Origin of the sequence: Flavilitoribacter nigricans DSM 23189 = NBRC 102662, from assembly GCF_002646595.1 — a bacterium.
GTDB classification, from domain to species: Bacteria; Bacteroidota; Bacteroidia; order Chitinophagales; family Saprospiraceae; genus Flavilitoribacter; species Flavilitoribacter nigricans.
Window position 1 is genome coordinate 1 of sequence record NZ_PDUD01000001.1, and the last position, 115343, is coordinate 115343.

The 115343-nt window shown below is 51.3% G+C and carries 88 protein-coding genes, 1 tRNA gene and 1 riboswitch (1 of these 90 running past the window's edge); of the genes, 40 read left to right on the plus strand and 49 right to left on the minus strand.

Annotated features, from left to right (window positions below; genetic code table 11):
* Positions 1-613 precede the first annotated feature (613 nt).
* The 5 genes from CRP01_RS00010 to CRP01_RS00030 all read right to left on the minus strand — a co-directional run bounded on the left by CRP01_RS00010 (position 614) and on the right by CRP01_RS00030 (position 5188).
* Positions 614-688 (minus strand) — tRNA-Pro (locus tag CRP01_RS00010).
* 230 nt (positions 689-918) lie between these two features.
* Positions 919-2115 carry a hypothetical protein gene (locus tag CRP01_RS00015; protein ID WP_143473210.1) on the minus strand — a complete coding sequence of 399 codons (1197 nt, stop codon included), beginning with the start codon at positions 2113-2115 and terminating at the stop codon, positions 919-921.
* Positions 2116-2271: 156 nt separating this feature from the next.
* On the minus strand, positions 2272-3048 hold the full coding sequence (locus CRP01_RS00020; protein ID WP_170110156.1) for a hypothetical protein: 777 nt from the start codon (positions 3046-3048) through the stop codon (positions 2272-2274).
* A 211-nt stretch (positions 3049-3259) separates the two neighbouring features.
* Positions 3260-4246 carry a helix-hairpin-helix domain-containing protein gene (locus tag CRP01_RS42940; protein WP_233752598.1) on the minus strand — a complete coding sequence of 329 codons (987 nt, stop codon included), beginning with the start codon at positions 4244-4246 and terminating at the stop codon, positions 3260-3262.
* Between the two features lie 72 nt (positions 4247-4318).
* Entirely contained in the window at positions 4319-5188 is an 870-nt protein-coding gene (locus CRP01_RS00030) for an OmpA family protein (protein ID WP_099147929.1), read from the minus strand.
* Between the two features lie 335 nt (positions 5189-5523).
* Here CRP01_RS00030 and ffh point away from each other — a divergent pair, with 335 nt between their 5' ends.
* Positions 5524-6873 carry a signal recognition particle protein gene (ffh, locus tag CRP01_RS00035; RefSeq protein ID WP_099147930.1) on the plus strand — a complete coding sequence of 450 codons (1350 nt, stop codon included), beginning with the start codon at positions 5524-5526 and terminating at the stop codon, positions 6871-6873.
* A 91-nt stretch (positions 6874-6964) separates the two neighbouring features.
* On the opposite strand, the gene CRP01_RS00040 is transcribed toward ffh, so the two are convergent.
* From CRP01_RS00040 to CRP01_RS00050, 3 genes are all read right to left on the minus strand, one after another.
* Entirely contained in the window at positions 6965-7429 is a 465-nt protein-coding gene (locus tag CRP01_RS00040) for a sporulation protein (protein ID WP_099147931.1), read from the minus strand.
* Between the two features lie 104 nt (positions 7430-7533).
* Positions 7534-8013 (minus strand): hypothetical protein, encoded by a 480-nt coding sequence (locus CRP01_RS00045; protein WP_099147932.1) that lies wholly within the window; start codon positions 8011-8013, stop codon positions 7534-7536.
* A 76-nt stretch (positions 8014-8089) separates the two neighbouring features.
* Positions 8090-8509: a hypothetical protein gene (locus CRP01_RS00050; protein ID WP_099147933.1), complete on the minus strand. Its 420-nt coding sequence runs from the start codon at positions 8507-8509 to the stop codon at positions 8090-8092.
* A 436-nt stretch (positions 8510-8945) separates the two neighbouring features.
* Between CRP01_RS00050 and CRP01_RS00055 the strand changes: the two genes are divergently transcribed.
* From CRP01_RS00055 to CRP01_RS00065, 3 genes are all read left to right on the plus strand, one after another.
* Positions 8946-10667, plus strand: coding sequence for an IlvD/Edd family dehydratase (locus tag CRP01_RS00055; RefSeq protein WP_099147934.1), 1722 nt, complete (start codon positions 8946-8948; stop codon positions 10665-10667).
* 52 nt (positions 10668-10719) lie between these two features.
* A complete protein-coding gene (locus CRP01_RS00060; RefSeq protein ID WP_099147935.1) occupies positions 10720-11559 on the plus strand; it encodes a fumarylacetoacetate hydrolase family protein in 840 nt (279 codons plus the stop codon).
* Between the two features lie 157 nt (positions 11560-11716).
* A complete protein-coding gene (locus CRP01_RS00065) occupies positions 11717-12940 on the plus strand; it encodes a BaiN/RdsA family NAD(P)/FAD-dependent oxidoreductase (protein WP_099147936.1) in 1224 nt (407 codons plus the stop codon).
* 102 nt (positions 12941-13042) lie between these two features.
* Here CRP01_RS00065 and CRP01_RS00070 read toward each other — a convergent pair whose 3' ends face one another.
* The 8 genes from CRP01_RS00070 to CRP01_RS00105 form a co-directional block, all read right to left on the minus strand.
* The gene (locus CRP01_RS00070) at positions 13043-14098 is read right to left on the minus strand and encodes an SMP-30/gluconolactonase/LRE family protein (protein ID WP_099147937.1); all 1056 of its coding nucleotides are present in this window, start codon (positions 14096-14098) and stop codon (positions 13043-13045) included.
* Between the two features lie 36 nt (positions 14099-14134).
* Positions 14135-15070 (minus strand): phosphoribosylaminoimidazolesuccinocarboxamide synthase, encoded by a 936-nt coding sequence (locus CRP01_RS00075; protein WP_099147938.1) that lies wholly within the window; start codon positions 15068-15070, stop codon positions 14135-14137.
* 24 nt (positions 15071-15094) lie between these two features.
* Positions 15095-16198 (minus strand): AAA family ATPase, encoded by a 1104-nt coding sequence (locus CRP01_RS00080; protein ID WP_099147939.1) that lies wholly within the window; start codon positions 16196-16198, stop codon positions 15095-15097.
* An 83-nt stretch (positions 16199-16281) separates the two neighbouring features.
* Positions 16282-16587, minus strand: coding sequence for a rhodanese-like domain-containing protein (locus CRP01_RS00085; RefSeq protein WP_099147940.1), 306 nt, complete (start codon positions 16585-16587; stop codon positions 16282-16284).
* A gap of 11 nt (positions 16588-16598) precedes the next feature.
* On the minus strand, positions 16599-18569 hold the full coding sequence (gene dnaG / locus CRP01_RS00090) for a DNA primase (RefSeq protein WP_099147941.1): 1971 nt from the start codon (positions 18567-18569) through the stop codon (positions 16599-16601).
* A gap of 261 nt (positions 18570-18830) precedes the next feature.
* On the minus strand, positions 18831-19829 hold the full coding sequence (locus tag CRP01_RS00095; protein WP_099147942.1) for a YbbR-like domain-containing protein: 999 nt from the start codon (positions 19827-19829) through the stop codon (positions 18831-18833).
* On the minus strand, positions 19795-20118 hold the full coding sequence (gene yajC / locus CRP01_RS00100; protein ID WP_099147943.1) for a preprotein translocase subunit YajC: 324 nt from the start codon (positions 20116-20118) through the stop codon (positions 19795-19797). The genes CRP01_RS00095 and yajC overlap by 35 nt, the downstream gene beginning before the upstream one ends.
* A gap of 103 nt (positions 20119-20221) precedes the next feature.
* Positions 20222-20725, minus strand: a complete 504-nt coding sequence (locus CRP01_RS00105) for a DUF1573 domain-containing protein (protein WP_233752599.1) — start codon at positions 20723-20725, stop codon at positions 20222-20224.
* A gap of 323 nt (positions 20726-21048) precedes the next feature.
* On the opposite strand from CRP01_RS00105, the gene CRP01_RS00110 reads away from it, so the two are divergent.
* The 4 genes from CRP01_RS00110 to CRP01_RS00125 all read left to right on the plus strand — a co-directional run bounded on the left by CRP01_RS00110 (position 21049) and on the right by CRP01_RS00125 (position 26192).
* Positions 21049-22830 carry a glycoside hydrolase family 15 protein gene (locus tag CRP01_RS00110; protein WP_099147944.1) on the plus strand — a complete coding sequence of 594 codons (1782 nt, stop codon included), beginning with the start codon at positions 21049-21051 and terminating at the stop codon, positions 22828-22830.
* A 58-nt stretch (positions 22831-22888) separates the two neighbouring features.
* Complete coding sequence (locus CRP01_RS00115; RefSeq protein WP_222845632.1) at positions 22889-23410, plus strand: shikimate kinase; 522 nt, start codon at positions 22889-22891, stop codon at positions 23408-23410.
* Positions 23391-24320 carry a methionyl-tRNA formyltransferase gene (gene fmt, locus CRP01_RS00120; protein WP_233752600.1) on the plus strand — a complete coding sequence of 310 codons (930 nt, stop codon included), beginning with the start codon at positions 23391-23393 and terminating at the stop codon, positions 24318-24320. Before CRP01_RS00115 ends, fmt begins: the two co-directional genes overlap by 20 nt.
* Positions 24321-24392: 72 nt before the next feature.
* Complete coding sequence (locus CRP01_RS00125; RefSeq protein ID WP_099147946.1) at positions 24393-26192, plus strand: acyl-CoA dehydrogenase; 1800 nt, start codon at positions 24393-24395, stop codon at positions 26190-26192.
* Positions 26193-26253: 61 nt separating this feature from the next.
* Here the strand turns inward: CRP01_RS00125 and CRP01_RS00130 are convergent, their stop codons facing one another.
* The 3 genes from CRP01_RS00130 to CRP01_RS00140 form a co-directional block, all read right to left on the minus strand.
* The gene (locus CRP01_RS00130; protein WP_099147947.1) at positions 26254-27279 is read right to left on the minus strand and encodes an LLM class flavin-dependent oxidoreductase; all 1026 of its coding nucleotides are present in this window, start codon (positions 27277-27279) and stop codon (positions 26254-26256) included.
* 116 nt (positions 27280-27395) lie between these two features.
* Complete coding sequence (locus CRP01_RS00135) at positions 27396-30296, minus strand: 3-coathanger stack domain-containing protein (protein ID WP_170110157.1); 2901 nt, start codon at positions 30294-30296, stop codon at positions 27396-27398.
* 230 nt (positions 30297-30526) lie between these two features.
* A complete protein-coding gene (locus CRP01_RS00140; protein WP_099147949.1) occupies positions 30527-33415 on the minus strand; it encodes a TonB-dependent receptor domain-containing protein in 2889 nt (962 codons plus the stop codon).
* A gap of 397 nt (positions 33416-33812) precedes the next feature.
* Here CRP01_RS00140 and CRP01_RS00150 point away from each other — a divergent pair, with 397 nt between their 5' ends.
* From CRP01_RS00150 to CRP01_RS00175, 6 genes are all read left to right on the plus strand, one after another.
* On the plus strand, positions 33813-34853 hold the full coding sequence (locus CRP01_RS00150) for a sensor histidine kinase (RefSeq protein ID WP_099147951.1): 1041 nt from the start codon (positions 33813-33815) through the stop codon (positions 34851-34853).
* Positions 34850-35605 (plus strand): LytR/AlgR family response regulator transcription factor, encoded by a 756-nt coding sequence (locus CRP01_RS00155; RefSeq protein ID WP_099147952.1) that lies wholly within the window; start codon positions 34850-34852, stop codon positions 35603-35605. Before CRP01_RS00150 ends, CRP01_RS00155 begins: the two co-directional genes overlap by 4 nt.
* 160 nt (positions 35606-35765) lie before the next feature.
* Positions 35766-36968: a cytochrome-c peroxidase gene (locus CRP01_RS00160; protein ID WP_233752601.1), complete on the plus strand. Its 1203-nt coding sequence runs from the start codon at positions 35766-35768 to the stop codon at positions 36966-36968.
* An 83-nt stretch (positions 36969-37051) separates the two neighbouring features.
* A complete protein-coding gene (locus tag CRP01_RS00165) occupies positions 37052-37489 on the plus strand; it encodes an RrF2 family transcriptional regulator (RefSeq protein ID WP_099147953.1) in 438 nt (145 codons plus the stop codon).
* A 132-nt stretch (positions 37490-37621) separates the two neighbouring features.
* The gene (locus CRP01_RS00170) at positions 37622-38011 is read left to right on the plus strand and encodes a group III truncated hemoglobin (protein WP_099147954.1); all 390 of its coding nucleotides are present in this window, start codon (positions 37622-37624) and stop codon (positions 38009-38011) included.
* Positions 38012-38059: 48 nt separating this feature from the next.
* Complete coding sequence (locus CRP01_RS00175) at positions 38060-38446, plus strand: hypothetical protein (protein ID WP_170110158.1); 387 nt, start codon at positions 38060-38062, stop codon at positions 38444-38446.
* 6 nt (positions 38447-38452) lie between these two features.
* On the opposite strand, the gene CRP01_RS00180 is transcribed toward CRP01_RS00175, so the two are convergent.
* A complete protein-coding gene (locus CRP01_RS00180; protein ID WP_099147956.1) occupies positions 38453-39154 on the minus strand; it encodes a LytR/AlgR family response regulator transcription factor in 702 nt (233 codons plus the stop codon).
* Complete coding sequence (locus CRP01_RS00185) at positions 39151-39972, minus strand: sensor histidine kinase (RefSeq protein WP_099147957.1); 822 nt, start codon at positions 39970-39972, stop codon at positions 39151-39153. The genes CRP01_RS00180 and CRP01_RS00185 overlap by 4 nt, the downstream gene beginning before the upstream one ends.
* Positions 39973-40171: 199 nt before the next feature.
* On the opposite strand from CRP01_RS00185, the gene CRP01_RS00190 reads away from it, so the two are divergent.
* Positions 40172-41344 carry a metallophosphoesterase gene (locus CRP01_RS00190; RefSeq protein ID WP_099147958.1) on the plus strand — a complete coding sequence of 391 codons (1173 nt, stop codon included), beginning with the start codon at positions 40172-40174 and terminating at the stop codon, positions 41342-41344.
* 68 nt (positions 41345-41412) lie between these two features.
* Here the strand turns inward: CRP01_RS00190 and CRP01_RS00195 are convergent, their stop codons facing one another.
* From CRP01_RS00195 to CRP01_RS00205, 3 genes are all read right to left on the minus strand, one after another.
* Positions 41413-44391 (minus strand): PVC-type heme-binding CxxCH protein, encoded by a 2979-nt coding sequence (locus CRP01_RS00195; protein WP_099147959.1) that lies wholly within the window; start codon positions 44389-44391, stop codon positions 41413-41415.
* Positions 44392-44578: 187 nt separating this feature from the next.
* Positions 44579-45331, minus strand: coding sequence for an anti-sigma factor (locus CRP01_RS00200; RefSeq protein WP_099147960.1), 753 nt, complete (start codon positions 45329-45331; stop codon positions 44579-44581).
* A gap of 80 nt (positions 45332-45411) precedes the next feature.
* Entirely contained in the window at positions 45412-46023 is a 612-nt protein-coding gene (locus tag CRP01_RS00205; RefSeq protein ID WP_233752602.1) for an RNA polymerase sigma factor, read from the minus strand.
* A gap of 781 nt (positions 46024-46804) precedes the next feature.
* Here CRP01_RS00205 and CRP01_RS00210 point away from each other — a divergent pair.
* From CRP01_RS00210 to CRP01_RS00230, 5 genes are all read left to right on the plus strand, one after another.
* Entirely contained in the window at positions 46805-48631 is a 1827-nt protein-coding gene (locus tag CRP01_RS00210; RefSeq protein WP_099147962.1) for a UbiD family decarboxylase, read from the plus strand.
* A gap of 55 nt (positions 48632-48686) precedes the next feature.
* Positions 48687-49775 carry a GNAT family N-acetyltransferase gene (locus CRP01_RS00215; RefSeq protein ID WP_233752603.1) on the plus strand — a complete coding sequence of 363 codons (1089 nt, stop codon included), beginning with the start codon at positions 48687-48689 and terminating at the stop codon, positions 49773-49775.
* Positions 49776-49976: 201 nt separating this feature from the next.
* Positions 49977-51365 carry a c-type cytochrome gene (locus CRP01_RS00220; protein ID WP_099147963.1) on the plus strand — a complete coding sequence of 463 codons (1389 nt, stop codon included), beginning with the start codon at positions 49977-49979 and terminating at the stop codon, positions 51363-51365.
* Positions 51366-51406: 41 nt separating this feature from the next.
* Positions 51407-51817: a heme-binding domain-containing protein gene (locus tag CRP01_RS00225; RefSeq protein ID WP_099147964.1), complete on the plus strand. Its 411-nt coding sequence runs from the start codon at positions 51407-51409 to the stop codon at positions 51815-51817.
* On the plus strand, positions 51817-52278 hold the full coding sequence (locus CRP01_RS00230; RefSeq protein WP_099147965.1) for a heme-binding domain-containing protein: 462 nt from the start codon (positions 51817-51819) through the stop codon (positions 52276-52278). Before CRP01_RS00225 ends, CRP01_RS00230 begins: the two co-directional genes overlap by 1 nt.
* Before the next feature lie 61 nt (positions 52279-52339).
* Here the strand turns inward: CRP01_RS00230 and CRP01_RS00235 are convergent, their stop codons facing one another.
* On the minus strand, positions 52340-53335 hold the full coding sequence (locus CRP01_RS00235; RefSeq protein WP_099147966.1) for a Kelch repeat-containing protein: 996 nt from the start codon (positions 53333-53335) through the stop codon (positions 52340-52342).
* Positions 53336-53424: 89 nt separating this feature from the next.
* Complete coding sequence (locus CRP01_RS00240) at positions 53425-54426, minus strand: Kelch repeat-containing protein (RefSeq protein ID WP_099147967.1); 1002 nt, start codon at positions 54424-54426, stop codon at positions 53425-53427.
* 88 nt (positions 54427-54514) lie between these two features.
* Between CRP01_RS00240 and CRP01_RS00245 the strand changes: the two genes are divergently transcribed.
* A complete protein-coding gene (locus CRP01_RS00245; RefSeq protein WP_099147968.1) occupies positions 54515-55207 on the plus strand; it encodes an NUDIX hydrolase in 693 nt (230 codons plus the stop codon).
* Between the two features lie 110 nt (positions 55208-55317).
* Here the strand turns inward: CRP01_RS00245 and CRP01_RS00250 are convergent, their stop codons facing one another.
* Both CRP01_RS00250 and CRP01_RS00255 read right to left on the minus strand, forming a co-directional pair.
* Positions 55318-56121: an ABC transporter ATP-binding protein gene (locus CRP01_RS00250; protein WP_099147969.1), complete on the minus strand. Its 804-nt coding sequence runs from the start codon at positions 56119-56121 to the stop codon at positions 55318-55320.
* 9 nt (positions 56122-56130) lie between these two features.
* Positions 56131-57150 (minus strand): ABC transporter permease, encoded by a 1020-nt coding sequence (locus CRP01_RS00255; protein ID WP_170110159.1) that lies wholly within the window; start codon positions 57148-57150, stop codon positions 56131-56133.
* Between the two features lie 216 nt (positions 57151-57366).
* On the opposite strand from CRP01_RS00255, the gene CRP01_RS00260 reads away from it, so the two are divergent.
* Positions 57367-58203, plus strand: a complete 837-nt coding sequence (locus tag CRP01_RS00260) for an O-methyltransferase (protein ID WP_099147971.1) — start codon at positions 57367-57369, stop codon at positions 58201-58203.
* Positions 58204-58283: 80 nt separating this feature from the next.
* Here CRP01_RS00260 and CRP01_RS00265 read toward each other — a convergent pair whose 3' ends face one another.
* Both CRP01_RS00265 and CRP01_RS00270 read right to left on the minus strand, forming a co-directional pair.
* Positions 58284-61736: a pyruvate carboxylase gene (locus tag CRP01_RS00265; protein WP_099147972.1), complete on the minus strand. Its 3453-nt coding sequence runs from the start codon at positions 61734-61736 to the stop codon at positions 58284-58286.
* Positions 61737-62322: 586 nt separating this feature from the next.
* Complete coding sequence (locus CRP01_RS00270; protein ID WP_170110160.1) at positions 62323-63531, minus strand: M43 family zinc metalloprotease; 1209 nt, start codon at positions 63529-63531, stop codon at positions 62323-62325.
* 436 nt (positions 63532-63967) lie between these two features.
* Here CRP01_RS00270 and CRP01_RS00275 point away from each other — a divergent pair, with 436 nt between their 5' ends.
* Entirely contained in the window at positions 63968-65128 is a 1161-nt protein-coding gene (locus CRP01_RS00275; RefSeq protein WP_099147974.1) for a PQQ-dependent sugar dehydrogenase, read from the plus strand.
* Between the two features lie 79 nt (positions 65129-65207).
* Here the strand turns inward: CRP01_RS00275 and CRP01_RS43290 are convergent, their stop codons facing one another.
* Positions 65208-67010, minus strand: coding sequence for a M43 family zinc metalloprotease (locus tag CRP01_RS43290; protein WP_099147975.1), 1803 nt, complete (start codon positions 67008-67010; stop codon positions 65208-65210).
* Positions 67011-67801: 791 nt separating this feature from the next.
* Here CRP01_RS43290 and ilvC point away from each other — a divergent pair.
* Together ilvC and ilvA are read left to right on the plus strand one after the other, a co-directional pair.
* Positions 67802-68863: a ketol-acid reductoisomerase gene (ilvC, locus tag CRP01_RS00285; protein ID WP_099147976.1), complete on the plus strand. Its 1062-nt coding sequence runs from the start codon at positions 67802-67804 to the stop codon at positions 68861-68863.
* 348 nt (positions 68864-69211) lie between these two features.
* Positions 69212-70459, plus strand: coding sequence for a threonine ammonia-lyase (gene ilvA, locus CRP01_RS00290; protein ID WP_394337753.1), 1248 nt, complete (start codon positions 69212-69214; stop codon positions 70457-70459).
* Positions 70460-70466: 7 nt separating this feature from the next.
* Here ilvA and metX read toward each other — a convergent pair whose 3' ends face one another.
* Together metX and CRP01_RS00300 are read right to left on the minus strand one after the other, a co-directional pair.
* Positions 70467-71570, minus strand: a complete 1104-nt coding sequence (gene metX / locus CRP01_RS00295) for a homoserine O-acetyltransferase MetX (protein WP_099148288.1) — start codon at positions 71568-71570, stop codon at positions 70467-70469.
* 118 nt (positions 71571-71688) lie between these two features.
* Positions 71689-73011: an O-acetylhomoserine aminocarboxypropyltransferase/cysteine synthase family protein gene (locus CRP01_RS00300; RefSeq protein WP_099147978.1), complete on the minus strand. Its 1323-nt coding sequence runs from the start codon at positions 73009-73011 to the stop codon at positions 71689-71691.
* A gap of 223 nt (positions 73012-73234) precedes the next feature.
* Positions 73235-73353, minus strand: a riboswitch (SAM riboswitch).
* Between the two features lie 224 nt (positions 73354-73577).
* Here CRP01_RS00300 and CRP01_RS00305 point away from each other — a divergent pair.
* From CRP01_RS00305 to CRP01_RS00315, 3 genes are all read left to right on the plus strand, one after another.
* Entirely contained in the window at positions 73578-74000 is a 423-nt protein-coding gene (locus CRP01_RS00305; RefSeq protein ID WP_099147979.1) for an OsmC family protein, read from the plus strand.
* Between the two features lie 83 nt (positions 74001-74083).
* Positions 74084-75265 carry a trans-sulfuration enzyme family protein gene (locus tag CRP01_RS00310; protein WP_099147980.1) on the plus strand — a complete coding sequence of 394 codons (1182 nt, stop codon included), beginning with the start codon at positions 74084-74086 and terminating at the stop codon, positions 75263-75265.
* A 157-nt stretch (positions 75266-75422) separates the two neighbouring features.
* Positions 75423-76229 carry a hypothetical protein gene (locus tag CRP01_RS00315; protein WP_099147981.1) on the plus strand — a complete coding sequence of 269 codons (807 nt, stop codon included), beginning with the start codon at positions 75423-75425 and terminating at the stop codon, positions 76227-76229.
* 74 nt (positions 76230-76303) lie between these two features.
* Here the strand turns inward: CRP01_RS00315 and CRP01_RS00320 are convergent, their stop codons facing one another.
* Positions 76304-77050, minus strand: coding sequence for an MBL fold metallo-hydrolase (locus CRP01_RS00320; RefSeq protein ID WP_099147982.1), 747 nt, complete (start codon positions 77048-77050; stop codon positions 76304-76306).
* A 107-nt stretch (positions 77051-77157) separates the two neighbouring features.
* Between CRP01_RS00320 and CRP01_RS00325 the strand changes: the two genes are divergently transcribed.
* Positions 77158-78579 carry a serine hydrolase domain-containing protein gene (locus CRP01_RS00325; protein ID WP_099147983.1) on the plus strand — a complete coding sequence of 474 codons (1422 nt, stop codon included), beginning with the start codon at positions 77158-77160 and terminating at the stop codon, positions 78577-78579.
* Positions 78580-78856: 277 nt separating this feature from the next.
* On the opposite strand, the gene CRP01_RS00330 is transcribed toward CRP01_RS00325, so the two are convergent.
* Positions 78857-80788, minus strand: a complete 1932-nt coding sequence (locus tag CRP01_RS00330) for a T9SS type A sorting domain-containing protein (RefSeq protein WP_143473212.1) — start codon at positions 80786-80788, stop codon at positions 78857-78859.
* 223 nt (positions 80789-81011) lie between these two features.
* Between CRP01_RS00330 and CRP01_RS00335 the strand changes: the two genes are divergently transcribed.
* From CRP01_RS00335 to CRP01_RS00345, 3 genes are all read left to right on the plus strand, one after another.
* Complete coding sequence (locus CRP01_RS00335; RefSeq protein WP_099147985.1) at positions 81012-82061, plus strand: NAD(P)H-dependent glycerol-3-phosphate dehydrogenase; 1050 nt, start codon at positions 81012-81014, stop codon at positions 82059-82061.
* 54 nt (positions 82062-82115) lie between these two features.
* Positions 82116-84623: a YfhO family protein gene (locus tag CRP01_RS00340; protein WP_099147986.1), complete on the plus strand. Its 2508-nt coding sequence runs from the start codon at positions 82116-82118 to the stop codon at positions 84621-84623.
* 309 nt (positions 84624-84932) lie between these two features.
* On the plus strand, positions 84933-85940 hold the full coding sequence (locus CRP01_RS00345) for an arabinan endo-1,5-alpha-L-arabinosidase (RefSeq protein ID WP_099147987.1): 1008 nt from the start codon (positions 84933-84935) through the stop codon (positions 85938-85940).
* A gap of 33 nt (positions 85941-85973) precedes the next feature.
* Here the strand turns inward: CRP01_RS00345 and murB are convergent, their stop codons facing one another.
* The 9 genes from murB to CRP01_RS00390 all read right to left on the minus strand — a co-directional run bounded on the left by murB (position 85974) and on the right by CRP01_RS00390 (position 97367).
* Complete coding sequence (murB, locus tag CRP01_RS00350; protein ID WP_099147988.1) at positions 85974-86978, minus strand: UDP-N-acetylmuramate dehydrogenase; 1005 nt, start codon at positions 86976-86978, stop codon at positions 85974-85976.
* Positions 86979-87005: 27 nt separating this feature from the next.
* Positions 87006-87566: a hypothetical protein gene (locus CRP01_RS00355; RefSeq protein WP_099147989.1), complete on the minus strand. Its 561-nt coding sequence runs from the start codon at positions 87564-87566 to the stop codon at positions 87006-87008.
* 6 nt (positions 87567-87572) lie between these two features.
* A complete protein-coding gene (locus CRP01_RS00360; RefSeq protein WP_143473213.1) occupies positions 87573-88136 on the minus strand; it encodes a DUF6794 domain-containing protein in 564 nt (187 codons plus the stop codon).
* A gap of 96 nt (positions 88137-88232) precedes the next feature.
* Positions 88233-88943, minus strand: a complete 711-nt coding sequence (locus CRP01_RS00365) for a TolC family protein (RefSeq protein ID WP_099147991.1) — start codon at positions 88941-88943, stop codon at positions 88233-88235.
* Between the two features lie 2 nt (positions 88944-88945).
* Positions 88946-90439 carry an O-antigen ligase family protein gene (locus CRP01_RS00370; RefSeq protein ID WP_099147992.1) on the minus strand — a complete coding sequence of 498 codons (1494 nt, stop codon included), beginning with the start codon at positions 90437-90439 and terminating at the stop codon, positions 88946-88948.
* Between the two features lie 126 nt (positions 90440-90565).
* Complete coding sequence (locus CRP01_RS00375) at positions 90566-91819, minus strand: glycosyltransferase (RefSeq protein ID WP_099147993.1); 1254 nt, start codon at positions 91817-91819, stop codon at positions 90566-90568.
* Positions 91820-91850: 31 nt separating this feature from the next.
* Positions 91851-93185, minus strand: coding sequence for a flippase (locus CRP01_RS00380; protein ID WP_099147994.1), 1335 nt, complete (start codon positions 93183-93185; stop codon positions 91851-91853).
* Between the two features lie 21 nt (positions 93186-93206).
* Positions 93207-95423 carry a GumC family protein gene (locus CRP01_RS00385; protein ID WP_170110161.1) on the minus strand — a complete coding sequence of 739 codons (2217 nt, stop codon included), beginning with the start codon at positions 95421-95423 and terminating at the stop codon, positions 93207-93209.
* A gap of 381 nt (positions 95424-95804) precedes the next feature.
* The gene (locus CRP01_RS00390) at positions 95805-97367 is read right to left on the minus strand and encodes an alanine/glycine:cation symporter family protein (protein ID WP_099147996.1); all 1563 of its coding nucleotides are present in this window, start codon (positions 97365-97367) and stop codon (positions 95805-95807) included.
* Positions 97368-97553: 186 nt separating this feature from the next.
* Here CRP01_RS00390 and CRP01_RS00395 point away from each other — a divergent pair, with 186 nt between their 5' ends.
* Together CRP01_RS00395 and CRP01_RS00400 are read left to right on the plus strand one after the other, a co-directional pair.
* Positions 97554-98144, plus strand: a complete 591-nt coding sequence (locus CRP01_RS00395) for an RNA polymerase sigma-70 factor (RefSeq protein ID WP_099147997.1) — start codon at positions 97554-97556, stop codon at positions 98142-98144.
* A 76-nt stretch (positions 98145-98220) separates the two neighbouring features.
* Complete coding sequence (locus CRP01_RS00400) at positions 98221-99210, plus strand: FecR domain-containing protein (protein WP_170110162.1); 990 nt, start codon at positions 98221-98223, stop codon at positions 99208-99210.
* Positions 99211-99428: 218 nt separating this feature from the next.
* On the opposite strand, the gene CRP01_RS00405 is transcribed toward CRP01_RS00400, so the two are convergent.
* Entirely contained in the window at positions 99429-100259 is an 831-nt protein-coding gene (locus tag CRP01_RS00405; RefSeq protein ID WP_143473214.1) for a DUF6089 family protein, read from the minus strand.
* Positions 100260-100402: 143 nt separating this feature from the next.
* Here CRP01_RS00405 and CRP01_RS00410 point away from each other — a divergent pair, with 143 nt between their 5' ends.
* Positions 100403-102202 carry an ABC transporter ATP-binding protein gene (locus CRP01_RS00410; protein WP_099148000.1) on the plus strand — a complete coding sequence of 600 codons (1800 nt, stop codon included), beginning with the start codon at positions 100403-100405 and terminating at the stop codon, positions 102200-102202.
* A 34-nt stretch (positions 102203-102236) separates the two neighbouring features.
* Here the strand turns inward: CRP01_RS00410 and CRP01_RS00415 are convergent, their stop codons facing one another.
* From CRP01_RS00415 to CRP01_RS00425, 3 genes are all read right to left on the minus strand, one after another.
* Positions 102237-102476, minus strand: coding sequence for a hypothetical protein (locus CRP01_RS00415; protein ID WP_143473215.1), 240 nt, complete (start codon positions 102474-102476; stop codon positions 102237-102239).
* 278 nt (positions 102477-102754) lie between these two features.
* Positions 102755-104296, minus strand: a complete 1542-nt coding sequence (locus CRP01_RS00420; RefSeq protein WP_099148002.1) for a helicase HerA-like domain-containing protein — start codon at positions 104294-104296, stop codon at positions 102755-102757.
* A 99-nt stretch (positions 104297-104395) separates the two neighbouring features.
* Positions 104396-105286: a DNA/RNA non-specific endonuclease gene (locus CRP01_RS00425; protein ID WP_099148003.1), complete on the minus strand. Its 891-nt coding sequence runs from the start codon at positions 105284-105286 to the stop codon at positions 104396-104398.
* A gap of 441 nt (positions 105287-105727) precedes the next feature.
* Between CRP01_RS00425 and coaE the strand changes: the two genes are divergently transcribed.
* Positions 105728-106333: a dephospho-CoA kinase gene (gene coaE / locus CRP01_RS00430; protein ID WP_099148004.1), complete on the plus strand. Its 606-nt coding sequence runs from the start codon at positions 105728-105730 to the stop codon at positions 106331-106333.
* Positions 106334-106372: 39 nt separating this feature from the next.
* On the opposite strand, the gene CRP01_RS00435 is transcribed toward coaE, so the two are convergent.
* Positions 106373-107737 carry a cryptochrome/photolyase family protein gene (locus CRP01_RS00435; RefSeq protein ID WP_099148005.1) on the minus strand — a complete coding sequence of 455 codons (1365 nt, stop codon included), beginning with the start codon at positions 107735-107737 and terminating at the stop codon, positions 106373-106375.
* 274 nt (positions 107738-108011) lie between these two features.
* Between CRP01_RS00435 and CRP01_RS00440 the strand changes: the two genes are divergently transcribed.
* From CRP01_RS00440 to CRP01_RS00455, 4 genes are all read left to right on the plus strand, one after another.
* Positions 108012-108929, plus strand: coding sequence for a tetratricopeptide repeat protein (locus tag CRP01_RS00440; protein ID WP_170110163.1), 918 nt, complete (start codon positions 108012-108014; stop codon positions 108927-108929).
* Positions 108930-108934: 5 nt separating this feature from the next.
* Positions 108935-109987, plus strand: coding sequence for a YihY/virulence factor BrkB family protein (locus CRP01_RS00445; RefSeq protein WP_099148007.1), 1053 nt, complete (start codon positions 108935-108937; stop codon positions 109985-109987).
* Positions 109988-110099: 112 nt separating this feature from the next.
* Entirely contained in the window at positions 110100-111194 is a 1095-nt protein-coding gene (locus CRP01_RS00450) for a putative type IX sorting system protein PorV2 (RefSeq protein ID WP_449401857.1), read from the plus strand.
* Positions 111195-111647: 453 nt separating this feature from the next.
* Positions 111648-115343, plus strand: the 5' portion of a protein-coding gene (locus CRP01_RS00455; protein ID WP_099148009.1) for a hypothetical protein. 1497 nt of this gene lie beyond the right edge of the window; the window shows 3696 of its 5193 coding nt (coding positions 1-3696); its start codon is at positions 111648-111650; its stop codon lies off the right edge, out of view.

Here is a 115343-nt window from a genome sequence, read left to right on the forward strand (position 1 = left end):
CATCCCGAACGGCTTTTTGAAGCAGGTGACTCATCGGCCTTATCTCGCTCTTCCTACTCTTATTCTAATATTCTTTCACTATTTTGGGTTCAATCGCAATGTACGATGACTCATGTTTAAGTTGCTGTGTCACGTACCATGGCCTCCTAATTTCAATATTATGGGACAGCAACTTAAAGAAAAATCCGACGGATCATCCGACACTATCGCTCCAGCGATTGCCTTTTTAGAAGAGCACCACCAAATCCTCACCGGTGCTATTGATCACCTTTTGTACCGTATACTGTTTAATCCGGATCTGATGCGATCGGTCCGAACCATCGTAGGTATTTCTGTTTCATTTCCGCCGGGAACGGTAGTTTGGTAATAGAAAAAGGGAAAACACCAGATCCGGGTGGAGTACTTTGAGGCGTCCGATTCCGAACTTCTGAGTGCGGGTACAGTGGATACGGCGATGGGCAAAATGCCGTTCGGACCGATGAAACTAAGCCATTGAGGGATAGCACTTTAGACTTTCTAAGTTTTCGAAACTTAGAAAGTCTGTTGTTCACCACCACCAAAACAAAAAGCCTTTGTAATCGATTGACTACAAAGGCTTTTGATCTTAAGCTAGTCGGGGTGAGAGGATTCGAACCTCCGGCCTCGTCGTCCCGAACGACGCGCGCTAACCGGGCTGCGCTACACCCCGTTTTTAGTGTTCAATGCAAAAACCAAAATTCGACTTTAAAAGTTCCACCGTCGTGGGTTTTGGCTTAAGCGGATGCAAATATATTTTTTCCGGATAGGAATAACAAGTCTTTTGCAAAAAAAAGGCCGATCGGATAAGATCGGCCGGCAAAATGGTTGTTTGGAGTTACACAGACATTTAATATTTCGACAGAGGTGAATGGATGGACCATTCTCTCTTTTTTCTTAGAGTTATATCAGGTTTCTGGTGCGGGAGATCTTGTCTTTTACGACCGGTTTCATCTGTTCGGCGGCCGTCAGGATCAAATCCTCGTCCGTAGGAAAAGGCAAGGGCTGGTTCCCGATCCGACGCCGGGTTTCTTTACTCAGGGCCCGCTCATCTCCTCTGAAGGTAGAAGCGTAGTTTTCGAAAACGGCATCCACTCCGATGGCCTGACTATCGATTAGTTCCCGGCTTCTGAGGTCAACCAGATCTACGCGACCACTGAGGGTGGCTACTTTACTCTGATAGACTTCCAGCACTTTAGCCCGTATCAGCACTTTGCGCGGTATTTTGATGTCATTGCCCAGCGTATCCTTGGTCACGTTTCCGTTCGCATCCAGTACATAATCAAACCCATCTTCGATTTCGCGTACATCCTCGTACTGACGTTCTTTAACAACCTCGGGGCTCAACTGAATATTGGTAAGGCGCATGATCGCCTCGTAATCGTATTCGATATTCGGATCCTGGCGATTGTGGTACACACTCCATTTGCTATCCAGGTCACGAACGCCGAAACGGGTTACTTCGGCTTCAAATCCGGCGGGCAATACAACGGGTGCACGGTTTTCGACACTGACGAGGATATAGGTGGTCCCCAGATCCTGAGCGACCTGCATCAATTCTTCCCGGTCCCGGTAAGTGCGGTAGTATTTGCTGATCTTTTCCAGTTGGGAATAGGCCAGGCGTGCCGCCTGACGGTCACCGTTGCGACCCCGATCCAGCAATTCCTGCGCCTCATCGTAAAGGAAAGCGGCTGCTTTTTCCCGACTATCTTTTTCCAGGCCCTCTACCCGAACAAACTGAAAATCAGCTTTGATACCTTCTTTATCGATCAGGGGCAACAAGGGGCGAATGGCTTCCTGCCGGCGGCTGATCCGACGGTAGATGTCATTGATTTTTTCCCAGTTGGCGTTCTTGCCATCGGCTTTCAGGTGTTCGGCCGTGCGCATATCCCGATCGGTAACCTGGGCAAAAGCTTCTTCCAGGGCCTGAACGTATTTTACCTTTTTATTCTTCTTGCCGGCGAGTTTCCGGATTGCCAGTTCGATGGCCTGATCGTAATTTCCGGTTTCCACCAGTTTCTCGGCCGAAGCACAGGAGCTCAGCAAAAATATGGCTGAGCAGCAAGCGATGATGAATGTTTTTACAGTGGGAGCAGTCATAACCTTTTCGTTTTAAATCCTTGTATTAGGTGTATAACTGCTAAATTATAGGGTATAGCAATGGCCGGCCACTAAGGAGACGTTAATCCGTTTTGCAGCTTGGTTAAAGAATCCTGAAATATGTTAAGGGAGTTCGTTTATGTTAACATTTGGGACCTAATCCCCCATTTTTAAAGGCTCCAAACTGGTAAATGCACCTTCCGGAACGCTTTCATAAACGGCAATATTGCTGAGTTTCCGATTGCCGCGATCTCCGGATAACAGGATCGAACCGTATTCCTTATAATCGGCCCAGGGCGTCGAGAAACGCGGAGCTTCGTCGCCGGCATTGGTAAAGAAATCCCATTGAGTTACCAGATGGCTGTCCGGATCTACGTACACCAGGTATTTGTTGTTGGGTGTATTACCGACTGCTTCGAAGGTGAGTTGGAGAACATCGGCCATTTTCCCGGCCTGCGTGGTGTCCTGGCCAACGTATTTGAGCGTTACACCGGAATCCTTCAATTTATAGGGCATGACGAGCCAGTAAGAGTCATTGATCCACATGCCTTCTCCGCGTTTGGTGTACATGGCGATGGAATCAGGCGCGGTCTGTTCTTCACCGTTTCTTTTGACCATTCCGCCGCCATTTTTTAGATCTACAATGTAAATGGAACTGTCCCGGTGCGATTCTACGCGGGCCTTTTGCTCCAGCTTATCCCAAAGCAAGGTGCGGGCGCCGAAAAAATTCCAGTGGATGTACCGGGTGTTATCCCAGTTTTGCCGGCCTCCCATTGCCGCCATGACGGAATCGGCGATAGCGATGGCTTTTTCATCCGAGCCTTCCAGGTTAAAACCCTCGGCCGGTGGATTGCCGGTCATTTCGGAAGCTTCGTTTCCACAGGAGAATAAAATTAAGGACAGACAAAACAAGAGTAAATTTCTGATCATCATAGTTAATAGCGATTAAGGTAGTGAGCGATTGGTGGTTGATAAGGACGTAGTGAGCAATTACCGGCCTGTTCCCAGGCACGGTTTACCGTATAAAGGTAGAAAGCCCGGACATTGTTTTCAGATATTCAGTTGATTTTTCATTACAGAAAAAAAAATAGCCCGCCACGATCAGAACTGACCGAAGCGGGCACGATGTTTAAATATCTTCTATTTAAGACGGATCTTTTCCTCCGCTTAAGAAGTCCTGATATTCTTTCAGTTCATCCCAGTTGCCACTGGCGGCCAGCTCAGCCTGCTTGGGCCAACTGGTCGGATCCGCCAGGCGGTAACGCTCTCCAGCCTCAGCCAGGATCTCCCGCAGACGATCTACACTCGTAGCGGCGAGGTCCGACCAGGTCTGTATGCCGGCCCCGTGCAACAGGCCTTCGATCTTGGGTCCGATGCCTTCCACGATCTTAAGATCGTTTGGATTAGTAGAATAGCCCATTTTTTTGGCGATCAGTTTTTCCAGTTTGGAATCACTTTCAAAATCACCGGTATTCTCCCGTCCGGCATCCAGGAATTTCTGATATTGGATCAATTCGTCCCATTTGCCTTCCGCCGCCAAACGGGCCTGCTCCGGCCAGGACTTGGGATCGTGGATCCGGTATCTCGGTCCGGCATCCTCCAGCACCTTTTTCAGATCATCGTACTCAGCAGCAGCCAGGGCACCCCAACTCGTGTAGCCGGAATTCTTCAGCAGCTGTTCGATCTTGGGACCTATACCTTCAATGATCTGCAGATTGTCCAGTCCGATCAGAGCGATATAGTCAGCACCACCGCCGCCGGAGCCGGTATCCGCAAAGGCCAGAGCACCGGGATCAACGCTTCGACTGCGGCTCTCCGTGGTGAGTATTTTGGCGTTGAGTGCGGCTTTATCGGCTTCACACTGGTTGAGCGAGGCTCGCAGGGCCGTATTGTCTTTATCGAGTTCATCCCGACGGTACTGTAGCTCCCGGTATTTTGCTTCCCAATCGGTAATGCCTGCATGCAGTCTCCGGGCTTCTTCCTCCACCTCTTCTACTTTGTCACAACAAGGTTTATACTGCGCCCAGCCGATCAAATACCCCAGCAGTCCGGAAAGCAGGGAAGCTAACAACCAAAGCAACCAGCAGGGCAATCCCAAAAAAGTATCCAGAAAAATTATATCGAATTGCATTTTTTGAATATTTATAATTTAACAAAGGGTGCAGACGCGGTACCGGCGTGCGATACCATGTCAACTTCCATTTTATTCATCGGCTTTGTTCAGGAAGATCTCCACCCGACGATTATCGTAGCGACCGGCCTCGGTCTCATTGCTCGCTACCGGTTGGGATTCTCCTTTTGCCTCGGTAGTGATCTGATCCGCAGCAACTCCTTTATTCCTCAGGATATCCCGAATGACTTTTGCCCGCCGATCCGAAAGCACCATGTTGGCCTCATCACCACCGACATTATCCGTATGACCTACCAAACGCACGGTCTCTCCCGTCTCCTTCAGGCGTTCGGCCAGTTTGTCCAGGTATTCATCCACACTGGGATCGTATTCTTTTTCGGTAGAATTAAAAGGAAAGCGAATAATGCGGCGATCGGGTAGTTCTTCAACGGTTGCCGCTATTTTTTCTTCCGCTTCGAGCCAGCGGAATTCTACGGCGTCAAAGAATCCGTCCCGTACACCGGCTCTTTCGTCTACGAGGCGAGAGCGCAAATTCACCCGTTCATCGGGCAGATCGGAAGCGATCAGATCGCGCGTCAGAGAAGCCCGGGCAAGGCCCATATTCTCGTACCCGTCCGGGGCAGTTTCTTCCTCAAAATAGAGGCCGACGATCTCGAGAATATTGTCGTCCGTCCGGCTGTCCAGTACATCCCGGCTGTACTGATCGTATCCTTCGTTCGTGTTAGGTCTGGCGACACTCCATGCAAAATCAATGGGTTCGCGGGCAGTTGGTGTATCAGTAACCGCCTCTTCTTCTTCCGGACCCTCTTCTTCCACCATACCGATCGTATCCTCAACTGCCCCATCTTCCGAGCAACAGTTTTTCAGACAGGTCGGATAGGCCAGGATGGTCCAAAGCAACCATAACACCAACCATAATATTGGGTTGCGTGTTGCAGACATATATCCGTTTTGTTTGTTATGATGAAAAGTGAATATTCTATATCAGTGCCTTGTCAAGACACTTCGAAAGTCTGATAATTGCTGAATCAGGTCGGGTAGTTCATTTTTTCAGTTGCGCGAGAGGATATGTTCTTAGGAATTAACCAAAATGAAGGGCTCTGAAATCACAAAATTCCTAAGGAAACAACTTAAAAATCAACAAGAAAGTAGAATTTGTGGAAACTCAGCTTGGTCTTGAGCAAACAAAGTAGCATTTCCGCCATTTATATCTATATTTGCGACTGTATCAAACTGCTGCGGAGTGGCAGCAATATAGAAAAAAATTTTGATTTTCCATGTTTGAAAGTTTAAGTGATCGTTTGGAAGGAGCCTTTAAAACACTTAAAGGCGAAAGCAAGCTTACTGAGATCAATATCGCTCAATCTGTTAAAGAGATCCGAAGAGCACTCGTAGCCGCCGATGTTAACTATAAAATCGCCAAAGAGTTCACCGACAAGGTGAAAGACAAAGCCCTCGGGCAGGAAAACGTGCTGAAAGCAGTTAGGCCGGGGGAACTGATGGTAAAGATCGTCATGGACGAACTGGTGGAGTTGATGGGTGGTCAGGCCGCCGGTATCAACCTGAACGGCAGTCCCACGGTCATTCTGATCGCCGGTCTGCAGGGTTCCGGTAAAACGACTTTCTCCGGAAAACTCTCCCTTTTCCTGAAAGAAAAACGCAAGAAAAAACCATTGTTGGTAGCCTGTGACGTCTACCGTCCGGCGGCTATCAATCAGATCAATGTGCTCGGTGAGCAGGTTGGGGTTCCCGTATATACCGAACCGGAGAATAAAAATCCGGTAGAGATCGCACTCAAAGCCATTGCCCACGCTCAGGAAACCAACCGCGACGTAGTGATCGTCGATACAGCGGGACGGCTTTCCATCGACGAGGCGATGATGAAAGAGATCGCCAATATAAAGGAGGCGATCCAACCCAACGAAACGCTTTTTGTAGTGGATTCCATGACCGGTCAGGATGCGGTAAATACCGCCAAGGCCTTCAACGATGTGATCAACTACGACGGTGTGGTTTTGACCAAACTGGACGGTGATACCCGCGGTGGTGCGGCCCTGTCGGTAAAATATACGGTCGGTAAGCCGATCAAATTTGTCAGTACCGGTGAGCAAATGGATACGCTCGACGTGTTCTATCCGGACCGGATGGCCCAGCGGATCCTGGGTATGGGGGACATCGTTTCCTTCGTAGAAAAAGCACAGGAGCAGTTCGATGAGGAGGAGGCTAAACGGCTGGAGAAGAAGATCAAACGCAACAAGCTGGATTTCAATGACTTCTTAAGTCAGATCTACCAGATCCGTAAAATGGGTGACCTGAAGAGTTTGATGAAAATGATCCCGGGTATGAATAAGATGACCCGTGATCTGGACATCGACGATAAGGCGCTCAACCGGGTGGAAGCGATCATCCAGTCCATGACTCCCCAGGAAAGAGAAAATCCGGAGGTACTCAACATGAGCCGGAAAAAGCGGATCGCCATGGGCTGTGGTCAGACGATGGACGATATCAACCGCTTCATCAAGCAGTTTGATCAGATGCGTAAGTTCATGCATAAAATGTCTAAAACGCCGGGAATGGGAGGAATGCCGGGTGCAGGAATGCCCAAGAAAGGCTTTAGACGGAAGTAATAAAGAAGTGCAGTTTGGTATTCGGTACGGATCCGGTAAGCCGGTATTTTCAGGTACCGAATACCAAATTATTATAGAAGAAGATCAGTTCTTAAACCAGATTGATCGGCTTTTTATCAAATGGATTCAAAGCCACTCCCTTCACGGAAGCTTCCGCTTCGATCCGAAACTCGGATTTGGCGCCGCGCATCATGCGGGCCGCCCGGGCAATACCACCAAATAGAAAATTTTTAGCGCCGAATTCGTCCACATCGGATTGGACCAGTTCAAAGGGCAGGGTGAAATCAACCTCTAGGATCTCTTCCGGTGGCACGTTGAATTCAATCTCCATTTCCCGTTTTCCCAGTTCGTACTCGTCGACCAGTTTTTCCTTTCCCCGTCCGCGGGTGTAGCGTTCGATCAGCGCCACTTTAATGCTGCTGACCGTTTGTTCGTTCAGTGATTGAAATCGGAGTTTACCCTCAATAATTCCATCCTTGGAGTTGACCTCCTCGGGCAGCACCAGTTCCAGCTTAACCCCTTCGATCCCCAACCACTTTTTTACTTTACCTATCATAATGTATTGAATTAAGGGTTCTAATATAGGACCTCTTCGGTCGAAAAGCCTAATTATCTGACTAATGGGAGCAAATAGGAGATAGACACGGCCGACGGAGCTATTTAGACCATCCGGCGATGCCAGCTATTCTTCAGCGGTTTCATCCAGTTCTCTTCCAGGTCCTTCTTGTTGTTCACGAGGGTATCGAAAACGAGCGTCTCATCATCAATCTTGCCCTCTGCGTACCAACGGGCGAACGCATCGCGATCCAAACTGATCACTTCGTCGCCCTTTTTGAAGCTGAATACCATGCGATCAAAAAGATCTACACCGTATTCGGCCTGCAGGCGTTTGAGGAAATGGACGGAAGAATCGATGGAACAACCACTGGCTCCCGCCTGACTTTCATCGACCATCAGTACAACGAAACGATTGTGTAAGAGGTCCCCGTGGGATCTGAGGGCGCGATTGTGGCTCACCCAGTTACGGACAAAGGATTGTATTTTATCCCGTACTTCGGGTACTTTTTCTTCGGCAATCGGCTGGTTGGTCTGGTAGATCCAGACGCGGGTAGAATCAGGTAGTACTTCCGGCAAGGTCATGCGCTTCTTGGTATTTTTATTTAAAGTACACTTTTAGCGCGAATATTGTTGAGCAGATTAAATGCAATTTTTAATTCTACTGCAGGATCTCGATCTGGTTTCTGAAATTATCGGTGGTGATTTCAACCTGATCTACAAAATCCAGGATCTCCCGTTCTTCGATCAGACCTTTGTGGCGGTTGATCAGGGTTTCCAGACTGTCAAATTCAGCCCGGAGCAGGGATTCAAAACGAGCGTTCAGGGCACGATCACGGGCCGGGATCAGAGAAACGATCGCTTTGCGCTGTTCCTCAGAAACTTCTCTCTTGGCCGGGATATCACGATCGATGATGAGGCGGCAAAGCTCCCGGTTCTGCTGCTGAAAATTATCGGCGATCTTCAGGGCCAGCTGGGAATGGATGTGATTGTCCAACCGCTCGGCGGCAGTAGCCGACAGATCAACCAGATACTGGAATTCGTCGGTCAGGCGGTCCAACAGGTCTGCGGAAGCGGGCATTGGGTTTTCTTCGGTTTGATTATCGGACACAGCAAATGCCGTTACACCTAAAAAGACTAAGAGGAGTACGATTATGGCAGGAAAGTTTTTCATGGCTTTAGCTAGATAATTTAGGGTCAATGATGTGGTTTAAGGGGGCGATCTTGTTGTTTGTGATCTCATACTTGAAACCCGAAAATTATCGGCTGTGTTCGTTTCAGGATTTTAATAGCTGCTCCATTTTTCCTTATCTTAAAGCCCGAAAGTGATTTGAACTTATTGACTGCCGGAGTGCTCAGGACATTGATCTTGCCGCTGTACGGACCAGCCTTTCAATCCTCAGGAAATTGCGGGACAAAAGAAGGCTGACGTCTGAACTTGTCAGGATCCCGGATCGCTGTCGGAGTCATGGATTCAGATCATTTCCCAGATTAAAAACGATAAACAACCAACTTTAATGGAAGAAAAAAAGCAACTACGCAGCCAGGAATGGTTTGGCCGGGGCGGAAAGATGGGTTTCATTTACCGGTCCTGGTTGCGCAACCAGGGTTACCCCAATGACTATTTTGATGGACGCCCGGTGATCGGCATTTGTAACACCTGGTCCGAACTCACGCCCTGCAACGGTCATTTCCGCGATTTTGCCGAGCAGGTAAAAAAAGGTGTGCTCGAAGCGGGCGGATTCCCCGTCGAGTTTCCGGTAATGTCTCTGGGCGAGATCCTCATCCGGCCGACGGCCATGATCTACCGGAACCTGGCCAGTATGGACACCGAAGAAACCATCCGCGCCAACCCGATAGACGGCGTGGTGCTACTCACCGGCTGTGATAAGACCACCCCGTCTACCGTTATGGGAGCCGCCAGTGTGGACCTCCCCACCATTGTCGTACCAGGCGGACCGATGCTCAACGGTCGCTTCCGGGATGAGACCATCGGCTCCGGGACTTTCGTCTGGCGGATCAAGGAAAACGTACACCATAAGGTGTATTCCGACCTCGACCTGCAGGAAGCGGAGATCTGCTCTTCGCGCAGTGCCGGCCACTGTATGACCATGGGTACGGCTTCCACTATGGCCTGTATGGTGGAATCGCTGGGGCTCACGCTGCCCGGAGCTGCGGCCATCCCCGCCGTGGACTCCCGCAAGCGTACACTCGCCCAGCTTTCCGGTCGCCGGATCGTCGAAATGGTCAAAGAAGACCTGCGGATGTCCAAGATCCTGACCCGCGAAGCTTTTGAAAATTCGATCGTGGTCAATGCGGGTATCGGTGGTTCTACCAACTTCATACTGCACCTGCTCGCCATTGCCGGCCGCATGGGTGTACCTCTGGAACTGGAAGACTTCGACCGTATCGGAAGTCGCATCCCACTACTGCTGAACCTGATGCCTTCCGGCAAATATCTGATGGAGGATTTCTTTTACTCCGGCGGTTTGCCCGTAATTATCAATGAACTGAAGGAATACCTGCACCTCGATCGCATCACTGCCAACGGAAAATCCATTGGAGAAAATACCGCCAAAGCGGTATGTCACGACCGCAAGGTGATCTACTCCGTCGATCAGCCGCTGAAACCGGAAGCCGGTATCGCTATCCTGCGGGGCAACCTCTGCGAACAGGGAGCGGTGATCAAACCTTCCGCCGCCACCGAAGACCTGCTGGTACACCGCGGCAGAGCCGTAGTTTTTACCAGCGTGGAAGACTACCACGAGCGCATTGACGATCCGGATCTGGAAATAGATGCCAATTCCGTAATGGTGCTTCAGGGTGGCGGACCGAAAGGATATCCCGGTATGCCGGAGGTAGGCAACCTGGAACTGCCCCGCAAGCTGATCGAAGAAGGGGTCACGGATATGGTCCGGATCTCAGACGGTCGGATGAGTGGTACGGCTTTCGGTACCGTTGTACTGCACGTCGCGCCGGAATCGGCCGTAGGTGGCACCCTGGCCCTCGTGCAAAACGGGGATTACATCGAACTGGATGTAGCCAACCGTAAATTGCATCTCGACGTATCAGACGAAGAACTTGCTCAACGCCGGGCTGCCTGGACGCCGCCCGAAAAGCCGACCGAGCGGGGCTACGTAAGTCTGTACATCAATCACGTACAGCAGGCCGACCGGGGAGCCGATCTCGATTTTCTCGTCGGTGGTTCGGGCGATTACGTTCCGAAGGACAATCACTAATGCAGGAGCATAACACAATGCTGTAAGATCCATTCAAAAGAAAAACTGATAAATGAAAATATACCATACCAGATCGGGCTTACTCCTGGAGGAGCAGGGTCAGTATTATTTGCACGAAGCAGAATGGGATGAGTTTATCAATGACGATGAACTGGGCCAGAAATGCGCCCGATTGTGCCAGGAGCTCAAACCTGTTGAGAACGGAGAAGATCTATTGGGGGAACAACTACTGGCTCCCATCGGCCACCAGGAAGTCTGGGCTTCCGGAGTAACCTACTACCAAAGCAAGATCGGCCGCGAGGAAGAAGCCAAGGCCGCCGGTGGTAGTGATTTTTACGCGCGGGTCTACCTCGCCGACCGGCCGGAATTATTTTTCAAAGCAACCGCTGCCCGGGTTTCCGGTCCCGGTGATCCGATCCGCATCCGGAAAGATTCCACCTGGGATGTTCCCGAACCGGAACTTACCCTGGTGGTGACTTCCAACGCCAAGATCGTTGGCTACACCATCGGGAACGATATGAGCTCGCGGAGTATTGAAGGAGAAAATCCTTTGTATCTGCCGCAGGCCAAAACCTACGATGCCAGTGCTGCCCTGGGGCCCTGTATCCTGGTCAGTGAGGCTCCCCTCCCCGACTCTACCGGGATCCATCTGGAGATCAAGCGTCAGCGGGAACTGGTCTTTACGGGGCAAACAGACCTTTCCCAGTTGAAAAGAAAACCGGATGACCTCGTCGAATACCTTTGTCGGGAAACCAGCTTTCCCTACGGTGTATTCCTGATGACCGGAACGGGCATTGTGCCCGGTAGCGATTTCACCCTGCAGCCCGGAGATGAAGTCACTATCGCCATTGACGGTATCGGAAGTCTGACCAATACCGTTGAAAAGCGTTAGGCAGCTTCGCCGTGCGCTATTCCAGGTACCTTTGGGTTTGGGTCAAGACCAAGTCCGAAGGTACCCATCGCCATATTTTCCTCTTTTATGCAGCCGGAAAAAATGTTTTTGCCGTAAGTTTGCGGCAAAACTGGAAAGCAGATTATCCCACTGAGTTATGCAGAAAAAAGTGTTGGTCATTGGCGGAGGAGCCGCCGGCTTTTTTGCGGCCATTCGTTGCGCTGAATTGTATCCGGAATGTGAGGTCATTATTTTGGAACGTGGAAAAGAAGCCCTCGGCAAAGTCCGCATTTCCGGAGGCGGGCGATGTAACCTCACCCACGCCTGCTGGACACCCCGGGAACTCATCAAACACTATCCCCGGGGCAGTCGGGAATTGTTGGGCCCCTTTACCCGCTTTGCCTGTGGAGATACCGTCGACTGGTTTGAGCAGAGAGGAGTGGAAAGTAAAATTGAGGAGGACGGACGTATGTTCCCCGTGACGGATGACTCACAGACGATAGTCGATTGCCTGCTGGGCAGTGCCCGCCGGGCGGGTGTACAGGTGCATTATCAGACCCGGGTCGATCAGCTTATCCCACCGGGAGCAGACCAAACCTCCTGGCAGGTAGAGACCAGTAAAGGCACCTATACTGCCGACCGGATCATGCTGACTACCGGCAGTAATCCCCGTATTTGGGATGCACTGGCCGCGATGGGCCACCAGATCGTGCCTCCGGTCCCCTCCCTGTTCACCTTCAACATCAAGGATCCGCGTCTCAAGGACCTGCCGGGACTTTCGGTACCCATGGCTGAGCTACGGATCCCGGAATATAAACTTCAGGCCTCCGGTCCATTGCTGATCACCCACTGGGGGCTAAGCGGTCCGGGAGTGCTTCGGCTATCCGCCTGGGGTGCCCGCGAGCTGGCCGAAGCCAATCACCGCTTTGAATTGAAGGTCAATTGGGTGAACAGATCCTACGATGAGCTGCGGGAGATGCTGCAGGGATTCCGTGAAGACCTGGCCCAAAAAAGTATAGCCACCCGTTCTCCCCGGGAATTCGATATGCCCAACCGTCTCTGGCAGCGCCTTGTGGAAGCTGCGGGAATTGGTCCGGCAGTGCGCTGGGCAGATCTAAGCAAAAAGCAAGTGCACCGGCTAAGCGAGCAGCTTACCCAGGGCTCGTACACCGTATGTGGGAAAAGCACTTTTAAAGATGAGTTTGTCACCGCCGGCGGAGTCGATCTACGGGAAGTAGATTTCAAACGTTTTGAAAGCAAACATTTCCCCGGTTTATTTATGGCCGGAGAAGTGCTCAATATCGATGCCATTACCGGAGGTTTCAATTTCCAGGCCGCCTGGACGGGCGGATGGATCGCCGGTGAAAGTATGGGCGAATGAACCAGACTTCATACTACAAAAGATGAAATACGTAAACAACCGACCGAAACATCCCAGACACCTCGTCCCTGAAACCTGCCACCTCTCCCCCTCACCACTCACTCACTCCAACTCCACCCGCAGCAAATACATATCCGCGGTCATATAAAGCGTTTTTTCATCAGTATCAAAAGCACAATTCGCGGTGGCCTCCCCGGTGCGGATCAGGCCCAACTTTTCCCCTTCCGGAGAGAAGATATAGACCCCGCCCGGGCCGGTAGCAAAGATATGGCCGTTGCTATGAACTTTCAGCCCATCCGGCAGACCAGGAGCCTGACCAACCTGATCGGTAACATCGTAAAAGATCCGGCCATTCTCAAAATCACCGGCATCATTCACATCAAAAGCCATCCAGATCGCTTTGTCGGGATCCGAGCTGGCCACGTACGCCGTTTTACCGTCCGGAGAGAAGCCGATCCCGTTCGGGCGGGTGATCTCATCGGTGAGGAGGTGTAACTTACCGGAAGGATCAATGCGATAGACGCCCTGAAAATCAATTTCTTTACCCGGATCGTCCATTCTCTTTTCCAATCCGTAGGGAGGATCCGTAAAATACAATGAGCCATTGGCGTGGTAGGCGGCATCGTTCGGACTGTTCAGTTTCTTGCCCTGCCAGTTGTCCGCCAGGGTGGTGAATTCCGATTTGGGCGCATCCAGCAGCGCGTCCATCCGGGCAATACGGCGGTCACCGTGCTGACAAAGAACGAGTTTCCCTTCCGGATCGAGCAGTAAGCCATTACACCCAAGCTCTCCCCCGCGTCCAGTTTCGCCGGTATAGCCCGAAGGTTCCAGATAGACGGCTGCCTGCTGATCTCCCGGTTTCCAGGAATTGATGCGGTTATTGGGTATGTCCGAAAAGATCACCATTTGTTGGTCCTCCAGCCAGAGCGGCCCCTCACTCCACTCAAAACCTTCGGCCAGGATCTCGATCCTGGCATCCGTTGGGAGGATTGCATCCAGTTTCGGGCTCAGTCGTTCAATGGAGCCGGTAGTAGCGTAGGTTGCGGTAGTATCCATTGTTTCGGTATCCGCCGGATCCCCGCTTTGTCCGTTATCGGTATTTTGACACGCCGCCAGTAAACCGATCAGCAGCAGGGGGAAAAGTTGTTGGGTTCTCATATTGTTTTGTTTTAGGTGTACCGTTTTACCTGGTTGCTATCCCAGCGCTCCGACCACGTGTTTGTAGATGCGGTCTTCGATATCCCCGGTTTTAGCTTTCTCGAAAGCCTGCCCGGTGATGCGTTCGTACAGTTCGATATAACGCTGGGTCACCTTGTTCACCATTTCATCCGGCATCTCCGGCATTTGCTGTCCTTCTTTTCCCTGAAAGCCATTGGCCATCAGCCATTCCCGCACAAATTCTTTGGACAACTGCTTTTGCCGCTCTCCCCTCTCCTGTCTTTCCTCGTAACCATCCGCGTAAAAATACCGGGAACTATCCGGCGTATGAATTTCGTCTATGACGTAGATCTTGCCGTCTTTTTTACCGAATTCGTATTTGGTATCCACCAGGATCAGTCCCTGTTTGGCCGCCATTTCCGTTCCGCGCTTAAATAAGGCCCGGGTATATTTTTCCAGGATCAGATAATCTTCCTCGCTAACGATCCCCTGCCGAAGTATTTCCTCGCGGGAAATATCTTCATCGTGCCCTTCTTCGGCCTTGGTTGCGGGCGTAATAATGGGTTCGGGAAAGGGATCGTTTTCCCGCAGCCCATCCGGCATGCTCACTCCGCAAAGTGTCCGTTTGCCGGCGGCGTATTCCCGCCAGGCGTGCCCCACCAGATAGGCGCGGATCACCATTTCCACCCGGTAGGGTTTGCAGGCCATACCGATGGCAACATTAGGATCCGGGGTACTTTCCAGCCAATTGGGAGCGATGTCTTTGGTCGCATTTAAAAAATAAGTAGCCACCTGATTGAGTACCTGCCCTTTGTAGGGTATCGGCCGCGGCAGGATGTGGTCGAAGGCGGAGATGCGATCCGATGCCACCATCACCAGCCGGTCGCCAATAGTATATACGTCTCTAACTTTTCCCCGGTAAAAAGCAGTTTGTCCGGGAAATTCAAACTTGGTTTCGTGAATTGCTTTCATGGTCGTGTATCTTTTCCCCGGCTTTTACAGCAAAGGATCTAAATTGATGTGTTTACGGATGAGTTCGTTTGCCTGGGCAACTTTCCAGGGCGTCCGGGTGTTAATCTTCACTTCAATACCGCTGATCTTGACGGCCGAGCCGTAGGTATCCAGCGCCGTGGTGATCACGGGGATTCGGTGCTCGTTGACGTAATCCGTACAGTTGATCGCATCGTAGCTTTGATTGCTCATTTTACCGTCACCGGTAATGATGATCCCCGCCAACGGGCATTCGTCCGAACGATTTACCTTCACCATACTTTCCCGGATGGCGTCGATGGCCTCGCAAACCCGGCGCCCGCTGGACACCAGCAGGAGGTCTTTTTCCGTACGGAAATCATGGGTTTCTACCAACGAACCGGCAATGATGCCTTCGATGCGGTTGTCGAGGTATTCGCCATTGTGCAGCACCTGACCGTTAACCGTCTCTATGATCGTTTCCATGATCGGATTGGAGAGACTCTTCTGGTAAGGCAATACCCCCAGCAGGGGCAGATTTCTTTTCTCCAGCCAACGCCCGACGTATTTTCTGACCTTCGACATCTTATCGGGCAGCACCTTGTTGATGATCACTCCGATAATGGGAACCTGAGCTTTGTGGAATAGGGCCACCGAGAGGTTCAGCCGGTCGATCGTACTGCCGATACCGCCTTCCACTACCATCACCACCGATGCATTCAGCATTTTGGCCACTTTTGCGTTGGATAGGTTGACAACACTACCGACCCCGGGGTGGCCCGTCCCTTCGTAGATCACCAGATCGTGATCCCGTTCCAGCACAGCAGCCGCTTCGTAGATCCGGCTCGGATAATCAAACTGTTCGGGTGCATCGAGAAAATCGGTAGTCGCTCCCTTGCCCAGGATCACCGGACTGTGAATAGCCGGTACCAGGTCGAAATTCATGGTCTTGGCAAAAAGCAGGGCGTCCTTGTCCACCCTCAGATCTCCCAGATCCACAAACTGCTGTCCTACCGGTTTGCAGTAACCGACGTTGATGCCTTTTTGTTGCAGTACGGCTACCAGGCCCAGCGTAGAGGTCGTTTTACCGACGTGCTGACTGGTGGCGGCAACGTAGATATTCTTTGCCATATGGAATTATAAGTTGTAAGCATTTCCCAATACCGGAATACCGGGAAGATCTCGATCACATTAAATGACGGTGCCGGCCCTAATTATAAATACCGCTGAACCCGTTGCCAGGGGCCGCCGTTATACGCCTCAATCCCTTCCTCCTGCATGCGCCTGGCCGCAATACCACTGCGCCGACCCGAAGCACAACAGGTCACTACCGGGACCTTTTTACTGGTCAGTTCTTTGAGCTTCTTATCCACTTCGTTCAAGGGGATGTTGATGGCGCCGTCCGGATGGCCGCGACGGTATTCTTCCGGCGTACGGACATCTACCACCAAAGCATCGCGGGAGATCACCTCGGCGAGATCAACGCCTCCACCGAATAGTTTTTTGAAAAAGTTTATCATTTACCCTACTTTTAAAATCGTCCGGTTGAGCCCAGCATTCCCACTTCCCGGGAAAGAGTGCCGTGCAATTCCTGCAGTTTAAGTTTCAATTTGATCTGTACAATGATCTTCGGGTCATTCATATCCTGCTCCTGCAAACTCCGGATCTTCTGATCGACCTTACTGATCATGCGTTGTATTTTCCGCAATCGAAACCGCTTTAGTTTTTCGATGGTGTCCTTCGTAAAGTTCTCTTCGGGCATCGGCTGGGTCGTCAGCGTAATATCGTGCATTTTCTCCCAGTTTGGACTGTATTCATGGGGTGAAATTGCAAAATCCAGGGCCATTTTCCGAATATTATCGTCTTCGTGTTGAGCGTAGTACTTGGGAGTGATCGGATGATGGTCCAGTAAGCGCTGGATCCCTTCGGAAAAAATGGTTTTGTAGAGCGGATTGTCGATCACCGCCAACAGATCTTCCAAACTACTCAGGATATATTCCGCAACGGTCAGATTCTCTTCCTTATCAAAGATCTGATCACAAAATAGCATTAAGTTTCGAACGATCTCCTTTTCCTGAAATTCATCGCCGACCGCTTTGGCCGTTTTTTCCTGTTTGGCCAGCGGTTTTTCCAGATGCCTGGCCAGTTGATCGCCTTCCTCTTTCCAGACGCCCTGCTGTTTTGCCTCTTCGTTCCGCTGTTTGGTCACCTGTTTGGCGAGAATGCGGTTGGACTCATTGACCAACAGCTGTTCTTCCACATTTACCAGACGGGCACACTCCTTGATGTAGATCGAACGTTTAATCGGATCCGGGATCAGACCAATACTGTTGACGATGTCCTTGATGACATGGGTCTTTTTCACCGGATCGTTGCCGATCTCTTTCAGTAGCAGATTGGTTTTGAACAGGATAAAGTCCTTGGCTTCTTCGTCGATGTATTTCTTAAAGGCCGACGCGCCAACCGACTGCAGGTAAGAATCCGGATCTTCTCCTTCCGGCAGGGTAACCACTTTGACGTTGAGGTCCTGCTCCAGCAACAGATCCAATCCCCTGAGTGCCGCTTTCACCCCGGCGATATCGCCGTCGTAAATGATCTTCACATTGGGCGTATACCGCTTGATCAGGCGGATCTGTTCTTTGGTCAAGGAAGTTCCCGACGAGGCTACCACATTTTCGATACCGGCCTGATGCAGGGAGATCACATCCGTATACCCTTCCACCAGGATGCATTCATCCTCTTTCCGTATGCTCTGTTTGGCAAAATAAATGCCGTAGAGCACCTTGCTCTTATTGTAGATCTCCGTTTCCGGCGTATTGATGTACTTCGGAGCTTTAATGTCTTTCTGCAGGATCCTTCCCCCGAATCCGATCACCTTCCCGGAGACGTTGTGAATGGAGAACATCACCCGGTTCCGAAAGAAATCCTGATCGAATTTGCTGGTCAGTCCCGCATCCCGCAGAGTATCTATCTTGTGTCCTTCGGAGATCGCTTTCGCCGTCAGGGCATCTTTTTTGGCCGGTGCAAATCCCAGGCCGAATTTTCGGATAGTAGCTTCCCGAAATCCCCGATTCTTGAAATAACTGAGTCCAACTCCCTTGCCGATGTCGGTATTGAAAAGCTGATCTTCGTAGTATTTCTTGGCGTAATCATTGACGATGTACAGACTGTCCGCTACCTGCTGCTGGGCCAGGGCTTCCGGCGTGGGAGCCGTTTCCTCGATATCGATATTGTATTTGCGAGCGATATGGCGCAGGGCTTCGGGAAAGGTGAGCTGTTCGTGCTCCATTAAAAACTTAACGGCATCGCCGGCCTGCCCGCAGCCAAAACACTTAAAGATATTCTTAGCCGGGGAAACCGTGAAGGATGGCGTTTTTTCGCTGTGGAAGGGGCACAAGCCGATCATGTTTACTCCTCTCCTCTTCAGGCTGACGTAATCCTGAATGATGTCTTCCACTTTGACGGTCTCCAGTATTTCCTGAACACTTTTTTGAGTAATCACAATCCTTTATTTAGGGCCGACGGCCAGTCTTAAAATTTTTAACACCCCAATTTAGGCTCAATCTAAAACACTGACTTACAGCAAAATAGTTTAATTTAAAACAAAAACGTTAAAAACTATAACAGGCACTACTATAACTTTTAGAAAAATTCGGCGTCTTTACTATTGAACGCAGGCGCGATAGTCCTGCAAAGAAATAATGGGTGTTCTCATAGTGTGTGTGTAGTTACCCCGTCATCGGAGATGTTCGGGGTAATTTTTTTACTGGGGCTTGTCCGTTTTATTTTCCTCCGGTTTTAGAATGAAAAATTCCACAGACTTTCTCGACAACACCACGTTCTTCACCGCTTTGGGTTGGGCGGTAATCTCCACCGGTACGGTGTTTTTCCCTTTTTCCAGTGAAGTGGCCTTCAGGTCCGCCATCAGTTGAAAATCCGTATAATGCACGGAATCGTATTGACTCAGTCCAACCGCAAAACTCACCTTGATCTTATCGGGAAATACCTTGAGACTATCCGAAGGCGGATTTTTTAAAGTTACCGGCACAAAAAACGACTTTTCCGTGTAGGACTCCACCGGTATCGTCAGCTCCGTTTCCCGGGCGCTCAACTGGATCTCTGGTGGCGGCTTTTGCACCGGGATGGCCAGCGTAACCGTATTGGTCAGATCGAGAAATTCGAGGGTATCTGTCGGCCAGCTGGTAAAATTGTTAAGTACCGAGTAGGCCCCCGTCAGCGTAACGCTGTCCGGATCGATGCGTAAAGGCGCCGACAAGTGGTGTTCGGGCGCAAACTCCAGGCGCAGACGAAAGCGAAGGGGAACGCGCTTGGTCGACTTTTCCTCCGCCCGGAGATTAATCTCATCGTAATTGATCTCCGTAATGTCCAGTTCCTTGGAGGCCAGAGCGGCCAGTAACTCCGCCCGGAGTTGGGCGCGGTTTAGATTGAACTCTCCAACTTCCCCGATATTGAAATGCACAGGGATGGTCGAATTGGCAAGGTATTCAAACATCAGGTTCCAGCCGGTCCCTTTCAGGGTGGCGTAAACATCATCAGGTGGGATGTTGGTCAGAGCCAGATCCTCGGGTGCCAGGTAAGTAAAAGACACCTGTTTTTGGCTCGTATATTCCTGCGATAACTTAACGAGTATCCAGAAAACCAGAGCTATTCCAATGCAACTCAATAGAATAGCCCGGTCTTCCTGCAATTTGAACTGCCGGATATTATCAAGTTGTTTTTTTATCTTCTCCGTAAATTGCATCCGTCATTTCTTTGGAAATAGCATTCTTCGTCACTCGAATATACGACTTGCTGGCCACTTCCAAAGTTACAATATCATCTTCGATCTTGCTGATGCGTCCCAGTATGCCGCTGGCGGTTACCACCTGATCATTTTGGCCCAAACTCTCCATAAAGGTTTTCTGTTCGCGCTGCTTTTTAGCCTGCGGACGGATCAGGAACAACCAGAAGATCAGGATCATTGCTCCCAAAAAAAGTAAATTCATAGAACCGGCTCCTCCGGCCTGTAAAAACAAAATTTCCATATTCATTTAACGTTGGTTTATATTATCGTAGCGCCGATCTTTGATCAGCGATGGTTATCCGACCGGGGTGCTGCCGATCGGGAATTTATCCGATCGGAGGTCGGATTTACTAATTTGTTTCTTCTTCCGGATGCACAAATCCTTCCAGATGCACGGTGGTGCGGGCCGGATAGGTATTGGCCGTAACGATGATCGGCTTTTTCTGTTCCCGGTGCTTGTTCGTGGTATTGAACTCGACCGAGATCTCTCCGCCGGCGCCCGGTTCGATCGGCTCCTTCGGCCAGGTCGGTACCGTACAGCCGCAGGTAGAACTCGCATTGGAAATGATCAAAGGCACATTACCGGTATTGGTAAACTTGTAGGTGTGTCTAACGATGTCGCCTTCCTTAACCTCTCCAAAATTAAAGGTCTCTTCCGTAAAGGCCATTTTGGCAACGTTGACGGTATCCATCGGACCGTCGGCGCTTACCGGGTTTCGGATAATATCCGCGTTGGAGATCGGACCTTCGGCCTTGATCTCTTCCACACTTTTTTCGGAACCGGAAAAGCGATTTTGCTGACAAGCCCCGAGGCTGATCACCAAAACAATAAACAGGACATTCTTCATGCTCATAATTCTGCCTTTTTCAGTAACCGCAAAAGTACTAAAATTGTCCATATCCGGCAGCAGTAAAAATCTTTGCCGCAATCTAAAACCAAAGATTCAAAAACTTACTCCAAACCGGGAATGAAAAGGTGGGTAAAACTACCGCTTTTATCCTTACTTTTCTATTTTCGCCTTCAAGTGCTTTGCCAAATTAAGTAATCGACCAATTTTGTCCGGGCACCCATTGTACGCATCCCCCACTACCTTTTCAACCAAACAAGTAGGTTTAGCTGGCTAACTTATTAACGATAGGTCCGGTCCGGCACCGGCTTTTTTAAACAATCTATTTTATGCAAAAACACAAGTACAATTACGGCATTATTGGTAATTGCGCTTACATCGCACTGGTGGACACCAACGCCAATATCGGTTTTATGTGCTGGCCCCGCTTCGACAGCAGTTTCATTTTTGGTGGATTACTGGATGAGGAAAAAGGGGGACGATTCTCGATCAGTCCCGCTACAGCGAATTACAGCAGTACCCAGCAGTATCTCCCCAATACCAATATCCTGGAAACTACCTTTCACTGCGAAGACGGGACCTTCAAGGTAGTGGATTTTGCGCCTCGTTTTTTCCAATACGAAAGGGCCTATAAACCCCTGATGCTGTTGAGAAAAGTTGTGCCGATCGAGGGCCGGCCGCGGATCAGGGTCTGCTGTCGTCCGGTCGGCGCCTACGGATCGAGGCAACCCAATCCGGTAATGGGCAGCAGTCACATTCGCTACGAAGGTCTCGATGCCCAGGTACGTCTGACCACCAATGTATCGCTCAACCATATCCTCGAAGAGGAACCCTTTGCCCTCAGCCAGACCCAGCACTTTATCCTTACCTGGGGCGTCCCACTGGAAGCTGCCCTGGAAACTACCGCCGAAAGCTTTCTGGTCAAGACCCGGAAATACTGGCATCTCTGGGTACAGAATACGTCTACAGAGCGTTTCCGACAGGAGTCGGTTATCCGCTCGGCGCTTACGCTCAAACTCCATCAGTATCAGGACACCGGAGCCATTATCGCCGCAACGACCACCAGCCTGCCCGAATCTCCCGGTAGTACCCGGAACTGGGATTACCGTTTCTGCTGGTTCCGGGACGCACACTATACGCTGAAGGCCCTGAATGATCTCAGTCACTTCAATATTCTGAAAGACTACGCCCGTTTCATCGAAAACGTGGTACTGAGTGAAGACCGGCGTTACCATCCACTGGTGCCCATCGCCTCGCATACCATTCCGGAGGAGCAGATCCTGGACCTGGACGGGTATCTCGGAGAAAAACCCGTTCGCATCGGCAACCAGGCCCACGAGCATATCCAGAATGATGTTTACGGGCAGGTGATGGTTACCCTGCTGCCCTTTTTCACGGATCAGCGACTACTGGGCAAAACCGGTAAAGACCTCGAAGAGATCGCCTGGCACAGTCTGGAAATGATCGAAAACACGATGGAAGAACCGGATAATGGTCTCTGGGAATTCCGGGGCACTTCTCAATTGCACAGCTATACCTTCCTGTTCCACTGGGCGGGCAGCCTGGCCGGGAAAAAGATCGCTTCGGTGATCGGTGATAAAAAAATGGGGCGCTACGCCAGCAAACTCGTGAAGGAGTCGGCAGCCATGATCGAACGCTGCTACGACGCTGAGCGCGGGGTGTACACCCAGGCCGTCGGGAATCCCAATCTGGATGCCAGCCTGCTGCAACTCATCAATATGGGATATCTGAATCCCCGTTCGGCGAAAGCCAAAAGACATATGAAGGTGCTGGAAGACGAACTCAAAACCCCTTCCGGTCTGTTCTACCGCTACAAACACGCCGACGATTTCGGCGTCCCGGAATCCACCTTCCTGATCTGTGCGTTCTGGTACGTGGAAGCGCTCGCGCGGATGAACCGATTGGACGAGGCCGTCAAAACGTTCGACATGCTGGTCACCCACGGCAATCACCTGGGCTTATTCAGCGAAGATGTCCACGAGGAATCGGGCAGCCAGTGGGGCAACTTCCCCCAGACGTACAGCCATGTCGGACTGATCAACGCGGCCTTCGCCATTAGCCGGAAGCAGGATTATCCGATCTATTTTTAAAATAACGGCGTGGCCGGAAGCGTGTCAGTCTCTTCCGGCCCTGCCTCATGCCTACATTATGCGCATCTATCTCATCGGTTTTATGGGAAGCGGTAAAACCCACACGGGTAAAGCACTGGCCCGGCAGCTGGGATATATTTTCACGGACCTGGACGACCTGATCGAAAAGGAAGCCGGAATGGACATCCCCGCGATCTTCCGGAAAATGGGAGAAGAAGAATTCCGGAGGATCGAGCAAAAGGTATTACACGATACCAGTACGATCGAGCGCGTGGTGATCAGCACCGGCGGTGGGGTCCCCTGTTTCTTTGATAATATCGACTGGATGAATGCTCACGGCTTGACCGTTTTCCTGGATACCCCTCCGGAGATCCTGGCCCAGCGGCTGATGCCCGAGCGGGCCCACCGGCCGCTGCTGCAGGCGTATAATGAAGATACATTACTGGGTTTCATCCGGGCTAAATTGTCAGAAAGAATGTACTTTTACCGGCAAGCCGAAATTATTTATCAACAACAGGAACTCGCCGGAGACGTAGCCAGTGATCTATTAAAAGTTATTGATGGGAAAAGAAAAACGTGATCTGAGAATTGTATTTATGGGAACGCCGGAATTTGCGGTCCCCGCTTTGGATATTTTAGTGAGTAATGGTTACCAGGTAGTGGGGGTAATTACCGCCACCGATAAGTACGGCGGCCGGGGCAACAAGCAACTGCTGGAATCTGCGGTGAAAAAATACGCCGTGAAGGCGGGAATCCCCGTATTACAGCCGGAAAAACTGCGCAACCCGGAATTCATCGAACAACTCCGTACCCTTAAAGCCAATCTGCAGGTCGTAGTCGCCTTCCGGATGCTGCCGGAAATCGTATGGGATATGCCGGAATACGGTACTTTTAATCTCCACGGTTCTCTCCTGCCTAAATACCGAGGAGCAGCCCCCATCAACTGGGCGGTCATTCAGGGCGAAAAAGAGACCGGCGTCACTACCTTTTTTATACAACATAAGATCGACACCGGAGACGTCATGTTTCAGGAAACGCTCCCGATCGGACCGGATGAGACGGCCGGCGAAGTGCACGACCGCATGATGGAACTCGGTGCCCAGACCGTGCTCAAAACGGTACAGGCTATCGAACGGAATGATTACGAACTAAAACCGCAGGACGATAGCCTGGCAACCAAGGCACCGAAAATCTTCCACGAAACCTGTGAGATCGACTTCCGGCAAAACACCGGCACGGTGCATGATTTCATTCGGGGACTAAGCCCCTACCCTGCCGCCTGGACCATGCTGGAGGATAAGAAGCTGAAGATACTGCGCAGTGAAAAGGAAATGTCTCCCCCTAAGCAGGCCCCCGGGACTTTCGTTTCGGATAACAAGACTTTTGTAAAGGTCGCCACCAATGATGGCTATATCCAATTGTTAGAGCTGCAACTGCAGGGTCGAAAACGCATGGAAGTCAAAGATTTTTTAAACGGATATAGTTTTTAGCTCAATCGGATGGCATATTCCGAACCGGATAAACCATTCCAATACCTTCTACCCGTTACCAAATAAAAGATTATGGAAACTTACGCCAGTCTGAGAAACCTGAAATTTTTACTGCACGAGGTCCTGAACTTCAGTCAGCTGCAGCAGTACGAACGCTTTGCTGATTACGATGACGAAGCGGCCGACATGGCCCTCGATGCGGCCCGGCAGATTGCCGATACTTATCTCTACCCCTTCTACCGGGAGATGGATAAAGACAAGGCTTACTACGCCGAAGGGACCGTACACACGCATCCGGCTCTCAAGGAAGGGATCAAGGCGCTGGCGGACGGAGGCTGGATCGCGGCCATCGATGATTACGATGCGGGCGGTCAGCAAATGCCGGCCACACTGCTGCACGCCGGTCTTTTCCAGTTTTATGCAGCTAATGCAAATCTGGCGGCTTATGCATTTCTCACCCAGGCGGCAGCTAATCTGATCCGCACCTTCGGGGATGAAAAACTGCACGAGGCTTTTGTTCCCGATATGTACAGCGGTGCCTGGCAGGGAACGATGGCGCTCACCGAGCCCCAGGCCGGCAGTTCTCTTTCCGATATCACAACCAGCGCCGAACTCACCGACGAAGGCCATTATCTGATCCGGGGTCAGAAGATCTATATCTCCGGTGGCGACCACACGGCAGTAGACAATGTCGTGCATTTGCTGCTGGCCCGGATCAAAGGCGCGCCGGCCGGTACGCGGGGGATCTCTTTATTCGTCGTTCCTAAATTCCGCCTTGAAGATGGCGAACTGGTAGACAACGATGTCACTACCGCCGGTATCTTCGGCAAAATGGGACAAAAGGGCTACGTTGCCGCCCACCTGATGCTGGGCGAACAGCGCGAAGACTGTCACGGCTACCTGGTCGGCTCACCACATCAGGGACTGAAATTCATGTTCCAGATGATGAACGAAGCCCGTATCGGTACCGGTCTGGTCGCAGCGGGCACCGCATCGGCAGCCTACTACGCTGCCCTGAAATACGCGAAAGAACGCCCCCAGGGAAGACATCCTTCCAACAAAGATGTGAATCAGGAACAGGTGCTCATTATTGAGCACGCCGATGTAAAGCGCATGTTGCTGTTCCAGAAAGCGGTAGTGGAAGGAAGTCTGGCGCTGTTGCTCCAATGCTCCAAACTCTCGGATATTGCCCACGTCGCTGAGGGGGAAGAAAAAGAAAACGCTCATTTGCTTCTCGAACTGCTGACCCCAATCGCCAAATCCTACCCTTCGGAAATGGGCACCTTGGCGGTCAGTACGGGTATGCAGTGCCTCGGAGGTGCCGGTTATACCGATGATTTCCCGCTGGAACAATACTACCGGGACATCCGGGTGAACGCGATCTACGAAGGCACCACCGGCATCCACGGTATGGACCTGCTCGGCCGGAAAGTGACCATGGCCAAGGGGAAAGCGGTGAAACTGCTCATGCAGGAGATCCAGGCCACGATTGAAATGGCGGCCAAACATTCCCAGCTGGCGGATATGGCGACTCAGCTCGGCCAGGTAACCCGGCAATTGCACAAGGTAACGCTCAGCCTTCTGGAATTGGCCAGTAAAGAAAAACCGGAGGTATTCCTGGCCGACGCCACACTTTATCTGGAATACTTCGGCACCGTGACCATTGCCTGGCAGTGGTTAAAGCAGGCAGCGATCTCCAACGCAGCGCTGGAAAAGGATCTGTCAACGGACGAATACGAGTTTTACCAGGGTAAGGTATTCACCTGTCGCTACTTTTTTGAATACGAACTTCCCAAAACCAGCGGTTTGGCCTATCGCCTGTCCAGTGAAGACCGGCTGACCCTGGAGATCGAAGAAAGTTTCATCAATTAGATTAAAAACCTACATACAGGCCGGGTATTAATCCGCCCGGATGGTATCGGAAATGGTCTGATCAGGCCTGATTCACCAAAGGTTTCACCTTAGTGCCGATCAGTTCGATCGAGCGTTTTAACTGCTCGTGGGACAGATCCGCATTGTCCATCTGGAAAGTAAGGCGGTCGATACCTCCGAGCGCTTCACTGTGGCGCAAGATCTTTTCGGCTACTTCTTCCGGGTCGCCGATCAACATAAATCCGAGCGGGCTACGGCTCTGATTAAACCGATCCATAGTCATCGGTGGCCAGCCTCTTTCCCGGCCGATCCGGTTCATATTGCGGGCGTGACCGGGATAATAGTCAGCCACTGCCTGATCCATTGATTCCGCCAGGTAACCGAACGAATGCAATCCGACCTGCATCTGATCTTCCGGGTGACCACTTTTCAGCCAGGCTTCCCGGTAAAGGTCAACCAGCGGCCGAAACCGGTGCGTTTCGCCACCGATCACCGCGATCATCAGAGGGAGCCCCAGCATACCGGCGCGGGCAAAAGAATTAGGCGTACCACCCACACCGAGCCAGATCGGGATCTTCGGTTGGACCGGCCGGGGATAGATCGGCAGGTTTTGGATGGCCGGCCGGAATTTCCCGGACCAACTCACCACCTCGTTTTCCCGGATGTGCAGTAATAGTCCCAACTTTTCGGCAAATAGTGCATCGTAATCGTTTAGTTCAAAACCGAATAACGGAAAGGCTTCGATAGATGAGCCGCGTCCGACGACCATTTCCGCCCGTCCCTGGGAGATCAGGTCCAGCGCCGCGAAACTTTGAAAAACACGGACCGGATCGGCGGCACTCAACACGGTAACGGCACTGGTCAGTTTGATATTCCGGGTTCGGGCCGCCGCCGCCGCCAGGATCGTCACCGGAGCGGCGTCCAGGTATTCTTCCCGGTGGTGTTCTCCGATCCCGAATACATCCAGCCCACAGGCATCCGCGTGTTCCATGCGCTCCAGCAGTTCGGCCATGGCCTGCATGGGGTCCATCCGTGTACCGGTCTCATTGGACCGGGTATAAGCAAAACTATCAATTCCGATTTCCATATTACGATTGGTATGAATAGCAGATAAAATGAAGCCCCGGCCGACCGATCTTTGAACCAGCCGCCGGACCTATTCGTTTGAAAACATTCTGGTCCGGCTAAAGTTTTACAGGCTACTCAATCCAATACGACCAGGCGCTGTTGCGCTCTACCCTGATCCGTGAATAGTTGTACCTGATACATACCGGAGGGCAATCCCTGCAGATCAATCGGCCGACGATAAGTACCGGCTTCCTGCCAAACATCATTTGCCGCTACTACCAACCGGCGACCGGTAAGGTCGGTGATCACGATCCGAACCCGGGAATTTTCCTGCAGCTTATATTCTACATAGATCGCTCCCCGGCCCGGGTTGGGGTATACCTTCAGCTTTAGCTCAGGGCTACTTTTAAGGGCGGAAACCGATTTGGGGAGCTCCTGAGTACTTTCGGCTACGGCCTGGCAATCATCAATGTAGGCCAAAAATTCTGACTCCGCTTGGGCGTGAAAGCCCGGTAAAAGCCGGACGGACTCCCCGGCCACAAAAGTTACCGCAGTAAAAGCCGCAATACTGCCCGCAGATTCCACAGTACTAAAGGCCCGATAAGTATCTGCCGGTACGGGATCCTGATCGAGGGTAAGCATATCGTCATCGCAATCGGGCAGGATCACCTCTTCCACCTGCAGGGTGATCACCCGGCTCATCAGGCTGAGGTCCGGCAGATTCGGGTTGGTGATCAGGCAGACATAATCACCCGAATCCCCTAATTGCAGCGTATTGAATGAAAGCTCATTGCTTCCCGTCACTTCCTGGTAGAACTCGCCTGCTTTATACCATTGATAGACATTACTGGAAACCGTATCATCCACCATGAGGTCAATAACCAGCGAGGTCCCGGCGTCAGCTTCAATGAGAGTATCGGCAAATATTTTCTGTTGTGGAGCGTAGGTGTAAACAGCAAGATCCAGGTCCGAAAAATGAGGGAGCAGGTCCTCAAAGGTAAATTGATTTCCCTGCAGGTACAGATCCGTAAATTGGGGTTTGCCTCCGAAAGCCGGCACGGTACAACTCAAATTATTCCCCTGAACGAGGATCCTGCGAATAAGCGGAGAATTGCTGAGTGGAGGCAGGCAGCCCGTTAGATCATTATTGGCCAGGTACATTCGCTCCAATGCCGGTAAATTGGTAAAATCAGGGATCGTCCCGATCAGCCGATTATCACTGAATTCTATCCATTTCAGGGTGGCACTCTGGCTAAAATCAGGGATCGTTCCTTCCAGGTAATTATGGTCCAGGTAGATCTCTTCGATCATATCCATGCCGGTGAAATCCGGAATGATCCCACTCAGGGCATTAAAGTCTAACCATAACTTGGTCAATTTCGGCAAACTAAAATCCGGCACCTGCCCGCTTAGGTAATTGCCGGAAAAACGCAGGATCAGGACTTCCTGCAAATTGGAAAGATCGGGCAGGGGGCCCGTTAGCTGATTACCGCCGAGCTCCAGATAATCCAGCTTAGGCGTATAGCTAAAGGGAGGCAGCGGACTCATGATGTCATTCACATTCAGCCCCAGCTTAATTAAATTGGGCAGGTTGAGGTCGGGCAATATTCCCTTCAGTTTATTGCTTCTCAAATACAGCCATTTTACACATTCATTGTCGTCCAGCGTCACGCCGTACCAGGTGTGGATCGGCTGGGTCAGATCCCAGCTATTCACCCAGTTGGGGCCATCCGTCGCCTGGTATAGCGAAACGAGAGCCAGGGAATCGAGCATCCGGCAGGATTCGCTACCGTCTCCGACAAACAAATTAATGTCATTGGTATATAAGATGAGGTTGGGAACCAGGTCATTGGTGATCTCGCAGGAGTAGGTTCCGGCGTCGGCACCCGTCAGACCGGAGATGGTCAGTTCATTGGCACCATCGATCTCCTCCAAAAGCATGCCGTCCTTGTACCACACGTAATGATTGGAACTCACCGTATCATCTTCGATCAGATCGATGGTAATCGATCCGCCCAGAGTACCCGCCAGCATCGCCGGAACGCTGATCGGTTGCTGGGGAAAATACTTGAAATGACCTCCCGAGTTATACACGCGATTTATAGAATTCAGATTCGGCAGCAATTCTTCGAACGTAAAGCGATTGTGTTCGATCTCCAGAAATAATAAAGACGGCAGGTTCAGATATTCCGGCACCGTACACTGTAGCTGGTTGTTCTTTACAAAAATAACCTGCAGCGCCGGAGTATGGGAAAATGCCGGAAGGCAACCAACCAATTGATTGTTGGAAAGTACCAGGGATCTTAGGACCGGCAGGCCCGAGAAGTTGGGAATGATCCCCGACAGCTGATTATCCGAAAGGATCAGGTCCAGCAAGACGGGTAAATTAGAAAGATCCGGAATAGTGCCGGTAAGCATATTGTCATGCAAATTCAGATACGTCAGCATCGGGCAGGCAGAAAAATCGGGGACTTCTCCGGTCAGTTGGTTTTCGGCCAGAAAAAGCTCTTCCAATACCGGTAGGCCCGAAAAGTCCGGCACCGATTGCTCCAGTTGATTTCCCCCCAGATCCAGCACCTGTAGTTGAGGCATACCCAGAAAATCGGGAATCGGGCCGGTCAGCTGGTTGTTGGATAATAGCAATTGGGTGAGATCCGGCAGATTGAGATCCGTAAGGTCACCCGAAAGGTTGTTACCGGAACTATTGCGATCGGAAACACAATTATCCTGGCCGTCGAGGTCCAGACAAATTACCCGGCCATTTCCGTCCAAATGAACGCCGTACCAGGTGGACATCGGTTCACTCAGATCCCAGGTGACGGTCCAGTTCGATCCGTCGGTGGCCAGGTAGAAAGCAGCCAGGGCCAGTGAGTCCTCCGTTGTATTCTCATAATAGATGGATCTCAGGCCCGAATGAATAGTCGTACTGGTAGGCTTTGGATGACTGGGTACTGATCTTTCGGGAACAGTTGCTGCAATTGTCGTGGAATACATAAGCGCGAATGCGCTTAGCAGGTAGTAAAGAGAGCGGTTCATACAATCTGATTTGTTATTCTGCGCGTAGAGAGCACGCATTAAAAATATTCGCCCTTAAATTTAATTTTTTTGGTCGTCAACGCCCGGTCGATTGGAAGAAAACTATAAAAATAGATAGGCGGCCGGAAAGGTATGCACCCCAAGGGGTAAAACAGAAGCGCCCACACGATACCGTATGGGCGCTTCCTCTACCGGTTTTAGCTACCGGTTGAGTCATTTTTATGAATGGCTTATTGCACGCGGTCCAGAGTCATTTCCATTCTTTCATTCTTTAGCATCAGCTTGTTTTCCTCCAGCACTACACCATTGTAGGAAATATTGAAATTTCGGAAAGTGACTTCGAAGGAGAATTGTCCACCCTCTACTTTGCCGTTTTTGATGTCCTGTTTACCCATTCTGGTTTCAATGGTACCGGTAAGTTGTTCGCCGTCGATAGAGAACACGAAGGTTTGCTCCATTTCTCCCATCGGTCCCTGCGCTACCCCTTTCCAGGTTCCGCTGAAATCCAGGGCTTTTCCTTCCGGCATGGGCGTACTGGTTCCGGAAGTCGCCGGCTTGGCCGCCTGGTTGTTTCTTCTGGCAGCCCGGTTATTTCTAGCGGGTGCAGCGCTCTCGTTACCACCCTGCATACCGCCACCCTGCATGTCGCCGCCACCGTCACCCATCAGGTCATCGTTTCTAACCGAACGGGTTTTCCGGGTATTGCGGAAATCCATCTGACCGAACTTATAGGTAAAGTTGATCTTCACACTGCGGTTGAGCAGGTACATGTTGCTGACCTGACTAAAAGCTACAGCATCCAGTTCGGATCTGACATTCCAGCCTCTGGAAGCGAAGTTCTCCAGCGCTATGCCGTAGCTACCTCTATCGTTCTTGAAATCTTTGTTCACGCCCAGCGCGTACATACCGAATCCACCGCGATTCCCCTGCAACTCTACTCTTCTTCCCCGCATGAAGGTAAACGCCTGCATACTCCAGCCGCCGTCCAGTTTGAGCTGTGACATCAGCCGGCCGCCGTAGTTGAACCCGGAGTTTTCGGCGGTGATGGAGGTACCGTCCAGGCCGGTTACCTGTCCGTTCAGTCTGGCGTAATCGATATCTACACCGCCATTGACCGACCACTTATCCGAAATGTTGATGTTGGCGAAGAGGTTCATCCCAATAGCCTGTTCCCGGCCGATGTTCTCGTAGGTGCTCAGGATAGCGCCGGGGATCGAATCGATCGGAAAGCGGATCTGGTTGATCGCATTGTCCGTAAGGCGGCCGAATACGGAGATATTGAGGTAGGTCTTTTTGACCATTGTGCTCAGGGCCAGTTCGATATTATCGGTCAGCTCAGGTCGCAGGTTCGGATTACCGACCTCGATGTTCTGGCTGTTCTGAATGTTGACGTTGGGGTTAAGCTGTCTCAGCCAGGGTCTCTGGATGCGGCGGTTGTAGCCCAGTTTCAGGGTCGTCAGACCGCCCAGTTTTTTCGATGCGTTGATACTCGGTACGAGATTGCTGTAATCCGGGATCTGGATATTTTCGTTATCCTGGGTAGCTTCGATGGCTGTGCGTTCCCAGCGAAGGCCGGCTTTGAAAGTATATTTGCTCGGCGTTGAATAGGTATAGGACGTATACGCAGCCGCTACGTTCTGGCTGTAGTCCAAAGTACCGGCGGGCCGGTTAAAATCCTGGGTAAAGGAATTGGGCGTTTCGGCAAACAGGTAGGAATAATCACTGTTGACCATCCGCAGGATCCCCTTGGCGCCTACTTCAAAGATCTGATTATCTCCAAAGGGTGTGATGAAATCCGCCTGCAGGGTAATTTCCTCGTTGAGGTTATCATCCAGGTTTTTCAGGCTGTTCAGGAAAGATTGATTGGCATCGAGGTTATCGGAAACAAAATTGCTGTTTTCGTTTGTACGGCTATACAGGGTGGAAATACTCAGTTCCTGCTGCGGTTTGAAACTTTTCAGGTAATCCAGGTTCAGGTCGATCGTACCGGAATACCGAAGACTATTGATATCCCGCAGATTGGTCGAGAACAGCTCATCGTTGCGGTAGATCTCGGTCGTCTGCAACTGATCGCGCGAAAAACGCCGGACGCCGTAACGGATCCCTCCGGAAAGGAACTGCGTTTTATCCAGATCGTAGTCAAAACCGAGGTTGTAGCGCCCAAAAATACCGTTATCCGAAGCATCGGAAAACTGCTTGGTGAGGTTAACCATGTCGTTTAAGGTGGTCGCCTGGGTGATATCGGTTTCCGCCTTATTGTAGAAAGCGCGTCCGAAACCGCCGAGGGTCAGGCCAAACCGGCCGCGGCGGTAGCTACCGTTCAGTCCCAGGTTCGAACCCCGCAGGCCGACGCCGGTATTGAGGTTCAGATAATAACCTTCCAGGTCATTTTTCTTGGTAATGATATTGATGATCCCTCCGGAACCTTCCGCATCGTATTTGGCAGAAGGCGAAGTGATCACCTCCACCGATTTGATCATGTCCGCCGGCAGCATCTTGAGCGCATCTGCGATGCTGGCCGCAACGATGGTAGAGGGTTTGTTATTGATCAGCACCCGGATATTGGAGCTTCCCCGGATGGATACGTTCCCCTCCAGGTCTACCTGCAGTAAGGGCACTTTCCGCAGCACATCTGCGGCATCTCCTCCTTTGGCCAGGTTGTCTTTCTCTGCATTGTACACCATCCGATCCACCTTTTCTTCGATCAGGGAGCGGTCACTGGTTACCGTTACTTCGTCCAGAACATTGGCACCCTGGGAGAGCGCAACGGCTTCCAGGTCAACGTTTCGCTCTTTTTCGATGACGATGTTTTCCAGTACTTTTTTCTCGAAACCCAGATAGGAAATTTCGATGTAGTAATTGCCGTCGATCAGATCGTTAAGGGAAAATTTGCCCTTATCATCGGTGATCGTTCCGTCGATCAGTTCGTTCTTATCGGTGAGGAAAAGGGAAATGGTTGCAAATTCGACGCCGCTACCGCCCTCCGAATCGAGTACCGTGCCGGCGATACGGGCAATGCCCTTGGTGCGCAGAGACGTACCGGAAGATTGACCGGGGAACTGTGCGTAACTAAATACCAGGGTAAACAGGAGTGATAAAGAGAGGAGAAGTTTTTTCATTTCAATCTATTTGACCATTGCCTCCGGGAGGTGCTGGTTTGCAGGTGATTCAAAATAATGCGATTAACGACGCTAAGGTCTATCTTTTACCTGGTATGATTTTGATGCATATACCATTGCCGGAAATAAGTCGGCACTTTGCCCAAATGAATCGATCTAATGGAATTGCCGAAAATTTCACCCCAGGTATCGATCGAAAAGGCCGGATGGTCGAAGATTACTCCAAAACCAATATTAGAAAGGATATTTGCAGAGAATTTTTGCCGGCAAACCCGGCTTCGGACGGCGATATCCATTGTGAGAAAACCGGCCGCGAATTACGAAACCGGGTAAAAAGGCAGGCAATCGGGCGGACATTATTATTTTGTGCGCATCACCGGGAGTACCATCGCAAAAAATGGAATCATTTGCACAAAAACATAAAAAGGTCCTGTTCCATATCGCATTCTGGTGCGTTTATGCCTCCTTTTTCTTTTACCAGATCACATTTACCCGCGCGGGAGAAGAACTGAACTGGTCGCGGATCTTCAAAGACTTCACCTTTCACATGGCCGCGATGATGGCCATCAGTTATCTAAACTATTTTTACTTCCTGCCAAGGTTGTTGAAACACAAGAACTTCGGACGCTATGCCCTGGAGTTTATCCCCGTTTTCCTGGTGCTGGCCTATCTGGTAGTGCTGATCAAACAATCCATTTTGAGTCAGCATTTTTTTTCCAAACACATCTATTCCACCCGCTTTACCGTCAATGTAATGATCAGTGCGCTGTTTCTGGTCGTTTTTGTCGGACTGCTGAAATTTGTAGAAGACTGGTTTGAACTGGAAGCGCGAAAAAAGGAACTGGAAAACGAAAGCCTGACTTCAGAACTGCGCTTTCTCAAAGCGCAGATCAATCCCCACTTTCTCTTCAATACCCTCAACAACCTGTATTATCTGGCCTATACCAAATCCCAGAATACGACCGAAGTGATCTCCAAGCTGTCGCAAATGATGCGCTATATGCTTTACGACAGCAATCACCCGGAAGTGCCGCTGAGTAAGGAGATCGAATACATGCAGAATTACATCAGCCTGGAACAACTGCGCCTGGGGAATCACGTGCCTATTGAATTTGCAATTCAAGGTGATGTATCCGGCGTAAAAATTGCGCCGCTGGTACTGATCACCTTCCTGGAAAATGCCTTTAAACACGGCGTGAGTAATTCCGATGCCGATTCCTGGATCAATATTACCATTCAGGTCAGGGACCGCCAGTGTTATTACCGGGTGGAGAATAGCAAGATCCCGGAATCGGGCAAGACCGTCAAGGAAAAATCGGGCATCGGATTGTCGAATGTAAAACGTCGACTGCAGCTGAGCTATCCGGATAACTACCGGCTGGAAATTCAGGATCTGGAGGATCGCTATGCCGTTGAACTAAAAATTGATCTGGCATGAACTTAACGTGTATCATCATCGAGGACGAACCCCTGGCGCGCAATCTGCTCACTGAATACATCGCCATGATCAGCACGCTGGAACTGCTCGAATCTTTCTCCAACCCGGTAAAAGCCCTTGACTTTCTCCGCACCCGGGAACCCGATATTCTTTTCCTGGATGTGCAGATGCCGGAGATCACCGGTATTTCGCTGCTCAAGATCCTTAAAACCAAACCGATCGTCATTTTAACCACCGCTTATTCGGAATACGCGATCGAAGGCTACGAACTCGACGTAACGGATTACCTGCTCAAGCCCATCACTTTTGAACGATTCCTGAAGGCAGTGGAGAAAGCCACAGATCGCCTGGCGGATCCGGGAAACAGCTCCGCAAAGGGAACCACCATCCGGGAAGAGGCGCCGGCTACTCTCCAGCCGATTGACTACCTTTTCGTTAAGGACGGCACCCGCCACGTCAAACTACGCCTAAACGAGATTAGATTTATCAAGGGCCTCAAAGATTATATCGCCATTCATACCCCAAAAGGAAAGATCACTACACTGCAACGTTTGAAAACTCTTGAGGAGCAATTACCGGCTTCGCATTTTGTACGGGTCCACCATTCCTACATCGTTGCCCTCGAATGGATCGACATTATCGACCGCGACAGTGTACAGATCGGAGAAACGGTCATTCCGGTCAGCGATACCTACCGCAAGGCTTTTAAAGCCATTATTGACCAAAAGCATCTGGATAATCTGGGGCACTGACATTTCCGGTTGCGCCTTAGCTATTCCATGCTGAAACATTTATCCTTTCCGGCCTGCAATTTTCGCCATATTGGCAATGATATTTCTCATTTCGGATAAATTTATCCGAAATAGGATTTAATGCTATCTTTAGGCCTCACCAAAACCAACATTACCCGTTGTGAGCAGGAACTATCTCCTTGTATGCCTTTCCCTTTTCGCGCTGATCCTCTCCAGTTGTAACACGGAGGAACAGGAGCGGGAGCGCATGCTGAAAGCAAGAGCCCGCCGGAAAGTCGCATTGCAAAAACTGAGCCGGGTGAGCGCACTCCCCCTGAACGTACAGGCTCCGGGCAACAATCCGACAACGCCCGGCAAAGTAGCTCTGGGGAAACTGTTGTTCTACGATCCGGTCCTGTCCGGCGATCAGGATGTTGCCTGCGCCACCTGTCATCATCCCGATAACGGTTACGCTGAGTTTCGAGACATTTCCATCGGTGTAAACGGGCGGGGATTTGGCAGTCGTCGCAGTTTCCGGCAACCAAATGATATCCCCTTTGTAAAACGCAACGCCCATACGATTCTCAACACCGCTTTCAATGGCATCAACCACCAAAATCGGTATCAGCCCGAACGCGCGCCGATGTTCTGGGACGGCCGGGTCGAAAGCCTGGAAGCACAGGCACTGGAACCCATTAAGACCCTGGAAGAGATGCGGGGCCGCCATTACCCGGAGGCAGATATACTCGATGAGGTGATCCGGCGTCTGAAGGCAATTCCGGAGTACGTGCAGCTGTTCCAAAAAGTATTTCCGGATCCCGATCCCGTCACCGCAGAAAATCTCGGCAGAGCCATCGCCGCGTTTGAACGGAGCCTGGTGACCAATAACTCCCGTTTTGATCAGTACATGCGGGGAGATAAAAATGCTATTTCTCTGGATGAAAAAGACGGCTTTGAATTATTCAAAAAAGTAGGCTGCGCCAATTGCCACAACGGCCCGATGTTCTCCGATTACAAGATGCATGTATTGGGCGTACCGGAAAATGATAAACTGGATCAGGTCGATCGGGGTTTCGAAGAGCGGTTTGCCTTCCGCACCCCCAGCCTGCGCAATCTGCGCTTTACGGCACCCTATATGCACAACGGGGAGCTGAAAAGTCTGAAGAGCGTGCTGGAGTTCTACCAGGACATTTCTCAGGGTAAAAACCGCAACCGGAGTGTGCCCAATGAACAACTGGATACGCTGATCCGGGAACTCCAGATCACCGTACGGGACATGGCTCCCATTATTTCGTTTTTCAATACGCTGAACGATGATCAATTTGACCGGGAAGTACCGGCGGAAGTGCCCAGCGGGCTACAGGTGGGAGGCAACATTCGTTAAATAGAGGGTAACAGGTTTTATTCCGGATAAATTAGTCCGAAATACCAATAAGATGTACATTGTCAGAGTAATAAACCGCAGATATGTTTTCCAAAGCGTGTGAATACGGCATTAAAGCAACTTTATACATTGCCACTCAATCCCTACAGGATCAACGGGTTAACCTGCGGGATATAGCCGGTGAGATCAACTCTCCCGAAGCATTTACCGCCAAGATCCTGCAGCAACTGGCCCGTAGCCGGATCGTCGATTCTGTAAAGGGACCGTACGGGGGGTTTCAGATCAGCAGGGAGCGGATCGGTGCGATCAAACTCAGCGAGATCGTTTCCGCGATCGATGGAGACAATATCTATCGGGGCTGCGCCCTCGGACTGGAGCAATGCAATGCCCAAAAGCCCTGCCCCCTGCACGATAAATTTGTGGGGATCCGGAATGACCTTCGGAAGATGCTGGAAAGCACCAGTCTTTACGAACTGGCTACCGGTCTGGAGGTTGGTCTGACTTTTCTGGTGCGTGATTGAGCGTACCGTTAACGGATAGGAACAGCGATTGAAAGAAGATACGGGTATTAAAGTATCAGATACAAACTCAGATAAAGAAAATAGGTAGCCTGGCTCTGGGTTCAGAGCATTAAAATAGTCGAACGAAAATCGATGAAACGAGAAATTCAGGAACTGAAAGATATTCAGCAATTGGTAGATACCTTCTACGAAAAGGTAAGAACGGATGACCTGCTGGGACCCATTTTTAACGGTGTGATCCGGGACCGGTGGCCGATGCACCTCCAGAAGATGTACAATTTCTGGCAAACCGTACTGCTGAAGGAACATACCTATAACGGCCGGCCATTTCCTCCCCATTACCAGCTGCCGGTGGATGCCCGTCATTTCGAACACTGGCTCCACCTGTTCTCCGAAACCGTAGACGAACTTTTCACCGGCGAAAAAGCTACGGAAGCCAAATGGCGGGCGCAAAAGATGGCGGAAATGTTTCAGTACAAGATCGCCTACTTCCGGGGGAACAGTTCGGGCCCTCTGGTTTGAACCGGAGCGGGACAATAGCAAACCGTCAGTTTTTCGAAAATACCGATGATGAATTCTAGACATGAAACTGGGCAGGCCCTGATGTTACACGATCTGTTCCCCGGAGTACCGGCGACCAGATTATTGGCGGGAGACCTGCAACCAGCAGAGATGCAGCTTCCGATAGCGGCTAAACTGGCGCACCATCTCGGATTGGGTTTTACGCCGCCTGCTGTTGATAGGCCACCCAACCTCTGCCTGGCCAATGAAGAAGAGGTCCAGACGATATACCGCAGCTCACTCACCGCCACGGAGATCTTTTACTACGTGCTGGACTGCATCGAATTTCCGGAGTCCACCTCGGACCGCGTCCCCTACCCTTCCACGGCAACCCGATTCTGGGCCCGGGCAAAACGGGGCCGTCACCGGTTTAAACCAGGAGATAGCGGATGCTGAATCAAATTACAATTGCTTCAGGGAGTTGATAAAGGACAACTTGTAGGTTTTTCCGATCGGCACCTCCTGGCCGCCGATCCGTATACGATTCCCTTCAATACTTTGGATATACCTACGGGCAACCGCAAAAGACTTATGTACCTGCACCAGATCCGGATGGTCCAATCTGGCGAGCAGGTCGGAGAAGGTTTCCCGAATAGTGATCGTTTCATCGCCGGTTGTGATCTTGGTGTAGTTGCCGGCCGCTTCAATAAATCGGATGGCCTCCAGATCAATTTGCAGCCAGGATTTATTCTGTCGCAGGAAGACAAGCTGACGATCATTGGGCGCCGGCTGCGCCGGTTTAGAAATTTCCGATGTAGCTGGTAGCGCCTTGTTAACCGCTTTGAGAAAACGTTCAAAATTAAAGGGTTTCAGCAAGTAATCGGCAATATTGAGTTCGTAGCCTTCCAGCGCGTATTCGCGGTAGGCTGTGGTGACAATGACCTGCGGCGGATCCTGCAGCGTGCGCAAAAATTCAAAACCCTTGAGCTTGGGCATATTCAGGTCCAGAAAGATCAGGTCTACCGGATGTTCCCGCAGATATTCCAGGGCCTCAATGGCATCGTAACAATGCCGGGCCAGGTGAAAGCCGGAAAGCAGATCGCAGTATCCCTTGATGATATCGTGCGCCATATGTTCATCGTCGACGATTAGATAGGAGATCATACGGACTGTAGTTTTAAGGAGGCTTTGTAAATACCGTCGGATCGATGGAGCGATAATTCGTGCCGTTTGGGGTAGGCCAGATTCAGGCGTCGCCGGAGATTTTTGAGGCCTACTCCGGAGGGTGCAGCCGCCGCTTCCGGATCAAAGTTGTTGGTCACCTCAAATTCGATTGATCTGCTGGTCGCCTGCAGGCGAATATGGATGAATGCGCCGGAGCGTAGCTGCTCTACCCCGTGTTTGAAAGCGTTTTCGGTCAGAATGATGAACAAGAGCGGCCGGACTTTCCATTCTTCATCCGGGATATCCACGGCAAATTGCACATCGATAGTCTTGTGGTAACGCATCTGATGCAGGGCAACGTAATTCTTTAGATAGTCCACTTCTTCGGCCAGCGTAACGTATTCCCGCTGGCCTTCGTGAATGCTGTACCGCATCATATCGGAAAGCTTGATGATCAGATCCTGGGCCCTCCGGGTGTCCTTCTCAACCATACCGTAGAGATTGTTGAGGATATTGAAGAAGAAATGGGGATTGACCTGCCCCTGCAGGTGCCTCAATTCCATCTTCACCGTTTCGTTTTTCAATCGGAAGATGCTGATGATCTGTTGGATCAACCAGACCAGTCCCAGCGCAATGATCAGGATGTAATAAGACAGGATCAGCACCGCAAACACCGGATTCGAATTTTCGAAGAACCTAACGGATTCCTGTCCGGTAGTGATCAACACCGTAGCTACGATCAAGATCGGTATACTCAGCGATACGAGGGCGATCAGCCCGAATATCTTCCACTTGTTCCGGTAGATTTTTAATAACATGCGGCAAAATTAGGTGTAGCGTATCAATCCGCAAAAATAATTTGATGTACGTGACGGTGGCCGGGGCAAACGGCAGTCTGGCCGTTACGAAAGCAATTGATAGCGTCCTAACGGTTTTCTGCAACCGCCAGACCGGAGTAGGTCCCTTTCTTTTGTTTCCTCTTCCATTCTCCTGTTTCTTGCCCTTCAAAAAAGAATAATGAAAAAAAGAATTCTGCGCTACCTTAAACACATCAGTCTTACTTTTCTAGTACTAATTGCGGTGGGTTTTACAATTTTGGTCCGGGAAGGCGGATCGGTCCACTACGGGGATGATCCGCGGAGACTGGTTCTAGACGGAGAAGGTCCCTACGTTTTCTTCAAAGGTGATAGTATCCTGAACGTCCGGTATCTACGCGGTAATAAGGAGGACGGCTTTTACACGGATGTGAAAGAGTACCCCACTAAGGAGCCGGTAAAGGCCAGTTGTTATTTCCCATTAGATTCCTCCAACTTTAGCTTCGAGATCCATCCGGATATCATCCCACCGCCGGCAAACTATCAGGATGACCAGCCAATTCTGGCAATTTCCGACATCGAAAGCGGCTATAAAACCTTCCGCGATTTTTTAATCCGGAGTCAGGTCATTGACCGGGATCTTAACTGGACCTTCGGTCGGGGACACCTGGTGCTGGTCGGGGATTTTGTAGACCGGGGATTTTCTACCACCCAGGTGCTTTGGTTCATCTACAAACTGGAACAGGCCGCTCAACGAGAAGGCGGAAAAGTACACTACATTCTCGGTAACCACGAGCTCAAAAATTTACAGGGAAAATACGAATCGGCTTCGCCTAAATACTACGGCGTAGCTGCCATTTTGGGCAAACAACCGCAGGAGCTTTACGGTCCGGATGCCTTCATCGGCAGATGGATGTCCAGCAAAAATACGCTGGAGCGGATCAATGGCGTCCTTTTTGTGCACGGAGGGATCCATCCCGAGGTCGCAGCGCTTCCGCATGACCTCGGGGCGATCAACCAACTGGTCCGGGAGCAGTACTATCGGGCATATTTCCCCAAAGCCCAAAGTTCCGGGGAAGAGTTACTGACCTCTACCCGCACCGGCCTGGCCTGGTATCGCGGCTACTTTCGGGCGGATCCCGAGCAGGAGCAGATTGATGCCATCCTGAATAAATTCGAAGCCCGGGCCATTGTGGTGGGACATACCCTGCAATCCCGGGTCAATGCCTCCTTTGCGGGAAAAGTGATCGGCATAGACGTCAAACATCCGAAAGATTACCAGAGCAATCTACCGGCCGGCAGATCAGAAGCCCTGCTGATCGAAGGCGGACAGTTCTATCGCGTACTGCATACCGGCGAACGGGTTGCTCTGTAGCACACCATCCGGGGCGGGCGGACAGGCGCCCGCCCCGGATGGATGCTTGTTTAGTAACTCCCGTCAGGTCAAATGATCTCCTGTTGTAAAAATGCCAACAGATCGGCCAGGTCCTGCTCACTCATGCCGGCTTCCAGTCCTTCCGGCATCAGGGACTGCCCCAGTGAGGCAAAAGTTTCGACCTCCTGCTTGGGGATCTGCACGGCCTGCCCACCCAGCATTTTCAGGGTGATCTCCGCGTCCGTTTCCTGTTCTACGATGCCGACGTAGATATCGCCGTTTTTAGTCTGGACGCGATGGCTCAGATATTTGGTATCCACCGCAGCGTTCGGATCGAGGATATCGTGGAGCAGAGAAGCTTTGCTTTTGCGCTGAATCTCGGTGAGCACGGGTCCGACGTCCTGCCCCGTGGCCCCGTATCGGTGACAGGTACCGCATAAGGTGCCGAAGACCTCCTTACCCGCTGCGACGTTCCCTTTCAGGTCCAGCGCCGGCCGCATCTTATCCATCGCCACCTTGCGGGTGACCACTCCGGCATCGCTAAACAATGCTTCGGCGCGGGTACGGATCGCTGCATCTTCGGAAAAAAGCAGCTCCCTCCTCCTTTCCAGATCGAAATTCAGCTCGCCCAGGGAGATCTTCCCGTTTTCCAGAGCCGACAGCAGCCGGTCGTGATTGTATGCTTTGTACAACAGGATATTTCCGGCACCCTTTCTGGACTCCGGCCCGAAGCTGGCCCAGCGAGCCAGTAGTTCATCACCGATGCTTTCGTCATTTTCCGCCCGGAGTTGCCGCAGAGCTTCCTGCTGCAGTACGAGCGGCTGGCGGTTATCCAGCAATTGGTACAACATTTCAGCGCGCCGCTCAAAATTATCCAGCCCGGTTAATTTCAGGAGTTCCAGGCGTTCTTCCGGACTCAGGTCATTGTCAAAAAGGTCCGTTTTAGCCTGGGCCAGACTGCTTTTTATTTTCTCAGAAACGGGCAAACCCATTACTTCCCGTAAGTGCCCGGCAGCTCGGATCAGTGCAGTGTTGCCGTTACGCTCCAGGCTTTCCAGCGCCGGAACGAGCGCCGGACCGGCTTTCCCTTTTCCCGACCAGCCCGCGGCCAATCCATCTACCCAACGGGCCCGTTCGGCATCGTCAATCACTTCCGAAGCTGCGATCTTCCCCAACAGCCCGGCCACTGCCGCCGGTGCCTGGGTTTTACCGATCATTTTATTGAGCAGACGGGCCACTTCCAGTTGCTGATCGTTCAGTTTATCGTTACCGGCTAACAGGCCTTCCGTAAATGGCAGAGCCGCTTTTTTCAGCGCAGTAGCCGTGGCCAGGATCAACCACTGGTCACCCGCATGTTCTTCCTGGAGTAAAGACTGGAAAGTGTCGATCAGGGCTTCGGACGTAGCCTGGAATTGCTCGTCCGTAATGGTGCTCAAGGCCAGTGCAGCCTGCATCCGGACGCGGGCGTTCTCATCCTTGGTCATTTCTAACAGGGAGCGGATCCAATCGGACGATCCCGGTAGCCGCTTCTCAGCGATCCGGATCGCATTTTCTCTTACTCCTGCTTCCGCATCACCCAATGCCTGCCGGAGGATCTCATCGTTGAGTGCGCTAAGGCCTTCCAGGGTCCACATGGCGTGGAGGCGTGCCAGCGGCGATTCCGAGCTACGGAGCAGTGTTTCCAATGGTGCCGCCGATCCGGCGGCTGCTTTCTCTACCAATAGCCGCTGGGCCGTCATTCGCGTCCATTGATTGGGATTGGCCAGTTGCTTGACCAGTTCTTCCGGTTCCATTCCGGCCAGCGCGGATGGCGATTGCAGCGTACTGGCTCGCGGGCTGATCCGATAGATACGCCCCTGATCCTTGCCCGCGTTCAGGTCCAGCGTGGCTTCGATCTCATCGGGGATCCATTCCGGATGCTCGATCACGTCCCGGTGAATATCCAGTACATAAAGGGCACCATCGGGACCGGTAGTGAGGTTGACCGGCCGGAAAGCCCGGTCGGTAGAGGCCAGAAATTCAACTTTTTCCCGTTTCCGCGAAGTTTTAAAGGCAGCCCCATCGGGCGAAAGCACATCCAGGTGTATCAGGTTCAGCACCACATCCGCCACAAAAATATGATCGTTGAAGCCATCCGGGAAAGCCCCGCCTCCGTAAAAGGTGATCCCACATGACCCCGAGAAGTAACCCGATTGTTCCGGGTGGTTCACCCGGGATTCCTGTTCTCCGATCGGATAGATGCGGGAAAGCCCATTTTCGTCGTGATCCGATATCAGGGTCAGGGCGTGACGCCGGTTAGCCGGTACCCCTTCCAGATACCGGTTCTCGAATACCAGATGGGAGACATGTTCCAGGTTGTGGGTTTCGTACATATGGCCCCACTGATCAAAAGCCAGGCCATATCCACCCGACGATTCACCAACCCGCTCCACGCGATCCGGCATCAGTTGAAAACGAAAATCATCTCCGCGCATATCCAGCCGGAGTTCTGGATCCACAGCGAAATAAGGTTCGCCGGAATTCCCGCCGTTGGCGGCATATAACCAGTTATCCAGGCCGTAGGTCAGGCCGTTGAAGTTATGTTGCAGGTTGCCCGTACTGAAACCGCTCATGATCACCTGGTAATCGTCGGCTACCCGGTCGTCATCGGTATCCCGGATATAGAGCAGATCCGGAGGAGCAGCTACCAGGAATCCTTCGCGGTAGGGCATAAACGAAGAGGCGAGCTGTAGCTTGTCGGCAAATACCTGGCGCCGGTCGTACTGCCCATCCTGGTCGGTATCTTCCAGGAGAATGAGACGGCTTTCGGCATCACGTAGCGGATAACCCGGCATTTCGAGGACAAACGCCCGGCCGTAGGCGTCGAACTGGAGATCGACCGGATCCATTACCAATGGTTCGGCGGCCATTACTTCCAGCCGGAAATCGGGATGGATCACAAAGCCGGGTAGTTCTTCTTCGGGAGTTTGTCCGCAGGAAGAAAAGAGGAACAGTGCCAGAAAAACTGCAAAGCAGCATTCCGGATACGAAATTGATTTAGGAGGCATAATAGAGGCTAATAGGTGTCAAAAAAATAAGGCGCACTGATATGATCAGGACGCGGCCACGACGCACCGCCCTGACTTTCGGTAAATTACAAAATGTAGCAAAAATAAAAGAGGTGCAAACCGGTAAAACCGCTGCACCTCTTTATTTGTAGGTTGTTTGTTGTATTAATTTAACTACTGCCTGTTCCTACCCACTGATCATGTGTACGTCGGTAGGACTCGGACTTCCGCCGGCGGGTTCCAGCGAAACGGCAAAAACGGAGACGTCCGCCAGGTAGGGAACGGGAATGAAATTGATCCCATCTCCCTGCGGGATATTAAATACATCCATACTCTGCGGCACGCCGCTCGCTCCGATGCCCCACAGCTGATACTGCTGGCCGGCCGGTGGCGGTGGCAGTTCCCGAATATCCAGGAAAGCCTGCTGGGCCTGCGTGTTGTAGTACACATTGGCAACGGCTCCCGGATTCTTATCGGGAAGTCCGCGCATGATGAAAGTCTGATTACCTTCGCTCCGTAGGACGGCCAGACTCAGCACGATCTGTTCGAGGGAATCCTGGATCTGATCACAATTTACCTGTAGTTGTTGTAATTCCGTTTGAGTGGTGTTCAGGTTTTCCTGTAATTCATCGGTCTGGAACCAAAAGTAAATAGCTCCCGCAAGTGCGGTAATCAGTAAAAAGCCAAGAATGGGTAGTATCGGGCCACTACCGGAATCTGTTTGGGGCGGAGTCGTCGAGCCGGGCGGAACGTCCTTATCCAGGGTTTCCAGCCGACGGATGATCCGACCGGGCAGGTCCGCAGGCATAGGAATGCCCTTGGCGACTGCATACTGGGTCAGTGCATCCTCCATGGCATTGAGCTCAGACTTTATTTCCGGATACGCAGCAACTACCTGTTCCACTTCCCGCGCTTCACTCTCGGAGAGTAGTCCGAGCAAATATTGCTCTAATTTTCCCGATGATTTGTACGCTTCAATATTCACGATGTCAAAAATCTTCGTTAATCAATAAAAATGGTTTAGTGCCTGCTCATCCACAGGAGAGCAGCAACAATAAAGAGGACTGGCCATAACCATTCTTTGGATCCTAATAGGGTGCGTAATTGGGCAATTGCGGTCTTAGACCTCGTTTTCACGGTGCCCAGGGGAATGTTAAGTGCTTCAGCCGCCTCCTTTTGGGTAAAGCCCTGTAAGTAGAGCAGATCGATCAGGCGACTGTATTTTTCTTCCAGGCTGTTGACCACTTTGAGGAGGCCGACATCCCGAATTTCCATTTCTTCTGAGAGGCGATCATTTTCATATACGGTCCTGTCCAGGGAAATGGTTTTCCGGTTCTCCTTAAATTTTACCGTCCTGATCTTGTCAATTGCCGTGTAACGGGCAATATTTACCAACCAGGTAAAAAGCCTTCCCTTGTCTGCGTTGTAGCTATCTGCATTTTTCCAAACCTTTACAAAGGTGTCTTGCATGACGTCTTCCGCTACTTCTTGTGCGTGTACTATACTCAGCACTACCCCAAACAGCGCGTCGCCGTATTTATCCAGCATGGGCTGAATGGCGCGCCGCCTGTTGGTATGCAAAAGAGTGATCAACTCCTCGTCCGACATTGTTCTTTTTTCTTTTATGGACATCGATATGTGGGTTCTTGTCTTTACACAGAATTAAAGTCAACACAACATGACGCTTGGACAATAGTTCAGAACTGTAAAAACGAAACTTTGTTTCGATGATGTACCTGAATAGTTGGATTATCCTGGCTACCGTCTGCAAGCCAAATTACAGATCAGAAAACCCGGTAATAAACACTGATGGTGAATTGGATTACTTGTTGAAAATGGCTCAGTGTCAGAAAGATTTTATGGAGCTCAACTCAAAAGTAGTTTTTTTTTGAAAAACAAGCCCCATAGAAATCCAATCAAATTTAAATTCCCGTAAATATTTGGAAAGGCGACCGGTAAAAGGCCGAAACAAGCTCCGGAAAGCACCAGGGAATGGGATTCGCCATCCTTCCGTAAAGTGAGTGCATAGTCATCGCCAGCAAATACCCCGAATTTTCTAACTCAATTCGTACTGCCCGGTTGTACACCACCGGGAGTCCGGGGATCCATTGTTTACAATCTAACCAAGCGGGATCCGGGAGGCTTTCCCCCAGATCTTACATTGGTACATCCATCATTATTCCAAGGGACCTCATTTACTTAGCTATTAAACTTTGGATCCTTTACGCCCGTTCGTCTGTTTCAGATGAATGGGCTTTTTTATTGCGCTGTACTACCGGACTCTTCCCCGTAAAATTTCGGTTGCCCCTACAAGCGATTCCACCGCCGAACCGTTTGTCACTGTAATTTCAAAAATCTCCAGCTGCACAACATTACTTTTCTACCTTTGTTACCTTCTGACAAAATTTAATCTATGAGTTACCGGAGTTTGAGTGACTGCGTAAAAGACCTGGAACGGAACGGACATCTGATCCGCATTAGATCGGAGGTGGATCCGGACCTGGAGGTGGCAGAAATTCACCGAAGAGTGTATGACAAAGGCGGGCCGGCCATCCTGTTCGAAAAGATCAAGGGGAGCCCATTTCCCGGCCTGTCCAATCTTTACGGCACCTTTGAACGGACGGATTTCATCTTCCGGAAAACTTTTGATAAGGTGCAGAAGGTGATCGAACTCAAAGCCGATCCTACCAACTTTCTGCGTAATCCCCTGCGGTACCTGAGTGCGCCTTTTACGGCCCTGACCGCCCTGCCGGCAAAAAGCTGGGGCAAAGCACCGGTCACGTACGGGCGCACCACGATCGATCAGCTCCCGCAGATAAAAAGCTGGCCGATGGACGGCGGAGCCTTTGTCACCCTGCCGCAGGTCTTTACGCTGCCTCCGGGCAGCCGGAAGATCATGGAGAGCAATCTCGGTATGTACCGGATCCAGCTTTCCGGCAATGAGTATATTCCCAATGAAGAGATCGGCCTGCACTACCAGATCCACCGCGGCATCGGCATTCACCACACGCAGTACAATCAAAGTGATGAACCCTTTCGCTGCTCCATTTTTGTGGGTGGGCCACCGGCCCACGCCTTCTGTGCGATCATGCCCTTACCGGAGGGCCTAAGTGAATTGACCTTTGCCGGCATGTTGGCCGGACGGAGGTTCCGCTACAAAGAGGAGAACGGACATTATCTGTCCAGCGACGCGGATTTCGTGATCACCGGGACCATCCGGAAACACGCTAAAAAACCGGAAGGCCCGTTTGGTGATCATCTAGGATATTACAGTCTGGAACACGATTTCCCGGTGATGGAGGTCGAAAACGTATATTACCGCAAGGACGCGATCTGGCACTTTACCGTCGTGGGTCGGCCGCCGCAGGAAGATTCCAGTTTTGGTTATATGATCCACAAACTGGTCAAGCAACTGACGCCCCAAGAATTTCCCGGCATCCGGTCCATCAATGCCGTCGATGCTGCGGGCGTGCACCCCTTACTACTGGCCATTGGCAGCGAACGCTATATGCCGTTCCGGGAAAAACAGCCGGAGGAGATCCTGACCCAGGCGAACCGGATACTGGGTTCCGGGCAGACTTCACTCGCCAAGTTCCTGATCATTGCAGCCGATGAGGATGATCCCCAACTTACTACCCACCGGATCGACGACTTCTTCCGTCATGTCCTGGAACGGGTCGACTGGACGCGCGATCTGCACTTCTACACGAAAACGACCATCGATACGCTGGATTATTCCGGATCGGGCTGGAATGCCGGTTCCAAGGTGGTCATCGCCTGCCGGGGAGAAGCGCGGCGGAAGCTGCGGCACGAATTGCCGACCAATTTCAGTCTGCCCGATCGTTTTGCCGAACCCCGTTTTGCGCAGCCCGGCATTCTGGCCATCCGCAGCCCTAAATTTACCGGAGCGGATTCCTATGCCGACGGCAGGGAACTTGCACACCACCTTGAGCGTTATGACCTAGAAGATATCCCACTGATATTGATGGTTGACGATGCTGAGTTTGTAAGTGCAAACCTGAACAACTTTCTTTGGGTTACCTTTACCCGGGCGAACCCTTCCCATGATCTGCACGGAGTTCGCGCTTTTACGGAGTTTAAACACTGGGGCTGCCGCGGACCACTGATCATTGATGCCCGCATCAAGCCGCACCACGCTCCGCCTTTGGTCTCCGATCCGGCGGTTGTAAAAAAAGTAGACAAATTGTTTAGCAAAGGCGGAGAATTAGCTCATATTTAGTGCTTAAATTTTAATTTTGCTTTTATCTCGACATCCCTAAAATACTCTTTTCCGAATGATTCCCATGTTTGCCGATAAGCATTATCCATCCGAAAACCTGGCCCCGGAAGCACTTGATGCTTACCTGGCCAAGGGATGGTATCGTATGGGGCAAACGATCTTTACCACGCATTTCCTCTGTTTCCAGCAACATTTCTATTCCGCGATCTGGGTACGGCTGGATCTGGAAGAATATAACTTTCGCAAAAGTATCCGGAAGATCATGCGCCGGAACAACCGCGAGTTCCGGCACGTGTTTCGCTCCGGTAAGATCGATCGGGAAAAAGAACGACTGTACCAGCGCTACCGCCGGTCCTTTTCGGGCATGCTGGCTCCCAGTCTGAAGGATTCACTCCTCGATGGCGAAGAGAAGAATATCTACCATTCTATCGAAGTCAGCATCTACGATGGAGACCGCCTCATCGCATTCAGCTTTTTCGATCTGGGCAAGAACAGTTCGGCCAGCATTCTGGGCGTTTACGATCCCGAATACGATCGCTACAGCCTCGGTTTCTACACCATGCTGCTGGAACTCCAGTACTGTATGGACCTGGGTCTGAAATATTACTATCCCGGCTATGTGGTGCCGGGTTATCCGCGCTTCGATTATAAGTTGCGGATCGGCGAGGTGGATTATTACGATCTGTACAGCAATACCTGGCTGCCTTTCACCGAATTACAGCCCGAAGACATTCCCATCACCCGGATGGAACAGGAACTCAGCAATCTCAAAAGGATGCTGAATAAATACAATATTCCCAGCCAGTTAAAGTACTATCCCTTATTCGAATCCAACCTGTTCGGATTCTGGCAGGCGCCCTATTTCGATTATCCGATCTTGTTACACTGCTTCCCTCAGAAAGTGGCCAACCGTTTCATCATGGGCGTTTACGACGTGCGCAACCAGTGTTTTCACCTGCTGCAATGCAGCCTGCTGGAAGATTTTCAGTTCTTCTTCAATGAATCCTATATTCAATCTTTTGATCCCCGGCGCTTCTTCACCGAATTACTGGTGATCAATCGCTACATCAAGACTGCGGATTCTGCCAAGGAGATCGTGGAATTCATCCTGGAGAACGTACGGGTTCGCAATGCGGAAGACTAAAGAAGGGGACCGACCTCGTTCAGTCCGACAAAAATTCCGGGCCCGTTAAACATCCTTACGTACGTATTGTTGTTTAGAGTGCAAGATGCCCAAACGCTTAAGGCGACCGGAATGCCTGGCTGACCAACTTATCTACCCACCTATACCCTCTTTGTTTTATCTGGATCCGTACAAGTTTTGTTATTCCAATTCACACTAAACATGAAAAAGTACCTCATTTTCGCTTTCCTGGTCCTATTGATCGCGTGCAATACCTATAAGTCTCCTGATTACTCTTACGATAAGGATATCCCCTGGAAGGTCAAACAGATCGAAGCCGGCCCCCAGCAAACCGACGGAGATGCGCAGGCCGGACTGGATTACCTGATCTACGGCGACTATCTGGGTTCCGGTGTCCCCTACGAACTGTACGAAAAAAGAGCCAGTAACAAACCGGACACGGTATTCCGCCGCGAAGGAGATAATGCCCGGGTCAATTATGCCTTCACCGCATTCACCGCTCAGAACGGAGCCCGCGTGGTCAACGGCAATTGCTTTACCTGCCACGCCGGAGAGATCGACGGTGAATTGATCGTAGGGCTGGGTAACAGCTTTTCCGATTACCGGCGAAATATGACTACCGCGGCAAAAATGGTCAACTTCGGCATGAAGCTGAAGTATAAGAAGGATGACGAAGAAATGGTCGCTTTTGGGGATTTCGGCAAATATTTCCGCGCCATGGCGCCCCGCGTCCAGACCAATCAGCCCGGTGTCAATCCGGCAGCCCGTCTAGCGGAAGCCTGTATGATGCACCGCGATCCGAAAGACCTCACCTATCGGGATGAACCGCAGTACGAGGTGGGCGAGTACAACATTGCGTCGGACGTTCCACCACTCTGGAACGTTGCCAAAAAGAACGCCCTCTACTACAATGCCGTCGGTAGAGGGGATTTCACCAAATTGCTTTTCCAGGCTTCGGTACTGGGTATCCCGGACAGTGCTGCGGCCCGATCCGCCGTTTCCAATTTCAAAGACGTCTACGCCTGGCTCTGCTCATTGGAACCGCCGGCCTATCCCCGCTCCGTTAATCAGGATTTGGCCGCCAAGGGGAAACTGCTCTTTGAAGATAGGTGTAGTAAGTGCCACGGTACCTACGGTGAGAATGAGACCTATCCCAATAAAGTGATCGCCCTGGATATTATCGATACCGATCCGCTGTACGCCGCCTACGGGTACGAATCGGGTATTATCGACTGGTATAACGACAGTTGGTTTTCCAATTCCTACCCCCGTTCCTATTTTGAACCGGAAATGGGATACATCGCTCCTCCGCTGGATGGCATCTGGGCTACGGCCCCCTATTTGCACAACGGATCCGTACCGACCCTGGATGACCTGCTCAATAGCAAACAACGCCCGGCCTACTGGGCGAAACAGCGAAAATATGATTACGAAAAGGTGGGTTGGAGCTATGCCGTTGCCGAGGATGGGAAGGGAGACTGGACTTATGATACAACTTTGCCGGCCTACAGCAATAAAGGCCACGATTTCGGCGATAAATTAGATAATGACGAGCGAAAGGCCGTCGTTGAATATTTAAAAACGCTGTAGTTTTGCTACATTGCGTATCGAAAAATCTAACCGTCTTTATTATGAAGCGATTCTGGATGTTCTCTCCCGTTTTACTCCTAACCTTATTATTTCTGGGGCAAAATGATCTGCCCACTGTTAGCTCCCCGGCTTCTGAATCCGGGACCGTCCGGTTGGATACCATCCAGTATCCGGCTAAGGTGAAAGCCGTCATTGATGCCAAATGCTACGACTGTCACAGTGAAAAAGGCGACGACGAAGATGCCAAAGAAGAACTCCTCTGGGATAATCTCAACAAGTTGAGTAAAATGGATCAGTTGTTCTCCATGGATGCGATCATCGAATCCATCGAGGATGGAGAAATGCCGCCCGAAGATCACATCAAGAAACATCCGGAGGCAGCGCTGAGTAAAGAAGAAGCCAAACTCCTGACCGAGTGGGCCGATGCAATCGCATCAAAACTTATGGAATAATGAAAGTACTGAAGATTGTTGGCGGGCTGTTACTGGCCGCCCTGATCATTGCCCAGTTCGTAGCCCCCAAACCTCCCGCAAATCAGGAGGAGAATCCGGGTGACCTGATCGAAAATGGCCTGGCCGAAGGGCAGGTAGCCCAATTATTGAAAAACTCCTGTTACGACTGTCATTCCAATCAGGTAAATTATCCCTGGTATTCCTACGTGGCGCCGGTTTCCATTCTGGTTCGCCACGATGTACTGGAAGGTAAAGAAGAACTGAATTTCTCCGAGTGGCAGGATTACGATAAACGGCGAAAGCTGAGAAAATTAAAAGAGGTAGGAGAAGTACTGGAAGAAGATGAAATGCCGCTGGGCATTTACACCCTGATCCACCAGGGAGCCAAACTTTCCGACGCCGACAAGGAGTCGCTGATCGAATGGTCCGAAGACCTGATGAAGCGAACCATGGCGGAATAACTTCCGGGCTGAATCGCCTTATCCGACGGCATCAGGCGTCGGATAAGGCGCAGTTTTTAGCTTATTTCAGATTATACACTTCCATTGTTTTCAGCTCCGGACTTCCGCCCCGGTTACCGCAACCGGAAGCAACGATCAATTGTCCTTTGTACACAATAGCGCCGGTACCGTGCCGCCCCTGGATCATCGGCGACCAGCTTTCCCAACTTCCTTTCTTCGTATTGAGCACTTCCATTTCCGAGTGTGCCAGTTGCTGATCTCCCGTCTCGCCGCCGAGTACAACGATCTTATTTTTTGGAACAGTGGCCAGGAATAATCCCGCCCGTTTGGTCGGTAGTTCTTCACTAATGGTAGACCAGGTCCCCTTTTTCAGATCGTAAACGTCGACTTTTCCTTCCAGATCGTTGAATACATTATCCGGTGCTGCCGACCGCCGGCCACCGACCAGGTATAATTTATGTTTCACCACTACCGCCTGGAAATGATCCCGGGCTCTCGGTGCATCGGGCAATTGCTCCCAGGTATTGGTTTGCGGATCGTACACATCCAGCCAGGTTTTGTGGTCACCGCGATGTCCGTCCTTGATCCCGCAGGCGATGTAGATCTTGTCTTTGTAGACGCTCAATCCGGCCGACCCTCGCCGCCGGTTTTCGGGTATGGTTGCGCCCTCTGACCATTCATCCGTTGCCGGATCGTAGATGATCACCTTCGGCAACGGGGTTTCGCCCGGATACTGACCGGTAAGGGCGCCGATGATATAGACCTTATCATTGTAAACTACCGGCTGGAAATGGTGGATCTCTACGGGAGGTTTTTGCCCCAGGGTCCAGGTCTGGCTTTGCGGATCGTAGATACTAACCGGCCGGATCCCCCGGCCTCCCAGCAGATAAAACTTTTCTCCAATACGGACGAATGCCGCTTCGTGTCTTTGCACCGGCTCACTGCCGTCCGCAGCGCTCAGACTTTCCCACTGACTGCCGGACTGGGCCGAACCTGTGTTTAAGCTCCAGCATAAACCAAATACCAGGAGGTATATCGGTAAGCAAATATTTTTCATGTTCTGTGATTTTTCGTGTAAAACTTAACTATACTCGACGCAAATTGGTTTGGATTCCCCAACTGCTTAGGTCAGTATATAGGTTGATTCTAATTTTTTTCAAAAACCTCCATGGTGGGCACTTCGGGAGCACCGCCTTTCTTCCCACAACCGGAAGCAACAAAGATCTTGTTCCGGTATACAACGGCCCCGGTACCGTGCCGCCCCTGGACCATGGAAGCCCAGCGGCTCCACTCGTGGTTCTCCACATCCAGTACTTCGGTTTCGGAATGTGCCGCTTCCTGATCTCCGGTCTCACCGCCCAGTACGACTATTTGTTTTTTTCCGTACAGGGCCAGGTAATTTCCGGCCCGCGGTGTGGGCAGCGGTTCCTCCAGCGTGGACCAGCTTCCGGTGCGCAGATCAAACACATCCACGGCCGGTTCCAGATTGGCAAAAATGTCTTTTTCGGATTCCGAACGGCGACCACCGATCAGGTAGATCCGACCTTTGGCGGCAATGGCCTGGAAGTGATCCCGGGCGTGCGGGGCGTCCGGCAGCTCCAGCCATTCTCCGGTACGAGGGTCAAAAACGTCCAGCCAGTTCTTATGATCTCCCCGGTGTCCGTCTTTGATACCGGCGGCGATATAGATCCGGTTGCGATACACCGTTACTCCGGTCGATCCCCGTAATCGGTGTGTTGGGATATCCGGACCTTTCGACCAGGCATCCAGCACTGGATCGTATATGAGGATATACGGCACCGGGGTTTCTCCCGGGTAGCCTCCGGTCAGCGCACCGATCACATAGATCTTGTTCCGATAATTGACCGGCTGAAAATGGTGGATCTCGATGGGAGGCGCGGCTCCTTCGGTCCAGGTATTTTTCCGGGCATCGTAGATACTGATGGGTTTGATACCCCGGCTGCCCATCAGGTAAAATCTGGACTTTACCCGCACGAAGGCCGCTTCGGTACGTTTGATTAGCGTACTTCCGTCGGACGAACCGGCAATTTCCCAGTTTCCGGTTTGTGACCATCCGGCCGGGCTGAATAGAAAAAATACGGGGAGGAAAAGGCAAAGCAAGCGAATGCCTACTCTATTATTTGACATGTAAGTTGGATATTTCGTTTTAAAATTCAAGATACAGAAACTTATCGTATTTTAGCCCACATTCAAAAATTGAACCGTTGAGTAAAAGATGCATAAGTATTACGGGGACAACGACAAATTATGGTTAGCAGTCGATTGTATTGTTTTTGGTTTTGACGAAGAAGGACTCAAGGTATTGTTGATACGCCGGGATTTTGAACCGGAATTGGGGCAATTATCGCTGATGGGAGGTTTCGTTCAGGCTTCCGAAGATATTGATACCGCCGCCCACCGCGTGGTCGAAAAGCTGACCGGAATCTCGGACATCTACCTGGAGCAGCTACAGTCTTTCGGTCAGACGGATCGGGATCCCGCCGGACGGGTTGTGTCGATCGCCTATTTTGCACTGATCAATATTCAGGACTACAATACCGATCTCGGCAAAACCCATAATGCCACCTGGTATCCCGCGCAGAATGTACCCAGACTCATCTTTGACCACAATCAGATGGTCGAAATGGCCAAAAAGCGGCTGCGTTACAAGGCCTCCACTAAACCTATCGGTTTCGCTTTGCTGCCCAACAAGTTTACGATTCCACAGTTGCAGAAATTATATACCGCTATTTTCGAAACGCAACTCGACAGCGGCAACTTCAGCCGGCGGATCCATTCCCTCGGTATTCTCAAGCGGTTGAACGAAAAACAACGCGGTCATTCCAAAAAAGGGGCTTTTTATTATATCTTCGATGAAGATAAATACCGGAAACTCGAAGACAGTGGGTATAGCTTTGTGATCAAATAACAAAGCTCGAACTAAACAATTCACTATCAGCACCTTGCAGGCCACCGATTGAACGTTATCATGCATCCACCGATGAGGACCTGGGCACCCGGCTAAATTTCACGAGCCCCCTACTCCATCTGCCCGACCTGCAGCATCTTATCTTCCACTTCCTGGACCAGATCAATGAAGCGCTGATCGCGTTTGGTCTCCTTATTCCGGTTGAAAGGAAGGTCCACATGGATGTGGTGGACGAAGCGGGAAGGTGGCGCTTTCAGAATGTAAATATCATCTCCCAGATAGACCGCTTCCGAAATATCGTGCGTCACGAACACCACGGTTGGATGAAATTCGTGCCAGATGCTGGCCAACAGGTCCTGCATCTGCAGCCGGGTATTGATATCCAGCGCTCCGAAGGGTTCATCCATGAGCAAGATCTCCGGGTTGGCCATCAGGCTGCGGGCGATAGCCACCCGCTGGAGTTGCCCGCCGGAAAGCGTCGGGTACTGGGCAAATTTGTGCTCGTGTCCGGCCAGTCCGACCCGTTCGATGATCTCCATGGCCTTCTCCCGGCGTTCTTTTTCCGGGATCCCCTGGTAACGCATTGCCAAAGCGACATTATCGAGCACCGTCATCCAGGGCAGGGAAGAGTACTGCTGGAAGACCATGCCCACTCTTTTGGCATCCGTGATCGGCTTGTCGTGGATCAGTACCTGACCGTCCGTCGGTTCCTGTAGTCCGGCAATGTAACGCAGGATGGTGGATTTACCGGAACCGGACGGGCCGAGGATCACCACGAACTGGCCCTGTGCGGGTTTATCTTCTACCAGAAAATCAAGGTTCTCCAGCACGTAGGTTTCGCCGCCGTCGTAACTTTGATTGATGTTTTTTAATCCGATGATATTAGCCTGTGCGGTATCGTTGAAAAGACTCATATTCTGTTTTTAGTCGACCAGTGATTTTTGTAAACGAAATTCTCCAAACGCCATAAGGATTACCGCAGCTACGGCTACTAATCCGGCCAGATTGCCGATCATCCCGCCCAGTGCCGGAATGATGATGGGTACCAGGATGGCCAGCGCAGCGGCCAGGATCAGGGCCATCAGTCCGTACTCTACTTCTTTGATGCCGGTAGGATTAGTCTTGTAATATTTGTGCGCAAAAAACCGTCGGTCCATGTAGTCGAAAAGGCGATCCTGCAGAAAGCCCACCAGAATGATGACCATCAGCAAAGCGAATACCCGGTCCAGCTGCCCCTGCCGCTGCTTGAGGTAAATGAGCGCTCCGATACCGCCGCCCTGCCGGTTCAGCAATTCGGCAATAATAATGTACGTCCAGGAAATAGCCGTGAGCACCCGAATATCATCCATCAGCTTGGACATGACGGCTGGCCAGTACACCGTTTTAATGGTCTGCCAGTCGGTTGCCCCGAGCGTGAAGGTGGTTTTGAGAAAGACGTCGTCCACTTCGTTAATTCGCTGGACGACCACCGGTAAGAGGTACACCAGAATACCAAAAGCCAGAAAGGCGATCTTCATCTGGTCTTCCAGACCGAACCAGGTAATGAACACGACCGTCACCGCCGTCAGCGGAAGATAACGTAGGGTATCGACCTGCCGGCTGAACAAACCGCGAAAGACCGGTAGCAGTCCGATCAGAAAACCCAATGGAATAGCCAATATAACTGCCCAGAAATACCCCTGCAGGTTCAGCCAGATGGAGCGGAAGGTATTGTAAAACAAACGGTCTTCCTGTACCAGCGGTTTAAAGGCCGCAATGGTCTGATCGGGCCGGGGAAGTAAAGGGTATACCTTTTCGAATTCCGTTGCGTTAGCCAGAGCAATGGAGTCCGCCCGGAGGATAGAGTCGCGTTTCGCCTGGGCCAGTGAATCCTGGCCAAGAGAAGACGGCAAGCGGGAATTGAGATCAACCAGCGGCCGGTCTACAGCCAATATTTCAGCCATGAGCCACCAGAATAATACAAAAATGATTATTCCGACAATGCCTAATACCAGCTTTTGAGATTTGGTTAAATTACCACGAAGTTTGAATAGGTTCATAGGTTAAAGGTGGTGGAAAATGGACAATTATAAAACTAATTTTGGAAAATCTTTTAAAGGCGAAGTGGTTTATTTTTCGGTATTGTTCTATCTTCCCGTCCCACCAATTTGGGTCTGTGCATGAAATTGTTCTTATTTTTCACCAAATACTTTTTTCGGTTCTTTAAATTCTACTGGCGGGCCCAAACCTGTTACGATGTACATTCTCCTTTTGTTTCAGCGCTCGTAGCCAATACGATCGAAGACCACCGATGGTATTACATTTTTGATGATGTAACGGCCCTCCGGGAAACCCTGGCCCTCAATGATGACCCGGTCGGGGTAGTGGATCACGGAGCCGGATCCCAACTTGGCCATAAAAAAACAACCTCCGTCTGTAAGATCGCCAGGTATTCGGCGATTGACCCCGCTGCGGGCCGCCTGCTTTTTCGGATCTGTAAATTTCTGCATCCGGCTTCCTTCCTGGAATTGGGTACCTCACTCGGCGTTTCCGCCTTTTACCAGATGGCCGCCAACCGCAATGCCAGATTTATCACCGTAGAAGGTAACCCGGAGATTGCCGCCATTGCCCGTCAAAACTTTCAAAAAGCGGAGCTCGATCAAATCCGGGTATTCGAGGGGCCATTTCGGGAAGTTCTTCCCGGTGTGATCCGGGATAACGACAGGATCGATTTCTTCCACTTCGACGGGGATCACCGTTTCCAGCCAACTGTCGATTATTTTGAGCAGTGCCTGCAGCTCGCTCACAACGACAGTGTTTTCTGTATTGGCGATATCTACTGGTCCGAAGAAATGGAACGCGCCTGGCAGCAGCTCAGAAAACATCCACGGGTGCGGCTCAGCGTAGATCTTTTCCATTTCGGATTGCTGTTCCTGCGCTCCGAACAGATAGAAAAAGAGCATTTTACCCTGGTGCCCAGCCGCTGGAAACCCTGGAGAATGGGCTTTTTTTCCTGATCATTTGATAATGCGATATTACGATGGTGTATTTCCGACACCGCAATATCACATCATCAAATTATCTCATCACCAAATTATCATTTCACTTCCAGTACCAGATCGTCCTGTTCTACCAAAGTCTTTTCGGTAAGGAAGATCTTGGTAACCGTGCCTTCGATCGGCGAAGTGATCGTACTTTCCATCTTCATTGCTTCAATGATGAAAAGCGGCGTATTCATGGTCACCTCGTCCCCTTCCTCCACCAGGATCTTGGACAGGTTACCCTGCAGAGGTGCACCGATCTCATTCTGACCGGATGCTTTCCGGTGCATTACCACCTCGGAACGGGCGTTTTTATCGCGTACCGGCACGGAGCGGGTCTGGCCGTTCAGCTGGAAGATCACCAGGCGGTTGCCCAGTTCATCCGGCTCGGTCATATTCAGGTATTTGATCAATACGTTTTTCCCCGGACTCAGGGTAACGATGATCTCTTCGTTCGGTTTCAGACCGTAGAAGAAGGCCTTCGTGGGCAGGTTAGCTACCGTACCGTACATTTCCTGGAATTCGAAATATTCCTGGTATACTTTGGGATACAGGCGGTAAGCCAGGAAATCCCGGATCCCCAGGTCTTCGTCAAACCGGGAGCGGAAATCCGCCAGTTCGGCGTCAAAATCGATCTGATCGAGGTGGGCATTCGGCCGGTCCGTATAGGGCTTTTCATCCTTGAGGATGAGGTGTTGGATATCTGCCGGAAAACCTCCGTCAATCTGCCCCAGATCTCCCCGCATCAGCGCTTTCACACTATCCGGGAAAGAGAGTTTGGACCCTTTCTTGATCACATCTTCCTTACTCAATCCATTGGCGGTCATAAACATCGCCATGTCGCCGACCACTTTGGAAGAGGGTGTAACCTTGATCAGGTCGCCAAAGAGCTCATTGGCCGCTTTATAATTCGCCTTGATCGTTTCGAATTGCTCTTCCAGTCCCAAAGCCCGGGCCTGGGGCCGCAGGTTGGAATACTGGCCGCCGGGGATCTCGTGCTCGTATACCTCAGCCGTACCCGCGCGCAATTCCGTCTCAAAGGGATAGTAATAGCGTCTCACCGCTTCCCAGTAGTTGGAAAACTGGTTGAGGGCATGGAAATTGATCTCACGCTCTTTCGGATAACCCTTCATCATTGCCACCAGGGAATTGAAGTTGGGCTGCGAGGTCAATCCGGACATTGAACTGATGGCTACATCCACTACGTCGACCCCCACTTCAATCGCTTTCATATAAGTAGCGGCCTGAATGGAACTGGTATCGTGGGTATGCAGGTGAATGGGCAGATCCACGGTTTCCTTCAGGGCGGTGATCAGTTGCTCTGCGGCCAGTGGTTTCAGCAGACCGGCCATATCTTTGATTGCCAGAATGTGGGCGCCTTCATCTTCTAACCTTTTTGCCAGATCCAGGTAGTAGTCCAGCGTAAACTTCGTCCGCGCGGGATCGGTAATGTCTCCGGTGTAGCAAATACAGGCTTCGGCGATCGAGTTCGTCCGCTCGCGGACGGTACGAATGCTGACCTGCATCGCCTCTACCCAGTTGAGCGAATCAAAGATTCGGAATATGTCAATCCCGGCCTCAGCCGCTTCCTCGACGAATTTGATCACCAGGTTATCCGGATAGGCGGTATAGCCGACAGCATTACTTCCCCGCAGGAGCATCTGGAACAGCACGTTGGGAATAGCCTGCCGCAGTTTCGTCAGTCGCCGCCAGGGGTCTTCCTTCAAGAAGCGCATGGAAACATCAAAAGTAGCGCCGCCCCACATTTCCATGGAGAATACCTGATCGCCCATGTGGTGGGCGTAGCTTTCGGCCACCTGCATCATATCGTAAGTCCGCATCCGGGTGGCCAGTAGCGACTGGTGGGCATCCCGGAAAGTGGTGTCGGTATAATGTATGCTGGGATCCGACTTCAGCCACTTGGCAAATGCCTCGGGGCCCAGTTCGGTCAGTTTATCTTTCGTACCTTTTGGCAAGGTAGCATACCGGTCAAAAGCCGGCACTTCCGGTTTGATGAACACCACACTTTCGTCGATGCTTTTCACATCCGGATTATCGTTCACGATCACATCCGCCAGATACAACAACATTTTGGTAGACCGGTCTCTCCAGTTGGGCGGTTCGAGCAGATCGGGATTTTCCTTAATGAAATTCACCGTAGCCTCACCGCTCTGGAATGTTTCGTTGCGCAACAGGTTCAGCAAGAAGCCGATGTTTGTCTTCACTCCCCGGATCCGGAATTCCCGAAGCGCGCGGTGCAGACGCTGGGCGGCGCCCGGCAAATTGCGCCCCCAACTGGTCACTTTCACCAGCATACTATCGAAATAGGGCGATATTTTGGCCCCGGGGAATGCACTGCCGGCATCGAGCCGGATACCCATACCCGCCGCGGAGCGGTAGGCGATCAGGGTACCGTAGTCCGGTTTGAAATCTAGGGTCGGATCTTCCGTGGTTACCCGGCACTGAATGGCACAACCACTGAGTTTGACATCCTCCTGACTTTGGATATCAATCTCCGGATTGGACAGGGCATATCCCATACCGATCAGGATCTGGGAGCGCACGATATCCACGCCGGTCACCTGTTCGGTAATGGTGTGTTCCACCTGCACCCGGGGATTCACCTCAATGAAATAGATGTTTTCATCCTGATCGACCAGGAACTCTACCGTACCGGCAAAGCTGTATCCAACTTCGCGGGTTAATCGCAGAGCGTAGTCATAAAGTTTATCCTTGGTATCTTGGGAAAGCGTCACGCAGGGTGCGATCTCGACCACCTTCTGGAAACGACGCTGTACCGAGCAATCCCGCTCAAAAAGGTGAACGATATTGCCGTGCTTATCCCCGAGGATCTGTACTTCGATGTGTTTGGGGTTCTCAATGAATTTCTCCAGGAAAACGGTCCCATCGCCAAAAGCGGTCATCGCTTCGCCGCTGGCTTCCTGGTATTCGACCTTCAGGTTCTTTTCATCCCGAACGACCCGCATACCACGACCACCACCACCGGCTGCCGCTTTGATAATGACCGGAAAACCGATCCGGCGGGCCTCCTCCAGCGCAATATCTGCACTGGTGAGATCCTGGCGGCTATCTTCGATCAGCGGCACCTCAACTCTTCTGGCCAGCTTTTTGGCCGCCACTTTATCTCCCAGTTGTTCCATCACTTCCGCGGGAGGGCCGATGAACTCGATGCCGGCTTCTTCACATTTGCGGGCGAAGTGTACATTCTCACTCAGAAAACCGTAACCCGGATGGATGGCATCCACATTTTTATCCTTAGCCAGACGAATGATCTCATCGATGTCCAGATAGGGTTTTAAGGGTTCGTCCTCAGAACCGATCTGATAGGCTTCATCCGCCTTGTAGCGGTGTAAAGAATATCGGTCTTCGTAAGTATAAATAGCAATCGTTCTCAAATTCAATTCCGCAGCAGCGCGCAATACCCGAATGGCGATCTCGCCCCGGTTGGCCACCAATATCCGTTTGAATTTCTTGACGTTGTAGGTCATAGGCATCTTCACTTAATTCGTTCAGAAAGGTACATTGATTCAGGTTGCACCAGCCGGAATGAAGTAGGCAGGAAAGAATAGAGAAGAACAACAGGAAAGAAAGTGGTGTGAACGTATTCATCCAGCGACTGGTAGTCTCTCAATTCGATCTCAATCCTTTTCACCAAGCTGCATAGCAACCCAGATTAAATAAATAAGCGTGGGCATGGTTTTGGGAGGAAAGGAGATCATTGCTCCCGGTTCCTCGCTCCACGCCGGAACATAGTTCTACAGGTAGGGCTAAAATGGCCCGGTAAATTAGGGATATTCTACCAATATCCCTCAACTATCAGTTGTTTGCTAATAATTTTTAACGGAGAATGGGAAAAATAGAAAAAAAATCCAGAATCTTTGGATAAATCTACAGTCGTCTAATTTATTTTTCTACAGCTTCAAAGACTGCTTTCAGCCCCATTCCCATCCAATATCGCTGTCGAAAGTCCTGGTAATAAAAAAGATCGGTACCGAATACTCGATACCGATCTCCACCGTCCGAAGCTTAGGACAGTCTCTGCTGCCGCGCCGGTCGGTTTACAGAACGTTGGCTTTATACGCTAAAGAAGGCAGAAGCGCTCCAGTCCGTAGTCGTACCACATACGGCTCTTACCTGGAATTCGTAATCGCCGTTTCTCATACCGTTCAGCGTGGTGGAATTGGTGCTGGAAGAGACGGTCGTCCAGGCGCCGCCAAGTTCGCGGTAGCGTACTTCGAAGGTAGTACCGGACTGGTTATCCCAGCTCAGATTCACTTTCTTCTTGTTTACGCTTGAGCTCAGACCGGTAGGCACTACACAGTCGCCGGTTGGCGGAGGTGTACCACCATCATCGATCACATTCGGTGCATTATTCACCAGTACGGCCAGACTGGAAGCAACGTAATTTTCCATGCGGGTTGCCTGTCCGGCACTGAACATGTACATACAGGCATCGTAAACGTAATCCATGTAGTTCATGTGCATATCCGTGCTACCGCAGGAGGCTACTCCTAATTCAGGACAGAAGGTCGTTTCACCGCTATAGTACGGACCGGAAGAATCCGGGGTATCACCTACACCATCATCAGATCCGCAGCCGCCGCCCCAGATGTGATCCAGCAGGAGGTAGTGGCCCAGTTCATGGGTAAGGGTGCGACCCAGGTCGTACGGATAACCAGGAGTAACATCACCACAACCGGATCCGGAACCGAAGGCCTCGTCATCGATCACTACGCCGTCACCATCGCCGTCACCTCCTAGCGGAGAGTAACCGAGATACTGAATGTTGCGCACAAAAATATTCAGATAACCGGCCCAGTTGCGATCGGAGTCGCCTCTGGTTGCATTGATGGTAACTGCGGGATCACCGTCCACCAGACCGTAACCGGAAGGGTGGTTAATGTTGGCTAACTCAAAGGTGATCGCAGCCTGGCCATTGCTTACCCCGGGGAAAAAGGAGGAAGCATTATTGTTCCATTCGCTAATGTCAGAGTTCGTGCCACCGTAATCGGCATTGAGGATGTCGATCTGGTTTTGCGCCTGGTCCCGCAGGCACTGTACGTCGATCGATCCCCGCAAACGCTGGTAGTGTACCGCTACCGGGATCACTACATTAGCCCGGCCGTTAAAGTTTGCCGTTTCGAGTTTGACGAATTTTCTCTGATGAAATTCGGCATAATCCGGATTCAACATCAGCTCTTCCATATGTTCCTCCATACCACAGGCACGGTGCGGAACATCTGCTGATTGAACAATGGCATCTTCGGGATTACGAACATCCAATTGGTTGAGTGGGTCTTTTTGACATGCTACTGCGAACAATAACACACCGACTGCTAGTGCGAGTCTTTTGATTTTTAGCATTGCATACTAGTCTTTGGTAATCAAATTTGGTTGAATAGCAAATATAGTAAAAAAACGCAATTGTAGAAATCTATAAAAACGCCGTACAAAGTTTTGCACCAAAGTATAATGACAACGGCCAAATTGGGATTTCAAAATAATCATGAAATTTCCTGTAAACACCGGTACCCTCCTGTAACCCAGGCCAAGCCAAACCGCCAGATCACTGCCCTTTTTACCGACAAGCCTCAATAAAATGATCGCAACAGGTCGTCAGGTTCGGCTGGTCAAAGTCCATTATCCGCTGATGATACCTTTGAATTAATTAATCCGATAGCTTTTCCATCTCGGACCTTCTTCCTTGCAGGTAAAAAACATGGATTACCGTTCTATCCCGCTAATTGGACTTTTACTTTCCCTGATCATTAGCTGTAAGCCGCAAAAGGATAACCCTCCGGGTGAGGTGCATACTCCGCAGCAGGTTGTGGAAAGTGAACAGCATCGCTTTATCATTGACACCCTGGCCCGTGATCTTCAGGTTCCCTGGTCCATCGACTGGCTACCGGACGGGCGGATGCTGATCTCGGAACGGAATACCGGCCAAATCCACCTGTTTGAACCCGAAACCGGGTTTCAAAAAGCACTGCCTGCCTTACCGGACGTTTACCGAAAAGGGGATGGCGGTCTACTCGACCTTAAAGTTCATCCCGATTTCATCCAGAACGAATGGATCTATCTGGCCTACAGTACATCCCGGCCGGATAGCAGCAGTACCACGGTGGTGGAGCGGATCAGGCTTTCCGGGGATACGCTCGGAGAACGGGAACGTCTGTTCACCGCCTTTCCTTACTACCGCTCCGAAAGTCACTATGGCTGCCGCTTGCTGCTCACCGACGGATTTTTGTTTATAACGATCGGTGATCGCTATCGCCGGGATTCGGCCCAGTATCTTTCCACCCACAACGGGAAAGTCCTGCGCCTGTACGAGGATGGAAGCATTCCGGCGGACAATCCCTTTCTATCGGAGCCCGGAGCCCAGCCAGAGATCTGGAGCTACGGCCACCGGAATCCCCAGGGTATGGCGCAACATCCGATTAGCCAGGAGATCTGGATCCATGAACACGGGCCCAAAGGCGGGGATGAAATCAATATCGTGCGGCCCGGGCGCAATTACGGATGGCCGCTCATCACCTACGGCGAAGAATACGAGGGAGGTCCGGTGGGAAAGGGGCTGCAATCCCAAGCAGGTATGGAGCAACCACTTTATTACTACAAACCATCCATTGCCCCGAGCGATATGCTTTTTTATTCCGGTAAGGCTTTTCCAGAATGGCGGGGCGATCTTTTCATCGGAGCTATGGCACTCCGGCACCTGAACCGCCTGGAGACGCAGGGAAATGAGATCGTCCACGAAGAACGCCTCCTGGACGGCCTGGATCGTATCCGGTCCGTCAGTGAAGGCCCGGAGGGTTTTCTCTATCTCGGTACGGACTCCGGATTTTTGTTGTGCATCAAACCCGCCCGTTTTTTTTGGTGAGTGGGAGATGGGGTGACTGGGTGATGGGGTGCACCCACTCTCCCACTCTCCCACTCTCCAAATCTCCTTGTCTCAAAAACTAGCGGTTGATGATCACCTTACCACTACTTTCCAGATTGCCTTCATGGTCCGTTATTTTGATGAGGTAAAGACCGGAAGACAGATCACGAGTATGCATTTCCAGGGTGGTCTCTCCGGCGGGAACCTGCAGCTTTTGCACTATTCTGCCGTAGGCGTCCATCATCCAGACTACGTATTCACTTTCCGTGCTTACCTCATCGCTCAGGCTTAGTACCGGTAGCGAAGAGGAAAGGCTATTGATCCGGATCGTAAACAGATCCCGGGCCGGATTCGGGTAAATCCTGAGGGGCGTAGCATTCAGTTGGGTCGTTCTTCCACCGGGTACGGCGGTGAAGCTGGTACAGCTCGCTTCACTACTTTCCCCACTGCAATTGGTCACCACACACCACTCGTAATTGGCATTTTTACTTAATCCGGAAGCGACGGCGGAAGTGCCATCGATATCGGCGGATAGCTCATCGCCGTTGCTGAGATTAACCAAAGTTACGGTATAGTTCACCGCTCCGGATACTGCATTCCAGGAAAGCAATGCTTCTTTACCACCTTTGCGTACCTCGGTAGTCAGACCGCCCGGAGCCGCACAGGTTCCGGTGGGCTGGCAATTAGGTGCAGAACCGCAATCCGGATCATCACAGTCGATCAGTCCGTCTCCGTCGTTGTCGATCCCGTCGTCGCATATTTCCGGTTCAACGGGCTGGCAGAAAGGATCCGTATCACAGTCCGGATCATCACAATCCACGAGGCCGTCTCCGTCATTGTCGAGACCGTCGTTGCAAAGTTCTACCGGATCGCCGTTACCACATCCGGAAGAAGACAACAGGCTTTCCCGGGCACCGCCCGTATCAAACAGGGCCCGCATCCGATCGGTCTGCCCCAGAGTGAAGAGGTTCATACAAACGTCATCGGAATAGTCCATGTAATTCTGGAACATATCCGGCAGGTCGTTTTTTCCAGCCTGCCCGCGGGGGCGGCAGGAGTTAGGGCCGGGGTACGTGCAGGGCGTACCCGAATAATTAGGGCCGCTGGCTTCCGGCGTATCCGCTACAAAATCATCAAAGGAACAGGGACCGTCTCCCCAGATGTGACGCAGGTTGAGCCAGTGGCCAACTTCATGCGTCGTTGTCCGGCCCAGTGCAAAATTGGTGAACAGACTATATTGTGCTCCCCGACCGAAGGCCGGATAATTACAGACCACTCCATCCGTAGCCGCGCTGCCTCCCGGGAATTGGGCGTAGCCGAGCAGACTGTTACCCAGGTCACACACCCAGATATTGAGATAATTGGCGGCCGGCCAGGCATCTTTTCCTCCATTGGCATCGAATTTCATATCGTTGTTAGAGCTGAATGAAGTCCGGGTGGTGAAGGTACGGGTGATGCCGTTCGTACTGTTGCCCAGTGGGTCTACCGAAGCCAGACAAAACTCGATCTCGGTATCCGCCGCTACGCCGGTGAAATCCGAAGGCGTATTAGACGCATCCGCATTGAGGCGCCGGAAGTCTTCGTTCAGCACGTCGATCTGGGACTGGATCTGGGCGTCACTGATATTTTCCGCGGCATTGTTGTACACAACGTGCACCACCACGGGAATCGTAACTACCCCGCTGACCGCTTTTTCCTTGGCACCGGAGCGGATGTATTCCTGGGTCATTTTCTCGATCCGTTCCATGTTTTTCAGCATGCCGGGATCCTGCTGGAGTTGTTGTTCGAGCTGTTCCATGGTCGCGCAATTGCGCTGTGCCGACAGGGAAAAACCGATCAGCAGAAAAGCCAGAAAGATAGTAATCGTAAAAATCTTTTTCATACTGGAATTTTTGGGGAATGCTGGATCAATGGCAAGCCCAACCGACGGGGAGGAAGCGGTTTCAGATGCATGGATCAACACCCATAAATGAATGAAAATGGTAATTTTTTTGTGTCGTTCGTGCTAAAAGCGGTCATGCCAGATCGGATAAAGGCCGGAAGAGGTAAATGCCCAACTTGAACCAGATCTACCTTGCTTACCAATGACAAGCATCCGCTACGGATACCGGAAACACTTTACCTTTGGAAGTCGGATACCAGAGCCGACGGGACCGGAAAGGACCGAATTGAAGATAGTTGCTGATCTCGTCGAAGGGGGATGAATGGAGGGTAAACCCTTCGGGGATGCTGTTTTAGAAGTTGCATTAAAATAGTAAAAAAAACTGAATTTCGGGCGCGAAAGGACAGGGAATCTGCCGATACGGGAAATAATGATCAGCAATTAGTGATCTGTTACGAAAAGCGATCTAAGTAGGGAAAGTTGCGGGTAGATAATTGCTGGAAAGTATAAGTGTTAACGTCAGAGGAGCCTATCTTAGTATTTATACATGCATTTTTTTTCTATTTAATTCTCCGTATTGCCGATCCGCGAGTACGGAATGACGGTCATATTTTGGCTTAGGGATCGGATTATAGACAAAATTTACCTGCGGGTCCGATCGCAAATATTTCTTTTTATCGTTACTTTCACCGCCCAAATCCTGACCAAGCTGCGAATAGCCAATGAGTAGCCTACCAAATTTTCATGGATTAATTACTTTTGAACTAAAGCTAAACGAAAAATTTTAGATCATGGCAAAATTGAATTTTGGCGGTGTTGAAGAAAATGTGGTTACTCGGGAAGAGTTCCCATTAGAAAAGGCACGTGAAGTACTCAAAGACGAGACGATCGCCATCATCGGCTACGGTGTACAAGGACCTGGCCAGTCATTGAACCTGCGTGATAACGGCTTCAATGTTATCGTCGGTCAACGCCAAAACTCCAAAACCTGGGACAAAGCCGTTGCGGACGGATGGGTACCCGGTGAGACCTTATTCCCTATTGAAGAAGCAGCAGAAAAAGCTACGATCATTCAATACCTGCTTTCGGATGCCGCTCAGATCGCCGTATGGCCCAAACTGAAGCCCCATCTGACCAGCGGAAAAGCACTTTATTTCTCCCACGGTTTCGGTATAACGTACCACGAACGTACGGGTATTGTACCTCCGGCGGATGTAGACGTTATTCTGGTAGCACCTAAAGGTTCCGGTACCAGTCTGCGCCGTCTGTTCCTGGAAGGACGCGGTCTGAACTCCAGCTACGCGATCTACCAGGATGCTACCGGCCGTGCGAAAGAACGCGTTGTCGCTCTGGGTATCGGAGTGGGTTCCGGTTATCTGTTTGAGACTACCTTCCAGAAAGAAGTGTACTCTGACCTTACCGGTGAGCGCGGTACGCTGATGGGAGCCATCCAGGGCATTTTCGAAGCACAGTACACCGTACTGCGCGAAAATGGTCACAGCCCGAGTGAAGCCTTCAACGAAACCGTAGAAGAACTGACTCAGAGCCTGATGCCGCTGGTAGCGGAGAACGGTATGGATTGGATGTACGCCAACTGTTCTACTACCGCTCAGCGCGGTGCACTGGACTGGAAAAACAAATTCCGCGATGCGGTTAAGCCCGTATTTAAGGACCTGTATTCCAGCGTAGCTGCCGGCGAAGAAGCTCAGCGCAGTATCGACACCAACAGCCAGCCGGACTACCGGGAGAAACTGGATGCCGAATTGAAAGAACTGCACGATAGCGAAATGTGGCAGGCAGGTCGCACCGTTCGCGGTCTGCGTCCCGAGTCCGAAGGCGTCGAGATCGACTAACATCATCTAGAGCCTGTTACACGACCCGGCTGCCGGCGAAAAACCCGGATTTTGTCACCAATCAAAAGCTATTTTATTCCCTGGCAGAGCTACGGGGGTAAAATAGATGCGGAGCGGAGGGAAAGATCCATTTTGCAGCCCAGCGAGCGGGTTGGTAACAGGCTCTTATAATAAATTCCTACGGGGAATTGGTGCGTGTTGAACGAGTGTTGGATACGAAGATGCAGTAAATACGCTGTCGACGGAGCAGGATATTCGGGATAAATTATGGGGTTTTTACCCTAAATTTGCAATCTCCAGTTTCGCTAGATCATCACTCTTTATATTACCACACACCATTCACTATATATCGTTTTGGTTACCGTAGAAAATATTTACAAGGCTAAAATGTTGCTGAAAGGAGTTGCCGACACAACTCCTTTAATGTTTAATGCCAACCTCTCCGATCACTATTCCTGTCAGCTCTGGCTGAAACGGGAAGACCTGCAGGTAGTCCGATCCTATAAGATCCGCGGTGCCTATAACAAAATGGCCGGCCTGACCGAAGACCAGCGCAGCAAAGGCGTGGTGTGCGCCAGTGCCGGTAATCACGCGCAGGGCGTTGCCTTCGCCTGCCGTAAGATGAAGGTGCACGGAGTAATCTTCATGCCCAGCGTCACCCCCTCCCAAAAAGTGAAAAAGGTCAAGCTCTTCGGTAAGGAGTACGTGGATGTCCGCCTGGTGGGTGACACCTTCGACGAAGCCAATACCGAAGCCCGCAGAATGTGCGAAGAGCAGGGAATGACCTTCGTCCACCCTTTCGACGACGAACGGGTCATTGAAGGCCAGGGCACCGTTGGTCTTGAGATCCTCGAAAGTTGTAAAGAACCGATCGATTACGTATTTGTGGCGGTCGGCGGCGGCGGATTGCTCTCCGGTCTGGGAAGCTATTTCAACCAGATCAGCCCGCAAACCAAAGTTATCGGTGTAGAACCGAGCGGTGCGGCCGCGCTCCACGCTGCCCTGCAGGCCGGAGAAGTCGTCACCCTGGAAAAGATCGATAATTTTGTCGACGGTGCGGCGGTCCAACGGGTCGGACAGATCACCTTTCCGATCGCCCAGAAGGTCATGGACGATCTGGTACTGGTACCGGAAGGAAAAGTCTGTACCACCATCTTACAACTGTATAACGAAGAGGGGATCGTCGTGGAACCGGCGGGTGCGCTCACCATTGCGGCACTCGACCAGTACGCCGAACAGATCAAAGGTAAAAATGTCGTTTGTGTGCTGAGTGGCAGTAACAACGACATTACCCGGACCGAAGAGATCAAGGAGCGCTCGCTTCTATTCGAAGGCCTCAAACACTACTTCATCATCCGTTTCCCCCAGCGGGCGGGTGCATTGCGGGATTTCCTCAACAAGGTGTTGGGGCCCAATGATGACATTACCCATTTTGAGTATACCAAAAAGCACAACCGGGAATCCGGTCCGGCACTGGTAGGTATTCAGATGGAAAAGAAGGAAGATTACGATGCCCTCCTGCAACGCATGGAGGACAATCACATAAATTATCAGCCGCTGAACAACAGCCGGATGCTATTCGACCTGCTGATCTAGATCCGGGTCAAAACCCTTCCGTTCCCGGAATAGCATCCGTATTCAGATCAATCACATCCATTTTTTCTTCGAGGGCTCGCTTGTTCCCGTTCCGGGCTATTTCATCCGCCAGGAAGGGGCCGAGTAAACCGGCGATCAGTTCACTTTCGATCAGGAAGCCATCGTGTCCGTAAAAGCTGTCGATGATCTCCAGTTGGGAGCCTTTGATGCCACGGGCTACAGTGGCCTGCTCTCCGATTGGAAAGAGGACATCGGAGTGAATACCGATCACCAGAGATCGGGCGGTGATCCGCGATAGGGCTTTTTCCAAACCGCCACGTCCGCGGCCGACATGGTGGGAGTCCATTGCTTTACTCAGGTACCAGTAGGACAACACATCGAAGCGGTTAAAGAGCTTCATGCCCTGATAGCGCTGGTAAGAACTGGCGCGGTAATCATCCAGGAGTTCCCCGTTTTTATCCGTTTGGGTCAGTTCGTAGGTCTGGTAATTGCGATAGGATAACATGGCGATGGCCCGGGCCGATTCGAGGCCGGCTTTACCCGCACCTGGTGTGCGATCCTGCCAGCTGGGGTCCGATTCGATCGCCATGCGCTGGGCCTCATTGAAAGCGATGCCCCAGGCCGAGTGCCGGGCATTGGTAGCCAGTACACAGATCCTCTTGGCAAAATCGGGCGCCATGATGGCCCATTCCAGGACCTGCTGGCCTCCCATGGAACCGCCGATCAGCAGTTCTACCTGCCTGATGCCGAGCTTTTTGGCCAGTATCTGGTGGCAGCGTACCATATCCCGCACGGTAACCACCGGAAAGTCTTTGCCGTAGGTGGTACGGGTGCGGGGATCGATGCTCGCCGGACCGGTCGTGCCGTAACAACTGCCCAGGATATTCGCACAAACGATAAAATACGATTGCGGATCGAAGAATTTACCCGGACCTACCAGACCGGGCCACCAGTCGAGGGCGTCGGCATTTGCGGTCAGTGCATGGCAGATCCAGACTACGTTATCCGCCTGTTCATTGAGCTTTCCGTAGGTACAATAGGAGATCTCCAGCTCAGGTAAGCTCTCCCCTACTTCCAATAAAAATGGTTCTTTTACGATCAGTGTATTCACAAACAAAGTTATTTGGAAACTCCCGGTGAGATTCCAGAAGATGAGCTGCAAAAACAGGTTTTAGCCTATTCTTACCAGCTCACCTTCTTTCGTCTTGCTTTTAGGACTTAGCCCTTGATCAGGCCAGTGCTGCTTCTCCGGAGAAAACTTTGGCAAAAGCCTGTTCAAAGTCTCCTTTAATGTCATCAATATGTTCGAGCCCTACGGACACCCTCAGCTGTGTGGGCGAAACCCCGGCAGCAAGCTGCTCGCTTTCGCTCAGTTGCTGGTGCGTGGTGGCGGAAGGCTGAATAATCAGTGTTTTGGCGTCACCTACGTTGGCGAGGTGACTGACCAGTTCGAGGTTATTGACCAGTTTGGTGGCATTTTCTTTTTCTCCTTTCAAAACGAAGGACAAAACGCCGCCAAATCCTCTTTTCAGGTATTTTTTAGCCCGCTTGTGGTTGGGGCTGCTCTCGAGTCCGGGGTAATTGACGGATTCTACCTGCGGGTGTTTTTCCAGCCACTTGGCCAGCGTGAGGGCGTTGTCTACGGTGCGGTCCAGACGCAGGCTAAGGGTTTCCAGTCCCTGCAGCAGCAGGAAGGAATTGAAGGGCGACAGTGCCGGTCCGAAATCCCGCAAGCCTTCAACCCGGGCCCGAATGATAAAGGCGATATTGCCGAAAGGCCCGTCCGTACCGAAGATATCCCAGAACACCATGCCGTGGTAACCTTCCGAAGGCTCCGTGAATTGAGGATATTTTCCATTGCCCCAGTTGTAGTTACCACCGTCGACGATCACCCCGCCGATCGAGGTACCGTGCCCTCCGATCCATTTGGTAGCGGACTGCACCACGATATTGGCACCGTGATCCAACGGACGGAACAGATAACCGCAACCGCCGAATGTATTGTCAACCACCAGGGGTAAATCGTGCTTTTTGGCAATTGCTGCAATGGCTTCGAAATCGGGTACACTGAAAGACGGATTACCAATGGTTTCGGCGTAGATCGCCTTGGTATTTTCGTCGATCTTGGATTCGATAGAGTCCGGATCATCGCCCGATGCGAAACGCGCTTCTATGCCAAGCCGTTTGAAGGCCACCTTAAACTGGTTGTAAGTTCCACCGTACAGATTGGAAGAAGATACGAAATTATCTCCCGCCTGCAGAATGTTGTTCAGTGCGATAAACTGCGCCGCCTGACCGGATCCGGTCGCCAGTGCAGCCGCACCTCCCTCGAGGGCAGCAACCCGTTTTTCGAAAACATCCGAAGTAGGGTTCATGATCCGGGTGTAGATATTGCCAAACTCCTTCAGTGCGAATAAATTGGCTCCGTGCTCGGAATCCTTGAAGGTGTAAGAGGTGGTCTGGTAAATAGGGACGGCTCTCGAGCGGGTGGTGGATTCTACTTCTTCCTGACCGGCGTGTAGCTGTAAGGTTTCGAATTTTAATTCTGACATGGGTTTTGTTTAAGAATTTGTAAAATAGGTTATTATGCTTCTAATAAGACGCAGGAGATGGGGATGTCCCCGTCCTCGACCTATTACGAAGGGTTAAAAAATTACTGACAACAATAGTGGAAAAAGCATCGAATGCCATTGTGGAATGGCCGCCCTGGTAACAGGGGAGCATAATGCGGTACAGGAGAATCCTGCTGAAGAAGTAAATACATTTTGATATCCGATTTTATATTTCCACTCCGACAGTATTATCTGAGCGGCGGGATTTGGCACCTTTTATCGGAAGTGATAAGGTTGCCAGGGTTTCGTAGAGCCCGATCTCTCCACCCTTCGGTATAAAATCAATTCTTGCTAAGAAGTGATTGTGCTGCAAATGTATCTACCACTCGGCAAAAAATCAAGTATACCGGAAAATAACTCGAATTTTGTTAAAAAAATTATCTACTTGCAACCCTATATTTGCGCTCCCCATTATTCAATGAGTAATTCCAGGGATTCAATGAGCAGATGCTCATTTCTCCCGTGCAGGCTTGCTCTTCGGAACAAGCGATAAAATTCTTTTTAATATGAAAATCAAGTTAGAACGGATTGACGATGCCTTCCACATGCGGTCCACGAACGAGGACGGATTGAGTGTCGAAGCAGATGGTGCTCCCAAGATCGGCGGAGGAAATAAAGCCGTTCGCCCCATGCAGATGCTGCTGGCATCGATGGCCAGTTGCAGTACGATCGATATTATTCTGCTGCTTAAAAAACAGCGCCAGGATCTGAAACACATCGAAGTGGAAGTTGAAGGCCAGCGGGCCGAAGGCGTAGTTCCTTCCGTATTTACGGACATTCATCTCCACTATAAACTCTACGGGGACCTCAATCCGAAAAAGACAGAAAGAGCCTGCCGTCTTTCCATCGAGGAACTTTGTTCGGTGTCCAAGATGTTGGAAAAATCCGTAAACATCACCTGGGAATATTCCATCCTGGAGCAGAAGTAAACCGGACTTCGGCCCCGTTAAGGTCGGCCGAAATGAGCATTTGGGTTGCTTGCGGAGCGGCCATCATACCAAAAATAATAGCTATGAGTCATAAAGATCACGAATTTGAGACCGGTGCGATCCGGGGACAAATGGATAAAACGGGGTTTCGGGAGCACAGTACGCCGATGTTCCTGACCTCCAGCTTCACCTTTCCTTCCGCCGAAGTGATGCGCGATACTTTTTCCGGCGACGCCGAAGGCATCATCTATTCGCGGTACAACAATCCCAACACCGACGAACTGATCGCCAAAATGTGCGCCATGGAAGGCGCTGAGGCCGGATTCGCTACGGCCTCCGGAATGGCCGCCGTTTTCGCCAGTATGATGGCTTTCCTGAAAAGCGGCGACCACGTGATCGCTTCGCGGGCCGTTTTCGGTTCTACCCACCAGATCCTGACCCAACTACTGCCGCGCTGGGGTATTACCCACAGCTACGTGGAACCGACGCAACCCGAAACCTGGAGCGAGGCCGTACAGTCTAATACCAAGATGTTCGTGCTGGAAACCCCGTCCAACCCGGGACTCACGCTGGTAGACCTGCAGGCTGCCGGAGATTTCGCGCGGGTGCACGACCTTATTCTCAACGTCGACAACTGCTTTGCCACGCCTTATTTACAGCAGCCACTGCAATACGGTGCCCACCTGGCGGTTCATTCCACAACCAAATGGACCGACGGCCAGGGACGTGTGCTGGGCGGCATGGTTCTGGGATCCCAGGAACTGATCGACGAAGTGATCTTTTTCTGCCGGCATACCGGCCCGGCCCTATCGCCGTTCAATGCGTGGCTGATGTCCAAAAGCCTGGAAACCCTGGGCGTCCGCATGGATCGCCATTGTGCCAACGCCTTACAAATGGCCGAGGAACTCCAGCAGCATCCGGAGATCATCCAGGTAAGTTATCCGTTCCTGCCCAGCCATCCGCAGTACAAGCTGGCCAAACGGCAAATGAAAATGGGCGGCGGCATCGTGACGATCGAAGTCGAAGGTGGTGTGGAACGGGCAATGCGTTTTCTCAACGCCGTCCAGGTTTGTTCCCTATCCTCCAATCTCGGTGATACGAGGACCATCGTCACGCACCCGGCATCCACCACCCATTCCAAGCTAAAAGCGGAGGAAAGACTGGCGGTCGGCATTCGGCCGGGATTGATCCGAATTTCCGTAGGATTGGAAAATATTAAAGATATATTAGCGGATGTAAACCAAGCATTGGAAAAAAGTCGTTAACATAGATGATGAGGGAAATCAGGTCCGCGAAAACGTCTTTTTTCCCTCATCACCCCCCTGCCCCACTATAAAGTACGCAGGTCACAGTTAAAATTTAGGTAATGACGAACATTTACTATTGAGAATAACTTATTAAAATAACCAAAAACTGTACCTGATGAAATCTATTATGCTCACCCTACTTATGGGTTTAGGCCATTTTGTTATGGCTCAACAGGTCTTTTCCGGCGTGTTTCACCAGACCGAAGCCCAAATGGTTTACGCCGATAAACTTACCGAAGATGCACTAGAAGGGAAAGTCCAGGAATGGAACAACCAGGGTTTCCGCACCATTGACATTGAATCCAAACTGATCGACGGCAAACGTTATTACTGGCTGATCGGCAGCAAAAGTGATCTGAAATCCAAACTGGAGATCATCACCGGCTGGAGCGATTTCGTAAAAATGAAACGCGCCATGGTCAAGGAGGATTACGTACTGACCGATGTAGAGGCCAATGCCCTCAACGAGATCGACCATCACTTTGTGGGGATCTGGCACCAGGGAGACACCAAACACAAGATCTGGAAACTGGATTCCGTAGAAGGTGTAGAAAAGAAAACGGAAGAGATGGGAGAACAGAATTACTATCCCGTGAATATTGAGGTATTCCAGACGCCGGCTAAAACGCCCGTTTATCTGGTTTCCTATTACTACGGTCCCGTAACTTCCCAAACGCACATCTTCACGACCACCGATACCAAAGAGTTCAATACGGATCTGTTACAGCGCACCAAAAGCGGGTACCGGATGATCAAATACGAGCACTTCGAACTGAATGATGTACCGCATTATATCAGCATCTATCGCCGCGGGGATTACGAATCAAAATTCGTACGCGCGCTGGATCGCACCGAGTTTGACGGTCTCTGGGAACGGCAGGAAAAAGAAGGCCTGCACCTCGTGAACGTAGATATCCAATAGCAGTAAATTCAGTACAGTTTAAGTCATAAGTCGTAGCCTATTTAAAACTACGACTTATGACCATGTACTACCCATTAATTGCCGGGATACCAGTTTCTAAGTCTTACCTCCACTCCGGCATTGCCCGCATCTACCAGTTCTTTAAACTGGTCTACATTGGCCAAACCTTCGCTTCCCCGGTAATGGAACGGATACACCACTTCCGGTTTAAATTCCAGCACCGCATCGGCCGCCTGCTCCACCGTCATGGTATACGGCAGATTCATACACACAAAAGCTACATCAATATTTTCCAGCTGACGCATTTCCGTGATATCTTCCGTATCTCCGGAGATATACAGCCGTTTTTTTCCCATGGTCAGCACATAGCCGTTGCCCCTGCCTTTTGGGTGGCGGGAATCCTCCGTTTCCGGCAGATTATACATCGGTACACCTTCAATGGCAATACCCTTCCATTTGGTCATACCGCCGTTGGCCAGTGACTTCACCTTTTTGAAGGAAATCTCTCCCAACTGGTCGATCACCGCCTGCGGCGCTACCAGGGTAGTTTTGCTGAGATCGAGTCCACCGAGGGTTTCCTTATTCAAATGATCCCCGTGGATGTCGGTGATCAGGACCAGATCGGGCGCGCCAAAAGCAGTAAACTTCTCGGCTCCGCCGTATGGATCTACAAAAATGGTTTTGTTCTTAAACTCCAGCACCATGGTACTGTGCACCACGGGAGTCAGTTTGATGTCTCCCTTTTTGGTGGAGATCATTTCGGATTGAGCCGAAAGGGATACGCTAAGTCCCAGGATAAAAAGCAGAATTAACTTTCTCATACTAAGATGGTTTATTCGTTCTTTAATTTTTTATTTTGAACTTGTCGGAAATTCTTTATCGATAGCCGAAAACTTCGGACAACTTCTTTTTCAAAAACATTATAAAAATGCCATTTAACTACCGAATGTTTGTTTTTCTGGCGGCTTTTTGTTGCCCGCTTCTGGTAAACGCCCAACTCACGCCGGATCAGGAGGCCCGCATCGATGCCGTGTTCCGGAAATGGGACCAACAGGACATGCCGGGAGCCGCCCTGGCCGTTATCCAGAATGGAACAATCGTATACCAAAAAGGTTACGGGATGGCTAATATTGAGCACCAGATCCCGATCGGTCCGGAAACAGTCTTCTACATCGGGTCCGTATCCAAACAGTTCGTAGCGATGTGCATGTTGCTGCTGGAAGAACAGGGCAAGCTCGATCTGGATGCCGATATCCGTACTTATCTGCCGGAATTCCCGGATTACGGCTACCCGATCACTACCCGCAATCTGATCCACCATACCAGCGGCATCCGGGACAATCTCACACTCTGGGAACTGATCGGTCGCTCCCACCTCGATGAAATTCCCGAATCCGAGATCTACGAACTGATCATGCGCCAGGAGCAACTGAACTTTGAACCCGGTACGGAATACCGCTACAGCAATTCCTGCTACTTCATGATGAGCCTGATCGTAGAGCGCATCACCGACCAGTCGCTCCGCGAATACGCCGACGAGCATATTTTCAGCAAATTAGGGATGGAACATACTTTTTTTGGTGATGATAATCGGCGGATCATCCCCAAACGGGCGTCCGGATATCACGAAAACGGGGAGGGTGAGATCGAGAATATGATCATGCGCTTCGACCTCGTTGGATCCGGTGGCCTGTACAGCACGGTGCAGGACCTGTTTCTCTGGGATCAGAATTTTTACGATAACCAATTAGGAGAGCGCGGCCAGGACCTGATCAAGGATATGCTCACCAACGGCCGCTACAAGGACGGTAGCGAAGTCGATTACGCATTTGCACTCCAGAATGATCTTTACCGGGGATTGCGCACCGTTTCCCACAGTGGTGCTCTCGGCGGATACCGGGCGCATTACTTACAGTTTCCCGACCAACTGTTCTCGGTGGTTATCCTCAGTAATGTGACCACCTTCGCCCCCGGCGACAAAGCCTACGCTGTTGCCGACATCTGTCTGACCGACGAACTGGAACCAAAACCCAATAAAGGTTTTGCCGTTGCCTCCACGACCGTTCGGGTCAGTGGACCGACACCGGAGATCGATGTTTCGGATTACAGCGGTCGTTATTATTCTCCGGAACTGGATTATACCTACGATCTGGAAGTGGAAGAAGAGAAACTGGTGCTAAAGATCGGCGAAGTGTACCGGTTCGATCTGATTCCAACTACCACTACCCTATTCAAAATGGATAATGGCTGGAGTGTGGAATTTCAGAAAGAGGCAGATGAGGCTGCTTCGGGTTTTCTACTGAATGCCGGTCGGGTGAGCGGCCTACGATTTGTCAGGAGTAAGGAATAGGGATGATCCGCCAATTAGGAATCAAGAGTCCTGTAAGGACGAAAATATAGGCAGCCTGTACAATCACCCTGAAGGTTCAGCTTGCTGTAGGTTTTTCATGGCATACCTCCGACATGCTAAATTGGGAATTTCTTTCAGATTTAAGTCAAGATACGCGTGATCCATTGAAAAAAAGGCAGCCCCGCCGGGCGGAGCCACCTTCATCTGTCAATAATTTAGTCAGGAGTCCATTTGCAGCGGATACGATTATCCGGGCCGCCGTAGCCGGACTTAGTATTTATGGGGTAACTACCAGTCGTTTGGTACGGAAACCAAAATCTGTTTCCACCAGCAGATTGTACACACCGGGCGCCAGGTCCGCGACGGAGAAACGCAGATTGTGTTCTCCGGCGAAAGCATTTTTGTCCTGGTGTAGTACTTCCAGTTGACTACCCTTAACATCCATCAGGCGCAGGGCCAGGCTGGACTTTTCCTCCAGTTTTACGGTAAGTTGTACTTCAGCGTTGGCGGGATTTGGGCTGGGTTGTCCTACCGAGAATTTGGTAGAGACCGAACCGAAATCCACTACCGGAGTGGTAGCCGTTTCCAGGGTGATAATGGAACTGAAGATCTCAATATTACCATCGTTGCCCCGTCCGTCGGCCCAGAAAGGAATCGCGTACTCTCCGGTGGTAACGATCTGCGTGTATTCACCGATACCGAAGCCCATGTTCCGGCTGCCGATCTGGGAGAAATCACTCGGAAGGGAGGTAACGGCAAAATCCGGCACAAAAGAAGCGCCACCGTCATCGGAATAGGTCAGATAATAATGGGTTTCCAGGTTATTTGGATCGTCTCGACGATCGTACCATCCCGCAACGACTACTCCGTTCTCATTGACGGCCAGACTGGGATGAAACTGATCGGTAACCGGATCGGCATCCTGGTTCAGTACGATCGGCGTATCCCAGGTATTACCGGCATCGGTAGAACGGGAATAGTAAATATCCAGGCCCGTCGTAACATTTTCATCCAGACCGGCAGCCATCCAGACGACGTACAGGTTGCCGTCATTAGTGCCACCGGAGCGGTCTACCCGCAGGTGCGGACTCGGATATATACGTGCCTGATCGATCCCGGTGATGCAGGTTTGGGTACTGTCCTGGATCAGGAAACACGGCAGATTAAAATCGGAGATTGCCGTGGGTTGGGAGAAACTCATCCCTCCATCCGCAGAAGACGTATAGTATAAGGTCGGCAGATCCGTTTCCGATTCCAACTGGGTGAACATCAGGTGAACCGTACCCCGGTCATCTACATCAATACTGGTAAATTGGACCAGAACGGAATCGGGCGTATTTATAGCGACCGCCTCTTCCGCGAAGTTGTTGGACTCCGGCAATTTGCGCTTTACCAGGATCCGGTACCCCACCGTGGTATCGGTTACGGCGCTCAGTTCGGCGTAGGCAATGTAGATGTTGCCACGGTTGGAGGAGATCTCGCTGTAATCTACCGCCATCCATTCCTTGTCTACGAACTTACCGGATTCCAGGCCGATGTCTCCATCCACTCCGGAACCGGAAAAGACGATCTCTCCACCGTCTACCGGGCGGGAGGCCATTTCCCAGGTAGCGCCACCGTCTTCGGAAGTAGCCAGATAAAGATTGGCTTCGGTCTTGAGGCCGTTCAGCACATCCATGGTCAGCAGCAGCCAGGTGATATGAGCCGTACCGTCTTCTTCAAACACGATAATGGGATCACCGCCGCCGGCTACAATTACCAGGGGATCGAGGAAATCGACCCCGTCAAACTCACTTTTCTGCCAGGTCTCACCGAAATCGGTGGTGTAATAGGTAGGAAAGGAAAGTTCCACCCCCAGCAGTGGGGATTCTTTCTGCAGCATACCGGAAACGATGATGTTGTTCTCATCGGCCGGGTTGATAGCCGCGTGGATCTCCGACTCAGCTTCTTCGGATTCGGTCAGATTGCCTTCGGGAGCAGTCCGGCCTTTGCCGTAAGGCACTTCTTCTCCGGCCGGGATCTGCCGGATCTTGTCTACATATTCTTCGGGGTGCAACATTACCGAAGAATTCACCCGGATCTTATTCCGGAAGGATTGCTGCGCGATCTTACTTAGTTGCGCAGGAGAAAACTTTTGGGCCGGCAGCGTGGCACACCAGGCGACCAGCACGGCTGAAAAAAGGATCTTTGGAAGTAGTGATTTCAACATAATCTACTGTAATTAAAGAATTAAGGATGACCAAAAAAAAATGCGACGCAACTAAGGACAGCGGCTTATACCCGGATCGGATCCGGATATAAACTTTTCCTTAATTGCGTCGCATTAACTCATAGTACTCCGAAGAGCACGGCCCAAATATAATGTTTTTGTAGAAAACTATCGCGTTCAACGCAGAAAATGTACTTTTACGGCAAAGTGAAAAATCCTATTGATGTCAGAAACTTCTGGACAACGACCAGTCGGAGTGATCGGGGCGGGAAGCTTCGGAACGGCCATCGCCAACTTGCTGGCCTATAATGCCGATGTACTGCTATACAGCCGGAATATCGAGCTGGTGGATACCATCAATTCCACCCGGGAACACTTAGGCATTCATCTGTCCGCCAGTGTACAGGCTACCAATGACCTGCAACAACTGGCCCGGGAATGCAATCTGCTTTTTCCGATCGTACCTTCCACCAACTTTCGCAAGATGATGCATAACCTGGGGCCACATCTGCGCCCCTACCACATGCTCATCCACGGTACCAAAGGGTTTGATATTCGCGGCATTTCCGACTCCAATCCCGGTGGCGGGAAGCTGAAGCGCGAGAACGTCAGCACCATGAGTGAAGTGATCCGGCAGGAAAGCGTGGTGGTCCGTGTCGGCTGTTTGTCCGGTCCCAACCTGGCCAGTGAGATCATGGAGGGCCAACCGACCGCTACCCTGATCGCCAGTCCGTTCGATGAGGTGATCCACGCGGGAAAAATGGTGCTGGACAGTAAACATTTCCACGTTTTCGGTTCCCATGAGATCCTGGGCGCGGAACTGGCCGGTGCATTGAAAAATGTCATCGCGCTCGGTTCAGGGATCCTCAAAGGTAAAGGGCTGGGTAAAAACCTCCAGGCCATGCTGATCACCCGCGGCCTGACCGAAATGGTCCACTTCGGCAAGGCAATGGGCGCATCCGGAAGTGCGTTCTTTGGTACGGCGGGCATCGGTGACCTGGTTGCCACCGCCACCAGTAAACGCAGCCGGAATTTCACTTTTGGCTTCCGACTGGGTCAGGGAGAGTCTATGGAAGATATTTCCGATAGCATGCCCGAGCTGGCCGAGGGGGTCCGTACCTTGCAGATCACCCGCCAACTGGCCGATTATTACAATTTGCGGGTTCCAATCACCGAGATGTTGCACCGGGTGGTTTTCGAAGGTTTCGATATCGACCGGGCCCTGGAATATCTCATGACCTATCCCTACGACGTGGATGTGGACTTTTTATAATGTGGTATAAAAGACCACTTACTCTGATTGCAAATACTCAACAACCATTAGTATATGTTCAAAAAATTGCTTCCCTATATTTCTGCAGTTGTGCTCTTTCTGGCAATTAGCATCAGTTACTTCTTTCCGCAATTCAACGGACAGGTGATGCCTAAGGGCGACCTTACCCAGTGGAGGGGCATGGTACAGGAGATCAAGAGTTACAAAGCTGAGACCGGAAAAGACGCACTCTGGACCAATTCGATGTTCGGCGGCATGCCGACCTACCAGATCGACAGTGTCCGTAAAGGCAATGAGCTGACCATTCTGGAAAAGATCGCCCGCCTGGGTATACCGTCTCCGGCCGGCCATTTCTTTCTGGCGATGTTGAGCTTCTTCATCATGCTGGTGGTGTTGCGGGTCAATCCCTGGCTGGCGATCGTCGGGGCGGTGAGTTTCGGACTCACCACCAATAGCCTGACGATCTATGAGGCCGGGCACATTTCCAAATTTATGGCCCTGTTCTATCTACCTTTGGTAATTGCCGGTATGATCCTTGCCTTTCGCAAGCAATACCTGCTGGGCGGCGCTATTTTCGCTCTGGGTACGGGGCTCAACCTCTGGGCCAGTCACCCGCAGATGTCCTATTACTTCGTACTGACCACGGTATTTTTCGGAGTTGCCCAGTTGATCAAATCGATTAAGGAGCAGGAAGTTCCGGATTTCTTAAAGGCCGCCGGTACCCTGGTTGTTGGCGGATTACTGGCACTGGGAAGTACAGCATCCAATATTCTCCCCACTCTGGAGTACGCCGAAGACACCATGCGGGGTAAACCCATTCTGGAAGCGCAGGGCGCCGTAGATCCGAATAACAGTAGTCAGACCGAAGGCCTGGCCTGGAACTACGCCATGGCCTGGAGTAACGGCACCATCGACCTTTTCTCTTCCTTCATTCCCGGCGTAGCCGGGGGAGGTAGCGGAGAACCGATCAGCCGGGATTCCGAGATCGGCCGGGACCTCACCAGCCGCGGGGCACAACTGCCGGCAACTTTCGGCGCGCCCTTGTATTGGGGAGATCTGCCCTTTACCAGCGGCCCGATCTATTTTGGGGCCGTGATCTTTTTGTTATTTCTGATGGGGATTTCCCTTGTGAAAGGCCCGGTCAAATGGTGGCTGGCTCTGGGTACGCTGTTTACGTTTATGTTGTCGATGGGCAGCAATCTCGAATGGTTTAACCGGCCGATCTTTGATCTGGTGCCGCTTTATAATAAATTCCGGACGCCCAACTCCGTGCTCGGAGTGACCTCCGTACTGGTACCGGCCCTCGGCCTGATGGCGATCAACCGCATCGTTAAGGGTGACGTGACTAAACAGGAAGTGATGCGGAGCCTGATGATCTCCGGAGGCATCCTGGGTGGTCTTTGTCTGTTCTTTCTGTTGCTGGGCCCCTCCATGTTTGATTTCACCCACATGCGGGACGCGCAAAATGCGCAGACCTTCCGCCCCGAACTGTTGGTCTCCATGCGCCAGTCGCTGATGCAGTCGGACGCCTTCCGCAGTCTGGCGTTGATCGCCCTGAGCGCTGCGGGGATCTGGGCCTTCATCAATAATAAGATCGACCAAAAATGGTTGATCCTGGGATTGGGTGCACTGACCCTTTTCGATCTGTGGGGCGTCGGTCGCCGGTATATCAATGCCGAAAGCTTTGTGCCGGAATCTCAATACCAGGCCTCCTTTACGCCCCGGCCGGTGGACACGCAGATCCTGCAGGACCCCGATCCGCACTACCGCGTGCTGGACCTGACAGAAGCGACCTTTGAAGCGACCAAAACTTCCTACTATCACAAATCTATCGGTGGTTATCACGCCGCCAAACTGCAGCGTTACCAGGATATCATTGACCGGCACATCCTCCAGGGCAATCAGGGTGTACTCGATATGCTGAATACCAAATATATTATTCAGCCCGGCCAGAACGGCCAGCCCGCAGCCCAGCAAAACCCCGACGCTTTGGGCAATGCCTGGTTCGTAAATACGATTGAAATGGTAGCGGATGCCAATGCGGAGATCGCAGCCCTGGGCAACCTTGATCCCAGCAACGTAGCCGTCGTAAACCAGGAATTCCAGGATTACGTTTCCGGTATGAACCTGAGTCCGAACGGTTCCATCAATCTGACCGAATACGCTCCGGATAAGCTCACTTACCAGAGCAATACTTCCTCCGAGCAGCTTGCGGTTTTCTCCGAGGTCTGGTACGGACCGGACAAGGGATGGAATGCCTACATCGACGGAGAGCCCGTGGATCACATCCGCGTGAATTATCTGCTTCGTGCCCTGCGGGTGCCCGCCGGTCAGCATACCATTACTTTCGAATTTGAACCCGGGGTTTATAAAGCCGGTGTCGCTATTTCGCTGATCTCTTCCCTGATCATCATTTTGGGTGTATTGGGCATTGCGGGCTACTACGGCTACCAATTCTGGCAGCGGATGCAGAATCAACCGGCAGAACCGGCTCCGGCTCCGACCAAAGCGAAAAAGACGGTAGCGCGAACCAAGGCCAAACGCAAGCCCCGCAAAAAATAGGCTGATAAATGCCTTTGGCACCGCTTTTATAAAATTCGGGGTGTGATTCATGCGAATCAGGAGTTAAAAGTCCCGGAGGGACGAGATATAGGTAGCCCGTCCAATAATTTGGGAGGTTCAGCGTGCCGTAGGTACGCAATATGGTTTTACATGGCGTACCTACGGCACGCTAAGCCGGGAAATGGTCATTTTGCTACCTACACTTTGTGCCTAAAGGCACATTGATTCCAAGTTTAACCCCTGATTCGCATGATTCATGATTCGGCCTAAAACCTTTCCGTATTTGTTCCCAAACCAAATCCCGGCCTTATGTGTAAACTACCTGTCTTTCGTTTATTATTAGCGATTATATGCCTGTTTGCAGTGGGCAGCACAAGGGCCCAAAGTGATATCCGGGTCCATGATCCGGTGGCGATCCGGCAGGGCGATACCTACTACCTGTTCTGTACCGGCCGGGGTATTTCCGTCTGGTCCTCTCCGGACCTGGAAAACTGGACTAAACAGGCAGCCGTATTTGAACATGCACCGGACTGGACACAAAGCATAGTACCGGGATTCCGCAATCACATCTGGGCTCCGGATATTTCCTATCACGACGGTCAATACTACCTGTATTATTCGATATCTGCATTTGGTAAAAATACGTCGGCGATCGGTGTGGCTACTAACGCTACCCTGGATCCTGAATCTCCGGATTTCAAATGGCAGGATCACGGTATGGTCATTCAGTCCATTCCCAACCGGGACCTCTGGAATGCGATCGATCCCAATCTGGCGGTGGATGAGGAAGGCGCTGCCTGGCTGTCCTTCGGTTCGTTTTGGGGTGGTCTCAAACTATTTAAGCTCGCCGATAACCGGCTGCAACCGGCACAGCCGCAGGAATGGCATACCATCGCCAAGAGGGAACGCGATCCGCTGGAAGAAGACGACCGGGCCGGACAGGCGGCCCTGGAAGCGCCTTTCATTTTTCAAAAGAATGGCTACTACTATTTGTTTGCCTCCTATGACTATTGTTGCCGGGGTGCCGAAAGTACCTACAAAGTCAAAGTGGGCCGGTCAAAAGATATTCGGGGGCCGTATCTGGATAAGGACGGAAACCGGATGGATCAGGGCGGCGGATCGATCGTACTGGAAGGTAACGAACAATGGCCAGGACTGGGACACAACAGTATTTATACCTTCGACGGTCAGGATTATTTTATTTTCCATGCTTACGACATGCAGGATAACGGTCGACCGAAGTTGAAGATCAGTACGGTGGGTTGGGATGAGGATGGGTGGCCGGTTGTGGACCAGAGGGGTTTGGTGACGAGGTGACTTGGTGATGGGTAGAGGGGGTGATTGCGGTGCTTAAATGATATTTACTTCGGTTTCCAGTCGGATACCGTATTTTTCCTCTACTGAATCAACGATACGGTTGGCCAGTTCGACGACTTCTGTTCCTTTGGCGTCGCCGTAATTGACCAGTACCAGCGCCTGTTTGTCGTAACAGCCGACCGCGCCGAAACGTTGGCCTTTCCAACCCGACTGATCGATCAGCCAGCCGGCGGGTATCTTGTAGCGACCGTCGGGGAGCGGGTAATATACCAGATTCGGGAAGCGATCCTGCAATTCCTGGAACTGTGCGGCTTCTATTTCCGGGTTTTTGAAAAAGCTGCCGGCATTTCCCACGACTTTCGGATCGGGTAATTTGGATTGACGGATGGCGATCACGGCCCGACTTACATCCTGAATGCCCGGATGGTCGATCTTCCACTCCGCCAGGGTATCCCGGATAGCTCCGTAATCGGTATTGATCTGATGATCCTTTCGGCTGAGGCGGAAAAGTACACGGGTGATCATCACCTTGCCTTTCAAAGTGGTTTTGAAGACACTGCTGCGATAGCCAAATGCACATTCCTCCGCAGTGAAGTGCAGGGTTTCTCCCGATTGCAGGTCGATTGCTTCCAGTCCGTGGAAAACATCTTTCAACTCTACACCATAAGCACCAATATTTTGGATGGGAGAAGCGCCCACCGTGCCGGGTATTAGGGACAGGTTTTCCAGCCCTCCCCAATTGTTTTCCAGCGTCCAGAGGACGAACTGGTGCCAGGGCTCTCCGCCACCGATCCGCACAATGACATCCTCTTCGCTTTGTTGCACCACTTCCCTACCCCGGATCCGGTTGTGCAGAATGAGGGCTGCGGGATCTTCCGTAAAGAGAATATTACTACCCCCTCCCAGTACCAGCAAAGGCGGCTCCAGTTTCGGCAATATTTCCTTTAATTGCTCTTCCGACGTAATGGCCAGGTACCGGGCGGCCTCTACGGCGATCCCAAAACTATTATACTCCGCTAAAGATTGACTCTTGTACATGTAAATTCAGCTTCCGGCTTTTAAACTCTAGATCACGTCCAGGCCGCCGTTCGGAGAGCGCACGGATTTCACCCACTCCATACCGAAGAGACCTTTGCGGACATTCAGTCCGATCAGGTCTCCCCGATCGACATCGCCAAGGTCAAGTTTTTTGTTGAAAACGATGCGGGTAAGCTCGGAATTTCTGTAAAAATAAAGGTGAGAGGCATTGGGTTCGGGGATCTCATCGGTATCGGGCAGACCGTACCGGCTGCTGTAACGTTCTTCGATCTCCACAAACTCCACGTTTTCTAGCTGGGTTCCCCAGGGGTCTAGATGCCGGTTCAGCAAACTGAATACCAATGGACCAAATAATAGTCCGGCAACGACCAGTCCCACGCTCAGGCGCATGCGATCGTAGGGATCGGCTATCTTTGCGCCCAGTTTCCAGGCCGCCAGTCCACCGACCAGCAGACCGAAGACCAGACTGAAGCCCAGGAATTTAACAAAGGAAAAATAACGATTAAAATAAGGGATCTCGGCGGCGTAGAGCATTATTATACAGAAAAAGCCCAGCACCGCCAGGGCAATTTTGATCCGTTGGTCCATGCGGGTTTAATTATTTTCTTTTACGGGGCGTTTCCGGGTTTCCTGATGAATGACCTTTCCCTCTTTCAGGCGTTGTTCCTTTTCAGCCTTCCGCACTTCCTGGAAACCCTCTACCAGCTCTTTTACGCCCAGAGGTTTACCGTTCAGCTCGCGGTGATAAGTGATGATAATGAAACGCGCCATATCATCGGGGTCGAAGATACCGACGTCATTAAGGTATTTGCTCAGGCGGGAACCTCCGTAGAATCCCCAGTTGTGAATAATCCATCGCCCCAGACTGAAATGCAGTTTGTGCCGCGCGTCTTCTTCGCTCATTGCGGTGAACTTTTTGCGGGAATCGGCATCCGTTCTTTTATTGAGCTCACTAAAAGATTCCGCCAGGTCTTTGGGGATGTAAACGCCGTAGAGTACCTCCTGCCGGACCCGGGTTTCGTAGTCCTGCTCCAGCGCACTTTTTTCCGCTTCCGCTTCCGCCTTCAGTTTTGCGCCTACCGTTCCCGGAGGTTGGGCGTAGCTCAATTGAAAACAAATGATCAGGCAAATACTCAGCAAAGTCTCTTTCCACATCATAATGGGATTTGTTGGGTTACTTTCCTAATAACTTTACGGTAGGCTTGAATATTGTGTTCATTGGATTACGGCACCCAGTCCCTAAGCTTTCCGGCATTATCCCCGACTGTCCCACTGGCGTTTTGCCTCGGCCAGGCTAATCCCCAGCAATTCTTCCAGGGCGATCCGCGTCTTATCGATATTCGCCTGCGCTTCCAGTCGGGCTTCAATCGATCCCTGGTAAGTTTTATAGGCATCATTATAGTCTTTGAACTCCGCCTCATTACTGCGGAACAGGCGATCCAGCAGACGGTAATGGGCATCGGCGTCCTCCTCCATCTTGGATCGCACCTGTAACAGATCGACCGCCAGTTGGTAATCCCGGTAGCGGGTCAGCACTTCCTTACGGATGGCGCTTTTTTCCAGATCGATGGAGAACATATGTGCCTCGTAAGTGGCTTCCGCCGCCCGTATTTTGGGTTTGGTACTGAAGATCGGATACAAACTTACACTCGCTCCGATACTGACGCGGGGAAAGAGAAAATTTTCGTTGGGTGTTCCCTGATCCGGATCGGTCAAATTGGACGAGCGGTTGAAGCCCAGGTTGAAACCCGGTGCACGCAACCATTCCTTATGAGCGAGTTTGATCTCTTCCTTCACGACCTTGGCTTCACTGTCCATGGCCTGCAAGCCGGGATAATTATCGTAAACAAGCTGAACGAGCCATTCCGCAAACGGATCAATGCCTTCCTGCTGGCCGGCGGCCGTTAGGGGTACGATCAGGCAGATCAGACCGATAATGATCGTTCGTTGAAAAATATCTAGCATAATTAAATCCTATTCGGTTTTTGTGATGCTACGGATACCACCGGCTCCTCCGGATCGGTATCAAAGTCTTTCAGCCGGACCACAATAGCTAAAAGTACGTAGTAAATGATACTGTTGGGTAAAAGGGTCACTACTTCCTGCGGATAACTGGCCATACCTAAAATGAAGGTGATCATCGCCAGCCCGAGGTACATGATCTTGATCTGGGGATTACGAACCCGAAAATAATAAAACACCGACACCTGAAAGGCAATAAAGAATATAGCCATATAGATGACCAGTCCCAGCCAGCCGGTCTCAACGGCCATCCTCACGTAGGCGCTGTCGTGGGGAAACCCGGCCAGCCAGAAATCGGGACTGAACCTTTCGCCCCAGACGCCGGTAGTGCCCAGGCCGGCACCAAAAGGATGGCTCTGAATATAGGGTTGTACGATCTCCTGGTTTTCCAGACGCACCTGGACCGAGGCATCCGTGGTGGGCTCAAAGGCCGACTGGATGCGATAAATAACCGGATTGCTGGTGGATTTCATGATCATTCCGGCTCCGAGTACGGTCAGTACGCCCACCACGATGATCACCTGCTTGCTTAGATTGAGCAAAGCGTACAGCCCCAGAGCCGCCGGTATCAGAATAAAGGGCGTTCTGGATCCGGCGTAGGCCATCGACAGCATCATTGCCAGTCCACCCAGCACCAGTACCACCCTCGAAATTTTCCGGAATGGCCCCGTGGCCAGGATAAAGCAAAAAGTCCCACCGTAGGCCATCACTGTTCCGAAGGTTGTGGGATCGGAGAACAGGGAAAATACCCGATAGCGGCTCCACTGCACGATCAGTTGGTAGCGCCGGGGATTTTCGTAGAGCCAGGCCCATTCGCGGGAATTGTAACCGAAGTATTCCTGTTTGAGCCCGTAAACCGCCGCAATGATCGCCAGAATGATGAATACCTTCAGGAATTGTTTGATGTCCTGCAGGGATCGAAAAGCATAGTGGGCTACAAAGTAGATGAGTTGCAGAATAGCCAAACTACGCACAGTATACAACCAGGCCGCGCGGGAAGGCGCTTCCGGATTCAGGACCTGCAGCAAATTATAGCCGATCCAGACCAGAATAATGGTTGTGACCGGTCCTTTCGGCATTTTCCAGTCGCGGTATTGGGCCACCCGCACCATCATGCCAAAAAACATCAGAAAAAACAGGGCATCGAGGCCCGTCCCGACCGGGAACGAGGTATACTTACTGATGAAGTTGACAAAGAAGGCCAGCACCAGGATCACCGCCAGACCGAACCGAAGGTCCACCAGAGCGAGGATCATAACCGGTACTCCAATGAACAAACCGATTAGCGCCACACCGATCTTCAGGCCAAGTACGACCATCAGAACACTGAGGAAGGCAGCGCCTCCCACCAGCAAAATGGCACCCTGAACGTTGTTCAGTTTTTCCTCCAGGAAGGAGCGGTGCAACCAGGATCGGATATGTGCGATAGCGGCCTGCATACGCTAAAATATAACGACCTTGCCGAAGGCCGCCAGTAACACCATTCCAAACAGGAAAAGGGCAGCGATCTCCAGCATTTTTTCTTTTTCGCCTATTTCGGTTTTCATATAATCGGTATTTCGGATTTACAGATGATCGTTGGAAACAGTTTCCTTTACTTTCGGGCGATCCCAGTGCTTCTCTATGATCTCCCAAAAGGTCTCTACGCGGGAGGACCAGGTATTTTTCCGGGCCCGGGCCAGTCGCTCCGCTTTTTGGACGGTGCTGTTGTCGGTGATCGCCGCCGGTATGGCTTCGATAAATTCGGCCCGGTTCTCTACCAGACGGATCTGATCCGCAAACTGTCGGATGTCCCGGCTGAAATTGGTCGAGATCACACTTTTGCCGGCAGCCAGGTATTCATTGATCTTCAGCGGATAGATACTCGCCGTCAGTTCGTTACACAGAAATGGAATGATCACACAATCCATGTACTGCAGGTAGGCCGGCAATTCCCGGATATTTTTCCCTCCGGTATGTACTACGTTCGGTAGCTCGTGCAATCCCTGTTCTTCAAACTGGCCGCTGTTTACCGGGCCCACGAGTAAGAGAGTTTTATCGGTATGGGCAAGCGCGATCTCCCGCAGTAATGGATAATCGATGCGATAGTCATCCAGATTGCCCGTATAGCCGATGATCGGACCGCTGAGGTTTCTAATTTCCGCCGGCCGGTCCTGTTTTTTATTCTGGGCCTGGTAAAAGAGTTCGACATCCGCCGCATTATTGAGCACATAGAGATTCGGGTTCAGTGGAGATTTCAGCTCATACAGACGCGATGAGGTCACCAGCCCGATATCCGCCCGGCGGATCGCCTCTTCCTCCAATCGTACGCCGTGCCGGACGGTGTAGTCGTCCTGACTGATATCATCGATACACTGGTAAACGTTCAGTCGAACGCCGGTGTCCCGTGGGAGCACCGGACAGTAATACGGATCATAACAATTGATATAGATGAAATCTTTCAGGTCGTAATCGGCGATCACCTTGCGAATGGTCTCCAATACTTTATCGTTATTCCATTCGAAACCCCGCTCGTAGATCTTCCCTTCGGGCAGCCAGTTGATCGGCAAGGTCAGTGGCGGGTGCACCCCGATTACCTTATCCGGTAGATTGGGAATACTCTCGTACCTCATTTTCCCTTTGAGCAGGTCTCCCATCCGGTCCTGCACCGATTCCTCTTTGAATCCGGTGACAAAATCTTTCAGCGTATGCGGATGATTAATGTAAAAAACACGGTTGGTCTGGGCAAATTCCCGGGCCATGCACAGCGATACGGAAGAGTATGGGTGATCCCAGGGAAAAAGGGAAAAATAAATGATATCGATGGAGTCTGTATTCATTGGTACCTATTCAAATTTAAGGATTAACCCTCTATAGAGAAGGCCGGAATCTCTGCCACAACTGGCGATAAACAAAGGGGATACGGGCCAGTACCTGGGACAGTTTTACGTTGAAGCGGCGGTTCAGTTCCATTTGCATGGCCACGAACATAACGAAAAAGGTCATTAAGGTACCGTAGGCCGCACCGGTTATACCGAAATAACTGATAAACAAATAATTGAACATCACATTCAGTAAAGCACCCAGTGCGGTATAAACAAAGTTGACCCGCGGATGGCCGGTACTATCCAGGATGGTACCGAACTGCACGGCAAAGGGCACAAAGAGGCCATACAACATCGTCAGTTGCAACAGCGGCACGGCCTCCAGATATTTGTCGCCGGCTACGATCTCAATAATGAGCGTAGGGAACAGCAGGATCACAATGATACTCGGTATTAGAAATGCCAGAATGCCGGCAACGGATTTTTCGTAGAGCTCGCCTACCTGGGAGGGCGGCGTTTCGGTATCGGCGTGCCGTTTGGCGCTTTGCGGGAAAACGATCGCCGCCATGGAGAAGGTCGGCACCTCCGCCAGGTTGGTGATCCGGATCGCGACTTCGTAAACCGCCGCGGCCGCCGGAGAGATCAGCGCGGCGAGCATCAATTTGTCGATGCTCTTGAAAAGCATGGTCCCCAGATTGGTACCGCATACATATTTTCCAAAGTGGAACAGTTCGGCCACCCATTTCCAGTCGATACCCCGGTAAAAACGCAAATACGGTCGGGCCAGGATGGCCGAGACGATCGCTCCCAGCGCCGTGGTCAGCACCTGTATCCAGGCCAGATCGAGCGGTTCCACCTCCATGAAGCCGAAAAACGCAAATGCGATGAACAGGAAAAAGATGCCACGATTGGTAAAATTCCCCCAGAATATACCCCGAAAATCCAGATTCGCCTGCTGGCTGAAATTAGCCTGGTGCATCGGGATAAAAAAGATCGTCGTCAGTCCATAGATTGGCAGCATCTTGATCAGGATCTCGGCCTCCAGGATGAGACTCAGGGGAAAAGCCAGCAGGATAACCAGCAGGGCAGCGCCTATTCCCAGTAGGATATTGAGCATCAATGCCGCGGAATTGATCCGACGGTAATCGGATTCGTCCTGCGCCGTACTCAGGAATTTCACCAGTGCATTTTGCAACAAACCCACCCGGGCGATCTCCACGAGCGTAGTGATCGACAAAAAAAGCACCCAATAACCAAATTCGCGTACCGACCACATCCGCAACAGCATCCACAGGCTACCAAAGCCGAATAGAAGCTGTGCAAAGCGTTCGCCGAAGGACAATAAACCGGCACGGAACCAATATGAACGAGGATTCCCCATGAAATTGACAAGCTGCTTTTTTTAGTTTTCCAGGTGCCTGGAATTCACCTTATTAAGAATGGCTCCCATATACTGTTGATCCAGGCTTTCGAGATAGCGCAGGGATTCCTCGTCCGGACGATTCATATCGGCCGAAGCTTCGAATACAACGATCACCCTATCTACATAATCGACCAGTTCCCGCGTATCCGAATAATTATTGAGTGCCGGACCTTCCATCAATACATAATGGTACTGCTGTTCCAGGTCTTCGAGCCAGTTCGTGAACCCTTTTCCGGCCAGGATCTCCGACGGAGAATCCAGGCTAGGGCGGTTGCCAATGATATCGACCCGTCCTTTGCTGGAAGGTATTTCCTGGGAAGTGATCAGGTCCCCCGCGTCATTATTGGCCGGCAATAAAGGATTGAACTCCGGATCCATGTTGGCGTAATCACTCAGATCATTATCCTTAAAATTGGTATCCAACAGGAGGACGTTCTTATCTTTTTTCGCCAGGGTGTAGGCCAGCGATAAAAGCACACTGGTTTTACCCACATTCGGCCGGGTACTGGTCACCAGGAAGCGACGGGCTCCCGAAACTTCGATCTCGTGCCTTATTTTTCGCAGCGACTCCCTGAAAATAAGCAGGTCCGGTTCTTCACTTTCCGAAAAGATGGTATTCAGGTCTCGTTTTTTGCCTGGCAGCAGGTTCAATGCGCCCAGTAGTGGCGTTCCGGTTAGCCGCTCGAATTGAGCCGGAGAATGAAAACTTTTATCCAGCAGCGTCAGGAAAAACAAAATGAAAACCCCAAAGCCGGCGGTAGCGACTCCGGAAAAGGCGGAATACACCAGGCGTTTGGACGGCTCGGGTTCTTCCGGTATCTGGGCGTGTTCAAAAATAGCAAGCGGATTGAGTGCGCTCTGAGCTACCACCTTGGCCTCGTTCAATTTACCGAGTACATACAGGTATTCTTCCACTGCGATCTCCTTCTGGCTTTCCAGAAAGTCGATCCGTTCTTCGGCGGAAACCAGGGAATCTGTCTGAGCGCGCAGTTCCTTGATCTTTTCGTCAATAACTTCAATGGACTCTTCTTTTATCGTAAGCAGGATCTGCTCATCTACCCGCTTTTCCAGTAGATTCTGGATAGTAGCCGCATCCTCCTCACTGGGAGAAGTGATCAGCACATTGGCCAGTTCATCGATAAGGGTATCCCGGTAGGATCGCTTGAATTCCAGTTGATTGACGTAGATCGGGGCCAGTCCGGCACTACCCGCCGGTTGTTCGGATCGCAGGTCCTTGATCTGCCCCTGGATCTCGCTAAAGCGGTTTTTAACGATGCTGGAAGCCCGCTCCCGCTGACTTTCGTTTTCGATCAGTTGGTCCAGATCACCACTCAGTCGCGCTATATTTTTCTGGTGGGCCGGGATCCCCTGTTTGGCCAGTCCACGTTCGTATTCCAGGTCTTTCAGCAGGGCCACCACACTGCGGGACTGCTCGTCCATATTGACGATGTTGTTGTCCCGCCGGAAATTGCTGAGATCACTACTGACCAGTTTAACCCGATTTTCTTTTTCCAGGGCAAGGTTCTCGTAAAAACGGACGGCTTCGTATTCATCGCGACTCACGGATTGCAGGTGGTAATCCATAAATTCCTCCGTAAAGGAATTCACCGCAAACACACACAACTCCGGATTTTCCGATTCAAATTCTATGGTAACGTAATCCGTTTCGCCCAGTCGGTTGATGTGCAAATGCTCATCCAGGCTTTCGAAGTCGTATTCATAGGCTTTGGTCAGCTCTTTAAAGGTAGCTTCGTCCTCGGGATCCAGCGGCATATCCACAATAAGGGTGTCCGTACGCAACTGGATCTGCTGCATCAATCGCAGGATCCCCGCATTATCGCTGGTGATCTCCGCATCCGAGGGAATTTCCCGAAAGGGAGTTCCTCCAATCTTCGACTCGTAAAGATCATGCTGTAACAACCGATAGGCCAACAGTCGCAGGGAAGTACGCGACTTCATATTCGCGATCAAATTGCTAAATGCCGATTCGATCTCGTATTTCTGTACAAAAACATCCTGTTTACTGAGTTCGATCCGTTTGCCACCGGTAATGCCGGTAGATAAGACTGCATTGGATTTAAATACCGGTGGTTGCAGTCCGATTAGGAAAAAGGTAAGGACAACCGCAATGGCCGCAGTTCCGATAAGTAACCACTTTCTTCTCCAGATTATGTCCCAGAAGTATAATATATCCATAAGGTATAATTCAAATCGCCAACAAAATGCTCCTCTGTTCCTACGGTATACGTAGAAATAACCGGGAGGATACATTAATAATCAGCCGTAGTTTAGTGTGCTAAAATTGGGAATCTCCTTAGGGTTTTGCGATGTAACCGACAATTACACCGAAAGGTTCTCTTGCCGAAGAAGGGAATTTTCGCAAGTTCTTTTCCAAAAATGAGACGATTGTGGAGGGTATGTTTAGGGTAATGAACCTGCATCAGATGAAGCCCTGAGGTCTTCCGCTGTAGGACAGGTGCTTACAAAACTACAAAATTTCTTTTGTGGATGAAAGTCCTCTTACCCCCTTAACAGAAAAGGCCGGTAAATTACCGGCCTTTTCTATCAAACAAATAATTATTTGGTACGGGGTATGGCCCCGCTCTTGATCCGATCCATATAGTTGTCGAATGCTTCCCGGACTTTCGGGATCAAAAAGTAGAGTCCGAAAACATTTGGGAAACACATCGCAAAGATCATGGCGTCACCAAAGGCAAACACTGCTCCCAGACTCATCGCCGAACCGATGATCACGAAAGCACAGAAGATCACTTTGTAAGTTACCTCCGCCGCCTTGGTCTCGCCAAACAGATAGGTCCACGCCTTCAGTCCGTAGTAAGACCAGGAGATCATGGTAGAAAGGGCAAAGAGGATCACCGCTATCGACAGGATGAATGGGAACCAGGAGATCACGGATTCGAACGCGGAGGAAGTAAGCGTAATTCCACCCAGGGCTTCACCGTTCTCAAATGCGAACTCCGCACCGTAGCCGCCGTAGTTGGTAATGATGATCACCAGTGCGGTCATCGTACAAATTACAACCGTATCGATGAAAGGCTCCAGTAAGGCCACCACACCTTCCGAAATGGGTTCGTCCGTTTTCACCGCGGAGTGAGCAATAGAAGCGGAACCGATACCGGCCTCATTGGAGAAAGCCGCCCGGCGGAAACCTTGGATCAGTACCCCGACCAGGCCACCGTACATGGCTTCGGCATTGAAAGCACCGGAGAAGATCAATCCGAAAGCTTCGGGAATGTCCCCGATATGATAACCCAGTACGATCAGGGCAGCCAGGATATAGATACCTACCATAAAAGGCACCACTTTATCGGTCACTTTAGCGATGGATTTGATACCACCGATAATGATCACCGCCACGATACCGGCCATGATCACGCCGAAGATCCAGCCTTTACCGTCGAAGAAACTCGCTTCCCCGCCGGTAACGTCGATGAATTGTTGGGTAGCCTGGTTGATCTGTACCATATTACCGCCGCCGAAGGAGCCGCCGATACAGGCAATGGCGAACAGTACCGCCAATACTTTACCGACCGTACCCCAGGATTCGCCTTTTTCTTTAAATCCTTTTTCCAGATAATACATCGGACCACCCGAAACGGAGCCGTCCTCGTTGACGTTCCGGTACATTACCCCCAGTGAACATTCCACGAATTTGGAAGACATACCGAAGATACCGGCCAGGATCATCCAGAAGGTCGCACCCGGACCGCCCAGCGACATGGCGATGGCCACGCCCGCGATGTTACCGACCCCTACCGTACCGGAAAGGGCCGCTGTAAGGGCCTGAAAGTGAGAAACCTCACCCTCGTCGTCCGGATCGTCGTATTTACCACGAACTACGTCCAGAGCGTGCTTAAAAGCCGTGAAGTTGACAAAACGCATATATATGGTGAAGAAGATCGCTCCGACGATCAGCCAGATCAACACAAAAGGGATCGTAAACTCTCCGATCGTCACCGGGACGAAGACGACGGTTTCGATGGCCGTGGTGATGGGCTGAAAAACACTGTTGATCGCTTCATCCAGGGTCCGGCCGGCCTCCTCTGCTTCCGCTTCCTGGGCAAAAACCAACAATGGGAATAGCAATCCTGAAAGAAACAGGTATAACTTTTTATTCATACTAGCTTAATAATTAGTTTAAAGGTATGGACATTCAAGATTCGTGAAGGTATTTGATTATCTCCATTTTTTCAAATTCCTACTTTACAAATTATTTGGAATAGTTTTACAGGAATTCCCCCAAATGCACGAGCAGTAAGGCCTAAATTTCGTTTATTTGTTGCTACAACAGAGAAAATACAGTCCTTGTCCACTGAACATTCCCATAATGATGATTCGCTTCAGGAGCTCTTCCGTACCCGGCCGGAACAAGCTATCGAGCTACTTTTCAGGGAATATTACGCGGATGTATGCCGGGCGGTCATGCGGATCATCCCCGACCCCGGTATTGCCGAAGATATCGCTCAGGATGTATTTTATGAACTGTGGCGAAAACGGGACGTACTGAATGTCAATTCGTCCTTCGGCGCCTATTTACGGCGTGCGGCCCGGAATAAGTCGCTCAATTATATACGCGACCGCAAGATCAAACCGGAAAGCGAAGACAAGATCCCCCATCGCAGCGAAGGACAAACTGACGCCAATCGAAAACTAGAAGTACAGGACCTGCAGAACTCTATTGACCGCGCAGTCGGTGATCTGCCCGATCGTTGCCGGGAGGTGTTCAGCCTTAGCCGCTTTGAGGATATGTCCTACCAGGAAATAGCCGACAAACTGGGTATTTCCATTAAGACCGTTGAAAATCAGATTTCAAAAGCATTGCGATTACTACGAGAAGCACTGGGTCCACATCTATCGTGGTTTGTCGGCTTCATTACGTTTATTTTCCCCCTCTGAGCATGGGGGATACCCAAAAAAGTAGTGTCCTTTGTATTGAATTGCATTGCCAATGATAGATGAACGCTACATATTAATGATCCACAAGCACTTGCGTAACGAGCTAAGTGAAGCGGATCAATTAGTCTTACAGAACTGGCTGGATCAGGATCCTGAACACCGTCGGGCACTTGAGGATATCGAGCGCACCTGGGATCTGGGTGCCCGTTATCTGGCTACCTATTCTCCCGATGTTGAAGGAGGACTGACCAAACTGCAAGCCCGTATCCGGCAGGATAAACAGTCCCGTCTGACCGTAGTTTCGTCTAAAAAGCGATTCAACTTTTCCTTTACCACGGCCATCGCAGCGGCCCTGTTATTCCTGGTAGCGGCGCTGGTCGTCTGGAATTTCTGGTTCACGCCCGCTGAAATGCTGATCGTTACAACCGGCCCCGGAGAACAAAAGACCATCCCGTTGGCCGACGGTTCCACAGTGATCCTGAATGAAAACAGTCAGCTCAACTATCCCAGCTTCTTCCGGAGCGACCGCGCGGTGGAGCTTTCGGGCGAAGCGTACTTTGAGATCAACCGGGACGAAGATCATACCTTTACCATCCAGACCTCCCGCACCAAGACCGAGGTTTTAGGTACCAGCTTTAATCTGAGAGCCTACCACAATGAGAACTTCACCGAAGTAGAAGTGGTGAAGGGTTTGGTCCGTCTGGCCGATACTGCCGGCAAAAGTCCGATGGAACTGAACCAGGGAAGTCGCGGCACCTACCAGCACGATCTGGGCACGATCCTTTCCGATAAACCGAAAACGCTGAATGCCAGCTACTGGCGGGAACGCAGGCTGCGTTTCAAAGGGCACCAGCTTGACGAAGCGATCAAAGAGATCAACAGCCGGCTCGGAATGAATATCCAGATCCAGAATCAGCAGATCTCCCAGTGTTCGCTTACCCTTAATGTAGCCCTTGATCATCCCGATACGATCGTTGCCGTGATTGCCGATATCTTCAGCGCAACCTGGGCAAAATCAACTGACGGGAACTACCAGATCAGTGGAGGAGATTGTATATCCGGCTAACGGCTGCTAAAGCTCCATCCTTGGGGAAGCTATTGCAGCTGGATAACAAGTGACAGTCCGATCGAAAATTCCAAAAGCATAGAGGCTATACGTTTCCGGGCACCCTGCCTTTCCACATCTCAACCTTCTTTCCTGATGCTTTTCAATTTGACTACCGTTGTATGAACTACCATTGAGCTCATGCAAGCAGTTTCGTATACCCACTTATCTTCGAGACCTTAAAAGGTCGGACAACCGATATTCCGTCCGGAACCACGGCCGCCGTAGCCACCTCCGATATCAAAAGACAGGGTAACGCCGCCGATGTAGTACCAGTCGTCAAAAGGTCCTCCCCGGTTATAGGTCGGATTGGGTTCGCCGTCATTACCGGCGATCGGGTTGCTGATCATCGCGGCCAGTTCACCGTTGCCTTCGTAAACGTCCTGATAGCTGACGGATGCATTACTGATATCATCAAGGTGATCGGTAAACAGTTTTCTGCCGCCGAACTCAAATGACATGGCCCAATTGCCCATATCCAGCTTGAGGCCCAATCCGACAGGGATCGCGATCTGGGTCAGTTGGTAGGGTTGTTCGTAGCCCGGCAGCCCCTGGCCTTCCGTGCCCAGTGGTTGCATTTCTATCCAGTTGCCGTCAAACAAGGTCTCGGGCCGGAAATTGAACACCGCGCCGCCACCAAAAATGAAGGGAATAGCCTGGAAATTGGTCGTTCGACCGATGCGGAATAGGTTGATCTCAGCCGTAAGAGCGAATTCCGTAATATTGGAACGGAAATTACGCATGTATTCGTCGCTGCCGCGCAGGTCGCTTTCTTCCTGCACCTGACCGTGACTTACGCCCAAACGTATCGCCAGGGTATTGCTAAGATTAAAGCGTCCAAAAATACCAAAGGCTGGTTTTAGATTTTCAAAATAGAGGCCGAACTCATCTTCGGAAAGGTCGCCGCTATAAAGGGATACGCCGCCCAGGATACCCAACTCCGTGGATTGGGCCCGGGCCAGATTCCCGAGGGCAAATACCATACTTAGGATTAAAATAATTTGCTTCATAGAGAAGGTCATTTAGGGAGATTATGATAATTCGAATTATTCATGAGTATGTAAAAATAACATCACGAATATCTTTTTAGTGCATTGTAATAGGGTTATTCTATTTAGTTTTACGTTTTATTTCCCAATATGGATGTTAAAATATGAGTAGAAGAAGAGAAAAAGATGATGCCCCAAAGGTAAAACTGACCCGGGAAAGACTAAAAAAGGCTACACAGATCTTCACTTACGTACTCCCCTACAAGTGGTATATGGTAGCCGGTTTTTTCTTTCTGATCAGTGGTAGTCTGCTGTTTCTGGGTATCATGAAGTTGCCGGGGGAGATCCTGAACGTGGCTACCGGAAAATCTAATTGGGGAATGAGTCTCAACCAGGTTTTCCTGCTGTTGATCGGCCTGCTGGTCCTGCAGAGTGTATTTTCCTACTTCCGCGTCCAGGTGTTTGCCATCATCAGTGAGAAGAGTATTGCACTGCTCCGGAAGGATCTGTTCTCCAAACTGATCACCTTGCCCATTTCCTACCTCGAAGAAAGACGGGTGGGCGAGCTCACCAGCCGCATCACCAGTGACGTGGCCAAGATCCAGCAGGTCGTTTCCGTCACCTTTGCCGAATTCCTGCGACAGATCATTTTACTCTTGGGCGGGGTGGCGATCATCCTGTTCACCATGTCCAAACTGGCCCTGGTCATGCTGGCCACTTTCCCGTTTGCCGTGCTGGTGGCCGTTTATATGGGTCGCAAGCTGCGAAAGCTGATGAAGACCCGGCAGGATCAACTCGCACAGACTAATGTGGTGGTGGAAGAGACCATGCAGACCATACAGACTGTAAAAGCCTATACGAACGAGGGTTTTGAACTTCGTCGCTACATCAAATATCTGGACGAAGTCGTACGGGTTTCTCTGAAAGCCGCAAATATCCGGGGGATCTTTGCCTCTTTTATTATTCTGGTCATGTTGGGCACCCTGTTCCTGATCATGTGGCGGGCCGCCGTGCTGGTCCAGCAGGGTGAGATGGTGGAAGGTAACCTGATTGACTTTATCGCCTACGCCGGTATCATCGGAGGTGCCATCGCCAGTATTGGTAATTTTTATACGGAGATCGTCTCCGCGATCGGTTCCACCGAGCGGGTATTCGACATCATGCAGGAAAATTCCGAGGTAGATCTGGATGCAGCCGACCGGGCGCTGAATAGCAAATCCGGCGGTCATATCCGGTACGATCATGTCCATTTCAGTTATCCTACGCGTGCGGACGTACCGGTTCTACAGGGAATTGACCTGGAAGTGCGGCCCGGCCAAAAAGTAGCGCTCGTGGGCGCCAGTGGAGCCGGTAAATCGACCATCATTCAATTGTTGCTGCGCTATTACCAGCCGCAGGAAGGAGAAATCCTGCTAGACGGTCAGCCCATTCAGTCCTATGACCTTTCGGCTTACCGGAAAAACCTGGCCATCGTCCCGCAGGAAGTGATCCTGTTCGGCGGTACGATCCGCGAAAATATACTGTACGGAAAACCCGGCGCTACGGACGAGGAGGTCCGCCTGGCGGCCCGTCAGGCCAATGCCCTGGACTTCATCACGGCATTTCCCGATGGTTTTGAAACGACGGTTGGGGAAAGAGGAGTAAAATTATCGGGAGGTCAGCGACAGCGGATCGCGATCGCCCGGGCCATACTGAAAGACCCGGCCGTACTGTTGCTGGACGAGGCGACATCCTCCCTGGATGCCGAATCGGAAAAAGCCGTTCAGGATGCGTTGAACACCTTGATGCAGGGTCGAACCTCCATCATTATCGCCCACCGGCTGGCAACGATCCGGGATGTAGACCGGATCTATGTCATTGAACAGGGTCAGATAGTCGAAAGCGGTACGCACCTGGAACTTTCGGAAAAGCAGGATGGAGCGTACAGCAATCTCGCAAAATTGCAATTCGACCTGGCCGAATAGAATAGATCATCAGATCCAAAAAGAACCTGGTTCCTTAGGAAGCGCCCACTCTTTCCTGGGCTAAAGAATCTTCGTATTTCCTAATGATCTTAGCTTGCCGGTCGGCAATCTTGTTGAGTAATTTGAGCTCCTGGTTGAGCTCTTCCTCTTTGTGCGCAAGGTCTTCAAAAGCTTGTAGCTTTTTCCTCCTGCGATTGATATCGAGGATCTTTCCAATGGTGGTGTTCAAAGCGACTTTTGCTCTCACGAGCTTTCGTTTGATCGATCTCTTCATCGATGCAAATTGTTTGATGTCAGGCAATTGGTTAATAGATAGTTGGGCATAAAGTGGAAAATAAATTTCCAAAATATGAATATAGGCTGAAACAAAATTAAAAAATATTTTCACCCAGCCAAATTAAATTTCAAGTAACATAAGAATTACATTTGGCGAAGTACTTATATATTTTTCATCAACATAACAATTCGGGTTGGGGTTTGGGTTGAGTATTTTCCAAATAAAAACTGTTAAAGTCGCTTATTGTGTGTTCTGGATTTTTTTTCGCCTGCCAGTTACCTTTTTATGCCTAAGACCCCCAAAAGGCCGCGGGTCAGTTCCCGGGCAATGGTGCGCCCGATCTGACGGGTTGTCGTGCTGTTGATCACTTTTTCAAAAGTGCTTTTCTCCGCCCGCCGGCTGTAGGTTTTCCGGGCTTTATCCTGCTGGTCCCGCAGCTTGGCCTGTTGCTCGGCTTCCTGTGCTTTTGCGATCTTTTCGGTCAGGATCTCGTACGCACTTTCCCGATCGACTACCTCGTTGTACTTTTTCAACAGATAGGAACGGCCGAGGATCTTTTTGATCTCGCTATCGGTCAGGATATCCATTCTGGATTCGGGAGCCCGCAACATGGTATGCGCCAGCGGTGTGGGGATCCCCTTTTCATTCAAAGCCGTTACCAGCGCCTCGCCGGTACCAAGTTCGGTGAGCAACTGGTCCACTTCGTAGTAATCCGTCAGCGGGTAGTTCTGGGCAGCCAGACGGATCGCTTTCCGATCCTTGGCGGTGAAGGCGCGCAGTGCGTGCTGGATCTTCAGACCGAGCTGCCCCAGTACGCTTTCGGGAACGTCTGCCGGGTTCTGGGTGACAAAGTAAATGCCCACCCCCTTAGAACGGATCAGCTTGATGATCGCCTCGATCTGATCCATCAGTGCATCGGATGCTTCATCAAACACCAGATGCGCTTCATCGATGAAAAGTACCAGTTTGGGTTGGTCCATATCGCCTTCCTCGGGGAAAGTACTGTAGATCTCGGCGAGGATCTGTAACATGAAGGTGGAGAACAATTTCGGACGATCCTGAATATCCGTCAGGCGGATAATGGAGACAATACCGCGTCCGTTCTCGTCTACCCGACAAAGATCATCGACTTCGAATGAACGTTCGCCAAAGAACACCTCTGCTCCCTGCTGCTCGAGTTCTACCACTTTACGCATGATCGCTCCGACCGAACTACTGGAAAAGCTACCGTATTCGGCCTTGATCTCATCTTTGCCTTCATTCGAGATGTACTGCAACGTCTTTTTAAAATCTTTCAGATCCAGCAGCGGCATTTGATGATCGTCGCAGTATTTGAACAATACTGCGACGATGCCCGCCTGGGTCTCGGACAGATCCAGCATTTTTGAGAACAGCACCGGACCAAACTCGGAAACGGTGGCCCGCAGGCGCGCACCGGGTTCGTCGGACAGGGTCAGGAACTCAACGGGAGTGCCGCTGGCTTTGAATTCGAAACCGATCTTCGCGTGTCTTTCATCGATCTTAGGGTGGCCGTCACTGGGAACGGCGATACCACTCAGGTCCCCCTTTACATCCATCAGCAGAGACGGGACTCCCTTCGCGGAGAGTTGTTCCGCCAGGATTTGCAGGGTTTTGGTCTTACCCGAACCGGTAGCCCCGGCGATCAGCCCGTGACGGTTCATACTGCGCAGCGGCAGTTTGATCAGCGTACCGGTCATCACTTCTTTGTCCAGCATAGCTCCTCCGAGGACGATAGAGTCCCCTTTAAAGGTATATCCGTTCTCGATGGTTTCGATGAAATGCTCTTTATTGGCCATGGTAATTGAATTCCTGTTTTATCTTGAATGGTTCATTTATTGTTATCGATCCGGATTTCGGTGACCGATCCCGGACCGGGGCGACCGCTTTACGCAGCGTTATTCTTTATTCCACTGCTCGATCCGCTTATCGTACTTTTGCTTACTGAACTGCCAGAGGTCGAGGTTGTAGTTACCTTCCAGTTGCTGCTCCAGTTCTTTGGGCATCAGATCGGGATAAAAGTCGATACCAGTTAGTTCTTCCACCTGATCGATGCTCGCCACAAAATCGTACAAAGGTTCAAAACTCACCTGATTAGGAATGATGAAGCCGATGCCTTTTTGCTCGGGTTCGGCCAGATCCAGCAGCACCTTAAAATAGGCGGTGGGTACGCTGACCTCGTTCTCTCCGATGTACCCTTTGGGTTCCTGACTCAAGACCGGCCCCGTCACTACGTAAAGTTCATCAAATTTTTTCGCCCAGTCGCGGGTCAGCTCTTCCAGTTCCCGCCAAATGCCTTTATTGAAGTTACGGGATTGGGGGCTGATGTTACTCATCAGGAAGGTCTCTTCCATCGCTGCGGCATCGTAGGCCATATCCGCCGCGGGTACGAGGTGTCCGCGGTCGTAGCCCGAGCCGCGGTAGTCGTTGGGCGTAGCCGAACCGGTCTTGACCCTGCTGTCCGGCATGAAGTTATCACTGCGTTTATTCCAGGGCTTTTCGAGATTTTCGCGGGTGAGAATATAGGCCACCCACTCGGCCTGTTCGTGATCTTCGTTGTAGGAGATCACGTAGTCCCGGTACTCGATGACCTGGCCGGTACTGCTGGGCAAGTAATACGATTCGGCGTGGTAAGTTTCTCCGGTATCCGGCGGAGTAAGATCGGCGCCGGTAAAATAGTTGAAAACGAAATAGAGTCCTCCGATAATCGCTCCGAATAACCCCACCTTCACGATCATGCCCGAACTGCCTTTTGCCTGCCGTGCATGATTGGTCCTTAATTTGGCCATACAGTATGTTTTGGATGGTGGTAAAAATAGCTAATTTGTAGGAAGCAACAAACAATTGGAGCATTTCACCCGGATATTGGATACGGTGAAAAACAGGGAAGGAAAATACGGGCTAAATTCTTCCGCAGCCGAAGCGTTGCCGGGCCGCGATCCGGGTCCGCTAAACGCTTCGGTGCAAAAGACTTACCGGGCTAATCGATGACGATTAACCTAAAAACATTCGCTAGATCCAGGGGCATTCGGGCGGAGGTTGGCGCCAATCCGCAAAAGAAAAATTAATAGGGAAGAGGACAAAGGTGAATATGGAAAAGAAAGGCTTTAGGTGTTCCCACTGTGTGTGGCAACTGTGTAATAGGACCCACAAAGTAAGAAATTATCTTATAAAAAAAACATATCCCACACATTTTTTTACCTTACCGGAAAATGAAAGAAAATTAGCATATGCTGAGAATTGGGATCACCGGAGGAATAGGTAGTGGCAAGACCACGGTATGCCGGATCTTCGCCAGCCTGGGCATTCCTGTTTACAATGCAGATCAACGGGCCAAGTGGTTGATGAGCAACGATAAAGAACTGATCGAAGCTATAAAATCCCTTTTCGGACCGGAAGCCTATTACGAGAACGGCCAGCTGAATCGCCAGCATTTAAGTGATATTATTTTTTCCGAACCGAAAAAACGGGAACAGCTCAATGCGATCGTACATCCTGCGGTCTGGCAAGACGGAGACCGCTGGAACGCCGAGCACCCGGATGCGCCCTATACCCTCAAAGAAGCGGCCTTAATATTTGAGTCGGGAGGTCATAAGCACTTAAATAAGGTTATTGTTATAACGGCCCCCGAAGATTTACGCATCACCCGGGTGGTACGCCGGGACGGCGTGGAGCGTGCGGCAGTCAAGGCCAGAATAGCCGCCCAAATGCCCGAATCCGAAAAAGTCAGCCGTGCGGACTTTGTGATCTTCAACGACGGTCACCAGATGTTGATCCCGCAGGTGCTGCAGATCCACCGGCAATTGATCGCGATGAGCGGTGGAGAGGCCGGTTGAGGCATTCGGAAATTTTCAGGTAGTTATCGATAAAATAACTTATCCCCTATCCAGGGCCGCCTTGTAGGTGGCCAGGCAACGCTCCCGGGCCATTTTGTGATCCACGATCGGTGCGGGATAGTCCTTGGTGCCGTATTCGGGTACCCATTCCTTCACATAACGGAGCTCCTTATCAAATTTTTTCAACTGACTCTCCGGGTTAAAGATCCGGAAATACGGAGCGGCGTCGGTACCGCTGCCGGCCGCCCATTGCCAGCCGCCGTTATTACTCGCCAGTTCGTAATCCAGTAATTTTTCGGCAAAATAGGCTTCGCCCCATCGCCAGTCGATCAGCAAATGTTTAGTCAGGAAACTGGCCGTTACCATCCGCACCCGGTTGTGCATGTAGCCGGTCGTATTGAGCTCTCGCATACCGGCGTCCACGATCGGGTAACCGGTTTCGCCGGCACACCAGGCCCGGAACTCCTGTTCGTTATTCCGCCATTCGATCTGGTCGTATTTTTCCCGGAAAGAGCGCTCTACCACGTGCGGAAAATTGTCCATGATCATTGCGTAGAAGTCCCTCCAGATGAGTTCGTTGAGGAAGGTACCGTTCAATTTCGCCGCGCGTCGGGCTTTTTCCCGAATGCTGATGGTACCGAACCGAAAATGCAGCCCTAACCTCGAAGTTCCTTCGATGGCCGGGTAATCACGGGTTCTATCGTAATTGCGGATCAGTTCACGGCTGACTTCCCGATCCGGAAAGGGAATGCCCGCCGGCTCGAACCCCATATCCGCCAGACTCGGGATCTCCGTCGATCCTGTTTGGTGGAAATGGTCAAAATAACGCTCGTTCGGATAAGGTTTAAGATAAAAAGACAGTTTGTCCGACTGGCCATTTTTAGCATCGGGATCCTCCTCTACTTCTACCAGCTTTTCTTCCAGCTTAGCCTTCCAGGCCCGGCTGTAGGGCGTAAATACCACGTAGGGGTCGCCGTCTGCTTTGGTCACTTCCAGCTTTTCAAAAATCACCTGATCCTTATAGGTACGAAACTCCGTGTCGTTTTCCGAGAGCAATTCCGCGACGGCAGCATCGCGGTCCTTGGCCGACGGTTCGTAATCGTGATTGGTATACACCGCCTGCACATCCCATTCCCGCAGCAGTTCTTTCCAGACCTCCAGTGGATTTCCGTGACGCACCAGCAGCGTGCTGCCGAGCGCTTCCAGCTCTCCGTGCAGCCGTTCGATCTCCTGGTGAATAAACTCCACCCGGGCATCGGCACGGGAGGGCAACTTGTCCAGTATAGTCGTATCAAAAATAAACAACGGCAAAACGGGCCGTCCCGTTTTGAGCGCGCGATACAGGCCGGCGTTATCTTCCAGTCTCAGGTCCCGGCGGAACCAAAATATGGTAACTTGTTCCATCTCACATTTTTGGTCAAATTCTGTATGCACAACAAGGCTGGTACGTTATTGTTCCCGGACGAAAGTCTATTATAAAAATTTGGGATAGATTCACTCCCGAGTTGATCCGGATTATCAATTCACCTGATTAATGCCTATTTTTGGCAATCTCAAATTGACGGGCTGCCCCGACAAGCAACTGGAACCGGATCCCGGGGTTTTGGGATCCCGGAAAAATAACCGACCATCCTGCCAGATAGCTTCCGGGAACGGGCCTAAAAAGAGCCAAACCTTTATGAAGACAATCAGCTATCTATTTTGTGCTTGTATTTGGGTGGTAGGTCTTTCAGCCTGCCAGGGCGAGCAGCAGCACGCCCAAAGCGAGATCAGCCGGCAGGAAGCCGTGGTAGAAAACGGCGGAGATCCCGAAACGGTCAATACCCTCGTCCAGCAATACCTGGCCTACACCACCAATTATCCGGAAGATAGCGAAGCCAACCCGAGGTACCTCTACCGGGCGGCGGCTTTGCAGTACCGGCTCAACAATTACGATGCCGCCCGCAACAACCTGGAAAAAGCAATTCGGGAGTATTACGACAATGAAAATACCCCAAATTCGGTTTTATTACTGGAAGATATCTATCAGGATAAGCTGAAAGACCGAATGGCGAGTAGTATCATTATGCAGGCGGCCGCGGAAAGTTTTCCGGAACTGGCCAATCACCAGGAAAAGGTCGCATCGATCCAAAATTCCGGTCTGGCACCGGTAGCCCAGCGGCTAGATGCCGTAGCCCGGGCCATGTACCCGGATACGACCGGCAGGATCGATCTGCGCCGGGCCAACGATTTTATCACCGGCGCGAGTGTGTACGCTCTGATCAGTCCGGATGGAGATCAGGTCCCGGAATTACTCTATAAAGCCGCCGAAACCGCCCGTACCGTTCAGGCCTTTACCAAGACCATCGAGTTGTACGACTGGCTGATCGATCACTATCCGGATTTCGAAAAGGTACCGCAGGCCATGTTCCTGAAAGGATTTACGCTGGATAACGACCTGAGGAGGCTGGAGGAAGCCCGTGCGATCTACGAAGACTTTTTAGCCACCTATCCTCAGGATGATTTTGCCGATGATGCTCGGTTCCTGCTGGATAACCTGGGCAAAACCGACGAAGAGATCATCCAATCGTTTGATGGTACTCAAGCGGAGCAATAATTGAGATGTCGAAGCGAAGCAACGTATTTAAAAAACTGGGTGAATTGGTCGACCGCATCCGCGAATGGATTGTAACCAATCCTTTGCTGGTGGCCTTGCTGGACTGGGCTAAAACCCATTCGTTGCCCGGTTTTTTCAAAGTTCCCCTCTACGATGTAGTCGTCTTCGTTCTCCGGGAAGCACAGCGTTTTTCGCTTTCTATCCGCGCCAACTCTATAGCCTTCAGTTTTTTCATTTCCCTTTTCCCCGCCATTCTGGCCCTGTTCACCCTGGTGCCTTATTTCAGCAGTATCATCTATTCATTCCTACCCGGAGAGGAAGATTACGTTACGCTGCTGGTGGACGAACTGGATCAGATCATTCCCGGGGTGGATGTGAATATTACGGACCAGGAGGAACTGGAGGGGACCATTGAAGATAACATCTTTACCCAGACCCTGAGAGACATTATCGACAGGCCACGCTACGGACTGTTATCGCTCGGTTTTTTTCTGGCCCTTTACTTCGCTTCCAACGGGATGATCGCCATGATGCAGGGCTTTGAAAAATCCTACGACCGTACCTTTAAGAAACGAAGCAATTTCCGCAAACGAGGGATAGCCATTGGTCTGACCTTTTTGCTGGGTTTTCTGCTTTTCGCTTCCGTGCTGTTGATCATTATGGGTAACAGCATTATCAACTGGCTCGATGCCTATATTAATTTCGACTCTTTTGTCCATACATCCATCACTTTGCTGCGATGGACGGTATTCATTCTGCTGTTCTACACCGGTATTTCCATGATCTACCGTTACGGAGCCCCTACCAAAAGGCGTTTCAGCTTTTTCTCACCGGGAACTACCCTGGCGGCCAGTTTATCTATTTTGTCCTCATTGCTATTTTCTTTTTATGTAGAGAATTTCAGTCAGTACAACCGCCTATACGGTTCTATCGGTACCATCATTATACTTTTGCTCTGGTTGCAGATCAACGCATTTACCCTACTCATCGGCTTTGAGCTCAATGCCAGTATTGCGGTCAACCGGGACCTGAAGGAGATAAAGGATGAAGAAGACTAAAAGCGCCCGGAATTGTAATGCAACCGTCGTTTGGGCCAAACATCCGACCGGCTTACACTTAAGCGGCCCGTTTGACGTTCTAAATTCAACACAGAAAATTACGGATCAGTATATGCTATCAGGTTCTACACTAAAACGTTGGCTACTCTTGCTGCCTTGCTCTCTTTTGCTGGTTTTGGGCACTGCCCAGAAATACAGTAACGAATTTCTCTCCATCGGTGTCGGAGCCAAAGCCCAGGCCCTGGGCGGCGCGGTCGTCGCCGGCATTGATGACGTCACGGCGGGAGCCTGGAACCCGGCCGGTCTGGCTGCCCTGCGGGCCGATCAGGGCCTGCAGCTGGGAGCCATGCACGCTGAATGGTTTGCCGGGGTCGGCAAATTTGATTTCATTGGTATGAGTCTGCCCATGGGCAATGGAGATCGCCGTTTCGGACTTTCCTTCATCCGCTTCGGGATCGACGGCATTCCCAATACCCTGAGCCTCTACGAAGAGGACGGCACCGTAAACTTTGATAATGTCACGGAATTTTCCTCGGCCGATTATGCCTTCATCGGCACCTACGCCCGGCGGATAGAAAAGGGCAACGGCCAACTGCTTTACGGCGGCAACGTCAAGGTCGTTCACCGCAAGATCGGCCCCTTTGCCAATTCGTGGGGTTTCGGTGCGGACCTGGGGCTTCAGTATCATGTCGGCAACTGGCAGTTCGGCGCCTTAGCCAAGGATATTACCACCACCTTCAACGCCTGGTCTTTTTCCTTTACGGAAGATCAGAAAGAAGTGCTGGCGCTGACGAATAACGACATTCCCATCAACAGTATCGAGATCACCAAGCCCCAGCTGATCCTGGGCGCCGGCTACCGGATGGACCTGGGTAATGCCGGATTGCGCCCGGAACTGGATTTCATCATCACCACCGATGGCAGACGAAATACCCTGGTCTCTTCTGACCCCTTCAGCATTGATCCGGCTCTGGGGCTGGAATTCGACTATCGGGACTTTCTTTTCATCCGCGGTGGGGTCAGTCAGTTTCAGCGAGAAACTGACTTTATGAACGAAGAACAGCTTACTACCCGTCCCAGTCTGGGTATTGGACTGAAGATCTCCAAACTCTACGTAGATTACGCCTTTTCGGACATTGGTGACCAGGAAAGCCGCTTTTCCCATATTATTTCGCTCAAGCTGGATATCGTCCCGAAACAGCCCTGATCACCGCATCGGCCGGCCGGCATCCAACCGTATTTGCCTGGGATGGCCTTCCCCGATCGGTTGTGGGGAAGCAGTTAAATTAGTGCTCCTAAAATTTGCCGGGCAGGCACAACAATAAAATAAATAAACGGCACGTTCATAGACAAACCCAACAACATTTGCCTTGACATCTCCCAATAAAAATTATAATTTAGGCTAAATTTCTCGCAAAAACGCCCTTCTTAAGAATATTGCGAATACATACGCTCTTGGGTCTATACTTTCTATCGCTATCATAAAATAACCATTTACCTAATTATTATTGATTTGACCGGTATGTCCGGTTGAGACAATAGGTCCGTTATCTCCCGTTCGGGATTTAAGCGGTCCATCCTAGCTATATTTCTGGCACTCCATACTGAGTACGGATTGCCGGCTATACCAATATTTCACATCGTCCCTATTGATCGTATTATGAAAACCGACACCTTAAAACCACAACTGGCTCACCTGGTCGGCCATTTAAAAGCACCGGGTAAACAAAAGATTGACAAACTCCATCAGGCCCTGGCGGATCAGCTGGTCCATCAGGAACTCTCCGACATGCTGGCCCGTCCGCTGTCTTTCGAGACGGCTGACGCCTTTTCCCATCCGGCCGTTCCCAGGAGGCTCAAAGACCGCCTGGAAAAGGTCCTCAAGAAAACCGAGAAGAAATCCAAGTCGAAAGATCCCGAACCCGAATACCGGGTATTTCGCCGGGAAACGCCACTGGTTACCGATCTCGGGCGCGGCGGTAGTCCGGCCTGGGCCCGGGGTGCCGTTCCGCATCATTCACTAGGGCCCTACCTGGGTACCGACGGCCGGCAATTCTGGTTTGATTTTTACCCCGTGGTCAAGATCATCAGCATTTATGCGCCGAACAACCCGGATCCTATTTTACTGTTCCCGGTAAAAGAGGATAAACTCAGTAGTACCCTCAGTAACCCTTCCCGGGGCAGACAACTCTTCGATCTCGAATCCGGCAGCTTTTATATTCTGGGACGACTCTTCAACCCCAATGTACCGGCGGCACAGTACGCCGGTCTCCAGATCAAGGGCGGTAAAGTGGCCCTGAAGGGGAAACTCACCAACAACCACGGCAAGCTGATCCTGCAGAACGGAGCCAGCCTCGAATTTCAACTGCAACTGGACGACAAGGGACGAACCAAGAGTAAAACCAAGAAAAAAACCGGAAGCGATTTCCTAAATGCCGATCTCAGTCTGCCGGATAACTTCGTATTTACGGTCACTCCGCAGTCACTCACGATCAACAAACTGGGCAATGCCCGTTGGAAATTATACGGTGAGGAAAACAAATTCAGCTGGGATAAATCTCAATCACCATCTTACCATACTACACTTTCACAGGTGCTGATCCCCATGCAGACGGCAAAAGGTGAATTCAACGTAAAAGAGTCCCTTTCACCTTTCTGCCAACTGCAGGGTTCCGGCCCGATCAGTCAGGTTGCCTGGGCTTTGCCCGTTTCCGCTATCGACACCCAAAAACCGACCGCGGCCACCGGAAACGGTGGTATTTTGTTGCAGGCCAAATCCGGACTGCAGGCAAATTGGCGGAATTTACAGGCGGGTCCGGTAGCCTTGGCTGCTCCTTCCGTTTTTCTGAACCATCAACAACTGGCGATCAATGACCTCGCGGCCGGTAACATTTACGCCCACCAGTTGTACCAGCTCTGGCCGGAAGAAGATGGACAGGAATACAGCACGCTGCATTTGCAGTATACGGATGCCTTTGCCTGGTGGTACGTGGCCAATGCCGAGCAGGAATTGATGGGCGTCGCCGCCGATGCAGAACTGCGGGGAGATCGTCCGGTTGAAGTAGACGGGCAACCACTGGCCGTCCGAACCAAAGCCTCGCTGGTCTTATTCGGCTACAATGATGAAGAGCAGACGATCGCGGTGTACGACGATAATATCTTATTTGACAATTATCTACCGAACGATCCGAGCACCTTACCGGAACCCATGGGCATTGCCATCCGGAATGCGTTGTTCACCACCACACCAGTCAATGGATTCTTCCTTTTTGGGAAGATCGATCCGGACGAAGCTATCATCACGGAAGGCAACAGCCTGCTGAGTATGGGACTGTACCACTACCTCCCTACTCTGCCCCACCCGTACGCGGCCAACCTGGGAGTCATTGAACGACAGCTTCCACCCATCGACGACCGGGCTTATCTGGCCGGTACGAATAATTATCGGACGCAGGTGACCCAGTTGCTCATCGCTCAGGTGAAATGGGCGCCGGACGACACCCAGGAAAGCGGCAGTTCGGTAGAAACGAATTTTCTGTTGGCTCCCCTACCCTCCGGCGGTTTCAAACTGCCGGATCCCGATTCCGTCACCCGGCCGGTATCCGATAATGTAGTGAGCCCGGCCCGCAACACCTATACCTCTTTCGCGAACAATTTTTCCGGAGAAACGGGAGGCCCGGCCACCCACGCCGCTGCCGCTCCCAGAGAATCGAACGAAGGCCAGTGGGATGACTACTTTGACGTACTGACTAATGAGACTTTTGCCCTGTTGGATGTTTCCACTCAGGCCGATCTCATGGGAGTCAGTTTCAACTATATTGGTGAGGAAACCCATCTCTTCATGACCACCTACGATGTGGCGGAAGATGGAGAAAACGCAGCGATCCTGCAGATCAAAGGACTCGACCTGAGCACCCAGGCGCGCTTCGCCCGGGCCTTTACCGTACCTCAGATCTCCTGGGAGCCCCTGATCAATCTTACGCAACCGGCGATTGCCGGCGACCCCGTCGGCGGCTGGAACCTCTATCCGAATGACGGCGGACCGACCCGCTTCGGGACCACCGGCTCCGAAATGGTACCATTGGAACCCGTTCCGGTGGTGGAGCATCTGGTCCATTCCTTCCACGATGAGAACAAACCCAATAGCGCTACCTGGGCCCTCTTTGCGCTACCCTTCGGCATGAAGGCGTTTGCTATGCTGCAAAGAAGCAACGGGCAGATCAAAAAAGATACCGACCTCCAGCTTTTACAGCCCTTATTCCCGAATGACCTGCGCGGAGGCCTGCAGTTACAGGCTTTATCCGGACAACCGCCGAACGAAGGAGAAGATAACGTTTTCCGGGGGGCTACCTTCCAGCTGAATAACGTTTTGACAGCAGCCGGTCAGGAAACCTTCGCCTATACGCTCGGTGCCCTGGTCTCCGAAATATTCAACCGGGAATTCATGCTCGATCCCTTCCCGGGTATCCGGGACCGGGGTGTCCCTCTGAAGCGGATCGACTTTTCCGGTTACGGGGCCAGTACGATGAGCGACTGGCGGAATAGCAATGCGATGATCGCCCAGACGAGTCAGGCCCGCTTCAATGTCTTTAAAGGGCGGACCGCGCACGAAGTCATCCAGGTCCGAAGCCTGATCTATCCCTGGGGTATCCGGGTGGTCCGCACCATTACGATCTTCCGGGTGAGCACCGGCTTTGTTTATCGCTTTGACAGCGGCTGGCAGGCCGAAAGCGACGGCCTTTTTGATTTTTCCTACCGGGTACCGATCGAGGACGGGAATCCGAACGTACAAAATGTGGTAGAAGCCCGGGAAAGTCCGTACGAGATCCATCCCGGTGTTGTCCGGGGGCTATACAAAGTGCGGGAGATCATCGATACGGATGACATCCTCCCCTACGAACCGATCTGGAATAAAAGCCAGAACGGTGCCCATCCGCTCGACCGGACTTTCATCAATGAAGACAAAGCCGAAGAGGCCGTTACTTCCCCGATGTCCGTCGAGGTCAAGTTGGCTCCGGTTTATTTTGACGCCGATGTCGAGATCGACGGCCTGGTCCAGGGCGGCACCAACGGGCGGGTACCATCTAAAAAGATCCTCGGTTTCGTCCAGGTGGCACCGGCCGCACAACCGCTATCTCCGGCACTATTCCAGGGCCTGCTCAACTATCAGTTGGGAGCGATCGGCGGGAATCTGGACTGCACCATTGCCATGGCGGAAACCCAGCAGCTTATGCGGATCAACCGCTTTGAAATGAGCCCATCCGTAAAGGCCGGCAACAATCCGGCCGATCCGATATTTGCGGCGCTTGCCCGGGGCTCAGTGATCCTCCCGAAAGACGGTTCCTGGAGTATGGTC

What these genes read in the sequence shown, in the direction of transcription:
- CRP01_RS00015 (WP_143473210.1), bottom strand. Translation starts at nt 2,115, where the DNA reads ATGACTGCTCCCACTGTAAAAACATTCATCATCGCTTGCTGCTCAGCC.
- CRP01_RS00020 (WP_170110156.1), bottom strand. Translation starts at nt 3,048, where the DNA reads ATGATGATCAGAAATTTACTCTTGTTTTGTCTGTCCTTAATTTTATTC.
- CRP01_RS42940 (WP_233752598.1), bottom strand. Translation starts at nt 4,246, where the DNA reads ATGCAATTCGATATAATTTTTCTGGATACTTTTTTGGGATTGCCCTGC.
- CRP01_RS00030 (WP_099147929.1), bottom strand. Translation starts at nt 5,188, where the DNA reads ATGTCTGCAACACGCAACCCAATATTATGGTTGGTGTTATGGTTGCTT.
- ffh (WP_099147930.1), top strand. Translation starts at nt 5,524, where the DNA reads ATGTTTGAAAGTTTAAGTGATCGTTTGGAAGGAGCCTTTAAAACACTT.
- CRP01_RS00040 (WP_099147931.1), bottom strand. Translation starts at nt 7,429, where the DNA reads ATGATAGGTAAAGTAAAAAAGTGGTTGGGGATCGAAGGGGTTAAGCTG.
- CRP01_RS00045 (WP_099147932.1), bottom strand. Translation starts at nt 8,013, where the DNA reads ATGACCTTGCCGGAAGTACTACCTGATTCTACCCGCGTCTGGATCTAC.
- CRP01_RS00050 (WP_099147933.1), bottom strand. Translation starts at nt 8,509, where the DNA reads ATGCCCGCTTCCGCAGACCTGTTGGACCGCCTGACCGACGAATTCCAG.
- CRP01_RS00055 (WP_099147934.1), top strand. Translation starts at nt 8,946, where the DNA reads ATGGAAGAAAAAAAGCAACTACGCAGCCAGGAATGGTTTGGCCGGGGC.
- CRP01_RS00060 (WP_099147935.1), top strand. Translation starts at nt 10,720, where the DNA reads ATGAAAATATACCATACCAGATCGGGCTTACTCCTGGAGGAGCAGGGT.
- CRP01_RS00065 (WP_099147936.1), top strand. Translation starts at nt 11,717, where the DNA reads ATGCAGAAAAAAGTGTTGGTCATTGGCGGAGGAGCCGCCGGCTTTTTT.
- CRP01_RS00070 (WP_099147937.1), bottom strand. Translation starts at nt 14,098, where the DNA reads ATGAGAACCCAACAACTTTTCCCCCTGCTGCTGATCGGTTTACTGGCG.
- CRP01_RS00075 (WP_099147938.1), bottom strand. Translation starts at nt 15,070, where the DNA reads ATGAAAGCAATTCACGAAACCAAGTTTGAATTTCCCGGACAAACTGCT.
- CRP01_RS00080 (WP_099147939.1), bottom strand. Translation starts at nt 16,198, where the DNA reads ATGGCAAAGAATATCTACGTTGCCGCCACCAGTCAGCACGTCGGTAAA.
- CRP01_RS00085 (WP_099147940.1), bottom strand. Translation starts at nt 16,587, where the DNA reads ATGATAAACTTTTTCAAAAAACTATTCGGTGGAGGCGTTGATCTCGCC.
- CRP01_RS00095 (WP_099147942.1), bottom strand. Translation starts at nt 19,829, where the DNA reads ATGCAATTTACGGAGAAGATAAAAAAACAACTTGATAATATCCGGCAG.
- yajC (WP_099147943.1), bottom strand. Translation starts at nt 20,118, where the DNA reads ATGAATATGGAAATTTTGTTTTTACAGGCCGGAGGAGCCGGTTCTATG.
- CRP01_RS00105 (WP_233752599.1), bottom strand. Translation starts at nt 20,725, where the DNA reads ATGAGCATGAAGAATGTCCTGTTTATTGTTTTGGTGATCAGCCTCGGG.
- CRP01_RS00110 (WP_099147944.1), top strand. Translation starts at nt 21,049, where the DNA reads ATGCAAAAACACAAGTACAATTACGGCATTATTGGTAATTGCGCTTAC.
- CRP01_RS00115 (WP_222845632.1), top strand. Translation starts at nt 22,889, where the DNA reads ATGCGCATCTATCTCATCGGTTTTATGGGAAGCGGTAAAACCCACACG.
- fmt (WP_233752600.1), top strand. Translation starts at nt 23,391, where the DNA reads ATGGGAAAAGAAAAACGTGATCTGAGAATTGTATTTATGGGAACGCCG.
- CRP01_RS00125 (WP_099147946.1), top strand. Translation starts at nt 24,393, where the DNA reads ATGGAAACTTACGCCAGTCTGAGAAACCTGAAATTTTTACTGCACGAG.
- CRP01_RS00130 (WP_099147947.1), bottom strand. Translation starts at nt 27,279, where the DNA reads ATGGAAATCGGAATTGATAGTTTTGCTTATACCCGGTCCAATGAGACC.
- CRP01_RS00135 (WP_170110157.1), bottom strand. Translation starts at nt 30,296, where the DNA reads ATGAACCGCTCTCTTTACTACCTGCTAAGCGCATTCGCGCTTATGTAT.
- CRP01_RS00140 (WP_099147949.1), bottom strand. Translation starts at nt 33,415, where the DNA reads ATGAAAAAACTTCTCCTCTCTTTATCACTCCTGTTTACCCTGGTATTT.
- CRP01_RS00150 (WP_099147951.1), top strand. Translation starts at nt 33,813, where the DNA reads ATGGAATCATTTGCACAAAAACATAAAAAGGTCCTGTTCCATATCGCA.
- CRP01_RS00155 (WP_099147952.1), top strand. Translation starts at nt 34,850, where the DNA reads ATGAACTTAACGTGTATCATCATCGAGGACGAACCCCTGGCGCGCAAT.
- CRP01_RS00165 (WP_099147953.1), top strand. Translation starts at nt 37,052, where the DNA reads ATGTTTTCCAAAGCGTGTGAATACGGCATTAAAGCAACTTTATACATT.
- CRP01_RS00170 (WP_099147954.1), top strand. Translation starts at nt 37,622, where the DNA reads ATGAAACGAGAAATTCAGGAACTGAAAGATATTCAGCAATTGGTAGAT.
- CRP01_RS00175 (WP_170110158.1), top strand. Translation starts at nt 38,060, where the DNA reads ATGAATTCTAGACATGAAACTGGGCAGGCCCTGATGTTACACGATCTG.
- CRP01_RS00180 (WP_099147956.1), bottom strand. Translation starts at nt 39,154, where the DNA reads ATGATCTCCTATCTAATCGTCGACGATGAACATATGGCGCACGATATC.
- CRP01_RS00185 (WP_099147957.1), bottom strand. Translation starts at nt 39,972, where the DNA reads ATGTTATTAAAAATCTACCGGAACAAGTGGAAGATATTCGGGCTGATC.
- CRP01_RS00190 (WP_099147958.1), top strand. Translation starts at nt 40,172, where the DNA reads ATGAAAAAAAGAATTCTGCGCTACCTTAAACACATCAGTCTTACTTTT.
- CRP01_RS00195 (WP_099147959.1), bottom strand. Translation starts at nt 44,391, where the DNA reads ATGCCTCCTAAATCAATTTCGTATCCGGAATGCTGCTTTGCAGTTTTT.
- CRP01_RS00205 (WP_233752602.1), bottom strand. Translation starts at nt 46,023, where the DNA reads ATGTCCATAAAAGAAAAAAGAACAATGTCGGACGAGGAGTTGATCACT.
- CRP01_RS00210 (WP_099147962.1), top strand. Translation starts at nt 46,805, where the DNA reads ATGAGTTACCGGAGTTTGAGTGACTGCGTAAAAGACCTGGAACGGAAC.
- CRP01_RS00215 (WP_233752603.1), top strand. Translation starts at nt 48,687, where the DNA reads ATGATTCCCATGTTTGCCGATAAGCATTATCCATCCGAAAACCTGGCC.
- CRP01_RS00220 (WP_099147963.1), top strand. Translation starts at nt 49,977, where the DNA reads ATGAAAAAGTACCTCATTTTCGCTTTCCTGGTCCTATTGATCGCGTGC.
- CRP01_RS00225 (WP_099147964.1), top strand. Translation starts at nt 51,407, where the DNA reads ATGAAGCGATTCTGGATGTTCTCTCCCGTTTTACTCCTAACCTTATTA.
- CRP01_RS00230 (WP_099147965.1), top strand. Translation starts at nt 51,817, where the DNA reads ATGAAAGTACTGAAGATTGTTGGCGGGCTGTTACTGGCCGCCCTGATC.
- CRP01_RS00235 (WP_099147966.1), bottom strand. Translation starts at nt 53,335, where the DNA reads ATGAAAAATATTTGCTTACCGATATACCTCCTGGTATTTGGTTTATGC.
- CRP01_RS00240 (WP_099147967.1), bottom strand. Translation starts at nt 54,426, where the DNA reads ATGTCAAATAATAGAGTAGGCATTCGCTTGCTTTGCCTTTTCCTCCCC.
- CRP01_RS00245 (WP_099147968.1), top strand. Translation starts at nt 54,515, where the DNA reads ATGCATAAGTATTACGGGGACAACGACAAATTATGGTTAGCAGTCGAT.
- CRP01_RS00250 (WP_099147969.1), bottom strand. Translation starts at nt 56,121, where the DNA reads ATGAGTCTTTTCAACGATACCGCACAGGCTAATATCATCGGATTAAAA.
- CRP01_RS00255 (WP_170110159.1), bottom strand. Translation starts at nt 57,150, where the DNA reads ATGGCTGAAATATTGGCTGTAGACCGGCCGCTGGTTGATCTCAATTCC.
- CRP01_RS00260 (WP_099147971.1), top strand. Translation starts at nt 57,367, where the DNA reads ATGAAATTGTTCTTATTTTTCACCAAATACTTTTTTCGGTTCTTTAAA.
- CRP01_RS00265 (WP_099147972.1), bottom strand. Translation starts at nt 61,736, where the DNA reads ATGACCTACAACGTCAAGAAATTCAAACGGATATTGGTGGCCAACCGG.
- CRP01_RS00275 (WP_099147974.1), top strand. Translation starts at nt 63,968, where the DNA reads ATGGATTACCGTTCTATCCCGCTAATTGGACTTTTACTTTCCCTGATC.
- CRP01_RS43290 (WP_099147975.1), bottom strand. Translation starts at nt 67,010, where the DNA reads ATGAAAAAGATTTTTACGATTACTATCTTTCTGGCTTTTCTGCTGATC.
- ilvC (WP_099147976.1), top strand. Translation starts at nt 67,802, where the DNA reads ATGGCAAAATTGAATTTTGGCGGTGTTGAAGAAAATGTGGTTACTCGG.
- CRP01_RS00300 (WP_099147978.1), bottom strand. Translation starts at nt 73,011, where the DNA reads ATGTCAGAATTAAAATTCGAAACCTTACAGCTACACGCCGGTCAGGAA.
- CRP01_RS00305 (WP_099147979.1), top strand. Translation starts at nt 73,578, where the DNA reads ATGAAAATCAAGTTAGAACGGATTGACGATGCCTTCCACATGCGGTCC.
- CRP01_RS00310 (WP_099147980.1), top strand. Translation starts at nt 74,084, where the DNA reads ATGAGTCATAAAGATCACGAATTTGAGACCGGTGCGATCCGGGGACAA.
- CRP01_RS00315 (WP_099147981.1), top strand. Translation starts at nt 75,423, where the DNA reads ATGAAATCTATTATGCTCACCCTACTTATGGGTTTAGGCCATTTTGTT.
- CRP01_RS00320 (WP_099147982.1), bottom strand. Translation starts at nt 77,050, where the DNA reads ATGAGAAAGTTAATTCTGCTTTTTATCCTGGGACTTAGCGTATCCCTT.
- CRP01_RS00325 (WP_099147983.1), top strand. Translation starts at nt 77,158, where the DNA reads ATGCCATTTAACTACCGAATGTTTGTTTTTCTGGCGGCTTTTTGTTGC.
- CRP01_RS00330 (WP_143473212.1), bottom strand. Translation starts at nt 80,788, where the DNA reads ATGTTGAAATCACTACTTCCAAAGATCCTTTTTTCAGCCGTGCTGGTC.
- CRP01_RS00335 (WP_099147985.1), top strand. Translation starts at nt 81,012, where the DNA reads ATGTCAGAAACTTCTGGACAACGACCAGTCGGAGTGATCGGGGCGGGA.
- CRP01_RS00340 (WP_099147986.1), top strand. Translation starts at nt 82,116, where the DNA reads ATGTTCAAAAAATTGCTTCCCTATATTTCTGCAGTTGTGCTCTTTCTG.
- CRP01_RS00345 (WP_099147987.1), top strand. Translation starts at nt 84,933, where the DNA reads ATGTGTAAACTACCTGTCTTTCGTTTATTATTAGCGATTATATGCCTG.
- murB (WP_099147988.1), bottom strand. Translation starts at nt 86,978, where the DNA reads ATGTACAAGAGTCAATCTTTAGCGGAGTATAATAGTTTTGGGATCGCC.
- CRP01_RS00355 (WP_099147989.1), bottom strand. Translation starts at nt 87,566, where the DNA reads ATGGACCAACGGATCAAAATTGCCCTGGCGGTGCTGGGCTTTTTCTGT.
- CRP01_RS00360 (WP_143473213.1), bottom strand. Translation starts at nt 88,136, where the DNA reads ATGATGTGGAAAGAGACTTTGCTGAGTATTTGCCTGATCATTTGTTTT.
- CRP01_RS00365 (WP_099147991.1), bottom strand. Translation starts at nt 88,943, where the DNA reads ATGCTAGATATTTTTCAACGAACGATCATTATCGGTCTGATCTGCCTG.
- CRP01_RS00370 (WP_099147992.1), bottom strand. Translation starts at nt 90,439, where the DNA reads ATGCAGGCCGCTATCGCACATATCCGATCCTGGTTGCACCGCTCCTTC.
- CRP01_RS00375 (WP_099147993.1), bottom strand. Translation starts at nt 91,819, where the DNA reads ATGAATACAGACTCCATCGATATCATTTATTTTTCCCTTTTTCCCTGG.
- CRP01_RS00380 (WP_099147994.1), bottom strand. Translation starts at nt 93,185, where the DNA reads ATGGGGAATCCTCGTTCATATTGGTTCCGTGCCGGTTTATTGTCCTTC.
- CRP01_RS00385 (WP_170110161.1), bottom strand. Translation starts at nt 95,423, where the DNA reads ATGGATATATTATACTTCTGGGACATAATCTGGAGAAGAAAGTGGTTA.
- CRP01_RS00390 (WP_099147996.1), bottom strand. Translation starts at nt 97,367, where the DNA reads ATGAATAAAAAGTTATACCTGTTTCTTTCAGGATTGCTATTCCCATTG.
- CRP01_RS00400 (WP_170110162.1), top strand. Translation starts at nt 98,221, where the DNA reads ATGATCCACAAGCACTTGCGTAACGAGCTAAGTGAAGCGGATCAATTA.
- CRP01_RS00405 (WP_143473214.1), bottom strand. Translation starts at nt 100,259, where the DNA reads ATGAAGCAAATTATTTTAATCCTAAGTATGGTATTTGCCCTCGGGAAT.
- CRP01_RS00410 (WP_099148000.1), top strand. Translation starts at nt 100,403, where the DNA reads ATGAGTAGAAGAAGAGAAAAAGATGATGCCCCAAAGGTAAAACTGACC.
- CRP01_RS00415 (WP_143473215.1), bottom strand. Translation starts at nt 102,476, where the DNA reads ATGAAGAGATCGATCAAACGAAAGCTCGTGAGAGCAAAAGTCGCTTTG.
- CRP01_RS00420 (WP_099148002.1), bottom strand. Translation starts at nt 104,296, where the DNA reads ATGGCCAATAAAGAGCATTTCATCGAAACCATCGAGAACGGATATACC.
- CRP01_RS00425 (WP_099148003.1), bottom strand. Translation starts at nt 105,286, where the DNA reads ATGGCCAAATTAAGGACCAATCATGCACGGCAGGCAAAAGGCAGTTCG.
- coaE (WP_099148004.1), top strand. Translation starts at nt 105,728, where the DNA reads ATGCTGAGAATTGGGATCACCGGAGGAATAGGTAGTGGCAAGACCACG.
- CRP01_RS00435 (WP_099148005.1), bottom strand. Translation starts at nt 107,737, where the DNA reads ATGGAACAAGTTACCATATTTTGGTTCCGCCGGGACCTGAGACTGGAA.
- CRP01_RS00440 (WP_170110163.1), top strand. Translation starts at nt 108,012, where the DNA reads ATGAAGACAATCAGCTATCTATTTTGTGCTTGTATTTGGGTGGTAGGT.
- CRP01_RS00445 (WP_099148007.1), top strand. Translation starts at nt 108,935, where the DNA reads ATGTCGAAGCGAAGCAACGTATTTAAAAAACTGGGTGAATTGGTCGAC.
- CRP01_RS00450 (WP_449401857.1), top strand. Translation starts at nt 110,100, where the DNA reads ATGCTATCAGGTTCTACACTAAAACGTTGGCTACTCTTGCTGCCTTGC.